The sequence below is a fragment of the Streptomyces endophytica genome (genome assembly GCF_026153355.1).
Lineage (GTDB): Bacteria > Actinomycetota > Actinomycetes > Streptomycetales > Streptomycetaceae > Streptomyces > Streptomyces endophytica.
This window is the reverse complement of the sequence record NZ_CP110636.1, coordinates 3,275,779-3,391,121: the sequence shown is the minus strand read 5'-3', so window position 1 is coordinate 3,391,121 and position 115,343 is coordinate 3,275,779. Positions and strand designations below refer to the sequence as shown.

The 115,343-nt window shown below is 72.7% G+C and carries 72 protein-coding genes, 3 tRNA genes and 12 pseudogenes (1 of these 87 running past the window's edge); 36 read left to right on the top strand and 51 right to left on the bottom strand.

From position 1 onward, the window contains the following. The 4 genes and pseudogenes from rplU to OJ254_RS15095 all read right to left on the bottom strand — a co-directional run. A protein-coding gene (gene rplU, locus OJ254_RS15110) for a 50S ribosomal protein L21 (protein WP_030413828.1) crosses the window boundary here: on the bottom strand, window positions 1-131 show its beginning. It extends 190 nt beyond the left edge of the window; the window shows 131 of its 321 coding nt (coding positions 1-131); it begins with the start codon at window positions 129-131; the stop codon falls past the left edge of the window. Window positions 132-379: 248 nt separating this feature from the next. Beyond that, window positions 380-4,176 (bottom strand): annotated as a pseudogene (locus OJ254_RS15105) (Rne/Rng family ribonuclease). A 223-nt stretch (window positions 4,177-4,399) separates the two neighbouring features. Next, a complete protein-coding gene (locus OJ254_RS15100; RefSeq protein WP_265362746.1) occupies window positions 4,400-5,200 on the bottom strand; it encodes a TIGR03936 family radical SAM-associated protein in 801 nt (266 codons plus the stop codon). Window positions 5,201-5,333: 133 nt separating this feature from the next. Then, window positions 5,334-5,735 (bottom strand): GNAT family N-acetyltransferase, encoded by a 402-nt coding sequence (locus OJ254_RS15095; RefSeq protein ID WP_341483615.1) that lies wholly within the window; start codon window positions 5,733-5,735, stop codon window positions 5,334-5,336. Between the two features lie 348 nt (window positions 5,736-6,083). On the opposite strand from OJ254_RS15095, the pseudogene OJ254_RS15090 reads away from it, so the two are divergent. Continuing rightward, window positions 6,084-7,220, top strand: a pseudogene (locus OJ254_RS15090) (recombinase family protein); the annotation flags it as partial. 90 nt (window positions 7,221-7,310) lie between these two features. Here the strand turns inward: OJ254_RS15090 and OJ254_RS15085 are convergent. Both OJ254_RS15085 and OJ254_RS15080 read right to left on the bottom strand, forming a co-directional pair. Then, complete coding sequence (locus OJ254_RS15085; RefSeq protein WP_265362745.1) at window positions 7,311-9,236, bottom strand: TIGR03960 family B12-binding radical SAM protein; 1,926 nt, start codon at window positions 9,234-9,236, stop codon at window positions 7,311-7,313. Between the two features lie 92 nt (window positions 9,237-9,328). Next, the gene (locus tag OJ254_RS15080; RefSeq protein ID WP_265362744.1) at window positions 9,329-11,008 is read right to left on the bottom strand and encodes a CYTH and CHAD domain-containing protein; all 1,680 of its coding nucleotides are present in this window, start codon (window positions 11,006-11,008) and stop codon (window positions 9,329-9,331) included. Between the two features lie 188 nt (window positions 11,009-11,196). Here OJ254_RS15080 and OJ254_RS15075 point away from each other — a divergent pair, with 188 nt between their 5' ends. After that, window positions 11,197-11,667 (top strand): ATP-binding protein, encoded by a 471-nt coding sequence (locus OJ254_RS15075; protein WP_265362743.1) that lies wholly within the window; start codon window positions 11,197-11,199, stop codon window positions 11,665-11,667. Window positions 11,668-11,691: 24 nt separating this feature from the next. Here OJ254_RS15075 and rodA read toward each other — a convergent pair whose 3' ends face one another. The 11 genes and pseudogenes from rodA to OJ254_RS15020 form a co-directional block, all read right to left on the bottom strand. Beyond that, entirely contained in the window at window positions 11,692-12,873 is a 1,182-nt protein-coding gene (gene rodA / locus OJ254_RS15070) for a rod shape-determining protein RodA (RefSeq protein WP_265365161.1), read from the bottom strand. A gap of 29 nt (window positions 12,874-12,902) precedes the next feature. After that, entirely contained in the window at window positions 12,903-15,053 is a 2,151-nt protein-coding gene (mrdA, locus tag OJ254_RS15065; protein WP_265362742.1) for a penicillin-binding protein 2, read from the bottom strand. Continuing rightward, on the bottom strand, window positions 15,050-15,766 hold the full coding sequence (gene mreD, locus OJ254_RS15060) for a rod shape-determining protein MreD (protein WP_265362741.1): 717 nt from the start codon (window positions 15,764-15,766) through the stop codon (window positions 15,050-15,052). The genes mrdA and mreD overlap by 4 nt, the downstream gene beginning before the upstream one ends. A 3-nt stretch (window positions 15,767-15,769) precedes the next feature. After that, window positions 15,770-16,702: a rod shape-determining protein MreC gene (gene mreC, locus OJ254_RS15055; RefSeq protein WP_261951479.1), complete on the bottom strand. Its 933-nt coding sequence runs from the start codon at window positions 16,700-16,702 to the stop codon at window positions 15,770-15,772. A gap of 290 nt (window positions 16,703-16,992) precedes the next feature. Further along, a complete protein-coding gene (locus OJ254_RS15050; RefSeq protein ID WP_003985182.1) occupies window positions 16,993-18,012 on the bottom strand; it encodes a rod shape-determining protein in 1,020 nt (339 codons plus the stop codon). Between the two features lie 294 nt (window positions 18,013-18,306). Further along, window positions 18,307-18,720 carry a nucleoside-diphosphate kinase gene (gene ndk, locus OJ254_RS15045; RefSeq protein WP_265362740.1) on the bottom strand — a complete coding sequence of 138 codons (414 nt, stop codon included), beginning with the start codon at window positions 18,718-18,720 and terminating at the stop codon, window positions 18,307-18,309. A gap of 588 nt (window positions 18,721-19,308) precedes the next feature. Beyond that, window positions 19,309-19,629: a DUF4233 domain-containing protein gene (locus OJ254_RS15040; RefSeq protein WP_265362738.1), complete on the bottom strand. Its 321-nt coding sequence runs from the start codon at window positions 19,627-19,629 to the stop codon at window positions 19,309-19,311. 2 nt (window positions 19,630-19,631) lie between these two features. Further along, window positions 19,632-21,143, bottom strand: a complete 1,512-nt coding sequence (gene folC, locus OJ254_RS15035; RefSeq protein ID WP_265362737.1) for a bifunctional tetrahydrofolate synthase/dihydrofolate synthase — start codon at window positions 21,141-21,143, stop codon at window positions 19,632-19,634. Window positions 21,144-21,233: 90 nt separating this feature from the next. Beyond that, window positions 21,234-22,688: a peptidoglycan D,D-transpeptidase FtsI family protein gene (locus OJ254_RS15030; protein WP_265362736.1), complete on the bottom strand. Its 1,455-nt coding sequence runs from the start codon at window positions 22,686-22,688 to the stop codon at window positions 21,234-21,236. Between the two features lie 144 nt (window positions 22,689-22,832). After that, window positions 22,833-23,705: a hypothetical protein gene (locus tag OJ254_RS30750; RefSeq protein ID WP_279350789.1), complete on the bottom strand. Its 873-nt coding sequence runs from the start codon at window positions 23,703-23,705 to the stop codon at window positions 22,833-22,835. A gap of 462 nt (window positions 23,706-24,167) precedes the next feature. Next, window positions 24,168-26,787 (bottom strand): annotated as a pseudogene (locus OJ254_RS15020) (valine--tRNA ligase). 149 nt (window positions 26,788-26,936) lie between these two features. Between OJ254_RS15020 and OJ254_RS15015 the strand changes: the two are divergent. Together OJ254_RS15015 and OJ254_RS15010 are read left to right on the top strand one after the other, a co-directional pair. After that, a complete protein-coding gene (locus OJ254_RS15015; protein WP_265362735.1) occupies window positions 26,937-27,887 on the top strand; it encodes a hypothetical protein in 951 nt (316 codons plus the stop codon). 189 nt (window positions 27,888-28,076) lie between these two features. After that, on the top strand, window positions 28,077-28,385 hold the full coding sequence (locus tag OJ254_RS15010; protein ID WP_265362734.1) for a hypothetical protein: 309 nt from the start codon (window positions 28,077-28,079) through the stop codon (window positions 28,383-28,385). 66 nt (window positions 28,386-28,451) lie between these two features. Here OJ254_RS15010 and clpX read toward each other — a convergent pair whose 3' ends face one another. The 5 genes from clpX to OJ254_RS14985 all read right to left on the bottom strand — a co-directional run bounded on the left by clpX (window position 28,452) and on the right by OJ254_RS14985 (window position 33,261). Beyond that, window positions 28,452-29,735, bottom strand: coding sequence for an ATP-dependent Clp protease ATP-binding subunit ClpX (clpX, locus tag OJ254_RS15005; RefSeq protein WP_030415515.1), 1,284 nt, complete (start codon window positions 29,733-29,735; stop codon window positions 28,452-28,454). A gap of 171 nt (window positions 29,736-29,906) precedes the next feature. Continuing rightward, the gene (locus OJ254_RS15000) at window positions 29,907-30,584 is read right to left on the bottom strand and encodes an ATP-dependent Clp protease proteolytic subunit (RefSeq protein ID WP_265365160.1); all 678 of its coding nucleotides are present in this window, start codon (window positions 30,582-30,584) and stop codon (window positions 29,907-29,909) included. A gap of 67 nt (window positions 30,585-30,651) precedes the next feature. Then, a complete protein-coding gene (locus OJ254_RS14995) occupies window positions 30,652-31,254 on the bottom strand; it encodes an ATP-dependent Clp protease proteolytic subunit (RefSeq protein ID WP_030415517.1) in 603 nt (200 codons plus the stop codon). 296 nt (window positions 31,255-31,550) lie between these two features. Further along, window positions 31,551-32,933 (bottom strand): trigger factor, encoded by a 1,383-nt coding sequence (gene tig, locus OJ254_RS14990; RefSeq protein WP_261951472.1) that lies wholly within the window; start codon window positions 32,931-32,933, stop codon window positions 31,551-31,553. A 251-nt stretch (window positions 32,934-33,184) separates the two neighbouring features. Then, a tRNA-Pro gene (locus OJ254_RS14985) sits at window positions 33,185-33,261 on the bottom strand. 216 nt (window positions 33,262-33,477) lie between these two features. Here OJ254_RS14985 and OJ254_RS14980 point away from each other — a divergent pair. Beyond that, window positions 33,478-33,548: transfer RNA gene (locus OJ254_RS14980), tRNA-Gly, on the top strand. A gap of 106 nt (window positions 33,549-33,654) precedes the next feature. Continuing rightward, window positions 33,655-34,035, top strand: a complete 381-nt coding sequence (locus OJ254_RS14975) for an arsenate reductase family protein (RefSeq protein WP_265362733.1) — start codon at window positions 33,655-33,657, stop codon at window positions 34,033-34,035. 83 nt (window positions 34,036-34,118) lie between these two features. Here OJ254_RS14975 and OJ254_RS14970 read toward each other — a convergent pair whose 3' ends face one another. After that, a complete protein-coding gene (locus OJ254_RS14970) occupies window positions 34,119-34,313 on the bottom strand; it encodes a hypothetical protein (protein ID WP_030415520.1) in 195 nt (64 codons plus the stop codon). A gap of 594 nt (window positions 34,314-34,907) precedes the next feature. Between OJ254_RS14970 and OJ254_RS14965 the strand changes: the two genes are divergently transcribed. Beyond that, window positions 34,908-36,089, top strand: coding sequence for an acyltransferase family protein (locus OJ254_RS14965; RefSeq protein ID WP_423835899.1), 1,182 nt, complete (start codon window positions 34,908-34,910; stop codon window positions 36,087-36,089). Here OJ254_RS14965 and OJ254_RS14960 read toward each other — a convergent pair. The 4 genes from OJ254_RS14960 to OJ254_RS14945 form a co-directional block, all read right to left on the bottom strand. Then, complete coding sequence (locus OJ254_RS14960) at window positions 36,074-36,814, bottom strand: ABC transporter ATP-binding protein (protein WP_265365159.1); 741 nt, start codon at window positions 36,812-36,814, stop codon at window positions 36,074-36,076. The genes OJ254_RS14965 and OJ254_RS14960 overlap by 16 nt on opposite strands. A gap of 168 nt (window positions 36,815-36,982) precedes the next feature. Beyond that, on the bottom strand, window positions 36,983-38,128 hold the full coding sequence (locus tag OJ254_RS14955; protein WP_265362731.1) for a PP2C family protein-serine/threonine phosphatase: 1,146 nt from the start codon (window positions 38,126-38,128) through the stop codon (window positions 36,983-36,985). Between the two features lie 158 nt (window positions 38,129-38,286). Beyond that, window positions 38,287-39,150 carry an Fpg/Nei family DNA glycosylase gene (locus OJ254_RS14950; protein WP_265362730.1) on the bottom strand — a complete coding sequence of 288 codons (864 nt, stop codon included), beginning with the start codon at window positions 39,148-39,150 and terminating at the stop codon, window positions 38,287-38,289. A gap of 75 nt (window positions 39,151-39,225) precedes the next feature. Further along, complete coding sequence (locus tag OJ254_RS14945; protein WP_265362729.1) at window positions 39,226-39,711, bottom strand: ribose-5-phosphate isomerase; 486 nt, start codon at window positions 39,709-39,711, stop codon at window positions 39,226-39,228. A gap of 221 nt (window positions 39,712-39,932) precedes the next feature. On the opposite strand from OJ254_RS14945, the pseudogene OJ254_RS14940 reads away from it, so the two are divergent. Beyond that, window positions 39,933-41,353: pseudogene (locus OJ254_RS14940) on the top strand (amino acid permease). A gap of 76 nt (window positions 41,354-41,429) precedes the next feature. Here OJ254_RS14940 and OJ254_RS14935 read toward each other — a convergent pair. Beyond that, entirely contained in the window at window positions 41,430-42,026 is a 597-nt protein-coding gene (locus OJ254_RS14935) for a biotin transporter BioY (RefSeq protein ID WP_265362728.1), read from the bottom strand. Window positions 42,027-42,373: 347 nt separating this feature from the next. Here OJ254_RS14935 and OJ254_RS14930 point away from each other — a divergent pair, with 347 nt between their 5' ends. The 3 genes from OJ254_RS14930 to OJ254_RS14920 all read left to right on the top strand — a co-directional run bounded on the left by OJ254_RS14930 (window position 42,374) and on the right by OJ254_RS14920 (window position 46,376). Further along, window positions 42,374-43,894: an amino acid permease gene (locus OJ254_RS14930; RefSeq protein WP_265362727.1), complete on the top strand. Its 1,521-nt coding sequence runs from the start codon at window positions 42,374-42,376 to the stop codon at window positions 43,892-43,894. A gap of 189 nt (window positions 43,895-44,083) precedes the next feature. Continuing rightward, the gene (locus tag OJ254_RS14925; RefSeq protein ID WP_265362726.1) at window positions 44,084-45,523 is read left to right on the top strand and encodes an amino acid permease; all 1,440 of its coding nucleotides are present in this window, start codon (window positions 44,084-44,086) and stop codon (window positions 45,521-45,523) included. A 211-nt stretch (window positions 45,524-45,734) separates the two neighbouring features. After that, window positions 45,735-46,376 carry a superoxide dismutase gene (locus OJ254_RS14920; RefSeq protein WP_265362725.1) on the top strand — a complete coding sequence of 214 codons (642 nt, stop codon included), beginning with the start codon at window positions 45,735-45,737 and terminating at the stop codon, window positions 46,374-46,376. A gap of 129 nt (window positions 46,377-46,505) precedes the next feature. Here the strand turns inward: OJ254_RS14920 and OJ254_RS14915 are convergent. After that, window positions 46,506-47,086 (bottom strand): annotated as a pseudogene (locus tag OJ254_RS14915) (mycothiol-dependent nitroreductase Rv2466c family protein). A gap of 197 nt (window positions 47,087-47,283) precedes the next feature. Between OJ254_RS14915 and pepN (OJ254_RS14910) the strand changes: the two are divergent. Both pepN (OJ254_RS14910) and OJ254_RS14905 read left to right on the top strand, forming a co-directional pair. Further along, a complete protein-coding gene (gene pepN / locus OJ254_RS14910; RefSeq protein ID WP_265362724.1) occupies window positions 47,284-49,887 on the top strand; it encodes an aminopeptidase N in 2,604 nt (867 codons plus the stop codon). A gap of 124 nt (window positions 49,888-50,011) precedes the next feature. Continuing rightward, entirely contained in the window at window positions 50,012-51,031 is a 1,020-nt protein-coding gene (locus OJ254_RS14905; protein ID WP_265362723.1) for a hypothetical protein, read from the top strand. A 785-nt stretch (window positions 51,032-51,816) separates the two neighbouring features. On the opposite strand, the gene OJ254_RS14900 is transcribed toward OJ254_RS14905, so the two are convergent. After that, window positions 51,817-53,274, bottom strand: a complete 1,458-nt coding sequence (locus OJ254_RS14900) for a TIGR03767 family metallophosphoesterase (protein ID WP_423836018.1) — start codon at window positions 53,272-53,274, stop codon at window positions 51,817-51,819. A gap of 799 nt (window positions 53,275-54,073) precedes the next feature. On the opposite strand from OJ254_RS14900, the gene OJ254_RS14895 reads away from it, so the two are divergent. After that, window positions 54,074-55,105, top strand: coding sequence for an aspartate-semialdehyde dehydrogenase (locus OJ254_RS14895; protein WP_265362722.1), 1,032 nt, complete (start codon window positions 54,074-54,076; stop codon window positions 55,103-55,105). A gap of 82 nt (window positions 55,106-55,187) precedes the next feature. Here OJ254_RS14895 and OJ254_RS14890 read toward each other — a convergent pair whose 3' ends face one another. Beyond that, the gene (locus OJ254_RS14890; RefSeq protein WP_265362721.1) at window positions 55,188-55,709 is read right to left on the bottom strand and encodes a DUF1203 domain-containing protein; all 522 of its coding nucleotides are present in this window, start codon (window positions 55,707-55,709) and stop codon (window positions 55,188-55,190) included. Window positions 55,710-55,920: 211 nt separating this feature from the next. Between OJ254_RS14890 and pepN (OJ254_RS14885) the strand changes: the two genes are divergently transcribed. Further along, window positions 55,921-58,497, top strand: coding sequence for an aminopeptidase N (pepN, locus tag OJ254_RS14885; RefSeq protein WP_265362720.1), 2,577 nt, complete (start codon window positions 55,921-55,923; stop codon window positions 58,495-58,497). 242 nt (window positions 58,498-58,739) lie between these two features. Here the strand turns inward: pepN (OJ254_RS14885) and alc are convergent, their stop codons facing one another. The 9 genes and pseudogenes from alc to OJ254_RS14845 all read right to left on the bottom strand — a co-directional run bounded on the left by alc (window position 58,740) and on the right by OJ254_RS14845 (window position 67,839). After that, window positions 58,740-59,885, bottom strand: a complete 1,146-nt coding sequence (gene alc / locus OJ254_RS14880; protein WP_265362719.1) for an allantoicase — start codon at window positions 59,883-59,885, stop codon at window positions 58,740-58,742. Window positions 59,886-59,972: 87 nt separating this feature from the next. After that, a pseudogene (locus tag OJ254_RS14875) lies at window positions 59,973-60,790 on the bottom strand (LysR substrate-binding domain-containing protein). Between the two features lie 63 nt (window positions 60,791-60,853). Beyond that, window positions 60,854-60,988 (bottom strand): annotated as a pseudogene (locus OJ254_RS31620) (LysR family transcriptional regulator); the annotation flags it as partial. A gap of 17 nt (window positions 60,989-61,005) precedes the next feature. Further along, on the bottom strand, window positions 61,006-61,926 hold the full coding sequence (locus OJ254_RS14870) for a DMT family transporter (RefSeq protein WP_265362718.1): 921 nt from the start codon (window positions 61,924-61,926) through the stop codon (window positions 61,006-61,008). A gap of 143 nt (window positions 61,927-62,069) precedes the next feature. Beyond that, on the bottom strand, window positions 62,070-63,044 hold the full coding sequence (locus tag OJ254_RS14865) for an acyl-ACP desaturase (protein WP_265362717.1): 975 nt from the start codon (window positions 63,042-63,044) through the stop codon (window positions 62,070-62,072). Between the two features lie 258 nt (window positions 63,045-63,302). Next, window positions 63,303-63,548 (bottom strand): hypothetical protein, encoded by a 246-nt coding sequence (locus OJ254_RS14860; protein ID WP_265362716.1) that lies wholly within the window; start codon window positions 63,546-63,548, stop codon window positions 63,303-63,305. Window positions 63,549-63,652: 104 nt separating this feature from the next. Next, entirely contained in the window at window positions 63,653-65,314 is a 1,662-nt protein-coding gene (locus OJ254_RS14855; RefSeq protein WP_265362715.1) for an alpha-L-fucosidase, read from the bottom strand. A 144-nt stretch (window positions 65,315-65,458) separates the two neighbouring features. Further along, window positions 65,459-67,563 (bottom strand): annotated as a pseudogene (gene malQ / locus OJ254_RS14850) (4-alpha-glucanotransferase). A gap of 6 nt (window positions 67,564-67,569) precedes the next feature. Beyond that, on the bottom strand, window positions 67,570-67,839 hold the full coding sequence (locus OJ254_RS14845; RefSeq protein ID WP_261951448.1) for a hypothetical protein: 270 nt from the start codon (window positions 67,837-67,839) through the stop codon (window positions 67,570-67,572). A gap of 491 nt (window positions 67,840-68,330) precedes the next feature. Between OJ254_RS14845 and OJ254_RS14840 the strand changes: the two genes are divergently transcribed. Further along, window positions 68,331-71,291, top strand: coding sequence for a glycoside hydrolase family 84 protein (locus OJ254_RS14840; RefSeq protein WP_265362714.1), 2,961 nt, complete (start codon window positions 68,331-68,333; stop codon window positions 71,289-71,291). A gap of 127 nt (window positions 71,292-71,418) precedes the next feature. Here OJ254_RS14840 and OJ254_RS14835 read toward each other — a convergent pair whose 3' ends face one another. Next, window positions 71,419-71,955, bottom strand: coding sequence for an HNH endonuclease (locus OJ254_RS14835; protein ID WP_261951446.1), 537 nt, complete (start codon window positions 71,953-71,955; stop codon window positions 71,419-71,421). A gap of 288 nt (window positions 71,956-72,243) precedes the next feature. On the opposite strand from OJ254_RS14835, the gene OJ254_RS14830 reads away from it, so the two are divergent. The 7 genes from OJ254_RS14830 to OJ254_RS14800 all read left to right on the top strand — a co-directional run bounded on the left by OJ254_RS14830 (window position 72,244) and on the right by OJ254_RS14800 (window position 80,373). Next, on the top strand, window positions 72,244-73,335 hold the full coding sequence (locus OJ254_RS14830; protein ID WP_265362713.1) for a mechanosensitive ion channel family protein: 1,092 nt from the start codon (window positions 72,244-72,246) through the stop codon (window positions 73,333-73,335). A 303-nt stretch (window positions 73,336-73,638) separates the two neighbouring features. Beyond that, entirely contained in the window at window positions 73,639-74,778 is a 1,140-nt protein-coding gene (locus OJ254_RS14825; RefSeq protein WP_265362712.1) for an ROK family transcriptional regulator, read from the top strand. A 74-nt stretch (window positions 74,779-74,852) separates the two neighbouring features. Continuing rightward, window positions 74,853-76,193, top strand: a complete 1,341-nt coding sequence (locus tag OJ254_RS14820) for an ABC transporter substrate-binding protein (protein WP_265362711.1) — start codon at window positions 74,853-74,855, stop codon at window positions 76,191-76,193. 69 nt (window positions 76,194-76,262) lie between these two features. Continuing rightward, window positions 76,263-77,228, top strand: coding sequence for a carbohydrate ABC transporter permease (locus OJ254_RS14815; RefSeq protein ID WP_265362710.1), 966 nt, complete (start codon window positions 76,263-76,265; stop codon window positions 77,226-77,228). 3 nt (window positions 77,229-77,231) lie between these two features. Continuing rightward, window positions 77,232-78,140, top strand: a complete 909-nt coding sequence (locus OJ254_RS14810) for a carbohydrate ABC transporter permease (RefSeq protein WP_265362709.1) — start codon at window positions 77,232-77,234, stop codon at window positions 78,138-78,140. 8 nt (window positions 78,141-78,148) lie between these two features. Continuing rightward, window positions 78,149-79,402 (top strand): 6-phospho-beta-glucosidase, encoded by a 1,254-nt coding sequence (locus OJ254_RS14805; RefSeq protein ID WP_265362708.1) that lies wholly within the window; start codon window positions 78,149-78,151, stop codon window positions 79,400-79,402. Continuing rightward, window positions 79,393-80,373: an N-acetylglucosamine kinase gene (locus OJ254_RS14800; RefSeq protein WP_265362707.1), complete on the top strand. Its 981-nt coding sequence runs from the start codon at window positions 79,393-79,395 to the stop codon at window positions 80,371-80,373. The genes OJ254_RS14805 and OJ254_RS14800 overlap by 10 nt, the downstream gene beginning before the upstream one ends. Window positions 80,374-80,767: 394 nt before the next feature. Here the strand turns inward: OJ254_RS14800 and OJ254_RS14795 are convergent, their stop codons facing one another. Both OJ254_RS14795 and OJ254_RS14790 read right to left on the bottom strand, forming a co-directional pair. After that, entirely contained in the window at window positions 80,768-81,097 is a 330-nt protein-coding gene (locus OJ254_RS14795) for a hypothetical protein (RefSeq protein WP_265362706.1), read from the bottom strand. Window positions 81,098-81,366: 269 nt separating this feature from the next. Beyond that, on the bottom strand, window positions 81,367-82,059 hold the full coding sequence (locus OJ254_RS14790; protein ID WP_265362705.1) for a FadR/GntR family transcriptional regulator: 693 nt from the start codon (window positions 82,057-82,059) through the stop codon (window positions 81,367-81,369). 439 nt (window positions 82,060-82,498) lie between these two features. Between OJ254_RS14790 and OJ254_RS14785 the strand changes: the two genes are divergently transcribed. The 11 genes and pseudogenes from OJ254_RS14785 to OJ254_RS14740 all read left to right on the top strand — a co-directional run bounded on the left by OJ254_RS14785 (window position 82,499) and on the right by OJ254_RS14740 (window position 101,414). Next, window positions 82,499-83,911, top strand: coding sequence for a hypothetical protein (locus OJ254_RS14785; protein WP_341483614.1), 1,413 nt, complete (start codon window positions 82,499-82,501; stop codon window positions 83,909-83,911). A 373-nt stretch (window positions 83,912-84,284) separates the two neighbouring features. Then, window positions 84,285-85,319, top strand: a complete 1,035-nt coding sequence (locus OJ254_RS14780) for a glutamate ABC transporter substrate-binding protein (protein WP_265362704.1) — start codon at window positions 84,285-84,287, stop codon at window positions 85,317-85,319. Between the two features lie 268 nt (window positions 85,320-85,587). Further along, complete coding sequence (locus OJ254_RS14775; protein WP_265362703.1) at window positions 85,588-86,880, top strand: coiled-coil domain-containing protein; 1,293 nt, start codon at window positions 85,588-85,590, stop codon at window positions 86,878-86,880. Next, window positions 86,877-89,483, top strand: coding sequence for a serine/threonine-protein kinase (locus OJ254_RS14770; protein ID WP_265362702.1), 2,607 nt, complete (start codon window positions 86,877-86,879; stop codon window positions 89,481-89,483). Before OJ254_RS14775 ends, OJ254_RS14770 begins: the two co-directional genes overlap by 4 nt. A gap of 1 nt (window position 89,484) precedes the next feature. Beyond that, window positions 89,485-90,927, top strand: a complete 1,443-nt coding sequence (locus OJ254_RS14765) for a PP2C family protein-serine/threonine phosphatase (protein ID WP_265362701.1) — start codon at window positions 89,485-89,487, stop codon at window positions 90,925-90,927. Next, entirely contained in the window at window positions 90,845-91,144 is a 300-nt protein-coding gene (locus OJ254_RS31615; RefSeq protein WP_423835898.1) for a hypothetical protein, read from the top strand. Before OJ254_RS14765 ends, OJ254_RS31615 begins: the two co-directional genes overlap by 83 nt. Before the next feature lie 607 nt (window positions 91,145-91,751). After that, window positions 91,752-92,918: an FHA domain-containing protein gene (locus OJ254_RS14760; RefSeq protein ID WP_481004811.1), complete on the top strand. Its 1,167-nt coding sequence runs from the start codon at window positions 91,752-91,754 to the stop codon at window positions 92,916-92,918. A gap of 569 nt (window positions 92,919-93,487) precedes the next feature. Continuing rightward, on the top strand, window positions 93,488-93,892 hold the full coding sequence (locus OJ254_RS14755) for a globin (protein ID WP_279350767.1): 405 nt from the start codon (window positions 93,488-93,490) through the stop codon (window positions 93,890-93,892). A gap of 257 nt (window positions 93,893-94,149) precedes the next feature. Next, a pseudogene (locus OJ254_RS14750) lies at window positions 94,150-97,547 on the top strand (FtsX-like permease family protein). A gap of 46 nt (window positions 97,548-97,593) precedes the next feature. Continuing rightward, the gene (locus OJ254_RS14745) at window positions 97,594-100,320 is read left to right on the top strand and encodes an FtsX-like permease family protein (RefSeq protein WP_265362700.1); all 2,727 of its coding nucleotides are present in this window, start codon (window positions 97,594-97,596) and stop codon (window positions 100,318-100,320) included. Continuing rightward, complete coding sequence (locus tag OJ254_RS14740) at window positions 100,317-101,414, top strand: ABC transporter ATP-binding protein (RefSeq protein WP_265362699.1); 1,098 nt, start codon at window positions 100,317-100,319, stop codon at window positions 101,412-101,414. The genes OJ254_RS14745 and OJ254_RS14740 overlap by 4 nt, the downstream gene beginning before the upstream one ends. Window positions 101,415-101,422: 8 nt before the next feature. Here OJ254_RS14740 and OJ254_RS14735 read toward each other — a convergent pair whose 3' ends face one another. The 7 genes and pseudogenes from OJ254_RS14735 to OJ254_RS14705 form a co-directional block, all read right to left on the bottom strand. Beyond that, window positions 101,423-102,235 carry a DUF8185 domain-containing protein gene (locus OJ254_RS14735; RefSeq protein WP_265362698.1) on the bottom strand — a complete coding sequence of 271 codons (813 nt, stop codon included), beginning with the start codon at window positions 102,233-102,235 and terminating at the stop codon, window positions 101,423-101,425. A gap of 28 nt (window positions 102,236-102,263) precedes the next feature. After that, window positions 102,264-102,665, bottom strand: a pseudogene (locus OJ254_RS14730) (acyl-CoA thioesterase); the annotation flags it as partial. Window positions 102,666-102,669: 4 nt separating this feature from the next. Then, window positions 102,670-104,334 carry an energy-dependent translational throttle protein EttA gene (gene ettA, locus OJ254_RS14725; protein ID WP_265362697.1) on the bottom strand — a complete coding sequence of 555 codons (1,665 nt, stop codon included), beginning with the start codon at window positions 104,332-104,334 and terminating at the stop codon, window positions 102,670-102,672. Between the two features lie 830 nt (window positions 104,335-105,164). Continuing rightward, window positions 105,165-106,562: a Cys-Gln thioester bond-forming surface protein gene (locus OJ254_RS14720; RefSeq protein ID WP_265362696.1), complete on the bottom strand. Its 1,398-nt coding sequence runs from the start codon at window positions 106,560-106,562 to the stop codon at window positions 105,165-105,167. Continuing rightward, a complete protein-coding gene (locus OJ254_RS31605; RefSeq protein ID WP_423835896.1) occupies window positions 106,550-107,425 on the bottom strand; it encodes a single-stranded DNA-binding protein in 876 nt (291 codons plus the stop codon). Before OJ254_RS31605 ends, OJ254_RS14720 begins: the two co-directional genes overlap by 13 nt. A 176-nt stretch (window positions 107,426-107,601) precedes the next feature. After that, a pseudogene (locus tag OJ254_RS14710) lies at window positions 107,602-109,483 on the bottom strand (GTPase). Window positions 109,484-110,430: 947 nt separating this feature from the next. Beyond that, a pseudogene (locus tag OJ254_RS14705) lies at window positions 110,431-112,369 on the bottom strand (dynamin family protein). 301 nt (window positions 112,370-112,670) lie between these two features. Here OJ254_RS14705 and OJ254_RS14700 point away from each other — a divergent pair. After that, a tRNA-Arg gene (locus OJ254_RS14700) sits at window positions 112,671-112,746 on the top strand. 164 nt (window positions 112,747-112,910) lie between these two features. On the opposite strand, the gene OJ254_RS14695 is transcribed toward OJ254_RS14700, so the two are convergent. Further along, window positions 112,911-114,323 carry an FAD-dependent monooxygenase gene (locus OJ254_RS14695; RefSeq protein ID WP_265362695.1) on the bottom strand — a complete coding sequence of 471 codons (1,413 nt, stop codon included), beginning with the start codon at window positions 114,321-114,323 and terminating at the stop codon, window positions 112,911-112,913. Window positions 114,324-114,478: 155 nt separating this feature from the next. On the opposite strand from OJ254_RS14695, the gene OJ254_RS14690 reads away from it, so the two are divergent. Then, the gene (locus OJ254_RS14690) at window positions 114,479-115,228 is read left to right on the top strand and encodes a TetR/AcrR family transcriptional regulator (protein WP_265362694.1); all 750 of its coding nucleotides are present in this window, start codon (window positions 114,479-114,481) and stop codon (window positions 115,226-115,228) included. The last annotated feature ends 115 nt before the right edge of the window (window positions 115,229-115,343 follow it).

The window sequence follows — 115,343 nt, the reverse complement described above, 5'->3', positions numbered from 1 at the left end:
CCATCGACGACCAGCAGCGTGGAGAGCTCGACGGTGTCGCCGACCTTGCTGGTGGAAATGCGGTCAATCTCGATGACGTCGCCGACAGAAACCTTCTGCTGGCGTCCGCCGGTGCGCACGATCGCGTACACGCGGAACTCTCTTTCGCTAGAAACGGATCCTCTGATGCCAGCCGCTCTCACGGGCTCAGGACGTCCCGTGGAATCCGATCGGACGAGCGGCCTCCCTCGGCGGACCGAGAGGTAGTTGCTCAGAAGCTGGTGGTGCCTCAAGTCTCAGACACAAGTCTCAGACACCGACGGTCAAGGTTACGGGGCCTTGACCAGGGGGTCAAACCGGCCCCGGGCCGCCGTGACGGCCCGGGGCAGATCCGTGACGCTCAGTCCTCCGTCGAGGCGGACACCGACGCGACCGAGGGCTGCTCGGCGGCTGCGGTCTTCTTGGCCGCGGCCTTCTTCGTCGTCGCCTTCTTCGTGGTGGCCTTCTTCGTCGTGGCCTTCTTGGCGGTGGTGGTCTTCTTCGCCACCGTCTTCTTGGCCGTGGTCTTCTTCGCCGCGGTCTTCTTGGCGGTGGCCTTCTTGGCCGTCGCCTTCTTCGCGGTCTTCTTGGCCACGGGCGCCGCCTCCGGCTCGGCCGCCTCGGCACCCTCGACGGGCTCCGCGGACACGACCGGCGCCTCGGCCGGCTCCGTCGCCGGCTCGGCGGCCGGCGTGGCGATCACCACGGTCGCCGCGGAGTCGCCGGACACCTCGGGCGAGCCCGCCGGAGCGGTCACCTTACGGGTCACCCGACGGCGCGGACGGGCCGGCGCGGGCTCCGGGGCAGCGACCTCGGCGGCCGGCTCCGGCTCGACGGCCTGCGCGGGCGCCGGCTCGGCCGGCAGCACGATCGCGGCGGCCTCCTCGGCGGCGGCCTTCGGGGCGCCCGCCGGAGCGGACACCTTCCGGCTCACCCGGCGGCGGCCCCGCCCCCGTCCGGCAGCGGCCTCGGCCTCCGCCGGGCTGCTGAACCACTCGTCGGCACCGGCCACCGTGGGCTGCAGCTCGGCCTCCGTCACGGCCACCGGCTCCAGCTCGGGCGCGCCACCGTCCGGGGTGGGCTCGGCGGCCTCGACCTCGTGGACGTGCGGCTCGGCGGCCTCGACCGGCGCCGCCTTGCCCTTCTTCTTGCGCTTGCCGCCACCGCCGGCCGTCGTCGGCTGGTCCATGTGGACGATGACGCCCCGGCCGTTGCAGTGCACGCACGACTCGGAGAACGACTCCAGCAGGCCCTGGCCGACCCGCTTGCGGGTCATCTGGACCAGGCCGAGCGAGGTGACCTCGGCCACCTGGTGCTTCGTACGGTCCCGGCCCAGGCACTCCAGCAGGCGCCGCAGCACCAGGTCGCGGTTGGACTCCAGCACCATGTCGATGAAGTCGATCACGATGATGCCGCCGAGGTCGCGCAGCCGCAGCTGACGCACGATCTCCTCGGCCGCCTCCAGGTTGTTCCTGGTGACCGTCTCCTCCAGGTTGCCGCCCTGGCCGGTGAACTTGCCGGTGTTGACGTCGACCACGACCATCGCCTCGGTCCGGTCGATCACCAGCGAACCACCGCTGGGCAGCCAGACCTTGCGGTCCAGCGCCTTCATCAACTGCTCGTCGATCCGGTACGTCGCGAAGACGTCGACGTCCGAGGTCCACTTCTGCAGCCGGTCGGTGAGGTCCGGCGCCACGTGGGCGACGTAGCCGTGGATCGTCTCCCAGGCGTCGTCACCGCTGACGATGACCTTGGAGAAGTCCTCGTTGAAGATGTCCCGCACGACCCGGACGGTCATGTCCGGCTCGCCGTACAGGAGCGTCGGCGCACTGGAGCTGCTGCTCTTGGCCTTCTTCTGGATCTCTTCCCACTGGGCCTGCAGGCGCTGGACGTCGCGCGCCAGCTCCTCCTCGCTCGCGCCCTCCGCGGCCGTACGGACGATCACGCCCGCGTCCTCGGGGACGATCTTCTTCAGGATCTGCTTCAGCCGGGCCCGCTCGGTGTCCGGGAGCTTGCGGCTGATACCGGTCATCGAGCCCTCGGGCACGTAGACCAGGTAGCGGCCGGGCAGCGAGACCTGGCTGGTCAGGCGGGCGCCCTTGTGGCCGATCGGGTCCTTGGTGACCTGCACCAGCACCGACTGGCCGGACTTCAGCGCGGTCTCGATCCGGCGCGGGCCGTTGGCCATGCCCAGCGCCTCGAAGTTGACCTCACCGGCGTACAGCACGGCGTTGCGGCCCTTGCCGATGTCGACGAAGGCGGCCTCCATCGACGGCAGGACGTTCTGCACCTTGCCGAGGTAGACGTTGCCGACGTACGAGGTGGCCTGCTCCTTGTTGACGAAGTGCTCCACGAGCACGTTGTCCTCAAGGACGGCGATCTGGGTGCGCTCGCCGCTCTGGCGGACCACCATCACCCGCTCGACGGCCTCGCGGCGGGCGAGGAACTCCGCCTCGGTGATGATCGGCACCCGGCGGCGGCCCTGCTCACGCCCCTCGCGGCGGCGCTGCTTCTTGGCCTCCAGGCGCGTCGACCCCTTGATCGACTGCACCTCGTCCGCGCCGGTGCCCTCCTCCTTCTTGCGGGGCTCACGGACCTTGACGACCGTGCGCTCGGGGTCGTCGGCCTGCCCGGCCTCGACCTCGGCGGCGTCCCCACTGCGACGACGGCGACGACGCCGACGACGGCTGCTGCTGGAGCCGGCACCCGCCTGCTCATCCTCGGCGTACTCCTCCGCCTCCTCGGCGGCCTCCTCCTCCGGGCGGCCGGCCTCCTCGGCCTCGGCCTCCTGGACACCTTCCTCGGCGCCCTCGGCAGGCTGCTCCTCGGCACCCTCGGCGGCCTCCCCGCGGCGGCGACGACGGCCACCACGGCGACGGCGCCGCGACGGACGCTCGGCGAACTCGTCCTCGGCGTGGCCGGCCTCCTCGGCCTCGGCCTCGGCCTCCTCGGCGGCCTCCGGCTCCTCCACGGGAGCGGTGACGGCCTGCTCGGCCTCGGCCGGGGCGCCCCGGCGACGACGGCGCCGGGCACCGGCCGGCGGCTGCTCCTCGGAGACCTGCTCGGCCTCGACGGCCTCCTGGCGCGCCGCGGCATGCGCGGCGGCGGCGGTCTCGGGGGTCTGGAACATCGGCTCGGTGAAGACCGGCGCCTGGAAGACCGCGGTCGGCGGCCGCTGGGCACGGCGGCGGCCACGCACCGGCGCCTCCTGCGCGGGCTCCTCCTCGGCGCGCGGCGCCTCGGCGACCGGCTCCGCGGCGCGCTCGCCACGGCGACGGCTCCGGCGGCGCGGGCCCTCGGTCTCCTCGGCGGCGGGGGCCTCGGCCTCAGCCACGGCCTCCCCGGGCCTCTCGACGGGCTCCTCGGCGGCCTGCGGCGCACCCGCGGGGGCGGTGGCCTTACGGGTCGCGCGACGGCGGGTACGGGCCGGCTTGGCCTCCTCGACGGCCTCCGCGGCCGCGGGCGCCTCCTCGGCGGCGGCCGGCGCGGCCGGGGCCTCGACGGGCTCCTCGGCGCTCGCCTGTGGGCACCGGCGGGAGCGGTCGCCTTACGGGTCGCCCGGCGGCGCGTACGGGCCGGCTTCGCGGGCTCCTCCGCCACCGGCGCGGTCTCCTCGGCTTCTTCCGCTTCCTCGGCCTCCTCGACCGGCTCGGCGACGGGCGCCTCCGCGACGACCGGCTCCGGGGCACCAGCGGGGGCGGTGGCCTTACGGGTCGCCCGGCGGCGGGTACGGCGCGGGGCGGCCTCCTCGGCCTGCGGCGCCTCGGCGGGCGTCTCGGCGGCGGCCGCGGCAGTCGCCTCGGCAGGAGCCTCCAGGGGGGTCTCCGCGGGCGCCTCGGCAGCCGCGGACGGCGCCCCGGCGGGGGCGGTGGCCTTACGGGTGGCCCGGCGGCGGGTACGGGCCGGCTTGGCCTCGTCACCGCTGCTCACCGCGGCTGCGGTGGACTCCTCGGCGGCGGCCTGGCCGGCCGCCGTTCCGGCGGGCTCGGTGCTCACCACGGTGGCCGCGGGGGCCTCACCGGCGACCGGCGGGCCGGCCGGCCGGGACGCCGCCCGGCGCCGGCGGCGCGGCGGCAGCGTGTCACTGGGTGAGTGGTTGTCGTCCGGACCGCGGTCCGGGGACGACGTGGATTCAGTGGGCTCAATGGGCTCGAGCATGCGGGCGGTTCTCCCGTCACGCTCCCGGGCGCCGCGCCTGATTCCGGTAGCGGTCCGCGTGATGAGCGCGGGCCCGCTGTCCGGGGCGTGGGCGCCGCACGGGAGCTGTCGTCTCGCTCGCCGGCCCCTTTTTTGGGGTGGGGACCGGCGAAAGTCTCCTGGTCAGTGCGTCTGCCGGACCGGGGTGGCGCCCTGGTTGATCGGCGACGCGACGACGGCGGTCCTACGCAGTACCGTCCCCGGCTGCCGGGGAGGCCCCGCCCGGCGCCTTCGCGGCACTCTGCCCGGCGGCCGTGGGTGGGGCGGCCGTGGCAGCGTCGCGGTCGGGCGCAAGCGGGTCGGTCACCGCGCCGGTCTCCTCATCGAGCAGCCCCTGCGCCAGCCTGGTCACCGCAGCGGGGACCGGCGGCGCCAGGTCGGCCGTAGCTCGGAGGCCGGACAGGACGTCGTCGGGTCGAACGGCGGGTGTCACATGCCGAACAACCAGCCGCAGTATCGCACAGGCATCGCCGTCGGGCCTATCGCTCTGGCAACCGGCCGCCTCCAGATGCGCCACCGCGCCCCGTGCGTCGAAGGTCCGCATGCCGTTCTTCGTGCGGCGCTCGACCAGTACCTCCTCGGCCGCGAGGAACGCCTCGACGGCGCGGGCGGCGGCCTCGGGGGCGACCTTGTCGAGCCGGAGCTCCCACACCGACGCCTGCAGCCGGTCGGCCAGGCCGCTGGTGCGCGCCTCGACCGATTCGATCACATCGAGCCCGGTCGGCAGCGACTCGTCGAGGAGTTCGCGAAGCTTGTCCGGGTCGCGGCGCTCGGCGAGCTGGATCTCCAGATATTCGGCCTCACTGCCCGTGCCCGTCGGGGCGGCGTTCGCATACGACACCTTGGGGTGCGGGGTGAAACCCGCCGAATAGGCCATGGGGACCTCGGCGCGGCGCAGCGCCCGCTCGAAAGCGCGCTGGAAGTCGCGGTGGCTGGTGAACCGGAGGCGGCCGCGCTTGGTGTAGCGCAGTCGGATGCGCTGCACCGCCGGTGCGGGCGGCGGGCCTTCGGGCTGTCGCTTGCCCAGTGTCGTTCAGTCCTTCGTGAGTGCGGTCGTACTGCTACCTAGAGTACGTGCCTCACGGCCCCCAGGTTCCCCAAGGGCGTCCCGGCCACCCTCAGCCCTGCCCACCGGGGCCGCCACCGGGGCCGCCGGCGGCGGCCATCGCGCCGATCCAGTACCGCAGCTTCTCGTCCCGCCCATCCTCGAGGACCCCGCCACAGGCCTCGATGACCTTGCGTGATCCGGTGTTGCCCGCGGCGACGGTGACCAGCACCGGATCGATGCCCAGCTCGTCGCGGGCGATCGGCAGGGCGGCGCGCAGCATCGCCGTGGCATGCCCCTGCCGGCGGGCCCCCGGGCGCACCGCGTACCCGATGTGACCGCCCCAGGTACGCAGCGAGGGGGTGAGCCGGTGCCGGAAGGTGACGCGGCCCAGATAGCTGCCGTCCACCACCCACCACCGGGTGGACATCGCCACCCGGCCGTCGGCGCGCTCGTCGTACGCGTCGCCGCCCACCGCGGCGACATACGCGGCGAACCCCTCGGGGTCGGCCAGCGGGTGCGCCAGGTCCGCAGTTCGCGCGCCAGGTTGGACTGCGGAGTGTGCTCGGCGCCGTCGGCCCGGAACTCGTCCATCGCGGCGAGGAACGAGTCGTGGAACTCGACGGAGGGGGCGACCAGCCGCCCTGACGCCGACGTGTGCGGTGCGGACATCGGATCATTGTGCCGAGCACGCCACGGCCCGGCCACCGCGGACGCAGGGCCGGGCCGAACTGCCCTACGGCAAGCGCTACTTGACGACCGTCAGCGGCAACAGCTTCTTGCCCGTGGGGCCGATCTGGATCTGGGTGTCCATCCGGGACGAATGGACACCCCTCCACATCCGGAGTCGGCTCCCGTCGTTGAGGGAGCCATGAAGAAACATGTGACAAGCGGGATAGCGACACCCCTCACGGGCAGTGCCTGGAGGAGGAATGACCTGGCTCTGCTGGGAGAACTCGGAGAAGCGGAGAGATCACTTCCGGCAGCGGCCCCTCGGGCCCTCCTGTCCGTGCGGCTGTCCACTCTCACGGCCGAGACGACCTCGCCCGTCCGACAGGAGCTCGATCTGCGCGGTCTGGCTCTGGAACGAGGCTACCGGGTGGTCGGTGTCGCCCGCGATCTGAACGTCTCGGCGACCAAGGTCCCACCGTGGAGACGCAGAGAGCTGGGGCACTGGCTGAACGAGCGAGTGCCGGAATTCGATGTCCTCCTCTTCTGGCGACTCGACCGGTTCGTCCGCCGTCTCGCCGATCTGAGCACCATGAGCGAGTGGTGCCTCAGACACGGTAAGAATCTCGTCTCCCTGCACGACACCATCGACTTGTCGAGTCCGTCCGGGAAGGCGATGGCCGAACTCCTCGCCGGCATCGCCGAGATCGAGGCGGCCGGTACCGGTACCCGGGTGGCGAGCCTCTGGGGGTACACCAAGGCTCAGCCGGACTGGCTGGTCGGGAAGCCCCCGTACGGCTACACCATCGACGACCGCGGGCGGCTCGTCATCGATTCGCAGGCATACCGGGTGCTGCACTGGTGCCTGGGCGCCGCGGTACGCGGAGTCTCCGCGCGCCGGATGACCACCGTGCTCGCCCGAGCCCGCGTCCCCACCGGTGGCGGCGGACAGTGGACTGCCAGCACGCTGCTGCGGAGGCTGCGGAATCCGGCGCTCAGGGGGCTTCGGGTGGAGGAGGACAAGAACGGCGGTGTGCGCCGGTCAAAGATCGTCCTCGGCCGGGACAGCAACCCGATCAAGGTGGCCGACCACATCTTCACCGAGACGGAGTGGCGGTCGCTCCAGGCAGCACTCGACTCACGGGCGAAGGCACAGCCGGCCAGACGGAAGGGCGGCGCCACCGCGTTCCTGGGCATCCTGGTGTGCGCTGACTGCGGCACCAACATGACGGTGCACAGAACCACTACCGAGCAGCGCGCGTACGCCTATCTGCGCTGCCGCACCTGTCCGAGCGGCGGTCTCGGAAGGACGCCTTCGCGGACCGATCCTGAAGACGAGACCGGCCCTGTCGTGCGACAGGGCCGGTCTCGTCGTGATCGCCTACTTGTTGACCACCGTCAGTGGCAGCAGCTTCTTGCCGGTCGGGCCGATCTGGATGTCGAGGTCGAGTTGCGGACAAACCCCACAATCGAAGCACGGAGTCCAGCGGCAGTCCTCGACCTCGGTCTCGTCGAGGGCGTCCTGCCAGTCCTCCCAGAGCCAGTCCTTGTCGAGGCCGGAGTCCAGGTGGTCCCAGGGCAGGACCTCCTCGTACTCCCGCTCGCGGGTGGTGTACCAGGCGACGTCCACGCCGAACTCCGGGAGCGTCTTCTCCGCGGCCCGCATCCAGCGGTCGTAGGAGAAGTGCTCGCGCCAGCCGTCGAAGCGGCCGCCGTCCTCGTAGACGGCGCGGATGACGGAGCCCACGCGGCGGTCGCCGCGCGAGAGCAGGCCCTCGACGATGCCGGGCTTGCCGTCGTGGTAGCGGAAGCCGATGGAACGGCCGTACTTCTTGTCGCCGCGGATCTTGTCGCGGAGCTTTTCGAGCCGGGCGTCCGTCTCCTCGGCGGAGAGCTGCGGGGCCCACTGGAAGGGGGTGTGGGGCTTGGGGACGAAACCGCCGATGGAGACCGTGCAGCGGATGTCGTTCTGCCCGGAGACCTTGCGGCCCTCGGCGATGACGTTGACCGCCATGTCGCCGATCTGGAGCACGTCCTCGTCGGTCTCGGTGGGCAGACCGCACATGAAGTACAGCTTCACCTGCCGCCAGCCGTTGCCGTAGGCCGTGGACACCGTACGGATCAGGTCCTCTTCCGAGACCATCTTGTTGATGACCTTGCGGATGCGCTCGCTGCCGCCCTCGGGGGCGAAGGTCAGGCCCGAGCGGCGGCCGTTGCGGGTCAGCTCGTTGGCGAGGTCGATGTTGAAGGCGTCGACGCGGGTCGAGGGCAGCGACAGGCCGATCTTGTCTTCCTCGTACCGGTCGGCGAGGCCCTTGGCGATGTCACCGATCTCGGTGTGGTCCGCGGAGGACAGCGACAGCAGGCCGACCTCCTCGAATCCGGTGGCCTTCAGACCCTTGTCCACCATCTCGCCGATGCCGGTGATGCTTCGCTCCCGCACGGGGCGCGTGATCATGCCGGCCTGGCAGAAACGGCAGCCGCGGGTGCAGCCACGGAAGATCTCGACCGACATCCGCTCGTGGACGGTCTCGGCCAGGGGGACGAGGGGCTGCTTGGGGTAGGGCCACTCGTCCAGGTCCATGACGGTGTGCTTGGAGACCCGCCACGGGACGCCGGAGCGGTTGGGCACGACGCGGGAGATCCGGCCGTCGGCCAGGTACTCGACGTCGTAGAACTTGGGGACGTAGACGCTGCCGGTCTTCGCGAGGCGGAAGAGCAGCTCGTCGCGGCCGCCCGGGCGGCCCTCGTTCTTCCAGGCGCGGATGATCTCGGTGATCTCCAGCACGGCCTGCTCGCCGTCGCCGACCACCGCGCAGTCGAGGAAGTCCGCGATCGGCTCGGGGTTGAAGGCGGCGTGGCCGCCCGCGAGGATCAGCGGGTGCTCGTCGGTCCGGTCCTTGGACTCGAACGGGATGCCGGCCAGGTCCAGGGCGGTGAGCAGGTTGGTGTAGCCGAGCTCGGTGGAGAAGGAGACGCCGAGCACGTCGAAGGCGCCGACGGGGCGGTGCGCGTCGACCGTGAACTGCGGCACGTCGTGCTCACGCATCAGGGCTTCGAGGTCCGGCCAGACGCTGTAGGTGCGTTCGGCGAGGACGCCCTCCTGCTCGTTGAGGACCTCGTAGAGGATCATGACGCCCTGGTTGGGCAGCCCGACCTCGTACGCGTCGGGGTACATGAGCGCCCAGCGAACGTCGCAGCTCTCCCACGGCTTGACCGTGGAATTGAGCTCACCGCCGACGTACTGGATCGGCTTCTGCACGTGTGGGAGCAGAGCTTCGAGCTGCGGGAAAACCGACTCGGACATCTCGAACCTTCGTGGGCTGACAAGGGGCGACTCTCAAGCGTAACCCGCTCGGCGGCACCCGAAATCGCACGGCGGGCGCGGCGCCCTCCCGCTCAGGCCCCCAGCCGGGACCGCAGCCTCTTGCGGGACGCCTTCGCCCAGGTGGCCGGGAGGTCGCGCTCCCGCCCGGCGGCCAGGGCCTCCTCGCGGCCGTAGAGGAGGCCGAAGGTGAAGCCGCCCTCGCCGGCGCGGTGGGCCTGGGTGGCCAGGTCACGGAGGGCGCCGCGGGCCACCACGCTGTCCTGGTGGTCGCCGAGCAGCTGCTGCACCTTCTTGATCCGCTTGGCGAACTTCTTCGCCGGCTTGCCGAGCGCCGGGCGGGCCGCCTCCGCCGCGTAGCGGGCCCGCTTGGCGGCCTTGCGGGCGCTGTGCAGCGCCTCGTCCCGGCCGCGGCCGGCGGGGGCGTCCAGCGCGGCCTCCATGCGGCCGGCCAGCCGCCGGTAGTCCTTGAGGACGGCCCGGGCCGCCACCTCGGGGGCGGATCGCTCGGCGGCGGCGCGCAGCGGTGGCTCCGCCAGGAGGGCGTGCAGCCGGTCGAGGAGGGCCAGGTAGCGGGGGTCGTCCAGGACGGCGAGCACCCGGTCCCGGGCGCCGGCCCGGTTGCGCTGCGACCACAGCCGCAGCCGGGCGGCCACCGGACCGAGCCGGAGCGTCCGGGGCACCTCCGCCAGCCCGGCGCACAGCCGCTCGGCCAGTACTTCCTGGTCCCGTCCCACCCCCAACTCCCCTGCCAGCCACTTGAGTTCGGCGCCGATCGGGTCGGTGGTGGCGCGGTCGAGGACCTTGGCGTAGGAGCGGAAGGCGCTCCGCAGGCGGCGGGTGGCGACCCGCATCTGGTGCACGGAATCGGGCAGGTCGCGGCGGACCGCAGGGTCGAGGGCGATGATCGCGTGCACCTGTGCGGCGGCGTAGTCCAGGACGAGGTCGGCGGCGGTGTGCGGTTTCCCGTCGGAGCGGGCGGACGGGGCGTGCGCGGGGTACGCGGCTTCGGCCCCCTCGGTGCGCAGGCCGGTCTCGGTCAGTGCCCGGGCCAGCTTGGAGGGCGCCGAGGCGGGCCGTACGCCGGCGTCGGCCAGCGCCCGGCCGATCGCGTCCAGCAGTCCGGTGTCGCCTTTGCCCGTGCCGTTTCCGCCGTTGCCCGTGGCGTCGCCGCCGGCGTCGGCCAGTTCGACCTCGATCTCGTGCCAGCGGGCCTCGATCGGGCCGGTGCCGCCGGACGCCGAGGCCTGCTCGGACGCCGTGGCCTGCTCGGACGCCGTGGCCGGCTCGGACGCCGCTGCCCGCGGGGCCGCGAACGTCACCCGCCGCGCGGTGACCGCGTCCTCCGCGACCTCGGCGAGCGGTGTGCCCGCGGCGTCGCGCAGCACCCGGACCGTGCGCCGGGTCCGCAGCCGTACGAGGGGGATCAGGTCCTGGCCTCGGGTCCGGGAGCGGACCAGGGCGGTCAGTTCGGGGGGCGGGGCGTCCGAGAGCGGTGCCCGGATCTCCTCGCGCACGCCGGGCTCGACCGGGAGTTTCAGGTGCCAGCCGGCGTCCGGGCCGCCGGTGCGCCGTCGGAGGGTGACGCCGTCCGCGGCGAGGCGCTGGTCGGCGGTGTCGTAGTAGAGGGCGTCCAGGCTGTCGGTGCCGCGTTCCTCCACGCTCGCGACCCGGTCGACGCCGGCCAGGTCGGGCAGGTGGGTGTCGTCGTCGGCCTCGTATTTCCGCTCGATCTCCCGCACGGTGTCCGCCATGCCTCGAATGTAGCCAGCGGTCCTGACGGGGACCAGCCACCCGGACAGGATCGCTCTCCGTGGGGGGCGTTCCAGCATCCGGAAGGGCGGGTGGCACATGCCCGGGAAGGTGGCTTACGGTGTGTCACTAGCCGCCCACTCAGGGTGGCGATCGGCGCTCACTCGACCCCTCGGGGAGGGAGACACCCGTGCATCCCCACAGCGCAGCCGTCGCCCGGTCACCCATCCGCGTCTCGGCGGGAGCCCGCCCGTTCCTGCTGACGGCACCGAGCGAACCCACCAGCCCGAAGGTCGCCCGCGATTTCGTCCGGGCCGTCCTGCGAAGTACCCCGCTCGGCCCGCTGCTGGACCCGGCGGTGCTGCTCACCTCGGAGGCGGTCACCCGCTCCCATCTGCGCACCCCGCGGTCGGCGGACATCCTGCTGCGGCTGCTCACGGCCGCGCACGGCCTGCGGATCAGCGTGCACGACGGGTCCGCGGTCCGCCTCCCGCCACCGGCCGTCCCGTCGCCGGCCCGGCCGCCCTACGACCCGTTGGCCGAGGACGCCGATCACGGGCTGTGGCTGGCCGGCGAGCTCGCCGACGACTGGGGCAGCACGCCGTACGCCGGCGGGCCGCGGTCCGCGTCGCTGTGGTTCGAGCTGTACACCGGGCGGTGACCCGGCGGGGGCCGGGCCCCGGTGTCAGCGGGACGCCGACATCGGGCGGCCGACCCGGATCGACTGGAGCAGCCCTATGGCGATCCAGACCGCGAACATCGACGTGCCGCCGTAGGAGACGAAGGGCAGCGGCAGGCCGGTCACCGGCATGATGCCGAGCGTCATGCCGATGTTCTCGAAGGCCTGGAAGGCGAACCACGCGATGATGCCGGCGGCCACGATCGTGCCGTAGAGCTCGGTCGACTCGCGGGCGATCCGGCAGGCGCGCCACAGGACGACGCCGAGCAGGACGATGATCAGGCCCGCGCCCAGGAAGCCCAGCTCCTCGCCGGCGACGGTGAAGATGAAGTCCGTCTGCTGTTCGGGGACGAACTGGCCGGTGGTCTGGCTGCCGTGGAAGAGCCCGGAGCCGGTCAGTCCGCCGCCGCCGATGGCGATCCGGGCCTGGTTGGTGTTGTAGCCGACGCCGGCCGGGTCCAGGCTCGGGTTGGCGAACGCGGCGAAGCGGGCGATCTGGTACGCGTCGAGCAGCCCCAGCTGCCAGATGGCGACGCAGCCGACGACGCCGGCGCTCACCAGTCCGAGGATCCAGCGGTTGGACGCGCCGGAGGCGAGCAGGACGCCGAGGATGACGGCGCCGAGCACCATGACCGAGCCGAGGTCGGGCATCAGCAGGATGATGCCGACGGGCACGGCGGCCAGCCCGAGGGCCTGGACGACGGTGCGGTGGCCGGGGGACGGGCGGTCGCCGGCGTCGACCCGGGAGGCCAGGATCATCGCCATGCCGAGCGAGATGGTGATCTTCGCGAACTCGGCGGGCTGGAGGGAGAATCCGCCGGGGATCGCCAGCCAGGAGCGCGAGCCGTTGATGGTGGCGCCGAGCGGGGTCAGCACCAGCAGGGCGAGCACCACCGACAGGGCGTACAGCACCGGGATCGCGCCGCGCAGGGTGCGGTGGCCGAGCCAGATCGTGCCGCCGGCCAGCGCCAGGCCGATGCCGAGGTTGAGCAGGTGGTGCAGGAAGAAGTAGTACTCGTCGCCCTTGTTGAGCTCGGTGCGGTTGCGGGTGGCGGAGAAGACCAGCAGCGAGCCGATGAGCGACAACAGCAGACAGGACAGCAGCAGTATCCAGTCCAGCTTGCGCAGCACGGAGTCACGTGCCGTCAGCTTTCCCCAGGTACCGAGTTCCGGGGTGTAGCGGCGGATGGAGAACGCCCGGGAGGTGTGGCTTGAGGTCACTGGGGGCTCCCCGAGGGTGAGGGCGACGGGGACGGCGGGACGTAGGGCTTGATGGGCTGGGCCTCGATGGTGCCGTCGCTCTCGATCTTGGGCAGTTTGCCCTGCGGCCTGGGCAGCAGGGCGGCCTTGGGGTCGATGCCGCCCTTCTCGTCGATGCCGTACAGGGCGTTGTAGATGTTGCGCACGGCCGGGCCGGAGGCTCCGGATCCGGTACCACCCTGGGAGATCGTCATGACGATCGTGTAGTCCTTGGTGTACGTCGCGAACCACGAGGTGGTCTGCTTGCCGTAGACCTCGGCGGTACCGGTCTTGGCGTGCATCGGGATCTTGTCCTGCGGCCAGCCCTGGAAGCGCCAGGCGGCGGTACCGCGGGTGGCGACGCCGGCCAGTGCGGAGTCGATCTGCCTGAGGGTGTGCGGGCTGTCCGGCAGCTTGCCGTGCGACTGCGGCGCGATCTGCTGGATGTGCTTGCCGTCGGGGCTGACGATGGCCTTGCCCACGGTCGGGTTGAAGAGGGTGCCGCCGTTGCTGATCGCGGCGTAGATCGTCGCCATCTGGATGGGGGTGACGAGGGTGTCGCCCTGGCCGATGGCGTAGTTGATCGAGTCGTAGGCGTGCAGCTTCATGCCTTCGAGGCAGCCCTCACGGGCGAGCTTGGTGGTGTAGTCCTTCTTCTTCGGCCAGGCCTTGGCCTGCTGGCACCAGCCGTCCTTGTTGGCCTTCCAGAAGTTGTGCTTCCACCGGCGGTCGGGGACCCGGCCGTTGACCTCGTTGGGGAGGTCGATGCCGGTCTCCTTGCCGAGTCCGAACTGGTGGGCGGTCCGGTAGAACCAGTCGTTGGGGTCCTTCTTCGGCTTGTCGCCGCCGTCCTTCTTCCACTCCTCGTGCGAGAGCCGGTAGAAGACGGTGTCGCAGGAGACCTCCAGCGCCCGGCCCAGGCTGATGTCGCCGTGGCCCTCGCCCTCGAAGTTCCGGAAGACCTGGCCGCCGATGCTGTACGAGCTGGTGCAGGGGTAGTGGCCGTTGAAGTCGTAGCCCGCGTTGACCGCCGCCGTGGTCGAGATGACCTTGAAGATCGAGCCGGGGGCGGCCTGGCCCTGGATGGCGCGGTTCAGCAGCGGGTAGTTGGAGTCCTTGCCGGTGAGGCGGGCGTAGTCCTTGCCCGAGATGCCGCCGACCCAGGCGTTGGGGTCGTAGCTGGGGTTGGAGGCCATCGCCACCACCCGGCCGGTCTTCGCCTCCATCACGACCACGGCACCGGAGTCCGCCTTGTAGTTGGTGCCGGTGTTCTTGTCGTGCACCTTACGGGCGTCCTTCATGGCCTGGTCCAGCTGCTTCTCCGCCAGCGCCTGCACCCGGGCGTCGATGCTGGTGACTATCGACGAACCTGCCTGGCCCTTCTCGCTCTTGGCCTGGCCGATGACCCGGCCGAGGTTGTCGACCTCGTAGCGGGTGACGGCGGCCTTGCCGCGCAGGTACTTGTCGTAGGTGCGCTCCAGGCCGGAGCGGCCGATCTGGTCCGAGCGGAGCAGCGGCGAGCGGGTGTTCTTGGCCTTGTTGATCTCCTCGTCGGTGACCGGCGAGAGGTAGCCGAGCACCTGCGCGGTGTTGGCGCCGACCGGGGCCGGATAGCGGCGGACGGCGGTGGGCTCGGCGATGATGCCGGGGAAGTCCTCGGACCGCTCGCGGATCTGCAGGGCCTGCTGGGTGGTGGCCTCGTCGGTGATCGGGATCGGCTGGTACGGCGAGCCGTTCCAGCACGGCTGCGGGGTCTTGGAGTCGCAGAGCCGCACCTTGTTGCGGATCTCCTTCTCGGACATGCCGAGCACCTTGGCGAGCCGGCCGAGCACGGCCTTGCCGTCGTCCTTCATCTTCAGCAGGTCGGTGCGGCTGGCGGAGACGACCAGCCGGGTCTGGTTGTCGGCCAGCGGCACGCCGCGCGCGTCGAGGATGGAGCCGCGGGTGGCGGGGTCGACGACCTGCTGGACGTGGTTGTTGCGCGCTTCGGTGGCGTACTCCCGGCCGTTGCGGATCTGCAGGTACCAGAGCCGGCCGCCGAGGGTGAGCAGCAGGGAGAAGACCAGGATCTGGATCGCGATGAGCCGGACGCTCACCCGCGACGTGCGGGTTTCGGGCAGATGGGTCACAGCCGCTTGACCCCCTTGATCCGGCCGGCCTTGTCGCGGGCCGACTTGCCGAGCAGCCCGCCGCGCTGGCTGCCGATGTGGGCCTTGGTGCGGACCGACTTCATGGCGCCGCGGCTGGCCTTGAGCCCGGTGCCGGTGGTGAGCCAGCCGTACGCGGAGTCACGGGTGGCGGTGCCGCTCGGGCTGGGGGAACCGTCGCCGACCACCGAGTCGTGCTCGGTGCGGCGGGCCAGCGCCATCACCAGCGGGACCGTGAACGGCGCCAGCAGCAGGTCGTAGAGGGTGGCGCTGAGCAGCAGCCCGACCAGGCCGACGTGCCGGGCGGCGGTGTCGCCGACGAGCGAGCCGACGCCGGCGTACATCAGGGTCGAGCCGATGGCGGCGCCGATGACGACCATCAGCGGCACGGTGGCGGAGCGGTGCTGGCCGGAGTCGGGCTTGGTCAGGCCGGCGACGTAGCCGATGACGCACAGGACCAGCGCGTAGCGGCCGATGGCGTGGTCGGACGGCGGGGCCAGGTCGGCCAGCAGCCCGGCGAAGAAGCCGACGAGGGAGCCGGCGACGTGGCCGTGGACCAGCGCCAGGCCGAGCACGACGAGCAGCAGCAGGTCCGGTACGGCGCCGGGCAGTTGGAGTCTGCCGAGGATGCTGACCTGGATGATGAGGGCGACGACCACCAGCGGGGCCGAGAGCAGGATCCGGTTGATGCGCATCGGTCAGCTCCTGGGGGAGGCGCTCGCGGAGGGCGTGGCCGTGACGGTGACAGTCGGCGTCGGCTTGGGCTTGGCCGGCGCGGGCGGCAGGACGGTGTCCCGCGGGTCCTGACGGGGCGGCTGCACGACGACACCGACGATGTCGAGCTGGGAGAACGAGACGAACGGGCGGACCTGGAGGGTGCGGGTCAGATCGCCGTTGGACGGTTCGACCTTGACCACCCGGCCGACCGGCACGCCGGGGACGAAGGGCTTGTCCTTGCTGGAGCCGAAGGTGACCAGGCGGTCGCCCTTCTTGACGGTGGCCCGGCCGTTGAGCAGCTGGACGCGCAGCGAGCGGACGCCCTGCCCGTTGGCGAAGCCGATCTCGTTGGTCTTCTCCATGCGGGTGCCGACGGTGAAGTCGGGGTCGGCGGCCAGCAGGACGGTGGAGGTGTCGGGGCCGACGGTGGTGACCCGGCCGACCAGGCCGTCGCCGTTGAGGACGGTCATGTCGCGGGCGATGCCGTCGCGGCTGCCGGCGTCGATGGTGATGGTCCAGGAGAAGCCCTGGGCCGAGCCGATGGCGATGACCTGGGCGCCCTTGATGGCGTACTGGCCGGTGCCGGCGGTCTTGAGGATCTTGTCGAGTTCGGCGGCGCGGTTGCGGTTGCGGTCGGAGGAGCCGAGCTTGGCCTTCAGCGCCTCGTTCTCGTGCTGCAGCCGGGCGATCCTGCTGTGCCGCCCGCCGGAGTCCCGTACAGCGCTGACGGCGTTGCCGATCGGGTCGACGACGCGGGCGACACCGGCCTCGACCGGCCCGAAGGCGGCGGCCGCGGCCTGCCGGGCGCCATCGAGCGGGGACTGTTCGCCGCCGCGGATGTCGACCGTGATCAGCGCGAACGCGATCGCGACCAGCAGCACCAGCAGCAGCCGGCTCTCTCGTGTGTCCCTCACGTGCGGCGGCCGTGTCCTTCCTCGTAGGACCGGCCGGCTGCGGGCCCCGCCGGTCTCGTTCGGGAGTTGAGCGTTGTGCCTTGCTGTGACGGGCCCGGTGGTGGAGCGTCAGGGCACCGTGTCTGTCGGGATGTTGTGCCTGTATACCAGCGATTCGCAGCCACGATCCGGATCAACGACCGGGACCGCCGGTACGTAGCGGCCCGCCGGGCGGGCGGGCCGCACTCGCCATGGTGCCCGACCGCCGAGGACGCCGCAGGACGGCGGCGGCGGGGCCGGGAACCGGGGTGTTACCTGCGCGGCTGGGAGTCGAGGACCTGCTGCAGCGCCTCGAACTCCTCCACGCACTTGCCGGAACCGAGGGCCACCGAGTCCAGCGGGTCCTCGGCGATGTGGATGGGCATGCCGGTCTCGCGGCGCAGCCGCTCGTCGAGGCCGCGGAGCAGGGCGCCGCCTCCGGTGAGCACGATGCCGCGGTCCATGACGTCACCGGACAGCTCCGGCGGGCACTTGTCGAGGGTCGTCTTGACCGCGTCGACGATGGAGTTGACCGGTTCCTCGATGGCCTTGCGGACCTCGGCGGCCGAGATGACCACGGTCTTGGGCAGGCCGGAGACCAGGTCGCGGCCGCGGATCTCGGTGTGCTCGTCCTGTTCCAGGTCGTACGCCGAGCCGATGGTGATCTTGATGCTCTCGGCGGTGCGCTCGCCCAGCAGAAGGCTGTACTCCTTCTTGATGTGCTGGATGATCGCGTTGTCGAGCTCGTCGCCGGCCACCCGGATCGACTGGGCGGTGACGATCCCGCCGAGCGAGATGACGGCGACCTCGGTCGTGCCGCCGCCGATGTCCACCACCATGTTGCCGGTGGCCTCGTGGACCGGCAGACCGGACCCGATGGCCGCGGCCATCGGCTCCTCGATGATGTGCACCTGGCGCGCGCCGGCCTGGGTCGACGCCTCGATGACGGCGCGGCGCTCAACTCCCGTGATACCGGAGGGAACGCACACCACGACCCGCGGCCGGGCCAGGTAACGACGCTTGTGGATCTTCAGGATGAAGTAGCGGAGCATCCGCTCGGTGATCTCGAAGTCGGCGATCACGCCGTCCTTCAGGGGCCGTACGGCGACGATGTTGCCGGGCGTGCGCCCGATCATCTTCTTGGCCTCGGCGCCCACCGCGAGGATCCCGCCGGTGTTGGTGTTGATGGCCACGACCGACGGTTCGTTGAGGACGATTCCGCGGCCCCTGACGTACACCAGCGTGTTGGCGGTCCCGAGGTCGACAGCCATGTCACGGCCGATGAACGACATGTTGTTCCCCATGAGGATACGTCTGGCCTTCCCAACTGGAGCGAATGCTTACTGGAGGTCGGCAGGAGGTGATGCGCTGTACGGCGCGGAAGCCTCCATCGTAGTTCGTAGTGCACCCACTCGAACACGTCGGGAGGCTGTTTCGCCATTGTCAGCCGTACACGTACCCGCCCCCCTGAATGGTGACGTCGTGTCGCGGTGATGCGTTCCCCCGATCGTGTCGCATACACCAAAGGGCGACCGATGAATTTGTCGGTCGCCCCTGGTCACGAGGGGTGTACAGCTGATGAAGCGTCAGGAAATACCGGGGAAGAAAATCTTGATCTCGCGCTCGGCGGACTCTTCGGAATCCGAGGCATGGATCAGATTCTCCCGGGTGATCGTTCCGAAGTCCCCACGAATGGACCCACTCGGCGCGGCAATCGGGTCAGTCGGACCGGCCAGCGCACGCACTCCCTCGATCACCCGCTCCCCCTCGACGACCATCGAGACGACCGGGCCGGACGCCATGAACGCGACCAGCGGCTCGTAGAAGTCCCGGCCGACGTGCTCGGCGTAGTGCTGCTCCAGGATGGCCCGGTCGAGGGTACGCAGTTCCAGCGCGCTGATCGTCCAGCCGGCCTTCCGCTCGATCCGGCCGATGATCTCGCCGACCAGGCCGCGCTTGACGGCGTCGGGCTTGAGAAGGACGAGGGTGCGCTGGCTCACGGTACGGCTCCTTGGGGGTCGGATTGCGATGCGCTTGAGGCTACCCCCACGTACCCGTCTCTCCCGCCGCGGGGCGCTGCGCTTGGCTTTGCCTCCCACGTACCTGTCTGTTCCGCCGCGGGTCTTGCTCGCCGTTGCGCTTTGCGGCGCCCCGCACGTACCTCGCCGTCCCGCCGCGGGGCGTCTCGCCGTGGCGCCTGCGGCGGGCCAGGTGTTGTTGGGTGCGGTAACGGACCTCCGGGGCCGGTTGTGTGGACTGCTGACGCTTTACGTCCACACAACCGGCCCCTCCGGCCCGTCCCCTCCCGTGAGAGGGAAAGTTGGGGCCGGTGGGGGTGCACGTAATGCCCACGCGCCCGCAGGCAACGGATAGGGCCCGCCCCCGACCAGCTGAGAAACTCCCACTCACGGGAGGGGCTGGACCGGAGGACGAAGTCTGGAGGGCCGGCACCGCACCCGAAAACACCACGCCCGCCGCCAGGCGCAACGGCGAACAACACCCGCGGCGGGAAAGACGGGTACATACGGGGCGCCGCAAAGCGCACAACGGCAAGCCCCGCGGCGGGAAAGCCAGGTACGTGGGGTGAATCAGGCGGCGGCCTTCGCGGCGTCGACCTTGCGGCCGAAGTGGACCGAGGCCCACCACAGGGCTGCGAAGACCGCGCCGAGGAAGAACATCGTGGGGATGACGAAGCCACTGGCGATGAGGGCGATCTGGAGGGCCCAGCCGAGCTGGACGCCGCCGGGCCGGGTCAGCATGCCGCACAGCAGGAGGCTGAGCAGCATCGCGATGCCGCTGACGGTCCAGATCGTGGCCGTCGGGATGTCCGTCAGCTGCATCGCGACCAGGCCGGCGAAGCCGATCACGAAGAATTCGCCTATCAGAGTGCCCGCGCAGAGCGTGCGCATGGTCAGTTCCTTCCCAGCAGCAGTCGGGCCTCGCCGACCGTGATCACGGAGCCCGTCACCAGCACGCCCGCACCGGAGAACTCGCCCTCTTCCTCCGCGAGGGTGATCGCCGCCTCCAGCGCGTCGTCGAGGCGCGGTTCGACCTGGACCCGCTCGGCGCCGAAGACTTCCACCGCGACGGCCGCGAGCTCGTCCGGATCCATCGCACGATGGCTGGAATTACGCGTCACCACGATCTCGGCGAAAATCGGCTCGAACGCCTCCAGGAGGCCGCGGACGTCCTTGTCGTCGCTGGTGCCGACGACGCCGATCAGCCGGCTGAAGCCGAAGGCCTCGGTGACCGCTTCGGCCGCGGCGCGGGCGCCCGCGGGGTTGTGGGCGGCGTCCAGCACCACCGTCGGGCTGCGGCGGACGACCTCCATCCGGCCCGGCGAGGCGACCGCGGCGAACGCGGAACGGATGGTGTCGATGTCGAGCGTGCGGGCGTGGTCCGAGCCCACGCCGAAGAACGCCTCGACCGCGGCGAGCGCCACCGCGGCGTTGTGCGCCTGGTGGGCGCCGTAGAGCGGGAGGAAGATCTCCGGGTACTCGCCGCCGAGCCCGCGCAGCGTCAGCATCTGCCCGCCGACCGCGACCTCGCGGGAGAGCACCCCGAACTCCATGCCCTCACGGGCGACCGTGGCGTCCACCTCGACCGCGCGCTTGAGCATCACCGACGCCGCGTCCACCGGCTGCTGGGCCAGCACGACCGTGGCGTCCTTCTTGATGATCCCGGACTTCTCACCGGCGATCTCCTCGGGCGTCTCGCCGAGGCGGTCGGTGTGGTCGAGGGAGATGGGGGTGACCACGGCGACGTCGCCGTCGATCACGTTCGTCGCGTCCCAGGTGCCGCCCATGCCGACCTCGACGACCGCGACGTCCACCGGGGCGTCCGCGAAGGCGGCGAAGGCCATGGCCGTCAGCACCTCGAAGAACGACAGGCGGTACTCCTGCTGGGCGTCGATCATCTCCAGGTAGGGCGCGATGTCGCGGTACGTCTCGATGAAGCGCTCGGCCGAGACGGGGCTGCCGTCCAGGCTGATCCGCTCGGTGATCGACTGGACGTGCGGGCTGGTGTACCGGCCGGTGCGCAGGTCGAAGGCGCCCAGCAGCGCCTCGATCATGCGGGCGGTGCTGGTCTTGCCGTTCGTGCCGGTGATGTGGATGGACGGGTACGCCCGCTGGGGCGAGCCCAGGACGTCCAGCAGCGCCGCGATCCGCTGCACCGACGGGTCGAGCTTGGTCTCGCCCCAGCGGCCCGCCAGCTCCTCCTCGACGGCCCGCAGCGCGCGGTCGACCTCGGGGTCGGCCGGCCGGGCGGGGATGTCCCCCTGCGGCGGTCCCGCCTGGGCGCGCAGGGTCCGGCTGCCGGCCTCGATCACCGCCAGGTCGGGGTCTCTGTCGGTCTCCGCCTCGACCAGTTCGTCGAAGGCGTCGGTCGGGTCGGGGTCGTCGTTTCGGGGGCGCTCGCTCACGACGACAAGTCTACGAGGCACCTGTGACAGCGCCGCGCTGCGTCGCCCCCGCCCGCCGCGCGCCGCGCCGGCCCGCCGGGAAGTCCCCCGCTACCCCAGTGCCGCCTTCATCATCGCCCGCGCCACCGGGGCCGCCAGACCGTTGCCGGAGACCTCGTTGCGGGCGGCGTGGCCGTCCTCGACCATCACGGCCACCGCCACCTGGTGGCCGTTGCCGTCCTCCGCGTACGAGACGAACCAGGCGTAGGGCGTACCGCTGTTGTCGACGCCGTGCTGGGCGGTGCCGGTCTTGCCGCCGACGGTCAGTCCGCCGATCTTCGCGTTCGAGCCGGTGCCCTGGTCCACCACCGTCTGCATCGCCGACCGCAGCTGCGCGGCGGTGCGACCGGACATGGTCCGGCCGTCCCGGTAGGCCGCCGGCTCGTTCTGCTGGACGGTGTTGCCGCCGCCGTCGGTCAGCCGGTCGACCAGCTGCGGGGTCTTCAGCTCGCCGCCGTTGGCGATCGCGGAGGTGACCATCGCCATCTGGAGCGGGGTCGCCTGGTCGTTGAACTGGCCGATCCCGGACAGCGCGGTCTGTGCCTCGTCCATGTCGTCCGGATAGACGCTCTTGGCGGCGCGCACCGGGGTGTCCACCTTGCCGTCGTTGAAGCCGAACTTCTCGGCCTGCGCCTTGACCTTGTCCTTGCCCAGGTCGACGGCCATCTTCGCGAACACGGTGTTGCAGGAGTACCGGAGCGCGGTGCGGATGGTCGCGTTCTTGCAGGGTGCGGCGGTGTTCTCGTTCTTCAGCGTGGTGCGGGTGTGCGGGAGGGTGTACGGGTCGGGGCTGTCGGTGTGCTCGTCGACCGAGGAGTACCGGCCGTTCTCCAGCGCGGCCGCGGCGACCACCAGCTTGAAGGTGGAGCCGGGCGGCAGCGGCTGCCGCAGGGCCCGGTTGACCTCGGGGTGGTCACCGTCGCCGGACATCCGCTGCCACGCCTTCTGGTCGTCGGTGGAGGACCCGGCGAACTTCCCCGGGTCGTACGACGGGGTGCTGACCATGCCGAGGATCCGCCCGGTGGCCGGGTCGAGGGCGACGGCCGCGCCCTTCTTGCCGTCCAGCGCCCGGTAGCCGGCCTTCTGCACCGCGGCGTCGATGGTGGTGGACACGTCGCCGCCCTTGGCCCGGGTGCGGGTCAGGGCGTCGGCGGGGCTCTGCAGCCGGCTGTCGGAGCCGTCGAGGAGGTCTCCGTAGAGGCTCTCCAGCTGGTTGCTGCCGAAGATCTGCGAGGTGAAGCCGGTCACCGGGGCGTAGAGCGGGCCGTCCTTGTAGGTGCGCTTGTACTTGAGGGTGGAAGAGGTGGCGGCGGAACCGGTGACCGGCTCGCCGCCGACGAGGATGTTGCCCAGCGGCGCCGCGTACTTGCCGATGGCCACCCGCGGGTTGTGCGAGTCCTCCTTGTAGTCGCTGGCCTTCGCGCCCTGGATCCAGGTGGCCCAGCCCATCAGCGCGAGTATCAGGGCGAGGCAGAACACCGAGACCCGGCGCAGTGGCTTGTTCATGGGGCGCGGCTCCTGGGACGGGACGGGCGGATTCCGCCGGGCACCTGCCTGCCGACAGGCCGGCGGTCCGGCGGTCCGGCAGGCAGGAGTCCGGCATTCCGGTCCACCGTGCCTCGGCTTCATGAGAACGCCATGAGAACGGTCTTAACGGGCCGAATCGACCGGACCTGACCGGCCGGGACAACTTTCTGCCCCCCTTCGCCCTCTTCCACGGCGGGCTGTGCGGCTCCCCCGCACCCCGGAGGCGCCAGCACGTCCTCCGGGAACGCACCACAGGACGACGGCGAACGGGAAAGCAGGAGCTGAACAGGCGTGCCGGCAATCAGTCAGCGGATGCATTTGGTACTGCTCACCGCCTGGACCGTGCTGTGGTTCGCGGTCGTCGAGCCGCACGGCGGGTTCTCCTGGCACTACCTGCGCACCGGCGGCGAGCTGATCTACCAGGGCGCCGCGGGCGACGGCACCGGCGGCCTCAACCTCTACGCGCACCACCCCGAGCTCCAGATGGGCCCGCTCAGCTTCCTGACCGCCGGGCTGTTCAACCCGTTCCCCGAGGCCACCGGCCAGTTCCTCGCCGCGGCCCTGATGTCGCTGCTCGGCCTGGTCATCGTGGTCCTGGCCGGGCGCAGCGCCGCCCACCACTTCCTGGGCACCGGCACCAACCACCAGCGGCTGCGGCAGCGCGTCCTGATCGCCGGGCTGGCCTTCATCCCCATGTGGATCGAGGTCGCGGTCCGCTTCGGGCACCTCGACGACGTCCTCGCGCTGTTCTTCACCGCCCTCGCGGTCCGCGCCGTCACCCGCGGGGACGCCGCCCTCACCGGCGCCTTCCTGGCCCTGGCGATGGATTCCAAGCCCACCGCCCTGGCCTTCGTCCCGCTGCTGCTCGCGCTGCCGAGGGAGAAGTGGCTGCGGGCCGGCCTGTGGTGCGCGGGCCTGGTGGCGGTCGCCTGGCTGCCGTTCTTCCTGGGCGACCCGCAGTCGTTCGCCGCGGCCAAGTTCGCCATCCCCAACCATCCGGCGTCCGCGCTGCGCTGGCTGGGCGTCGGCGACCCGGAGACCCCCGGCTGGGACCGGCCCGCACAGGCCGCCCTCGGGCTGGCCCTGGGCTCGATCGCCGTCTGGCGGGGCCGCTGGGCGGCCGTGGTCCTGCTCGGCGCCAACGCCCGGATCGTCCTCGACCCCAGCGTCTACACGTACTACACGGCGTCGGTGCTGCTCGGCACCCTGCTGTGGGACGTGATCGGGCAGCGCCGCCTGGTCCCCTGGTGGAGCTGGCTCGCGCTGCTGATCCTCTACGGCAGCGTCTTCGCGATCCCCGACGACTCGGCCCGCGGCCTGATCCGGCTGGGCTTCGTGGCGGTCTCCACGGCGTACGTCCTGCTCTGGCCGGTCCGCGAACGGGGGCAGCGGGGGCGGGGCGGGGACGTCGCAGGCCCCCCGCCCTTACGGACGAGGGGCCTGCGACGTGGAACGGTGCTACGCCTGGGGCAGAGCCGCCAGCTGCGCGGTGATCCGCTCGATGTCGGCCTCCGCGGCACCCAGCCGGCCGCGGATCTTGTCCACGACCTTCTCGGGCGCCTTGGCGAGGAACGCCTCGTTGCCGAGCTTGGCGGTGGCCTGCGCCTTCTCCTTCTCGGCGGCGGCCAGGTCCTTCGTCAGCCGCTTGCGCTCCGCCTCGACGTCGATGGCGCCGGACAGGTCCAGCGCGACCGTGGCGCCCGCGACCGGCAGCGAGGCGGTGGCGTGGAAGCCGTCACCGGCCGGCTGCAGCCGCAGCAGCGCCCGCATCGCGGCCTCGTGCGGCGCCAGCGCCGTGCCCGACAGGTCAAGCCGCGCCGGAACCTTCTGGCCCGGCTGGAGGCCCTGGTCGGAGCGGAACCGCCGGACCTCGGTGACGACCTGCTGAACGGTCCCGATCTCCTGCTCCGCGGCCGCGTCGCGGAAGCCCGAGTCCTTCGGCCAGTCGGCGATGACGACGGACTCGCCGCCGGTCAGCGTCGTCCACAGCGTCTCGGTGACGAACGGGACGATCGGGTGCAGCAGCCGCAGGGTGACGTCCAGGACCTCGCCCAGGACCCGGCGCGACGCGTCGGCGGCCGGACCGCCCGCCATGAAGGTGGTCTTGGACAGCTCGACGTACCAGTCGAAGACCTCGTCCCAGGCGAAGTGGAAGAGGGTGTCCGACAGCTTCGCGAACTGGTAGTCGTCGTAGTACGCGTCGACCTCGGCGACGACCGAGTTCAGCCGGGAGAGGATCCACCGGTCGGTCGCCGACAGCGCCTCCGCGGGCGGGAGTTCGCCCTCCACGGTCGCGCCGTTCATGAGCGCGAAGCGGGTGGCGTTCCAGATCTTGTTGGCGAAGTTGCGGGAGCCCTGGACCCAGTCCTCGCCGATCGGCACGTCGACGCCGGGGTTGGCGCCACGGGCGAGCGTGAAGCGGACGGCGTCCGACCCGTACGCGTCCATCCAGTCCAGCGGATTGACCGCGTTCCCGAAGGACTTGGACATCTTCTTGCCGAACTGGTCACGGACCATGCCGTGCAGCGCGATGGTGTGGAACGGCGGGGTGCCGTCCATCGCGTACAGGCCGAACATCATCATCCGGGCGACCCAGAAGAACAGGATGTCGTAGCCGGTGACCAGGACGGAGTTCGGGTAGAACTTCTCGACGCTCGGGGTCTGTTCGGGCCAGCCGAGCGTGGAGAACGGCCACAGGCCCGACGAGAACCAGGTGTCCAGGACGTCGGTGTCCTGGTGCCAGCCCGCACCGCTCGGCGGCTGCTCGTCCGGTCCGACGCAGACGACCTCGCCGTTCGGCCCGTACCAGACCGGAATGCGGTGACCCCACCACAACTGCCGGGAAATGCACCAGTCGTGGAGGTTGTCCACCCAGCCGAAGTACCGCGACTCCATCTCCTTGGGGTGGATCGCGACCTTGCCGTCCCGGACCGCGTCGCCCGCGGCCTTGGCCAGCGGGCCGACCTTGACCCACCACTGCATCGACAGCCGCGGCTCGATGGTCGTCTTGCAGCGCGAGCAGTGCCCGACGGAGTGGGTGTACGGGCGCTTCTCGGCGACGATCCGGCCCTCGGCGCGCAGCGCCCCGACGATCGCGGAACGGGCCTCGAAGCGGTCCAGGCCCTGGAACGGGCCGTGTGCCGTGATGACGCCGCGCTCGTCGAGGACGGCCAGGCTGGCGAGGTCGTGCCGCCGGCCGATCTCGAAGTCGTTCGGGTCGTGGGCCGGGGTGACCTTGACGGCGCCGGTGCCGAACTCGGGGTCGACGTGCTCGTCCGCGACGACCGGGATCCGGCGGCCGGTCAGCGGCAACTCGATCTCGGTGCCGACGAGATGGGCGTACCGCTCGTCGTCGGGGTGGACGGCGACCGCGGTGTCACCGAGCATCGTCTCGGCCCGCGTCGTCGCGACGACGATCGACGTGTCGCCCTCGCCGTAGCGGATGGAGACGAGCTCGCCGTCGTCGTCCTGGTACTCCACCTCGATGTCCGAGATGGCGGTCAGGCAGCGCGGGCACCAGTTGATGATGCGCTCGGCGCGGTAGATCAGCTCGTCGTCGTAGAGCCGCTTGAAGATCGTCTGGACGGCCTTGGACAGGCCCTCGTCCATCGTGAACCGCTCACGCGACCAGGCGACGCCGTCGCCCAGGCGCCGCATCTGGCCCGAGATCTGGCCGCCGGACTCGTCCTTCCACTGCCAGACGCGCTCGACGAACGCCTCCCGGCCCAGGTCGTGCCGCGAGACGCCCTCCTTGGCGAGCTCGCGCTCGACGACGTTCTGGGTGGCGATGCCGGCGTGGTCCATGCCCGGCTGCCACAGCGTCTCGTAGCCCTGCATCCGCTTGCGGCGGGTGAGGGCGTCGATGAGGGTGTGCTCGAAGGCGTGGCCCAGGTGCAGGGAGCCGGTGACGTTCGGGGGGGATCACGATCGTGTACGGCGGCTTGTCGCTCTTCTCGTCCGCCTCGAAGTAGCCCCGCTCTACCCAGCGCTCGTACAGCGGCCCCTCTACATCGGCCGGCGTGTACTGAGTCGGCAGTTCGGGGGCGCTGGGCGTGCTCTGCTGAGTGTTCTCGGTCACGACGGACAGTGTACGGGCGCCCGTGTACCAGCTTCGAATCGGTTTCGCCCCCGGGGCAACGACTGTCGGCGCCGTCGTACAGGATGTCGGCAACGCATCAACATCGCAGAACTTCAACTGTTCTCAGTTGTCACGAGGGGAACCGCTCCATGAGCTTCAACCAGCCGCCTCCCGGCCCGTACGGCCAGCAGCCCCAGCAGCCCGGTCCGTACGGCCAGCCGCAGCAGCCGCCGGCCCCCCAGCCCGGTTACGGCTACCCGCAGCAAGGCGGCCAGGTGCCCGGGCAGCAGGGCTACGGCTACCCGCAGCAGGCCCCGCAGCAGGGCTACGGCTACCCCCAGCAGCCCGCCCAGCCCGCGTACGGCCAGCAGGCCCCGTACGGCGGCCAGCAGACCCCCTACGGCGTCATCCCCCAGGGCCCCGAGGAGTCCGGCGGCAACGGCAAGAAGATCGGCCTCATCATCGGCGCGGTCGCCGTCGTCGCCGCCATCGGCGTCGGCGCGTACTTCGTCTTCGGCTCGGGCGGGGACGTGAAGCCGTACACGATCTCGCTGCCGGAGAAGCTGCTGAACAACGAGTACAGCAAGGCTCCTGGTAACGCTGCCGGGAAGACGCCGGAGGACTTCTCCAACGACAAGGAACTCCGAGCCATGGGCATCGTGGACGGCAAGTTCGTGCAGGGCGCCTACACCAACGACAGCAAGCTCCTCCTCGGAGTGGCGGGCATCTACGGGAAGGTGAACGACCCGGAGACCGCAGTGGACCAGCTGTACGCCAAGCTCGATGAGAACCAGAAGAAGTCGGCAGGCAACGCCAAGATCGAAACCGTTACGCCCGAGACCGAGTACTCACCCAGCGATTTCGACGGCGCGGTGATGAAGTGCAAGGTGCAGAAGGCCACAGTCTCGATGGGGGGCGTCACCGCGTCGCAGAAGGTATCCATGTGCGTCTGGGGCGACAGCAGTGCGCTCGGCATCGTGCAGTCCCAGGCCTCGCCCCCGTCGGCGTCCGGCGGCGTCCCGACCTCTGAGGCCCTCACCGCCGAGCAGCTGTCGGAGAAGGCGGCCAAGGTACGCAACGAGGTCCGCAAGGAGAAGTAGCGGTGCGTTCGGCGCCGCCTCGTTCACAGCGTTCGACGGGGGTGACCCCTCGTAGAACGCTCTTCCTTATGCCGGGCGATATAACCGTGCAATCTGGCCAATCAGTGACGAAAACCCCCTTGTAACCCGAGATCGGACCTGTGGGCTGATATGTTCATGGCGACTCGAAGATCAACAAAGGGGGACTTCATGCTCAAGACAACGCGCCGCCTGGCCGCGGCCACAGGGGTACTGCTGACGGCAGCGACACTTCCGCTCGTGGCGACCGGATCGGCTCAGGCCACGACGAAGCAGTGCACGTCATTCATTGCCGAAGGCGGGTACAAGGTGGGGCCGAAGGTCCGCGCCGCATGCAAGATGACGGGGGAGGGCGGCTTCATCGTACGGAACAACAACATCCCCTTCTGTGCAGCTTCCCTGACGTCACTCGGGATCAAGTGGGTGATTTCCCAGAGGGCCTGCGAACTCGGTACCGCGGGTCCCTCGGGCCACATCTAACAGACACAGAGCCGCCCGGCAGCGAGCAAGCTGCCGGGCGGCTCTCGTGCGTCTGGCGGGCGCGGGCTACGCGCTCTTCTCTTGGGGTTCGCCCGAGTCGCCGCGGGTGCGGGGGACCAGGGTGGGGTTCACGTTGGAGTGGACGACGTCCTCGGTGATGACGACGCGGGCGACGTCCTTGCGGGACGGGATTTCGTACATCACCGCCTGGAGGACCTCCTCCATGATGGCGCGCAGGCCACGGGCGCCGGTGCCGCGGAGGATGGCCTGGTCGGCGATGGCCTCCAGGGCCGGGCGGTCGAAGTCGAGCTCCACACCGTCGAGTTCGAAGAGGCGCTTGTACTGCTTGACGAGCGCGTTGCGCGGCTCGACGAGGATCTGCAGGAGCGCCTCGCGGTCGAGGTTGTGGACCGAGGTGAGGACCGGGAGCCGGCCGATGAACTCGGGGATCATGCCGAACTTGACCAGGTCCTCCGGCATGACGTCCTGGAGCTGGTCCTTGGACTCGATCTCCCGCTTGGAGCGGATCGTCGCGCCGAAGCCAATGCCCTTGGCGCCGGACCGGGCCTCGATGATCTTCTCCAGGCCGGCGAAGGCACCGCCCACGATGAACAGCACGTTCGTCGTGTCGATCTGGATGAATTCCTGGTGCGGGTGCTTGCGGCCGCCCTGGGGCGGGACCGAGGCGGTGGTGCCCTCCAGGATCTTCAGCAGGGCCTGCTGGACGCCCTCGCCGGAGACGTCACGGGTGATCGACGGGTTTTCGCTCTTCCGGGCGACCTTGTCGATCTCGTCGATGTAGATGATGCCGGTCTCGGCCTTCTTGATGTCGAAGTCCGCGGCCTGGATCAGCTTCAGGAGGATGTTCTCGACGTCCTCGCCGACGTACCCGGCCTCCGTCAGCGCGGTGGCGTCGGCGAACGCGAAGGGGACGTTCAGCATCCGGGCGAGGGTCTGCGCGAGCAGGGTCTTGCCGGAGCCGGTGGGGCCGAGCAGCAGGATGTTGGACTTGGCGAGCTCGATGCCGTCGTCCCCGCGGCCGGGGCCGTTCTCGCCCGCCTGGACCCGCTTGTAGTGGTTGTAGACGGCGACCGACAGCGCCTTCTTGGCGGGCTCCTGGCCGACGACGTAGCCGTTCAGGAACTCGTAGATCTCCCGGGGCTTGGGGAGCTCCTCCCACCGCACCTCGGAGGTCTCGGCGAGCTCCTCCTCGATGATCTCGTTGCAGAGGTCGATGCACTCGTCGCAGATGTACACACCAGGTCCCGCGATGAGCTTCTTCACCTGCTTCTGGCTCTTTCCGCAGAATGAGCACTTGAGCAGGTCGCCGCCGTCACCGATGCGTGCCACGAGGTGCTTCCCCTTCGCCTGGGATCCGCATTGCTCCAACGGACCCGGGTGCTTGCCTATCGACGGTACCTTGCCGGGCCCCCCGTACGGGCCCCCCTTGGACCGACTCGGTTCACTCGATCCCGAACCGGTCCAAGGAGGCAACGCTCCGGCGCGTTGTGCGCAGAAGCGCTAGCCGATCGAGACGGACGACTTGCGCGTCGAGACGATCTGGTCGACCAGACCGTACGCCAGCGACTCCTCGGCGGTCAGAATCTTGTCACGCTCGATGTCATCGCGGATCTTCTCGATGGGCGTCGAGGAGTGCTTGGCCAGCAGGTCCTCCAGCTGGGTGCGCATCCGCAGGATCTCGTTGGCGGCGATCTCCAGGTCGGAGACCTGACCGCGGCCGGTCTCGCTGTACGGCTGGTGGATCAGCACGCGGGCGTTCGGCAGCGCCATCCGCTTGCCGGGCGTACCGGCGGCGAGCAGCACGGCCGCGGCGGAGGCCGCCTGGCCCATGCAGACCGTCTGGATGTCCGGCTTCACGAACTGCATCGTGTCGTAGATGGCCGTGAGCGCCGTGAACGAGCCGCCGGGGCTGTTGATGTAGATCGAGATGTCGCGGTCCGGGTCCATCGACTCCAGGCACAGCAGCTGCGCCATGACGTCGTTGGCCGAGGCGTCGTCGATCTGCACGCCGAGGAAGATCACTCGCTCCTCGAACAGCTTCGCGTACGGGTCGTACTCGCGCACGCCCTGGGACGTGCGCTCGACGAAGCGCGGGACGATGTAGCGGGACTCCGCGCGCGGGCCGGAGAACTCTGACTCGGGGCGCGGGTAGAGGCCGCTGCCGGGGAAGTTGTTCATCGTGGTGTTCACCGTCCTGGTGGCGATCAAGTGGGCTGGGGTGGCTGAGGGGCGAGTGGTACGGGGCTCAGGCCCCGGTGCCGCCCCCGCCCGGAACGCCGGCGGCGGAGGTCATCACCTCGTCGATGAGGCCGTACTCCTTGGCCTCGTCGGCGGAGAACCAGCGGTCGCGGTCGGAGTCCTGGGTGATCCGCTCGACCGTCTGACCGGTGTGGAAGGCCGTCAGCTCCGCCATCCGCTTCTTGGTGTGCAGCAGCCGCTCGGCGTGGATCTTGATGTCGGACGCGGAACCGGCCAGACCCGCGGAGGGCTGGTGGATGAGGATCTCGGCGTTCGGCAGCGCGAAGCGCTTGCCCGGGGTGCCGGCGCTCAGCAGGAACTGGCCCATGGAGGCGGCGAGGCCCATCGCGATCGTCACCACGTCGTTCTTGATGTACTGCATGGTGTCGTAGATCGCCAAGCCGGCCGAGATGGAGCCGCCCGGGGAGTTGATGTAGAGGAAGATGTCCTTGTCCGGGTCCGCGGCGAGGAGAAGCAGCTGCGCGGTGATCTTGTTGGCGATGTCGTCGTCGACCGGCTGGCCGAGGAAGATGATCCGCTCGCCGAGCAGCCGGTTGTAGACCTGGTCGCCGAGGCCACCGAAGGTCGGCTCAGCGGCGGCGGAAGGCATCGGGATCGTCACGTGTCCACCTGCTCGTTGTCGGACGGCTCGGGGCCGTCACAGCGTCGTCTTCTGGGGCGCGGGGATCGGGCGCCGTATGTCGCCCCGGCGCGGTTTCAGGGACTCCCCTGCCCTCGTATCTACGGACCCTAACGCGCAGGTCGGACAACGCCATCCCGCATTGTCAACTGTTCGCTGTGAGCGCAGGCTCACCGACCGGTACGACGGACGGGCCCGAACACGCGGACGTGCGTGTTCGGGCCCGTTGATCAGTCGTTCTGCGCGGGTCGCGGAGCGGCCGGGGCCTACGCCTCGGGCTTCTCGTCCGCGGCCTCGGCCTCGGCACCCTCGGCCTCGACGGTCTCGGCCGTCTCGTCCTCGTCGTCGAGGTCGACGACCTCGCCGTTGGTGTCCTTGACCGTGGCGGCCTCGACGACGACCGCGAGGGCCTTGCCGCGGGCGACCTCACCGACGAGCATCGGCACCTGGCCGCCCTCGACGACGGCCTGGGCGAACTGGTCGGGGGACATGCCGGAGGACTGGGCGCGGCGCATGAGGTGCTCGGTGAGCTCCTCCTGGCTGACGTTCAGCTTCTCCTTGTTGACCAGCTCGTCCAGGATGAACTGGGTCTTGATGCCCTTCTCCGCCTGCTCCTTGGTCTCGGCGTCGAACTCTTCCTCGGTCTTGCCCTGGATCTCCAGGTACTTCGCGAGGTCGAGACCCATCTGGCCGAGCTGGTGGTGCTCCAGGTTGTGCTTGCGGGTCTGGATCTCGTCCGCGAGCAGCTTCTCCGGCATCGGCACCTCGACGAGCTTCAGCAGCTCGTCCAGGACCTTCTCCTGGGCCTGGGTGGCCTGGTCGTACTTCTTCATCTGCGCGAGGCGCTTGCGGCTGTCCGCCTTGAGGTCCTCAAGGGTGTCGAACTCGCTGGCCAGCTGCGCGAAGTCGTCGTCCAGCTCGGGGAGTTCGCGGGCCTTGACCTCGGTGACCTCGACCTTGACCTCGGCCTCCTTGCCCTGGGCGGAGCCGCCCTTGAGCTCGGAGGTGAAGGTGGCGCTGCCGCCGGCCTCCAGGCCCGTGACCGCGTCGTCGATGCCGTCGAGCAGCTCGCCGGAGCCGACGGTGTACGTGACACCCTCGGCGACGCCGTCCTCCAGGACCTCGCCGTCGACCTTGGCCTCGAGGTTCACGGTCAGCACGTCGCCGTCCTGGGCGGCGCGCTCGACCGGGCTGGTGGTCGCGAAGCGCTCACGCAGCTGCTCGACCGACTTGTCGACGTCCTCGTCCGACACCTCGACGGCGTCGACCTCGACCTCGATGCCGGAGTAGTCCGGGATCTCCAGGGTGGGGCGGATGTCGACCTCGGCGGTGAAGTTCAGCGTCTCGCCGTCCTTCAGCTCGGTGATGTCGACCTCAGGCTGGCCGAGGACGTTCAGCTCGGCCTCGTTGACCGCTTCGGTGTAGAACTTCGGGAGCGCGTCGTTGACGGCCTCCTCCAGCACCGCGCCGCGGCCGAACCGCTGGTCGATGACGCGCGCCGGGATCTTGCCCTGGCGGAAGCCCTTCACCGTGACCTGCTGGTTGATCTTCTTGTACGCCGCGTCGAGGCTGGGCTTGAGCTCCTCGAAGGGCACCTCGACAGTGAGCCGAACCCGAGTCGGGTTCAGGGTCTCCACGGCGCTCTTCACGGTTCGGTCTCCTTGGGGCTGACTTCTGGGGTTCTGCTTGAGATCCGCCGGCACCCGGCTGATCCGGGCCCTGCCGATCCGCCCGGTACACAGACACACGGGCACGCAGTTTGCATAGTAACCGCAAGGAGGATGACGCCGACAACGTGATCTTGCACGCCTGGCACTCAGGCGGACCGACCGGCCGGCCGGGTTCCGCTGGGCGGGCCCCGCCGGAGACCGGACGGACCCTTGCCGGAGAAGGGTCCTGCTGGTCGGGGTGGCCGGATTCGAACCGACGACCTTCCGCTCCCAAAGCGGACGCGCTACCAAGCTGCGCCACACCCCGTCGGTGCGACACGTAGGGTACATGGCCGGACGCGGTACGGCTGCCAGTTATTGCGAGGCCCGGGCAGCGGCGAGGGGCACCACCGGCGCGCGGCGCGCGGAACACCCGCGCCGGCGTACGCGGTCACGGGCGCCGTCCGCGGGAAGGGGTGTGCGGGACACCGCCGCGACCCGCTAGGATGCACTGCGTGCCGCGGTCCGACGACCTGTGGCGCCTGCGGGCGTAGCTCAATGGTAGAGCCCTAGTCTTCCAAACTAGCTACGCGGGTTCGATTCCCGTCGCCCGCTCTCGATGAAAGGCCCTGGCCCCTCCGGCCGGGGCCTTTCGCTTTCCGCATTCCGGAACGGCCGGGCCTTTACGCCCCCGGCGCGGCGTCTTCCCTAAGGTGGCCGGATGGAGATCTGGCTCAATCCCGCATGTTCCAAGTGCCGTTCCGCGGTCGACATCCTGAACGACGAAGGCGCGCAGTACACGGTCCGCCGGTACCTCGACGATCCGCCGAGCGCGGAGGAACTGCGCGCGGTCCTGGCCCGGCTGGGGCTGGAGCCGTGGGACATCACCCGCACCCAGGAGGCCGAGGCGAAGGAGCTGGGGCTCGGGGAGTGGGAGCGCACCGAGGCCACGCGCGAGCGGTGGATCGCGGCGCTGGCCGGTCATCCCCGGTTGATCCAGCGGCCGATCATCACCGCGGACGACGGTTCGGCGGTGGTGGGCCGCAGCGCGGAAGCCGTACGCGAGGCGGTGGCGCGGACCGGGGGCGAACAGGACCTCTGAACGTCGTGAGCCGTGAGGAGCCTGGTGGGCGGAGGGACGTCCGGGCGGCCGGTCAGCCGGACGAGGTCCGGGCGTCCGGACGCCTAGAAGGTGATGTGGTTGATGGTGTCCGCCAGGGAGTTGAGGAACCTGTTGATGGACGGCGCCATGCCCGTGGAGGCGAGGAAGAAGCCGAACAGTATGGCGACGAGCGCCGGGCCCGCCTTGATCGACTTTCCTCTGATCAGCACGATCAGGATGATCCCCAACAGCAGCACAACTGACAGCGACAGAGCCACACTGATCACACCCTTGGTCGGAACGCCTCACCGGCCTGGGAGCATGCCGCGCACACCCCCCGGCACCCATCGTGCCACCAACTCCATGCCCACTGCAGGCCGGTGACGAATCATCGGCCAACGCTTTGCCCGATTCCGGCCGCCGGTGCGGCGGCACGGGGCCGGGCCACCGCGGGCCGGCGACGGCTCCCGCCCCTCCTCCCCGCCGCCCCTCCCCCGTAATTAACGCCTCGCGCGCATTCCGCGATCATTCGCGATCACTCGCCGAGCACTCGCCGAGCACTCCGGCAATTGTTTATCCGTGAGCTCCGCCACTGTTTTACGAGCGCAGTGGAAAGCATCACTACGGGGGAACGCACGACATCGCACAACGCCATGAAAGTGGACATTCCCTCGGCGTCGTTCTCAGGGGATATGACCAGATTTGAAGGTATCAAGTGCCGCAAAAGGGGCGCAGGAGTGCGCGGCGACGTCCCGTCAACCACGCGCCCGTGCAGCATTTATCCAGGTCATATCGACGGGACCCCCGGATGAAATAGCGAAGGGTGTGGCGACGGTTTTACGCATTCGCCGGGCGCCGCTATCGTGCCTGGAATGTTTCCCGCTGCCCCCACACCGCGACGCGTGCTCCCGCCTGCCCGGGAGGCGGCGGGTACAAACAACTCCGGCCGTACGGAGTCCGCCGAGCAGTCGGAGGGGGCACCGGCGCCCCCGGCGAAGAGCGGGGGGCGGAACCCCTTCTTCGACAACGCGAAGTACCTGGCCATCGTGCTGGTGGCGATGGGGCACGCATGGGAGCCGCTGACCGACGGCAGCCGCGCCGCCGAGGCGCTCTACATGACCGTCTACACCTTCCACATGCCGGCGTTCATCATCATCTCCGGCTACTTCTCCCGCAGCTTCGACATGCGCCGGGACCGGCTGCAGCGCCTGGTCACCGGGGTCGCCGTCCCCTACGTGCTCTTCGAGACCGCGTACGCCTTCTTCAAGCGCTGGGCGGACGACGATCCGGGGCACTCGATCAGCCTGCTGGACCCCTGGTTCCTGACCTGGTTCCTGATCGCCCTGTTCATCTGGCGGCTGACCACGCCGCTGTGGAAGGTCGTGCGCTGGCCGATTCCGCTCGCGGTGGTCATCGCCGTCCTCGCGTCGATCTCGCCGGACATCGGTGACGACCTGGACCTCCAGCGGGTACTGCAGTTCCTGCCGTTCTTCGTGCTGGGGCTGTCGCTGCGGCCGGAGCACTTCCGGCTCGTCCAGCGGCGGGCGGTCCGGATCGCGTCCGTGCCGATCTTCGCGGCGGCGCTGGTGATGGCCTACTGGGCGGCGCCGCGGATGAGCTCGGCGTGGTTCTACCACCGCGACAGCGCCCAGGAGCTGGGCACCACCTGGTGGGTCGGCATCGTGATGACGCTGGCGCTCTTCGGGTGCTCGATGGTGCTCGTGGCCTGCTTCTTCTCCTGGGTGCCGACGCGGCGGACCTGGTTCACGGTGCTGGGCGCCGGGACGCTGTACGGCTATCTGCTGCACGGCTTCCTGGCGAAGGGCTCGCGGTTCTGGGGCTGGTTCGACGACTACGCCTGGCTGCACTCGCCGCTCGGCGAGATCGCGGTCACGCTGCTCGCGGGCGGCATCGTGACGGCGCTGTGCACGCCGCCGGTCCGCAGGGTCTTCCGGTTCGCGATGGAGCCGACCATGGACTGGGCGTTCCGCAAGCCGGCCGGCGAGCCGGCGCCCGCGGTGCCCCGGCAGCAGCAGCCTCAGTCCCCCGCCTGAGGCGTCCCGGGGAGCAGGCGCTCGGTGAGCGTGCCCCCGGTGAGGACGAGGATCTGGTCGGCGCGGGCGGCGGCCACCGGGTCGTGGGTGACCATGACGACCGTGGTGCCGAGGGTGTCGACGGCGTGTCGGAGCAGGCCGAGCACCTCGGCGGCGGTGGCGGTGTCCAGGGCGCCGGTGGGCTCGTCGGCGAAGAGCACGTCGGGCCCGGTGACCAGGGCGCGGGCGAGCGCGACGCGCTGCTGTTGACCACCGGAGAGCCGGCCGGGGCGGCGGTGGGCGTGGTCGGCCAGGCCGACCCGGGCGAGGACGTCGGCCGCCCGGCGGCGGTCCGGGCGCTGTCCGGCCAGGCGCATCGGCAGCAGGACGTTGTCCTCGACGGTGAGGGCCGGCAGCAGGTTGCACGCCTGGAAGACGAAGCCCAGCCGGCTGCGGCGCAGGGCGGTGAGGCGGCGCTCACTCATTCGGCTGATTTCGGTGCCGGCGACCCGTATGGACCCGGAGGTGGGGCGGTCCAGGCCGGCCGCGCACTGCAGGAGGGTCGTTTTGCCGGATCCCGAGGGGCCCGTGACGGCGGTGAACGAGCCGCGCGGCAGCGTCAGGTCGATACCGCGCAGGGCGTGCACGGCGGCCGGGCCGCGGCCGTACCGGCGCCGTACGCCGCGCAGTTCGACGGCGGGTGCGGCGGTGGGCGCGGCGGTGGGTGGGGGTGCGGTCGGGGGCATGGCGGGGCGCTCCGTGGTGTCCGGTGGGTGCTCGGCCCGGGCCGTCGTGGCGGCCGGCGGCGTCGGATTCACGGTAGGGAGCCGGGGGCGGGGCGGGCCATGGGGAGGGCCGCCGGGCCGGACGGGGGGAAACCCCACCGGGGAGCCCCCGGGCGGCCGTCGTGGGCGTCAGGCGTCGCGGCAGATCAGGAGCAGGGCGCGGTCGTCGTTGACGTCCTTGGCGACGGCCTCGATGAGGTGCCAGGCGGCGCCGGCGAAGCCGCTGGCGACGTAGCGGTCCGCCTCGCCGGTGAGGCGGTCGATGCCCTCGGCGATGTCGCGGTCGGCGGCCTCGACCAGGCCGTCGGTGAAGAGCATCAGGACGTCGCCGGGCCGCAGGGTGCCCTTGACCGGGTCGAACTGGGCGCCGTCGTAGACGCCGAGCAGCGGCCCGTCCCCCGCCTTCTCCTCCCAGCGGCCGCTGCCGGCGCTGAGCTGGAGGGCCGGCAGATGGCCCGCGGAGAGGAGTTCGTAGTCGCCGGATTCCAGGTCGAGGACGAGGTGGATGGAGGTGGCGAAGCCCTCGTCCCAGTCCTGGCGGAGGAGGTATCCGTTGGCCGCCGGGAGGAAGCCGTGCGGCGGGAGGGAGCCGAGCAGGCCGCCGAAGGCGCCGGAGAGCAGCAGGGCGCGGGAGGCGGCGTCCATCCCCTTGCCGGAGACGTCGGTGAGGACGACTTCGAGGATGTTGCCGCCGTGCGTGCGGGAGGCGACGACGAAGTCGCCGGAGAAGGACTGGCCGCCGGCCGGGCGCAGCGCCATCTCGTGGTGCCAGCCCTTGGGGAGCCGGGGCAGCTTGCTCTGGACCCGGATGCGTTCGCGCAGGTCGAAGAGCATGGTGCCGCCGCGCCGCCAGGGCACGCCGACGCGGCTGCGGAACTGGGCGATGAGCAGGCCGAAGAGTCCGACGGCGGCGACGACCAGGACGGTGCCCGGGGTGATCCGGTCGGGGCCTTCCTCGTACGGGCCGAAGAGCGCGGCCTCGACGACGAGGGCGGCGGCGGAGGCGCCGTAGAGGACGAGGAGGTTGGCCGGGCGGAGGAGCAGGCCGCCGGCGATGACCGGGAGGACCAGGGCGGTCGGGGCGATCCATTCGGGGCGCCAGAGGGTGCCGGCGGCGATGGCGGGGATGGCGAACAGCAGGGCGGCCAGCGCGAAGTGGTCGGAGCCCTCGCCGCGGAAGTAGTCGACCCCGGCCTTGCGCACGCCGACGCGGGCCCGGTGCAGACCTTTGTGCACCCGGGCCGTCAGGGTTTCGGTTCCCGGGCCACTCGTCATCGCTCTGGGACCTTATCCACCCGTTCGGCGGCGCGTCGATTCGCCGGACGTCGCGCCGGCCAATTGCGGGGAAACCCCGTTCGAAATGCGGTCGCGCGGCCGGGGACCGTCCGATGAGCCGTGGTCGGAGGGGGTGTGGGGTGGTGCGATCGCGGGTATTACGCGGCGCCGCCGGCCCCTTGGCAGCCCGGGCACCAGAAGAGGTTGCGGGCGGCGAGGCCGGCGGTGCGGATCTCGGTGCCGCAGATGTGGCAGCCCTGCCGGTCGCGGCGGTAGACGTAGACCTCGCCGCCGTGGTCGTCGACGCGGGGCGGGCGGCCCATGGCCTCGGGGGTGTGCTCGGGGCGGACGGTGTCGATGCGGTTGTGGCGGACGCCTTCGCGCATGAGGGCGACCAGGTCCGACCAGATGGCGTCCCATTGGGGGCGGGTGAGGTCGCGGCCGGCGCGGTACGGGTCGATGCCGTGGCGGAAGAGGACCTCCGCGCGGTAGACGTTGCCGACCCCGGCGATGATCTTCTGGTCGAGGAGCAGCGCCGCGATCGTCGTCCGGCTGCGGGAGATCCGCTGCCAGGCGCGGCCGCCGTCGTCGGCGGGGCGCAGCGGGTCGGGGCCGAGCCGGTCGTGTATGGCCTGCTTCTCGGCATCGGTGATCAGTGCGCAGGTGGTGGGGCCGCGCAGGTCGGCGTAGGCGTCCGGGTTCGCCAGCCGCAGCCGGACGGTGTCGGTGGGCGGCGATGGGGGTCCCCCCTGGACCGGAGCTTGTCGGAGGTCCTTGGGGGACGGCGCGGTGCCGAAGCCCACCTTCCCGAAGAGGCCGAGGTGGATGTGGATCCAGCGGTCCGCACCGAAGCCGAGGAAGAGGTGTTTGCCGTGCGCCTCGGTGGTGTCGAGCACCTGGTGGTCGACGAGGGCCGCGCCGTCGGAGAACTTGCCCTGGGGGCTGGTCGCCCGGACCTGCTGCCCGAGGAACCGCTCGGCGTAGTCCGCGGCGAGGCGGTGGATGGTGTGGCCCTCGGGCACGCGGTGTCCTCCGGTGGGCGCGCCCGCCGGCCCCGGGGCGGCGGGGCGGGCGGGCGGCGGCGACGAACGGGGGGGTCAGCCCTGCGGGTGGTGTGCGGGGATGGCCGGGAGGTCGCCGGTGGTCTCGTACGCGGAGAGCATCTCGATGCGGCGGGTGTGCCGTTCCTCGCCGGAGTACGGGGTGTCGAGGAAGACCTCGATGAACCTGGTCGCCTCGTCCTGGGTGTGCATCCGGCCGCCGACGGAGATGACGTTGGCGTTGTTGTGCTCGCGGCCGAGCTTGGCGGTCTCCTCGCTCCAGGCCAGCGCGGCCCGTACGCCCTTGACCTTGTTGGCGGCGATCTGCTCGCCGTTGCCGGAGCCGCCGATCACGATGCCGAGGCTGTCCGGGTCGGCGGCGGTCTTCTCCGCGGCGCGGAGGCAGAACGGCGGGTAGTCGTCCTGGGCGTCGTAGATGTGAGGACCGCAGTCGACGGGCTCGTGGCCGTTGGCCTTGAGCCACTCGACGAGGTGGTTCTTGAGTTCGAAGCCGGCATGGTCGGAGCCGAGGTACACGCGCATGCGACGAGTGTGACACGCGCCGCCCGGGGCAGGCGCCGCCGGGTCCGCCGGTGGTCGTGCCCCCGGAATCGCGCGTGGAACCGCGCCCGCCTTCCGTACGCATGCTCAAGGCGCAACTGCCCAGTGTTTCGGACAACAATCCCGGATTGGACCTTCCAATCATCGGGTGAACGAAGATCTAATGCGAGGGTTCCCTCCACCAACCACGAAGGACGGTGCCCATGGGCGCGCACCCGCCGGACGGGCTGCAGGCCGGTCTGAAGAACCGCCATCTGTCGATGATCGCCATCGGCGGGGTGATCGGAGCCGGGCTGTTCGTCGGCTCGGGCGCCGGTATCGCGGCCGCCGGGCCGGGCATCCTGCTCTCCTACGCGCTGACCGGGCTGCTGGTCGTGCTGGTGATGCGGATGCTGGGCGAGATGGCCGCGGCCTCGCCGACGTCCGGGTCGTTCTCGGCGTACGCGGACCGGGCGCTGGGCCGCTGGGCCGGGTTCACGATCGGCTGGCTGTACTGGTTCTTCTGGTCGGTGGTGCTGGCCGTCGAGGCGACCGCGGCCGGCGCGATCCTCACCGGCTGGATACCGGCCGTCCCGCAGTGGGCCTGGGCGCTGCTGGTGATGATCGTGCTGACCGGCACCAACCTGATCTCGGTGGGCTCGTTCGGCGAGTTCGAGTTCTGGTTCGCCGGGATCAAGGTCGTGGCGATCGTGGTGTTCATCGTGGTCGGCGCGCTGGCGATCTTCGGGCTGCCGCCGGGGACGGCGCGGTGGGGATGACGAACCTGACCGGGCACGGCGGGTTCCTGCCGCACGGGCCGGGCGCGATCCTCTCCGGCATGCTGCTGGTGGTCTTCTCCTTCATGGGCAGCGAGATCGTCACGCTGGCGGCGGGCGAGTCGCCCAACCCGGTGCAGGCCGTCCGCAAGGCCGTCAACAGCGTGATCTGGCGGATCGCGCTGTTCTACCTGGGCTCGATCGCGGTGATCGTGACGCTGCTGCCGTGGAACGACCCGGCGGTGCTCAAGAGCCCGTACGTGGCGGTGCTGAAGTCGCTGGACATCCCGTACGCGGGCACCGTGATGGACGTCGTGGTGCTGACCGCGGTGCTGTCCTGTCTGAACTCCGGGCTGTACACGGCCTCCCGGATGGCGTTCTCGCTGGGGCAGCGCGGCGATGCGCCGAAGTCGTTCGCCTCCGTGAACAAGGGCGGGGTGCCGGCGGTGGCGATCTGGGCGTCGGTCGCGTTCGGCTTCATCGCGACGATCTTCAGCTACACGTCGAAGGACACCGTCTTCCAGTTCCTGCTGAACTCGTCCGGCGCGGTGGCGCTGTTCGTGTGGCTGGTCATCTGCTTCTCGCAGCTGCGGATGCGCCGGACCCTGGAGCGCGAGACGCCGGAACGGCTGACCGTGCGGATGTGGCTGTACCCCTGGCTGACGTACGCGACGATCGCGCTGATCGTGTTCGTCGTGGGCTACATGTTCTACGACCCGGACGGCCGGGAGCAGATGGTGCTGTCGGTGGTCGCGGCCGTGGTGGTGCTGGCGGTCGGGCTGGTGCTGGAGCGACGGCGGGGGCGGGAGAAGCCGGCGGTGGTGCCCGGCGATGCCGCCGAGACGGTCGAGGCCGCCGACCGCGCGTAACGGCGGAAACAGGCGAGGGCGGGGCCCGCACCGGGATCGGTGCGGGCCCCGCCCTGCGTCGTCGTCCGGCCGGCGGTCAGTCGCGGCGGCCGGCGAGCTTCCACGCGGTCGGCAGCGCGCCCATGGCCAGCGCGGCCTTGAGGGCGTCACCGAACAGGAAGGGGACCAGGCCGACGGCGACGGCCTTGCCGAGCGACATGCCGGTGCTCAGCGCGAGGTAGGGCACGCCGAGGGCGTAGATCACGGCGGTGCCGGCGGCCATCGTGGCGGCGGTGCGCAGCGCCCCGCGGTCCCCGCCGCGCCGGGCCAGCGCGCCGACCAGGCCGGAGGCGAGCAGCATGCCGACGATGTAGCCGAAGGTGGGGCTGGCGAAGCCGGAGGTGCCGTCGGCGAACCAGGGCATGCCGGCCATGCCCGCCAGGGCGTACAGGGCCAGGGAGAGCAGACCGCGGCGGGCGCCGAGCGCGGTGCCGACCAGGAGGGCGGCGAAGGTCTGGCCGGTGACCGGGACCGGGGAGCCGGGGACCGGGAGGGCGATCTGGGCCGCGAGGCCGGTGAGCACGGCGCCGCCGGCGACCAGGGCCGCGTCGCGGACGCGGGCGCGGGAGGCGGTGGCGGCCGGCAGCAGGTCGGCCAGGACCGTGCCGGGGCGGGTGAGGGCGGCGGTGCTCATCGGGACTCCGCGGGTGTGAGAGGGATCCAGGACGGGTGGGAACGCTGTGACGTTAGTCCAGCGGGCCGCCGGCGATCATCGTGTGGCGGCGACAAAGCCGCGGGGGCCCGCTTGGAGACTTCCGAACAACCGCCAGAATGCCCGCCTCAGTTGGGGCGCGCGGCGTCTTTGCAGGTCACGTGATGCTCATCACGGAACGGACGGCTTCCGGGCGCCGGTTTTGTGGTAGCGCGCGCGGTGCGGCGACACTGGTGCGGACCCGCGGTGACCTGTGGAGTTCCCCCAAACCCGCCGGCGGCCCGGAGCGTGTGCCCGGCCGCCTTCGCCCCTGTGAGAGTTACGCACCCATGCACGAGACACCGACCACCGCCGGGCCGACCGCGTCCGGCGCGGGCGCCGGCGAGAAGGAGCCCCTGTCCGGCGGGCTCAAGCAGCGCCATCTGACGATGCTGGGGCTGGGCGGGGTGATCGGCGCGGGCCTGTTCGTGGGGTCCGGTGCGGGGATCGCGGTGGCCGGGCCGGGGATCGTGCTGTCGTACCTGGTCGCGGGCGCGCTGGCGATGCTGATCATGCGGATGCTCGGCGAGATGTCGGCGGCGATGCCGGCGTCGGGGGCGTTCTCGGTGCACGCGGAGCGGGCGCTGGGGCGTTGGGCCGGGTTCAGCGTGGGCTGGCTGTACTGGTTCCTGCTGGTGGTGGTGCTCGCCGTGGAGGCGACCGGTGCGGCGCAGATCGCGCACGGCTGGCTGCCGGCGGTGCCGCAGTGGGGCTGGGTGCTGCTCTTCATGGTCGTCTTCACCGCGGCCAACCTCGCCGCGGTGAAGAACTTCGGTGAGTTCGAGTTCTGGTTCGCGGCCCTGAAGGTCTTCGCGATCGTGCTGTTCCTGGGCTTGGGCCTGCTCGCGGTCTTCGGGGTGCTGCCCGGGACCGCACCGGTGGGGACGTCGAACCTCACCGGGCAGGGCGGGTTCCTGCCGCACGGCTGGGCCGGGGTGGTCTCCGGGGTGCTGGCCGTGGTGTTCGCCTTCGGCGGGCTGGAGGTCGTCACCATCGCCGCGGCCGAGTCGGACGACCCGGCGCGGGCGGTGGGCCGGGCGGTGCGCAGCGCGGTGTGGCGGATCCTGTTCTTCTACGTGGGTTCGATGCTGGTGATCGTGGCGCTGCTGCCGTGGTCGTCGATGCGGCCGGGTCAGAGCCCGTACGTGGCGGTGCTGGACCACATCGGGGTGCCGGGCGCCGGGCAGATCATGAACGTGGTGGTGTTCGTGGCGCTGCTGTCGGCGCTGAACGCCAACCTCTACGGCTCGTCGCGGATGGTGTTCTCGCTGGCCGAGCGGGGCGAGGCGCCGCGCTGGCTGCTGGCGGTGTCGGGCGGCATGGTGCCGCGCCGGGCCGTGCTGGCGTCGGTGGCGTTCGGGTTCGTGTCGGTGCTGCTGAATCTGGAGTGGCCGGATTCGATCTTCCTCTATCTGCTCAACGCGGTCGGTGCGGTGCTGCTGTTCGTGTGGGGGCTGATCGCCGTCTCCCAGCTGCGGCTGCGCCGTCGGATCGAGCGCGAGGCACCGCAGAAGCTGACCCTGCGGATGTGGGCGTTCCCGTATCTGACGTGGGTGGCGCTGCTGGCCATGGGCGGGGTCGTGGTGCTGATGCTGACCGATGACACGGCCCGGCCGCAGCTGCTGTGGTCGGCCGGGGCGACCGCGGCGGTGCTGCTGGTGGCCGGCGGGCGGGAACTGCGGTGCGGCGCCGGCGGACCCGTGAAGCCGCCGGTCCGGTTTCACCGGGCGTCGCAATCGACGCTGATTCAGGCACGCACGGTGACGATCACGTCTGAATACCGAACATTCGCTGCACGACTGTTGCCCTGAGCGGACACCGGCACCCAAACTGAGCCAGCTTTGCCGAGGACCCCGGAGCCCCGCCGTCGGCGGCCCCTGCGCGACCGCCTGCCCCGGCAGGGGCCCGCCCGGGGCCCGGCAGCACGTCGCGCCGGTCGCGGCACCGGGAGAACGCAGTAACGCTCTTGCTCCGCTCTCATCTACTGGGACAGGTACGACATGAATCGGACACCCTCGTCCGCCGCACCCGCGCGCGAGCAGACCGACCTGGCGGCGGGCGCCGACGGCGGCCCCTCGCTGTCCAACGGCCTCAAGCAGCGCCACCTCTCGATGATCGCCCTGGGCGGGGTGATCGGCGCCGGCCTCTTCGTCGGCTCGCGTGAGGGCATCGCGGCGGCCGGCCCCTCGATCGTGCTGGCCTACGCCGTCTCCGGCGCCCTGGTCATGCTGGTCATGCGGATGCTCGGCGAGATGGCCGCGGCCAACCCGGCCTCCGGCTCCTTCTCCGTGCACGCCGAGCGGTCGATCGGCTCCTGGGCCGGCTTCACCGTGGGCTGGATGTTCACCGCGCTGCTGTGCGTGGCGGTGGCCGCCGAGGCGCTGGGCGCCGCGGACGTGATGCACCAGTGGTTCCCGTCCACCGAACCGTGGATGTGGGTCCTGCTGTTCATGGTGATCTTCACCGGGACGAACCTGGCCGCGGTCTCCAACTTCGGTGAGTTCGAGTTCTGGTTCGCCGCCCTGAAGGTCGCCGCGATCGGCATCTTCCTGGTCCTGGGCGTGCTGGCGATCCTCGGCGTACTGCCCGGCACCCAGGCGCCCGGCGCCTCGCACCTCACCGGTGACGGCGGCTTCCTGCCCAAGGGCGTGGACGGCCTGATGGTCGGTCTGCTGGCGTCGGTGTTCGCGTACGGCGGTCTGGAGACGGTGACCATCGCGGCCGCCGAGTCCAAGGACCCGGTGCGCGGGGTGGCCCGCGCGGTGCGCACCGCGATGTGGCGGATCGCCCTGTTCTACGTCGGTTCGATGGCGGTCATCGTCACCGTCATCCCGTGGAGCGCCCCGTCGATCGCCAAGTCCGGTCCGTACGTGGCGGTCCTGGACTACCTGAAGATCCCGGCGGCCGGCCAGATCATGAACGTGGTCATCCTGGTGGCGCTGCTGTCCGCGGTGAACGCCAACCTTTACGGCTCCTCGCGGATGGCGTACTCGCTGATCTCCCGCGGGCAGGGCCCGGCCGTGCTGGGCAAGGTCAGCGGCGGGGTGCCGCGTCGCGCGGTGCTGATGTGCTCGGCGTTCGGCTTCCTCGCGGTGCTGCTCAGCTTCCTGTGGCCGACCACGGTCTTCCAGTGGCTGCTGAACATGGTCGGCGCCGCCGTCCTGGTGGTGTGGGGCTTCATCGCCGTCGCCCAGCTGCGGATGCGCCGTCGGCTGGAGCGCGAGGCGCCGGAGAAGCTCGTGGTGAAGATGTGGGCCTTCCCGGTGCTGACGTGGGTGGCGCTGGCGGGCATCGTCGCGGTGCTGCTGCTGATGCTGCGGGACGACAACCAGCGCATCCAGCTGCTGTTCACCGGCGGCTTCGGGGTCGTGCTGGCCCTGGTCGGGCTGCTGCGGCAGCAGTCGCTCGGCAACAAGCAGAGCGAGCCGGCCGACTTCTAGCCGGCCCCGGCCGGCCCAACGGCCGCGCACCGGCGCTCCTCCCGGCATTCCGCACAGGCGGGGCGGGACCTCCCTCCGAGGTCCCGCCCCGCCTTACGTCTTTGGGACCAGGTCCGCGCCCGCGCCCGGCCGAAGATCACTCCTGCTGGTAGCGTGCTCTTGCACATTGATTGCAACTACTGCGTTGACGCAGCTTGGAGGCGGGATCGGCATGGCCACCTACACACTTCCTGAACTTCCGTACGACTACGCGGCGCTGGCACCGGTCATCAGCCCCGAGATCATCGAGCTGCACCACGACAAGCACCACGCGGCCTACGTCAAGGGCGCGAACGACACCCTGGAGCAGCTCGCCGAGGCCCGCGACAAGGACCAGTGGGGCAGCATCAACGGCCTGGAGAAGAACCTCGCGTTCCACCTCTCCGGCCACATCCTGCACAGCATCTACTGGCACAACATGACCGGTGACGGCGGCGGTGAGCCGCTGGAGAAGGACGGTGTGGGCGAGCTGGCCGACGCGATCGCCGAGTCCTTCGGCTCGTTCGCCAAGTTCAAGGCGCAGCTGTCGAAGGCCGCGGCGACCACCCAGGGCTCCGGCTGGGGCGTGCTGGCCTACGAGCCGGTCGCCGGCCGGCTGATCGTCGAGCAGGTCTACGACCACCAGGGCAACGTCGGCCAGGGCTCGGTGCCGATCCTGGTCTTCGACGCCTGGGAGCACGCGTTCTACCTGCAGTACAAGAACCAGAAGGTGGACTTCATCGAGGCCATGTGGCGGGTCGTGAACTGGCAGGACGTCGCCAAACGGTACGCGTCGGCCAAGGAGCGCGCGCACAATCTGCTGCTGGCGCCGTAACACCCGGCAGGCTCCTGCCTCGTGATCGTCTTCTCACCCTTCACCTGGCAGGCGGAAAAACGGCGAGGCCCCACGAGGACGGGACTCGTGGGGCCTCGCCCATGCGGGCGGTACGTCGGGGGCCGCGGCTCAGTCGAAGACCGGCCCCTGGGTGCGGGTGCGCTTGATCTCGTAGAAGCCGGGGATGGACGCCACCATCAGCGTGCCGTCCCAGAGCTTCGCGGCGTCCTCGCCCTTGGGGGCGGGGTGACGACCGGGCCGAAGAAGGCGATCTGCTCGCCGTCGGAGCCGGGCACCGCGATGACCGGCGTGCCGACCTCCTGGCCGACCAGGTCGATGCCCGCCTTGTGGGAGGCGCGCAGCTCCTTGTCATAGGTGTCCTTGTCGGCGTACTCGATCAGCTCGGCGGGCAGTCCGGCGTCGTCGAGGGCGGCGGCGATGCTCTCGGGGGTCACGCCGAGGCCCTCGTTGTGGAAGCGGGTGCCGAGCGCGGTGTAGAGCCGGCCGACGGCCTCGTCGCCGTGCAGCTGCTGCGCGGCGATCACCACGCGGACCGGGCCCCACGCCTTGCCGCCGGGGCGCATGTTCTCGGCGTACTCCTCGGGCAGCGTGTCGAGCTTGTCCTCGTTGAGGACCGCCAGGCTCATCACGTGCCAGCGCACCTCCACCGGGCGGACCTTCTCCACCTCCAGCATCCAGCGGGAGGTCATCCAGGCCCAGGGGCACAGCGGGTCGAACCAGAAGTCTGCCGGGGTCTTCGGGGTGTCGGACACGTCGTCGTCTCCTCGTGAGAGCGGTGTGATCGGTGGTGTATCGGTGGTGTTCTGCCGCGGACGGTTCAACCGCGGGCGGGCGTGCCATGATTCCCCGTGTTCGATATTCGAGACGAGGACGAGGGAGTCACGTCGTGCCAGGTGAGAATCTGTCCCGGGACGAGGCACGTCAGCGGGGCCGGCTGCTGAGCGTCGACGCCTACGACGTGGCGCTGGACGTCCGCTCAGCGGTCGCCGAAGGGGACGCCGCGGCCACGTTCCGGTCGCGCACGACGATCCGCTTCCGCTGCGCCGAGCCGGGCGCCGCCACCTTCGCCGACCTGCTGGCGCCGGAGGTCACCTCGGTCACCCTCAACGGCCGGCAGCTGGACCCCGCCGAGGTCTTCGACGGCACCCGGATCGCGCTGGACGGCCTGGCCGCCGAGAACGTCCTCGTCGTCGACGCGCGGTGCGCCTACAGCCGGACCGGCGAGGGCCTGCACCGCTTCGTGGACCCCGAGGACGGCGAGGTCTACCTCTACACCCAGTACGAACCGGCCGACGCCCGCCGGGTCTTCGCCAATTTCGAACAGCCGGACCTGAAGGCGCCGTTCACCTTCGAGGTGGCCGCCCCCGAGGGATGGGTGGTGCTCAGCAACGGTGCGCAGGAAGGGACGGCCGCGTCAGGCGTGCACCGGTTCGTGGAGACGCAGCCGATCTCCACGTACATCACGGCCGTGGTCGCCGGGCCGTACCACTACGTCTCCGACAGCTACCACCGCACCTTCGACGACGGCACCGAGCTGGAGATCCCGCTGGGCGCGCTCTGCCGCAAGGGCCTGGCCAAGCACTTCGACGCGGACGACGTCTTCACCGTCACCAAGCAGGGCCTGGACTTCTTCCACAACCACTTCGACTTCCCGTACCCGTTCGGGAAGTACGACACCGCGTTCGTGCCGGAGTACAACCTCGGCGCGATGGAGAACCCGGGCTGCGTCACCTTCCGCGAGGAGTTCATCTTCCGCGGCAAGGTCACCGAGGCGTCCTACGAGCGGCGCGCCAACGTCATCCTGCACGAGATGGCGCACATGTGGTTCGGCGACCTGGTGACCATGCAGTGGTGGGACGACCTGTGGCTCAAGGAGTCCTACGCGGACTTCATGGGCGCCTTCGCGCTGGTGGAGGCCACCCGCTTCGCGAACGGCTGGATCACCTTCGCCAACCGCCGCAAGGCCTGGGCGTACCGCGCCGACCAGCTGCCCTCCACCCACCCGGTCACCGCCGACATCCGTGACCTGGAGGACGCCAAGCTCAACTTCGACGGCATCACGTACGCCAAGGGCGCCGCGGTGCTCAAGCAGCTGGTGGCGTACGTGGGGCAGGAGGCGTTCCTGGAGGGCGCCCGGCGCTACTTCAAGCGCCACGCGTACGGCAACACCCGGCTCACGGACCTGCTGACCGTACTGGAGGAGACCTCGGGCCGGGACATGGCGGCCTGGTCGCGGGCCTGGCTGGAGACCGCGGGCGTCAACTCCCTCACGCCGGAGGTGCGTTACGACGCCGAGGGGCGGATCGCGGAGCTGGCCGTCCTGCAGGAGGCCGCGCCCGAGCAGCCCGAACTGCGGCCGCACCGGGTCGCGGTGGGCCTCTACCGCCGGCAGGACGCCTCGTCCGGGAGCGGCCACCCGGCGCTGGTGCGGTACGCCCGGGCCGAGGTGGACGTCGCCGGGCCGCGGACGGCCGTGCCGGAGCTGGCCGGCGCCGAGCGGCCGGAGCTGGTCCTGGTCAACGACGACGACCTGACGTACTGCAAGGTCCGCTTCGACGCGGACTCCCTGGCGACGCTGCGGAGCCGGCTCGACGAGCTGACCGACCCGATGGCGCGGGCGCTGTGCTGGGCGGCACTGTGGGGGCTGACCCGCGACGGGCTGCTGCCGGCCCGGGACTACCTCGGCCTGGTGCGGCGGTTCGCCGGCCGGGAGACCGACATCGGCGTGCTGCAGTCGCTGCACGGGCAGGCCCAGGCGGCGCTGGAGCAGTACACCGCGCCGGCCCACCAGGAGGCCGCCGGGCGCGAGCTGGCCGAGGGCGCGCTGGCGGAGCTGCGGCGGGCCGAGCCGGGCAGCGGCCACCAGCTGTCCTGGGCGCGGCACTTCGCCGCGGTGGCCGCCTCGCCGGCGGACCTCGCGCTGCTCCAGGGACTGCTCGACGGCACCGGGACGATCGACGGACTGGAGGTGGACCAGGAGCTGCGCTGGGCACTCCTGGCGCCGCTGGCCGCGCACGGGGTGGCGGACGAGGCGGTGATCGCCGCGGAGCTGGCCCGCGACGACACCGCGTCGGGCAAGCGCCACCAGGTCCGGTGCCTGGCGGCCCGGCCGTCGGCGGAGGTCAAGGAGCAGGCGTGGGCGGACGTGGTCGAGTCCGACGCGCTGTCCAACGCGCTGGTGGAGGCGACCATCGCCGGGTTCGCGCAGCCGGGCCAGCGGGAGCTGCTGGCGCCGTTCGCGCCGCGCTACTTCGCCGCGATCGAGCGGGTGTGGCGCGAGCGGTCCATCGAGATCGCGATGGACGTGGTGCGCGGGCTGTTCCCGGCCTGGCTGGTGGAGCACGCCACCCTGGAGGCGGCGGACGGCTGGCTGGACGGGCATCCGCAGGCCGCGCCGGCGCTGCGCCGGATCGTGCTGGAGGAACGGGACGACCTGGCCCGGGCGCTGCGCGCACAGGCTTGTGACGAGGCGGCCGGGGCGAGGCCGTAACCTCCCTGCCGACCAGCTCTTTTCGGCAGTCGAACGCCCGTACTTTAGCCCAGGATTGTCCGGTTCCTGGCACGGGCGTGTAACAGCGGTTAGGGGGCGGAGCGGGCGCGGGAATCGCCACGGCATGAACCACGACACCCCGCTCTCGCCCCTCCCCCTCCATCACCTCTCCGATGTCCGCCGCAAGGTCCTGACTACCCGTCAGCTCCGCCAGCACGGTGTGACCCCGGCCGAGACCACCGAGCGCTGCCGCCCCGGCGGCTGCTGGCAGCAGGTGCTCCCCGGTGTCTATCTGCTCCACCCCGGACCGCCCACCAGCGAGGAACGGCTGCAGGCGGTGCTGTTGTACGCCAGTCACCGGGGGCCGACGGTGCCCCGGCAGAGCTCCAACGACGCCCCCGCGGAGGCGATGATCACCGGCCTGGCGGCGCTCGCCCTGCACGGCTTGTCGGAGGCGCCCCCGCTGCTCGCCCTGGACCGCATCGAGGTGCTGGTCGCCCGTACCCGGCGGCTGCGCTCGACCGGCTTCGCGCAGATCGTCCGGACCGTGGAGCTGCCGGTGCCGCAGCAGGTCACCGGCGTGCCGACCGCCCCGGTGGCGCGCGCCCTGGCCGACGCGGTCGCCGGGCTCAGCGACGCCTCGGCGGTGCGCCGGCTGCTGACCGAGGCGGTGCGCGGCGGGCACTGCGAGGCACCGGTGGTGGTGCGCGAGCTGAGCCGGGCCCGGCTGCTGACCCGGCCGCACGTGGTGGACGCGGTCGACACCCTGCTCGCCGAGGGCCGCGCGCTGGCCGAGCAGCGGCTGTACGCGATGGTGCGCGACCACGACCTGCCGGACCCGCTGTGGAACGTCGACCTGCGGCTGCCGGGCGGACCGCAGCTGGGCGGGGTGGACGCCTTCTGGCCCGAGCACGGGGTGGCCCTGGAGATCGACACCCGCGCCCCACGCCCCGAGGAGGACCCGCTCCACTCGGCCTTCGACCACAAGCGCGAACACCTGGAGCGCCTCGGCATCACCGTCGTCCGCTGCCTCCCCCGCACCCTCCGCGAGACCCCCGCCCACCAGGCCGCCGTCGTCCGCACGGCCCTCATGGCCGCCCCGGACCGCGAACCGAGCGCGTACGTGGTGGCACTGCCACGCTGAGCGAGCGGCCCGGTCTGGCACCGGAACCCGCGACCTGGCCACGCGCCCGGTGTGGCCCTGCCTTGGTACGCCGTTCCCGGCCCGGCCATGTTTCCGGTGCGGCCACGCTCACGGTGCGGCCCCTCCCGGTACGCCGTCTCCGATCCGGCCGCGTTCCCGGTGTGGCCGCGTTCCCGGTGTGGCCCTTTCCGGTCCGGCCACGTTTCCGGTACGCCGTCCCCGGTCCGGCCGCGCGCCCGGTGTGCCCCGTCCCGGTACGCCGTTCCCGATCCGGCCGCGTTCCCGATCCGGCCCCGTCCCGGTACGTCGTCCCCGATCCGGCTGCGCGCCCGGTGCGACCCGTCGCGGCACACCGTCCCCGGTCCGGCCGCGCGCCCGGTGCGCCCCTGCCTGGGTACGCCGTCCCCGTCCCGGCCACGCTCCCGATACGACCCCGCCCCGGTACGCCGTCCCCGGTACGCCGTCCCCGGTACGCGACACCGGTACGCCGACACCGGTACGCCGTCCCCCGCCCCGCCCCGGCCCCTCGCGGCACGCCGTCCCCGTCCCCGTCCGGCCCCCTCGCGGTGCGGCCCCGGGCCAGGTGCGTCCCCGGCCAGGTGCGTCCCCACGTCCGGAATACCCGCCCCGCCCCGCCTCGTTGTGGCCCCGTAGGGGGTGCTCGTGTCCCCTACGGGATCCGTTCGACCAGGCCGTAGGTGCCCCGAGGCCCGGCGCCCCGCAAGGTCGCGGCGCCCCTCAGACCCCGGCCGGCCACGCCCGGCCCGCCCCCCAGCTCCCGCCCCTCACCGCCGCTTCAGCAGCAGTTCGACGTTGCGGTCGCGGGCCGTGCCGGCCAGGTCCGTGCGGGCCTCGGGGGCGTTGAAGGACAGTTCGCGGTAGAGGGCGGCCAGGCCGGTCTGGGAGAGGTCGCTGAAGTCCGTGCGGTGCGGGGCGGCCGACTCGACGAGGGTGGCGATCAGCGACAGCGTGCCGTCGTGGTTGTCGACCAGCTCGATGACCCGGGCCAGTTGCGGGAAGTCGATGTGCGAGGCGGTGGAGACCTCCCAGAAGGTGCCGTGCGGGACGATCTCGTTCTGGTGGCTGTGGCCGTTGATCCAGCCGACGACCCGGGGGTGGGCGGCCAGCAGCTCGATCAGTTCGGCGCCGCCGTGCCGCTTCTCGTGCGGACGGGCCGGGTCGGGCCGGGTGTTGGTCATGGTCTTGCCGGTGTGGTGGCTGAAGACCAGCACGTGCGCCTTCTCGCCCCGCTCGTTCGCCTTCAGGGTCCGCTCCAGCCAGCGCAGTTGGGTCTCGCCGATCGAGCCGGTGTAGTGGCCGCCCGGATCGGTGGTGTCCAGGCTGATGCCCAGCACGTCGTCGGAGACCCGGAAGGTGTAGTAGAGGCGGTTCTCCTCCAGGGCGGCCGCGGTGTAGCCGTGGCCGTGCGGGCCGTGGCCGGTGTGCGCCGGGTCGAGGTGGGCGCGGAGGTACTCGGCACGGGTGAAGGGGGCGCGCCGCGCGTCGGGGGTGACCGTCCTGGCCTGCTTCGCGTGCGCCTTCAGCAGCCGCTTGAAGTCCGCGCCCTTGGGGTCGAGGCCGTCCTTGACCGCCTTCCAGACCTTGGCGGCCTCGGCGGCGGGCAGCGTCTCCAGCTTGCGGTGCCCGGTGGCGATCTCCGTCCAGAACGGGTCACCGGGGGCGTAGCAGCCGCCGGGCAGCGAGTCGTGGTTGCCGACCGTGGAGTACCACGGGAGCCGCAGCCCGGGGCTGTGGACGGTGCGGATCGCCGCGTCCAGGAAGCCGTGCAGGCGCGGGAAGCCCAGCTTCTTGTCGGCGTCGCGCAGCGGGCTGTCCGGCTGCCAGTAGAGGGCCAGTCCGCTGTCCTGGACGCCTTCGTAGCGGCGCGGGTCGCCGGAGTTGGGGGTGATCCGCCCGCCGCTCATCGCGGTGAGGAACCACTCCAGTTCCAGCTTGGAGTTGTTGTCGGTGTTGTCGCCGGTGGTCATCACGAACGCCAGCGGGGCGCCGGTGGCCGGCCCGCCCGGCAGCGCGTTGACCCGCTCGATCAGCGAGACGACGCCGGCCACGGACAGCGCCTCCTGCGGGCGCCAGGCGCTGGCCGTCTGGGCGCGCAGGTACTCGTAGCGCAGCGGGTTCTGCACGTCGACCAGGTGGAGGTCGGTGAGCTGCACGAACGAGGCGAGGGCGGTGCGGCGCCGGTCGCGTCCGCCGTGGGCGGCGGCCAGCTCGGTGCGGACCACCCGGCCCCAGCCGGGCCCGTCGGCCAGCCGCCGGTAGCCGCCACTGCCGCGCGGGGTGGCCACGCCGCCGAGGGTGGTGCCCTTGGTGTACGGGGCGTGCGGGACGGCCGGGGCGTCGACGGACACCGGGGCGGCCGGGGCCGGCCCGGGGTGACGGTGGTGGCGGCCTGGGCGGCCCGGTCGGGGCCGATGCCGAAGGCGAGGCCGAGCCCGGTGGCGGCGCCGGCGGCTCCGGTGGCGGTGAGGAACGTGCGGCGGTCGATACGGGCGGTGGACCGGATGCGGGACATGCGCGAGCTCCCCGAGTGCGAACGCGAAGGCGGCCGGGACCGGTGGCCGGCGGGGGTGGGACTCCCCGCGGCGCTCCGGCGGCACAACTGCCCTGTCACCTGGGATCGTTGGCAGCGGGAATGACCTGCGCGTGAACGCCACCGCAACGCCGGGAACCCATCACCGCACAGGGATCTGCCGGTCACGGGACCGCCACGGCCCCCTGTCCCGCGGTGCGACCGCCGGTCACCGCGCGTTCACCGCACGGGGTAGCACCGTGCGTCGCCGCCACGCACCGCACGCGCCCGTCACCGTCCGTGATCGGCGGTTTCCGCCACCCGGAGCGTCACGCTCTTCGCAGTCGCGACACACCGCGCGGCTACGCATGCGTACCGTCACGCTCCCGTTGCTCGACCGCCACAGAATGGAATGGATTGGACAAGGCGACGGGTGTCACACACATGATGGAGGCACTACTGAGCAGGTGTTCCGAACAGACACCTAAGTCAGGTCAGAAAGAAGGAGTCCCATGAGGGTCGGAATCGTCGGAGCCACCGGACAGGTCGGCGGCGTGATGCGGGGCATTCTCGCCGAGCGGAACTTCCCGGTCGAGCAGCTGCGGCTGTTCGCTTCGGCCCGGTCCGCCGGACGGACGCTGCCGTGGCAGGACACCGAGATCACCGTCGAGGACGCGGCGACCGCCGACTACTCGGGACTGGACATCGTCCTCTTCTCGGCCGGCGGTGCGACGTCCAAGGCGCTGGCGGAGAAGGTCGCCGCCGCCGGCCCGGTCGTGATCGACAACTCCTCGGCCTGGCGCCGTGACCCCGACGTCCCGCTGGTCGTCTCCGAGGTCAACCCGCAGGCGATCACGGACCGCCCCAAGGGCATCATCGCCAACCCGAACTGCACGACGATGGCCGCGATGCCGGTGCTGCGCCCGCTGCACGACGAGGCCGGCCTGGTCTCGCTGGTCGTCGCGACCTACCAGGCGGTGTCCGGCAGCGGCCTGGCGGGCGTGGAGGAGCTGGACGGGCAGGTCCGCAAGGTCATCGAGCAGGACGCCACCAAGCTCACCCACGACGGCTCCGCGGTGGAGTTCCCCGAGCCGGACAAGTACGTCCGCCCGATCGCCTTCAACGTGCTGCCGATGGCCGGCGCGATCGTCGACGACGGTCTGGGCGAGACCGACGAGGAGCAGAAGCTCCGCAACGAGAGCCGCAAGATCCTGGAGATCCCGGACCTGAAGGTGTCCGGCACCTGCGTCCGCGTGCCGGTCTTCAGCGGCCACTCGCTCCAGATCAACGCCCGCTTCGCGCGTCCGATCAGCCCGGCCCGCGCCCAGGAGGTGCTGGCCGGCGCCCCCGGCGTCACCCTCTCCGACGTGCCGACCCCGCTCCAGGCCGCCGGCCAGGACGCCTCCTTCGTGGGCCGGATCCGCGCCGACGAGACCGTCGAGCACGGCCTGGCGCTGTTCGTCTCCAACGACAACCTCCGCAAGGGCGCGGCGCTGAACGCCGTGCAGATCGCGGAGCTGGTCGCCGCCGAGCTGCGCGGCTGACCCGTCTGCTCGCGGGCCGGGGCCCGTACGGAGTGCGCACCCTCCGTACGGGCCCCGGCCCTTTTGCGTCCCCCTGGGCCGGTCAGCCCCGCCGCACCTCGAACTGGAAGCATCCGTACTCCACGGCCCGGACGTGCACCAGCGCCACCTCCGGGTCGGCGAACGCCTCGTCCAGGGCGGTGTCGAAGCCCGCCGTGGCGTCCTCGGGGATCTCCAGGAGCCGCCCGCCGACGATCCGGCCGGCGGCGTCGTAGCGCCGCAGGGTGCGCAGGGCGCCGGGCCGGTCGAAGGGGTACCGGTCCGCGCCGGCGTCCGGTCCCCCGCAGTCCTCCGCGTGGATGAACACCGGCCCCTGCTCGTCGTACGCCCCGGGCCGGGCCCCGGTGCCCGCCGCCCACCGCCGCAACGGCGCGTACGCCACGAGCGCCACCCGCTCCCCGGCCCGGATGCCCCGCAGACAGCACCGCAGCGGACTGCCGACGCAGTCCACGGGGACGCCGTCCTCCCGGGCGGTGTACGGCTCGACGGCCCGCCCGGCGTCATCGGTCTCGCGGAGTTCCTTGAGCGCGGCGGGCGGGATGGGCAGCGGCGTGTAGGTCGTCATGGGTCCACGCTCCCGCGCGGGCCGGCCGGGTGCTGGCGGGTATCGGACGACGTCCCCGGGGCCCGCCTCCACGCCTCGTCGTCCTGTCCGTCGAGACGCACCGGACGACCGGCCCGGCATGTTCGCCACTGTCCACGATCGGGTGGCGCCCCTGCCGTGGAAGGATGGCGGGATACGCCGCATACGAGGACGCTTACGAGGAGATGACCTGGTGCCTGGCACGAATCTGACCCGCGACGAGGCGCAGCAGCGGGCGCAGCTGCTGAGCGTGGATGCGTACGAGATCGATCTCGACCTCTCCGGCGCGCAGCAGGGTGGTACGTACCGGTCCACGACCACGGTGCGGTTCGACGTCGCCCGGGCGGGCGCGGACTCGTTCATCGACCTGGTCGCGCCGACCGTGCACAAGGTGGCGCTCAACGGCGAGCTGCTGGATCCGGCCTCGGTCTTCGAGGACTCGCGGATCGTGCTGCCGGGGCTGCGGGCCGGCCGCAACGAGCTGACCGTCGTCGCGGACTGCGCCTACACCAACACCGGCGAGGGCCTGCACCGGTTCGTCGACCCGGTGGACCAGCAGGCGTACCTGTACACGCAGTTCGAGGTGCCGGACGCCCGGCGGGTGTTCGCGTCGTTCGAGCAGCCGGACCTGAAGGCCACGTTCCAGTTCACCGTGAAGGCCCCGGAGGGCTGGACGGTGATCTCGAACTCGCCGACGCCCGAACCGGCCGACAACATCTGGCGGTTCGAGCCGACGCCGCGGATCTCGACGTATGTCACCGCGTTGATCGTGGGCCCGTACCACAGCGTGCACAGCACGTACGAGAAGGACGGGCGGACCGTGCCGCTGGGCATCTACTGCCGTCCGTCGCTGGCCGAGCACCTCGACGCGGACGCCATCTTCGAGGTCACCCGGCAGGGCTTCGACTGGTTCCAGGAGAAGTTCGACTACGCGTACCCGTTCGCGAAGTACGACCAGCTCTTCGTGCCGGAGTTCAACGCCGGTGCGATGGAGAACGCGGGCGCGGTGACCATCCGCGACCAGTACGTCTTCCGCTCGAAGGTGACCGACGCGGCCTACGAGGTGCGCGCCGAGACGATTCTGCACGAGCTGGCGCACATGTGGTTCGGCGACCTGGTCACCATGGAGTGGTGGAACGACCTGTGGCTGAACGAGTCGTTCGCCACCTACACGTCGATCGCCTGCCAGGCGTACGCGCCGGGCTCGAAGTGGCCGCACTCGTGGACCACGTTCGCCAACTCCATGAAGACCTGGGCGTACCGGCAGGACCAGCTGCCGTCCACCCACCCGATCATGGCCGAGATCCGTGATCTGGACGACGTGCTGGTGAACTTCGACGGGATCACCTACGCGAAGGGCGCCTCGGTCCTGAAGCAGCTGGTCGCGTATGTCGGGATGGAGGAGTTCTTCAAGGGCGTGCAGGCCTACTTCAAGCGGCACGCCTACGGCAACACCCGGCTGAGCGATCTGCTGGGCGCGCTGGAGGAGACCTCCGGCCGGGACCTCGCGACCTGGTCGAAGAAGTGGCTGGAGACCGCGGGGATCAACATCCTGCGGCCGGAGATCGAGGTGGGCGCGGACGGCGTGATCACCTCGTTCGCGGTCCGGCAGGAGGCCCCGGCGCTGCCGGCCGGCGCCAAGGGCGAGCCGGTCCTGCGGCCGCACCGGATCGCGATCGGCGCGTACGAGCTGGACGGCTCCGGCAAGCTGGTCCGCACCGAGCGGATCGAGCTGGACGTGGACGGCGAACTGACCGCCGTCCCGCAGCTGGTGGGCAAGCCGCGCCCGGCCGTGGTCCTGCTCAACGACGACGACCTGTCGTACGCGAAGGTGCGGCTCGACGAGGAGTCGCTGAAGGTGGTCACCGAGCACCTCGGGGACTTCACCGAGTCGCTGCCGCGGGCGCTGTCGTGGGCGTCGGCGTGGGACATGACGCGGGACGGCGAACTGGCCACCCGTGACTACCTGTCGCTGGTGCTGTCGGGCGTCGGCAAGGAGTCCGACATCGGCGTGGTCCAGTCGCTGCACCGCCAGGTGAAGCTGGCCCTGGACCTGTACGCGGCGCCGGAGTGGCGCGAGACGGGGCTGGCCGCCTGGACAGAGGCGGCGCTCGAGCACCTGCGGGCGGCCGAGCCGGGCAGCGACCACCAGCTGGCGTGGGCCCGGGCGTTCGCCGCGGCGGCGCGTACGGACGAGCAGCTCGCCCTGCTGCAGGGTCTGCTGGACGGCACCGAGGAGATCGCCGGGCTGGCCGTGGACACCGAGCTGCGCTGGTCGCTGCTGCACCGGCTGGCGGCGACCGGCCGGGCGGACGAGAAGGCCATCGCGGCGGAGTTGGAGCGGGACCGGACGTCGGCGGGCGAGCGGCACGCCGCGACGGCGCGCGCGGCGCGTCCGACGGCGGAGGCGAAGGCCGAGGCCTGGGCGTCGGTCGTGGAGTCGGACAAGCTGCCCAACGCCGTGCAGGAGGCCGTCATCGGCGGCTTCGTGCAGACCGACCAGCGGGAGCTGCTGGCGCCGTACACCGTGAAGTACTTCGCCGCGGTGAAGGAGATCTGGGAGGCCCGCAGCCACGAGATGGCCCAGCAGATCGCGGTCGGTCTCTACCCGTCGCTGCATGTCTCGCAGGAGACGCTGGACGCCACGGACGCCTGGCTGGACGCGGCCGACCCGAGCCCGGCGCTGCGCCGGCTGGTCACCGAGTCCCGGGCCGGGATCGAGCGGGCGCTGAAGGCCCAGGCGGCGGACGCGGCGGCCGGCGCGGCGTAACCGGCGACGTCACCGGCGGAATGACCGGCCGGTCATTCCGCCGGAGTTGGTGACGCCCGGCGTGGGGGTCCCCCTGCTCCTTGAGAGCTTGGGGGAGGGCGCCTGGTGCGCTGCCGTCCGCCGGGCGAGCTGTGGCCCCCGGGCCCGTGCCCCTCCTACGGGCCCTGTGGGCGAGCGAGGTGCGGCTCAGTGGCCAAGCGGCCCGAGCACGGGGCTGCCGGGCCGCTGGACCCTTGCGCCGTTCAGCCGTTGAGCGCGTCGAAGCGGCGGCCGAGCTCGGCGCGGCCGGCCTCGGTGAGGGTGCCGTGCACCCGCATGCGGGCGAGGCCGCCGTCGGGGAAGACGTCCAGGCGGATGTGGGTGGCCGTGACGGTCCGCGGCAGCTTGAAGCGGTGCGGGGTGTCCGGCTGGAGCTTGGTCTTCGGCAGGATCTCGAACCAGGAGGACTCGTCGGCCGGGTCGCCGTCGCACCCCGACAGGGCGGCCCAGCCCGCGGAGTTGCCCTTGAGGTAGGCGGTGTCGATCTCCACCGCGCGTATCTCGCCCTGTGCGGCGAGGCGGAAGCGCACCCAGTCGTTGGTGCCCCTGACCCGGCGGCGGCGGTTCTCCCAGCCGTCGTCCATCTTGCGGGACAGGTCGGGCTGGATCATCTGGGTGGGCGAGGAGTAGAAGCGGTCCGAGGCGTCCTCGACGGTGCCGCCGTGCATCACGGAGGCCAGGTCGAGCGTGCCGAGCACGTCCAGCCACTCCGGGTCCGGTACGACCTCGCCGTGGACCCGGAGGCGGGCTATGCCGCCGTCGGGGTGCTGCTTGAGGCGGAGGTGGGTGAAGCGGCGCTCGGCGCTGACCTCGAAGCCGTTGGCGGCGTGCCCGCGGACGGGGGTGCGCGGGACGAGCTCCTCCCACTTCACGTCGGGGGCGAGCAGGTCCTCGGGGCCGGGGCTGCCGGGGAGCGAGGTGGCCTCGACGGTGACCTGCTGGGGGTAGTTGCCGCGGAAGTGGGCGGTGTCGACGATGATGCCGCGGATCACGCCGGGGGCGGCGAGGCGGATCAGCGCCCAGTCGTGCTCGTCGTCGGTCGGGAAGGGGTGGTCGCCGTCGGCACCGCGCCGGCGCCGGGTCTCCCAGCCGTCCATGATCTTGCCCTTGTGGCCGAAGTGCTCGGGGTCGAAGACCGCCGGGGTGGACTTCAGCAGGTTCTCGCGCTCGGCGAAGAACTCGTCGTTCGCGGCGATCACGCCGGCGCCGAAGCGGCGGTCGGCGAGGTCGACGAGCGAGGTGAACGCGAAGTCCCCGCCGCGGTAGTCGGCGTACGGGTCGCCGCCGGCGTACGGCTGGGCGTCGTTGGCGTGCGGATCAGTGGAGTGGGCGGCCGGGGTGGTGGTCATCGTTGCCCTTCGTGGCAGGAGGTACGGACCACTCCACGGTCGCAGCGGCCACCCCACAGGTCCATCGAAAGTTTTTGAGGAATGTATTCAGCTGGGCTGAATGGTCTGGGTGTGCCAGCCGGGACCGCCGGCACCGGCGTCGCCCGGCTCCTGGTCGACCGCCGCCTGGCGCAGCGCGGCCAGCACCCGGGCCAGCCCCGGCGCCCCTTCGGAGCCGCGCCGGACGGCCGCGACGACATGGCGGCGCGGCTGGTCGCCGGAGAGCACCCGCAGCGCCACCCCGGAGCCGGGTCCGCCGCGCCCTTCCCCTCCACCGGGGCCGCCCCGCTCCAGGGCGCCGATGCCGCCCGCCATCGCCATCCGGGGCACCAGTGCGACGCCCATCCCGGCCGCGACCATCGCCCAGATCGCGTTCCAGTCGGCCGCGGCATGCGCCCGCTCGGCACGAACCCGGCGTTCTCGCAGGCGGTGGTGGTGATCTGGGACCAGGGCCCGCTGCTGCCGAAGATCCACGGCTCGTCCGCCAGGTCGGCGAGGCGCAGCCCGGGCTCGCCGGCCAGCGGATGCCCGGCCGGCAGCGCCACGTCCAGCGGATCGGCGAGCAGCGCGACCCGGCTGAACTTGGGGTCGCGCGGGGTGGGTGCGTGCGCCGCCAGCGAGAGCGCCAGATCGACGCTGCCCTCCGCCAGCAGCTCGTACGCGGCCTCCGCCTCCGCTTCCCGTACGACGACCGACAGCCCCGGGTGCGTACGGCGCAGCTCCTGGACGGCAGGGACCACCAGCGCGGGGATGGCCGTGGAGAACGCCCCGACCCGCACCTGGCCGGCGTCGCCCTGGAGGTAGCCGAGCAACTCCGCGTCGGCGCGCTCCAGTTGGGCGAAGACCGCCTCGGCGTGCCGCAGCACCAGCTGGGCGGCGCCGGTCAGCCGCACCCGCCGGCCGTGCGCCTCCAGGAGCGTCACCCCGAGCGCCTTGGCCAGTCCGGTCAGCTGCTGGGAGACCGCCGACGGCGTCATGTGCAGCGCCTCGGCGGTCGCGGTGACCGTGCCCTGCTCCTGGAGGGTGCGCAGGATCCGCAGCTTCTTGATGTCCCAGTCGGCCATGCCGGCAGCGTACGCAGTCAGCGGCGGCCGCCGGCACCGAGCGCGACGCCCGCGACGATCAGGACCATGCAGAGCAGTTGCACCGGCGTCACGGCCTCACCCAGAACGGCGAACGACAACAGCGCGACGCAGACCGGCTGGAGGTAGTAGACGACCCCGGCCCGCGCGGCGCCTATCAGGGCGATGGCCTTGTTCCAGGTGAAGTAGGCGACGGCGGAGGAGAAGACGCCTATGTAGAGGAGCGGTCCGACGGTCCGCGCGGTGGGCGCGAAGCCGCCCTCCGCCGCGAGGCTGACGCCGTACGCGGGCAGCAGCATCGCGGCGCCGAGCGCGAACGTCATGAAGAGGAACGACACACCGCCGATCCCCTCGGGGCGGCGGCGCAGCAGGACGCTGTAGCCGGCGAAGGTGGCTGTCGCGGCGAGCATCCACAGGTCGCCGCCGGCGAAGTCGAGACCGAGGACGGCGGCCGGCGAGCCCTTGCCGACCAGCGTCACCACGCCGGCCAGCGCGAGCGCCATCCCGGCGGTCCGCCGCCCGCCGAGCCGCTCCCCGCCGCGCGCGAACAGGGCGATCAGCACCGGCGAGGCGGCCGCGATCATGGCCATGTTGGTGGCCGAGGTGGAGCGTCCGGCTTGGTAGATGAGGGTGTTGAAGAGGGTGACGCCGAGCAGCGCGGCGAGCGTCAGGAAGCCGAGGTGGCGGCGGATGACCGGCCACTCGCGGCGGACCCGCCCGACGGCGAACGGCGCGACCGCGAGCAGCGCGATGGTCCACCGCCAGAACGCGGTCTGGACGGGCGGGACGGTGTCGTGCAGGGCACGGGCGATGACGAAGTTGCCGGACCAGACGACGGTCGCCGTCAGGGCGAGCGCCAGCCCGGCGCCCTGCGCGGACAGCGGCGTACGACGGGCGCGGACCTCTTCCAGGACTGCCACGGTTTCCTCTCCTCGGGGGTGGTGGAGTCCCACCGTGACAGCCCCAGAACCATCAGGTCCATCGAATATTTTCCATCATTTCTTGCAGAAAATCTGAAAGGTCGCGCTCCGTCGCTTCCAGCCCCGCCCCTCGACCGCCCGGCTCAGCGGCGGGCCTCGCGGCGGGCGCGGATGGCCGCCTGCCGCTCCTCGAACTTGCGGGCCTGGTCGTCCAGGCCGTTCATGAAGAGCCCCAGCTCCTCCTGGGCAGCCAGGCCGGCCGGGCCCAGGCCGCTGATCTCCAGCACCTTCAGGTAGCGCAGGACGGGCTGCAGCACGTCGTCGTGGTGGATCCGGAGGTTGTAGATCCCGCCGAGGGCCATCCGGGCCGCGGCCCGCTCGAAGCCGGGGATGCCGTGGCCGGGCATCCGGAAGCCGGTGACCACGTCCCGCACCGCGCACATGGTCTGGTCGGGGGCCATCTCGAAGGCCGCCCCGAGCAGGTTCCGGTAGAAGAGCATGTGCAGGTTCTCGTCGGCGGCGATCCGGGCCAGCATCCGGTCGCAGACCGGGTCACCGGAGTGGTGGCCGGTGTTGCGGTGCGAGATCCGGGTGGCCAGCTCCTGGAAGGCGACGTAGGCCACCGAGTGCAGCATGCTGTGCGAGTTGTCGGACTCGAAGCCCTCCGACATGTGGGCCATGCGGAACCGCTCCAGCTCGTCCGGGTCGACGGCCCGGCTGGTGAGCAGGTAGTCACGCATCACGATGCCGTGCCGGCCCTCCTCGGCGGTCCAGCGGTGCACCCAGGTGCCCCAGGCGCCGTCGCGCCCGAAGAGCGTGGCGATCTCGTGGTGGTAGCTGGGGAGGTTGTCCTCGGTGAGGAGGTTGACCACCAGGGCGATCCGGCCGATGTCGCTGACCTTGGACTGCTCGGGCGCCCACTCCTCGCCGTCCTCCAGCACCCCGGGGAAGTTCCGGCCGTCGCTCCAGGGGACGTACTGGTGGGGCATCCACTCCTTGGCGACCTTCAGGTGCCGGTTGAGCTCCTTCTCGACGACCTCTTCGAGGGCGTAGAGCAGCTTGGCGTCGCTCCACGCGGCCTGGCCGAGCTCTCCGTTGTGGGCGGGGGCGATGGTCACGGGGAACTCCTGGGGACGATGAGCTACGGGACCGTAGGTTGAACCTACGGCTGCGTAGGTTACGTCATCGTAGGTGTGCTCCGGTTAAGTGATCCGCTCGCGCAAATCGGCTGAAAATCGCGCGATAGCCGTTTCGCAACCCGTTTTTCACCTGCGGAAATAGCCGGGTACGACAAAGGGCGCCGCTCGGTTGTTGTAACCGAGCGGCGCCCTGGGAAGGTCGCCTGGGCCCGTGCGGGCCCGGGGTACGGCCGGGGCTCAGCCCTGGGACTTCGCCTTGCGGGACTTGTCGGTCAGAATGACCAGCCCGGCGATGATGAGGAAGATCACGATGGGGGCAACGACATAAAGGCCGAGCGTCTGGGCGACGTTCAGGCCGGGACCCGGGTCGTCACCATCGTCGCGGGTGAGCGCAAACGCGGGGGACGACATCAGCAGCATCAGCGCGGTGCCGGCGGTGACGGTTCCGGCGCGCAGGGCATTCTTCTTGACCTTGTTGCTCACGAACATCAACGTATCGGACGCCTCGCCGCCCCGCGCGCCCGGGGTGGGCATCGGCGGACCGGCCCTCCGGGCGGCCGCGGACCGGACGGCCGGGGACCGGCCGATCAGCCCGCCGGGCCCCGGCTGCGGTGCACGGTGACCGGCGCCAGACGCGTCCGCCCGCGGGCCTCCTCGACCACGACCCGGACAGCGTCCGCGGTCACCGGCGCCGGGAGCGTCAGGATCCGGCGGTGCCCGATCGTGGTGCCGTGCGCGACCGCGGTCCAGTGCCCGCCGGTCCTTGCCTGCACGGTGAACCGCTCGACCCGCTGGCCGTACCGGACGTCCTCGGCGAGCCCGATCCGGTCGAAGGTCCACGGCCCGGGCCCGGCCGTGAGCAGGTCCCGTCCGTAGGTGTCGCGCACGGCGGCCCCGAAGGCGGTGAGCGAGGCGACGTCCCCGTCGGCGATCCGGCCGTCCCGGGCGGGCGGCACATTCAGCAGCAGCGAGGCGTTGCGGCCCACGCTCCGCTCGTACAGGTCCATCAGCTGCGCCGGCGTCTTCGGGCGCTCACCGGGGTGGTGGAACCAGCCGGGCCGGATCGAGACGTCCGCCTCGGCCGGGTACCACTGGAGGTACCTGGTGGTGGGCGCGAGCAGCTTCGCGCGGGAGCCGATGTCGGGGTCGGTGGAGTCGTTCGGCAGCCCGCCGAGGACGGTCCAGGGGTCCTGGACGTGCGGGGTGACGCTCCACTCCGTCTCGCGCGCGACGCCGTTCTCGTTGCCGACCCAGCGCACGCCCTGCGGCCCCTGGAAGACCACGGTGCCCGGGGAGAGCGCGTGGATCATCCGGAACCACTGCGCGAGGTGGTACGGCTCGGTGATCCCCGAGCCGGACCACGGGTTCGCGCCGTCCAGCCACAGCTCGTCGACCGGCCCGTACTGGGTGAACAGCTCGTAGACCTGGTTGAGGTAGTAGGCGTCGTAGTCGTCGGCCAGGACGTGGAAGGTGGGGAGCCTGCCGCTGCGGACGGCGGCGGTGCGGTCGTCGCCGGGGACCAGGGTGGGGATCGTCCGGGCGGTGACCGCGCTGCCGTTGCCGAAGCGGCCCAGGCCGCGCGGTGCGTGGTCGCCGTCCTCCAGGGCGATCCGCTCGGGCAGCGTGAGCTCCTTGCCCTCCTGCTGCTTCTTGCGGATCTCCGCGACCCACCGGGCGTGCCAGGCGTGCGGGAGCTCGGCCCCGTCGGAGGGCGAGAGGTAGAGCCCGACCTTGAGGCCGGCCCGGCGGGCGGCCCGCACATAGGCGCCGACGACATCGGGGCGGCCGGGGCTTGCCGCGACGGAGTGCGGCGTGTAGCGGCTCGGGTAGAGCACGAAGCCGTCGTGGTGCTTGGCGGTGAGCATCACCTGCTCGGCACCGGCCGCCTTGTAGGCGCGCATCCACTGGTCGACGTCGAGCCGGGCGGGCGCGAACAGCTTCTCGTCCTCGGCGCCCGAGCCCCATTCCCGGCCCGTGAAGGTGTTCATGCCGAAGTGCGTGAAGGCGGTGATCTCCCGCCGCTGCCAGGCGAGTTGGCCCGTGGTGGGGATGATGTGGGCGGCCTTGCCGATGATCCGGGCGGGGGTGTCGCAGGGCTCGACCGCCATCTGGGAGGCGGGGTGGACGGGGCGGTCGCACGGGCCGGCGGCGGGCGGCGGCTGGGCCAGGGAGCGGGGGGCGGGCAGGAGCGCGGCGGCCGCGGTCAGTGCGAGCGCGCAGAGCGCCCGCCGGGTGCTGCGAAGTGCCATGGTTCCCTCCAACTCGCCGACCACGCAGGGGCAATGGTCGGATGTCTGGGTGGTGTCCACGGCATGGTGCCGGACGGTACGACGGACCGGAAGGGCCCCCGCGGCCACGGCAGCGACGGCGGCGAAGGCCCGGCGGAAACCCGACTACCGCCGGCCGTCGGCCAGTTCGCGCAGCAAGGCGTGCAGACGCGGTGAGGCGGCCAGCTCCTCCAGGGTCTGCGGCCGCCCGTCTGCACCGGCCACCGGAAGCCGCCAGTTCGGGTATTCCTCCCATGTTCCCGGGAGGTTCTGCGGACGCCGGTCGCCCACCGCGTCCGGCAGCCAGACCCCGACCAGCCGTGCCGGGGTGCGCAGCAGGAAGCGGTGCACGGCCTTGATGACCGCCTCCTCGTCGCCGGCTCCCTCGGGCAGCAGGCCGCGACGGGTCAACTCGCCGAACCAGTCGGCCAGTTCGCGCTTCGCGCGGGACCGTTCGCGCTCCGGGGACCCGGCGAGCAGTCCGAGCCGTTCGCGCAGGGCGAGGTCGTCGCCGGTCAGCCGGGCCGCGGTGGTGGGCAGGTCGTGGGTGGTGACGGTGGCGAGGCAGTCGCCGCGCCACTCGTCGGGGCCAGGATGCGGGCCTCGCCGCCGGTCGCCGGGTCCACACCGGCGTAGTCCCGCTCGAACCACAGCACCGAGGTGCCGAGGACGCCCCGCGCGGCGAGCGCCTCGCGCACGCTCGGTTCGACGGTGCCCAGGTCCTCGCCGATCACCGCGGCGCCGGCCCGGTGCGCCTCCAGGGCGAGCACCGAGAGCATCGCCTCCCCGTCGTAGCGCACGTAGGCGCCCTCGGTCGGCGGCCGGCCCTCGGGGACCCACCACAGCCGGAACAGGCCCATGACGTGGTCGATGCGCAGGGCGCCGGCGTGCCGCAGCAGTCCGCGCAGCAGCTGGCGGTAGGGGGCGTAGCCGGTGGCGGCCAGTGCGTCCGGGCGCCACGGGGGCAGGCCCCAGTCCTGGCCGCGGGCGTTGAAGGCGTCCGGCGGCGCCCCGATGGACATGCCGGCGGCGAACGCGTCCTGCTGGGCCCAGGTGTCGGCGCCGGAGGGGTGCACGCCGACGGCGAGGTCGTGCACCAGCCCGACGGACATCCCGGCTTCCTTGGCGGCCCGTTGGGCGGCGGCGAGCTGCTGGTCGGTGAACCAGGCGAGCCGGCAGTGGAAGTCGATCCGGTCCATCAGCCGCGGCCGCAGGCGGGCGGTGGCGGCGGACCGGGGGTCGCGCAGCCCGGCCGGCCAGGTCCGCCAGTCGGGGCCGTGCCGCTCGGCGAGGGCGTACCAGGTGGCGTGGTCCTCCAGCGGCTGGCCCCCTTCGGCCAGGAAGTCGCAGTACGCGGCCCGCCGGCCCGGTGAGAGCGGGACCGCGCAGAGCAGCTCCAGGGCCTCGCGCTTGAGCTCCCAGACCGCGTCCCGGTCGATCAGTGCGCCCCGCTCCAGCACGTCGTCCCGCAGCGCGTGGGCCCGCGCGGCCAGTTCGTCGGCGCGTAACCGGGCGGCGCCGGCCAGCTGGGCGTACTCCGGGATCTGCTCGATGCGCAGGTGGACCGGGTCGGGGAAGCGGCGCGAGGAGGGGCGGTAGGGCGAGGGGTCGGTGGGCGGGCCGGGGACGGCCGCGTGCAGCGGGTTGAGCTGGACGAATCCGCTGCCCAGGGCGCGCCCGGACCAGGCGGCCAGGTCGGCGAGGTCACCGAGGTCGCCCATGCCCCAGGAGTGCCGGGACAGCAGGGAGTAGAGCTGCACCAGGAAGCCGTGACTGCGGGCGGGTGGGGCGGGCACCCGGTCGGGGGCGACGATCAGCCGGGCGCGGGCGGTGCGGCCGTCGGGCGCCACGGCGTGCAGCGTGTGCAGGCCCAGCGGCAGCCGGGCGAGCGCCGGTCCGGCGCCCTCGTGCGGCCCGTCGTGCGGATGCCGCGGTACGTCGTGGGACTGCCCGTCCTCGGCCTCCACCCGCAGGGCGGTGCCTTCGGGGAGGCCGGTGAGGTCGGGCGGCCGGCCCGGGCGGGCGACGACGGCAGGGGGGAGCAGGGCGCGGGCCGCGGCGTCCTCGTACGCGGCGAGCGCGGTGCGTACGGCGTGCGGGGTCGAGGCGTCGACCCCCAGTGCGGCGAGCACGGCGACGACGGTGTCGTCGGTGATCTGGACGCTTCTGCCCGGTGCGGGTTCGTACGACGTGGCGATGCCGTGCAACCGGGCGAGCCGCGCGCGGCCCATGGGTCGTCAGACCTCCATGGACTCCGTCCCCAGGCCGGCGGCTGTCGGCTCGCTGGTCAGCGGCAGCTCGGCGGCGATCGGGACCTCGCTGGTCAGGGGCGCGGCGTCGGCGAGCGGCGGCTCGCTGGTGAGGGGCGGCTCGGCGAAGCTGTAGGAGCCGGAGCCGTCGAGGCCGGAATCGGGGTCGGAGACCCCGTCGAAGAGGTCACGCTCCACGGTCGCACCTCCCGGTTTGGAGGACAGGGCGTCGAGGAGCAGCTGAGCGGATGCGGCCACGAGGGCCTCCCGTTCATCGGTAGTGGGACACGTGGGCCCTACCCAGTCGGCACGATCGCAGACGCAATCACCCGCGAAACGTGACTCACGTCACAGTATGCCGTACGCAGGCGATTTCCCCGCGCGCGCCGCCGCGGTACGCGAAGAACGCGGTGGGAGCGGGCCCGCACAGGAAGTTCTGCGGGTCGGCGGACCCGGCGGATCCGTCCCGTGGCAGCGGCCGTAACCGGCGCAAAGCCTCCCGTCCGGCACCCCCGCCATCGCCCGGTTGACACCCTCACCGCCACAATGGTGGGCTCACGGCCGAAGGTCTGTCCGAACGGACCTCGGGCGGGCAGACCAGCGGAAATTTCTGGGGACATACGGGGGGCCGGCGCGAGCCGGCGAGCAGCGGACGCGGACGAGGAGCAGCCGTGCGAGGCCGGGGCGTGTGGGGCGTCGGAAGAATCGGTAGGAACGGCAGGGGGAGCGGCGCGGGCACCCGGGCACGGGTGGCGGGGACCACCGCACTGGCCGCCGCGGTCATCGGTGGCCTGCTCGGCGGGGTGCCCAGCGCCCAGGCGGCACCGGCCGACCCGGCCGTCGGGAGTCCCGACCAGCCGGACCGGCCGGCCGGGGCGGGGCAGCTGCCCGCCGTCTGGCCGCGGCCGCAGTCGCTGCACGAGCTCGGCGACCCGGTCCCGCTCGGCGACGCGGCCGTCGTGGTGGCCGCCCCCGGTACCGACAGCTACGCACTGGACGTGGTGCGGGGTCTGCTGCGGGACGCCGGGGTGCGCACGGTGCACCAGGTGGCGCCCGGCGAGCGGCTGCCCGCGTCCGGGCCGGTGATCCGCATCGGCGGCGCACCGGCCGAGGACGCCCTGCGGGCCCTGCGCGCACCGGCCCGCGGCGACCTCCCCGCCGGCGGCTACCGCCTCGCCGTGGGCCAGGTCGACGGCCGCGACACGGTGGCCCTGGACGGCGTCGGCCCGGACGGCCTCTTCCACGCCGCGCAGACCCTCCGGCAGCTCGTCACGGACGGTCCGGACAGCGGTCGGCAGCTGGCCTCCGTGATCGTCCGGGACTGGCCCGGCACGGCCGTGCGCGGCACCACCGAGGGCTTCTACGGGCAGCCGTGGAGCCAGGCGCAGCGCCTGGCCCAGCTGGACTTCATGGGCCGCACCAAGCAGAACCGCTATCTGTACGCGCCCGGCGACGACCCGTACCGCCAGGCCCGCTGGCGCGACCCGTACCCGGCCGAGGAGCGCGCCGCGTTCCGGACGCTGGCCGAGCGGGCCCGCGCCAACCACGTCACGCTCGGCTGGGCCCTCGCCCCCGGCCAGGCGCTGTGCTTCTCCTCACAGGAGGACCTGCGGGCGCTGCGCCGCAAGGTGGACGCGATGTGGGCGCTGGGCGTGCGCTCCTTCCAGCTGCAGTTCCAGGACGTCGCCTACGACGAATGGCACTGCTCCGCCGACGAGGACGCCTTCGGCACCGGGCCGCAGGCCGCCGCCCGGGCCCAGGCCAAGGTTGCCAACGCACTCGCCGACCACCTCCACGAACGGCACCCGGACGCCGCACCGCTGTCGCTGATGCCGACCGAGTACTACCAGGACGGCTCGACGGCGTACCGCGACGCGCTCGCCGAGGCGCTCGGCGGCCGGGTCGAGGTGGCCTGGACCGGCGTCGGCGTGGTCCCGCGGACCATCACCGGCGGGGAGCTGGTCACGGCCCGCCAGGCATTCGGCCACCCCCTGGTGACCATGGACAACTACCCGGTCAACGACTACGCCCAGGACCGGATCTTCCTCGGCCCGTACCGGGGCCGCGAACCGGCGGTGGCCACCGGGTCGGCGGCGCTGCTCGCCAACGCGATGGAGCAGCCGCTGGCGTCCCGCATCCCGCTGTTCACCGCCGCCGACTACGCGTGGAACCCGCGCGCCTACCGTCCGGCGGAATCCTGGGACGCGGCCATCGACGACCTGGCGGGCGGCGCCCCGCGGGGCCGGGCGGCGCTGCGCGCCCTGGCCGGGAACGCCGCGTCCTCGCTGCTGAACACAAGCGAGTCCGGCTATCTGCGGCCGCTGATCGACCGCTTCTGGGAGACCCGCGAGGCCGCGGTCAACACCGGCCGGCCCGGCAGGGACGCGGACTACGCCAAGGCGGCCAAGGCGCTGCGGGCCGCCTTCCACACCATGAGCACCGCACCCGACGACCTCCGTTCCGACCTGGCCGACGAAATCCGGCCGTGGGCCGCGCAGTTGGCCCGTTACGGCCGGGCCGGCGAGCAGGCCGTGGACACGCTCGTGGCGCAGGCCGGGGACGACGGGGACGCCGCCTGGTCGGCGCAGCGGGAGGTGCAGCGGCTGCGCAAGGAGATCGCGCACAGCCCGGCGACCGTCGGCAAGGGGGTGCTCGCCCCGTTCCTGGACCGGGCGATGACCGAGGCCGACGCCTGGACCGGCGCCCGGCGCGACACCCCGCGTCCCAACGAGGGCGCCGACCCGACCGCGCTGACCGTGCCGTTCGGCCGGGTCCGCCCGCTGGCCGCGGTCACCGCGCTGACCGACGCCGGCCCGTCCGCGGGCGCCGTCTCCCTGGAGGCGCACGTCCCCGGCGAGGGCTGGCGCCGCCTCGGCCGGCTGTCCGCGACCGGCTGGACGGAGTCCGCGACCCCCCGGCTGCGCGCCGACGCGATCCGGCTGACCTGGGCGAACGGCGCCGAGGCACCGTCCGTCCACGCCCTGACCCCGTGGTTCGCGGACACTCCGGCGGCCGGTCTGGAACTCTCCCGCACGGAGTCGGACGCGCAGACCGGTGGCAGCGCCCGGGTGGACGCCCGGATCTTCTCCCGGCGCCCCGAGGACGTCCGCGGCAAGCTGACCGTCAAGGCTCCCAAGGGCTTCACCGTGCACGCGCCCGAGGAGGTCACCGCGCCGCGCGGCGGCACCGCGACGGTCCCGCTCACCGTCGACGTCCCCGAGGACACGGCCTCCGGCACGTACCGGATCCCGGTGGAGTTCGACGGCGCCGAGCAGACCCTGACCGTCCGCGCCTACCCGCGCACCGGCGGCAAGGACCTGGCGCGCGGCACGGTCGCCACGTCCTCCGGTGACGAGACGCCCGACTTCCCGGCGTCCGCCGCCACCGACGGCGATCCCACGACCCGCTGGTCCTCCCCCGCCGAGGACGGCGCCTGGTTGCAGTTCGCGCTGGCCCACCCGACCCGCCTGGGCCGGCTCGTCCTCCACTGGCAGGACGCCTACGCCGCCCGCTACCGCATCCAGGTCTCACCGGACGGCCGCAGCTGGCGCACGGCGGCGACCGTACGGGACGGCAAGGGCGGCCGGGAGTCGATCAGGATGGACGCGAAGGACGCCCGCTTCGTCCGCATCCAGGGCGACAAGCGGGCGACCCGGTTCGGCTACTCGCTGTGGTCGGTGGAGGCTTACGCGGTCGAAGACCGCAGATGACTGTCGAAGACCGCAGATGACTGCCGAAGACCGCAGCTCACTGTCGTCGAAGACCGCAGTTCACCACTGGTCGTGCCCGGGCCGGCGGAACTCGGTTCCGCCCGCCCAGACACGACGAAGGCCCGGTCTATGCCGACACGGCATCGATCCGGGCCAAGGCGTCGTCCGCGCCGTACGGCTGCAAATAAGGCAGCCAGCGCGGATCACGATGCCCCGTGCCGATGATCCGCCACGCCAGCCCTGACGGCGGGGCGGGTTGGTGGCGCAGCCGCCAGCCGATCTCGGCTACGTGGCGGTCCGCCTTGACATGGTTGCAGCGCCGGCAGGCGGCGACGACGTTCTCCCAGGTGTGCTGACCTCCGCGGCTGCGCGGGATGACGTGGTCGACGCTGGTTGCGACGCCACCGCAGTACATACAGCGACCGCCGTCACGCGCGAAGAGCGCCCGGCGGGTCAGTGGCACGGGGCCACGAAAGGGCACCCGCACGAACCGCTTCAGGCGGACCACACTGGGGGCCGGAATGACACGGGTCGCGCTGTGCATCAGGGCGCCGGACTCCTCGAGGCTGATGGCCTTCTCATTGAGGACGAGGATGAGCGCGCGGCGGAGCGGTACGACGCCGAGCGGCTCGTACGACGCATTGAGGACCAGGACATGCGGCACGGGTGCCTCCTTGTACGCCGGCGGCGCGTGGCTCGCGCCGGGACGATCTCTCCACAGTGTCCCCCGGTGCCTGGTCGGAGCGCCACCATGACCGGGTAACGGCCCGGAGGTGTTTTCCACCACACCCCCGCCGGTCCCGCCGGATACGGCTCATTACGGCCTTCCGCGGACGTGACCGGTCGAACACGGGCGCGGGCCACCCAGGTTGCCCCGTTAGTGTGGTTGGCCAGCCCGGTCGCCGGCCCCCACAACGGCCCGGGTCTGCTGTCCCACACGGAAGGTTCGACTGTGTTCTGGTCCGCTTCGACGGTTGCCGCCGCGCACCTGCGCGCCGCCCCCGCCGGCTCCACCGGCTCGCCCTCGCTCGACGACGCCACGGAGAAGGCCACCAACGCCGCCGGCTGGGTGCAGGAGAACTGGGGGACGTGGCTCACGTCCGGCCTGCAGATCCTGCTCATCATCGTGATCGCGGTCGTGCTGCGGCATGTGATACGCCGCACGATCACCAAGCTCATCGAGCGGATGAACCGCACCGCGGCCGCCGCCCAGGGCACCGCGCTGGGCGGGCTGCTGGTCAACGCCGAGCGTCGCCGGCAGCGGTCCGAGGCGATCGGCTCGGTCCTGCGCAGCGTCGCCTCTTTCGTGATCATGGGCACGGCCGCGCTGACGGTCCTGTCGGTGCTGCAGATCAACCTGGCGCCGCTGCTCGCGAGCGCGGGCGTGGCGGGCGTCGCGATCGGTTTCGGCGCCCGCAACCTGGTCACGGACTTCCTCTCCGGCGTCTTCATGATCCTTGAGGACCAGTACGGCGTCGGCGACGAGATCGACGCGGGGGTGGCCACCGGTACGGTCATCGAGGTCGGCCTGCGGGTGACGAAGCTGCGCGGCCCGAACGGCGCGATCTGGTACATCCGCAACGGCGAGGTGAAGCGGATCGGCAACCTCAGCCAGGGCTGGTCCACGGCCGCCGTGGACGTCGTCCTCGCCGCCGACCAGGACCTCCAGCGGGCCCGGGACACGATCACCGCGGCCGGTGCGGAGATGTCGAAGTCCGAGCCGTGGAACGAGCAGCTGTGGGAGCCGGTGGAGGTCCTCGGCCTCAGCGAGGTGCACCTCGACACGGTCACCCTCTCGGTCGCCGCCAAGACCATGCCGGGCAAGGCCGCGGGCGTGGAACGCGAACTGCGCTGGCGCATCAAGCGGGCCCTGGACGCCGCCGGTGTCCACCTCGCCCCGCGCCCGGCCCCCGACGAGAAGGAAGAGCTCCCCGCCGCGGATCCCACCGCCACCATCGCCGCCCCCTCGGCGCTCAACAACCCGACCTCGCCCCAGGCCGAGGCCACGGAGCCGCTGGCGGCGGCGCCGAAGTCGGCGAAGTAGGCCGCTCCCCGCGCATTCCGGGAGGGGCGTACCGCTGTTGCGCGGTGCGCCCCTCCCTTGCGTTCACGCCGGTCGCCGCACGCGCGCCCGCCGCGTGCGGGCTCCGCGCCGGCCGCGTTCGGCCAACTCACGCCGCCGCACCCATTGACGCCGCCCGGCGGGCCGCCTACCTTCCTGTTCATCGATTGGAAGGTTTCCTAACAGATGGGTGGCCGGGCCGGCCACCCGGTGAACGGGGTGACGGTCTTGGCCGGTGGGCAGCAGCCACAGGGAACGCCCGGAACACCACGGGTGTTGCGCGCCATGAACGACCGGGCGGCGCTCGACCTGCTGGTGTCGCAGGGCCCGCTGACCCGTACGCAGATCGGCGAGCTGACCGGGCTGTCGAAGCCCACCGCCTCGCAGCTGCTGGCCCGGCTGGAGGCCGCCGGACTGGTGCGCACGACCGGCAACGTGACCGGGCGGCCGGGCCCCAACGCGCAGCTCTACGAGGTCGATCCGGCGGCCGCGCAGGTGGCCGCGCTGGCCGTGGACCAGCTGGGGATCACCGCCGCGGTCGCCGACATCACCGGGCGGGTCCTCGGCGAGGAGCGGGTCGGCACCGACGCCGTCGGCGCGGACGTACCGAACCGCACCGCACGGCTCGTCGCCGAGGCCGTCGACGGGGCGCTGGCCAAGGCCGGACTGGGCCGCGAGCAGCTGCACGGGACGGTGATCGGCACGCCCGGCGCCCTGGACCCGGGGACCGGCCGGCTGCGCTACGCCCCGCACCTGCCGGGCTGGCACTCGCGCGCGCTGAAGGAAGAGCTCGCCGAGGTGCTGGGCACGCCGATCACCATCGAGAACGACGTGAACCTGGCGGCGGTCGCCGAGCAACACGACGGTGCGGCACAGGACTTCGACGACTTCGTACTGGTCTGGGCCGACGAGGGCGTGGGCGCCGCCATCGTGCTCGGCGGCCGGCTGCTGCGGGGGGCCACCGGCGGCGCGGGCGAGATCGGCTACATGCCGCTGCCGGGCGCGCCGCTGTCCCGGGGCGGCGACCGCAGCGCCGCACGACCGGACGCCGGCGGCGGCTTCCAGAGGCTGGTCGGCTCCCCCAGCGTCATCGAGCTGGCCCATGCGTACGGGGCGCCCGAGGTCCGCACCGTCGACGAGGCGCTGGCCAGGGACGACGTACGGGAGGAGGTCGCGCGGCGGCTGGCCACCGGGCTGGCGGCCGTGGTGGCCGTGGTCGACCCGCGGCTGGTGGTGCTCTCCGGGGAGGTCCCGCAGGCCGGCGGGGAGGCGCTGCGCGCCCTGGTCGAGGAGGAATTCACCGGACTCGCCCTGCCCCGCCCGGAATTGCGGCTCAGCGACATCGACGGCAATCCGATTCTCATCGGCGCGCTGCGCACGGCGCTCGCGGAGGCCCGCGACGCGGTGTTCGACACGACGGGCTGAGCCGCCCGGCCGAACGTTCCGCAGGAAGTCTCCCGCCGTGCAGGAAGTCCTTCTCGCCGCAAAGGAAGTCCGCCATGCCGCTTTCCCGTCTGCGCAACCGGCTTTCCGTGGCGCTGGCCGGTGCCGGGCTGCTCCTGGCCGGCTGTGCCCATCCGAGCGTCGGCAGTGACCGTGACGACCCGACCGAGCCGGTCACCCTCACCTTCTGGCACGGCTGGTCGACGCCGGGCGAGATGAAGGCCATCAACGATTCGGTCACCCGGTTCGAGAAACGGCACCGCAACATCACGGTGAAGGTCGTCCCGAACGTCACCGACGAGACGATGAACCAGGCCCTGCGGGCCGGCGGGGACGACGCACCGGACGTGGTCTCGTCCTTCACCACCAACAATGTCGGGCAGTACTGCTCGTCGGGGATGTGGGCGGACCTCGACCCGTTCCTCGAAAAAACGGGAGTGGTGAAGGAGAAGGTCTTCCCGAAAACCCTGCTGGACTACACGAGTTACCGGGGCGAGCAGTGCGCGCTGCCGCTGCTCGCCGATTCCTACGGGCTCTACTACAACAAGGACGCCTTCAAGGAAGCGGGCATCACCCGGCCCCCGCGGACCATGTCCGAACTGAAACGGGACGCCGTCGCCCTCACCCGGCGCACCGAGGACGGCTCCTACCGGCGGGTGGGATTCATGCCCGACTTCCGTCTCTACCAGAACAGTCCGGACCGGCTGTTCGCGCAGTGGGAACCCCGCTACTTCGACGCCCACGGGAAATCCCGGCTGGCGAAGGACCCGTCGACCCGGCAGTTCCTCACCTTCCAGCGGGACCTGATCGAGGCCCAGGGCGGCTACGGACCGCTGGAGAAATTCCGCACCACCTTCGGCGACGAGATGTCCTCGCAGAACGCCTTCCTGACACAGAAGGTGGCCATGCACATGGACGGTGAATGGCGCGGACTGATGCTGCGGCAGGCCAAGGCCCCGTTCGGCTGGGACACCGCGCCGATGCCGGTGCCCGACGACCGGGCCGACACCTACGGCAAGGGATATCTGACCGGCACCGTCATCGGTATCGCGCACAGCAGCACCCACCAGAACGCGGCCTGGGAACTGGTGAAATTCCTGACCACGGACACCGATCAGGTGGTCCGGTTCGCCAATGCCATCCACAACGTGCCGTCCACGAAAGCGGCCCTGAAATCCCCGGAGCTGGACGCCGACCCGACGTTCCGCACCTTCCTGCGCATCGCACAGAACCCGCGCAGCGTCGCGCTCCCGCCGTCCGCCAACGGCGGACAGTACGTCACCGCCCTGCAGGACTTCTCCTACGACGTCGAGGCCGGAAAGGTCCCCGATATCGGCAAGGGCCTGCGCGCACTCGACGCCCAGATCGACGCCGACACCCTCCAGTCCGAGAACTGACGGCCGCACCCCTCCGGTCCCCGCAATAACGACCGGGAACGACGGCCGGTGAACCGACGGAGAACCGCCATGGCAACCACGACCACCGCCCCCGCACCGGCGCCCGCACTCCGGCGCAAACGCGCCCGCGAACGGCTGCGCGTCCTCGGCTTCCTCTCCCCGTGGCTGGTCGGATTCTCGGTGTTCTTCGGCTATCCGCTGCTCGCCACCGGCTATTTCTCCGTCATGCACTACAACCAGATCGAACCGCCCGAATTCGTGGGCCTGCGGAACTGGAAATACGTCCTTACACAGATGCCGCTGTTCGGCCCGGCCCTGTGGAACACGCTGTGGCTGGTCGTCGTGATGGTCGCCCTGCGGGTGGTGTTCGGCCTGGGCATCGGCCTGCTCGTCACCAAGCTCAAAACCGGCGTCGGATTCTTCCGAACCGCCTTCTACCTGCCGTATCTGGCGCCGCCGGTGGCCGCCACCGTCGCCTTCGTCTTCCTCCTCAACCCCGGCACCGGACCGGTCAACGAGATCCTCGGCACGCTCGGGATCCCCGCACCGTCCTGGTTCAACGACCCCACCTGGGCCAAACCCTCACTGGTGATGCTGTCGCTGTGGGGCATCGGCGACCTGATGGTGATCTTCATGGCGGCGCTGCTGGACGTGCCGAAGGAGCAGTACGAGGCCGCCGAACTGGACGGCGCGGGCGCCTGGGGGAGGTTCCGGTACGTCACCTGGCCGTCGATCACCCCGATCGTGCTGTTCGCGGTGGTCACCGGCGTCGTCCAGACCATGCAGTACTACACCCAGGCGCTGGTGGCCGGAAAGCTCGCCTCCGGCGTCTCCATCGGGCCCGGCAGCGTCATCCAGCCCGGCTACCCGGACCACTCCACCCTCACCGTCCCGCAGCTCGTCTACTCGCTCGGCTTCCAGAACTTCAACACCGGCGCGGCGTGCGTGCTCTCCCTCGTGCTCTTCGTCATCGCCATGGCCGTCACCACCCTGCTGATGCGCAAGCGCGCCGGCCTGCTCCCGGCGGAGGACTGACCGATGACCACCACGACCCTCGACGCCCCCACCGCGCCGGCCCGCACCGGCCGCCCCGGAGACGGCGCCGCCCGCGCCCGCGCCCGCCGCACCCGGCTGCTGCACTGGATCGCGGTGCACACCGTCGCCGTCGCCGCCGCCCTGTTCTTCGTGCTCCCCTTCGTCTTCGTCTTCCTGACGTCCGTGATGAGCGACGGCCAGGCCATGAGCGGCGAGCTCTGGCCGACCACCTGGCACTGGTCCAACTACGTGACGGTCTTCGAGACCCCCGGATTCCTGGACTGGTGGAAGAACTCCCTGATGTACGCGGGCCTGGGCACCCTCTTCACCGTGTGCTCGGCCGTCCCCGTCGCCTACGCGCTCGCCAAGTTCCGCTTCCGCGGCCGCCGTACCGCGCTCGTCCTCGTCCTCTCCACCATGATGCTGCCGCCACAGGTCGTCGTGATCCCGATGTACCTGGTGTGGGCCCAGCAGTTCCACCTGGCCGGCTCGCTGTGGCCGCTGATCATCCCGATGGCGTTCGGCGACGCGTACTCCATCTTCCTGCTGCGGCAGTTCCTGCTGACCATCCCGCAGGAGTACCTGGAATCGGCGAAGGTCGACGGCTGCGGCGAACTGCGCACCCTGCTGAGGATCGTCGTGCCGATGGCCAGACCGGGCATCGCCGCCATCGCCCTCTTCCAATTCTTCTTCTGCTGGAACGACTACTTCGGCCCGCAGATCTACGCCGCGCAGAACCCCGCCGCCTGGACGCTCTCCTACGGACTGGAGTCCTTCAAGAGCGCCCACAGCGTCAACTGGAACCTCACCATGGCCGCGACGCTGCTGGTCATGGCACCCGTGATCATCGTTTTCTTCTTCGCGCAGAAGGCCTTCGTCGAAGGCGTCACCCTCACCGGAGTAAAGGGCTGAGAACGGATATGAAGCTCGCAGTGGTCGGCGGCGGCTCGACCTACACCCCCGAACTCATCGACGGCTTCGCCCGGCTGCGGGACGTGCTGCCGCTGGCGGAACTCGTCCTCGTCGACCCCGCCCCGGACCGGCTCCGGATGGTGGGCGGCCTGGCCCGGCGGATCTTCGCCCGACAGGGCCACCCGGGCCGGATCACCTGGACCGACGACCTGGCCGCCGGTATCGACGGCGCCGACGCCGTCCTGCTCCAGCTGCGCATCGGCGGCCAGGCCGCCCGCAACCAGGACGAGACCTGGCCGCTGGAGTGCGGCTGCGTCGGCCAGGAGACCACCGGTGCCGGCGGACTCGCCAAGGCGCTGCGGACCGTACCCGTCGTCCTCGACATCGCCGAACAGGTCCGCCGGACCAACCCGGACGCCTGGATCATCGACTTCACCAACCCGGTCGGCATCGTGACCCGCGCACTGCTGCAGGCCGGCCACAAGGCGGTCGGCCTGTGCAACGTGGCGATCGGCTTCCAGCGGAAGTTCGCCGCACTGCTGGGGGTCGAGCCCGGCCAGGTCGCCCTGGAGCACGTCGGGCTCAACCACCTCACCTGGGAGCGGTCGGTCCGCGTCGCCGGCGAGGACGTCCTCCCCAAGCTGCTCACCGAGCACGCCGACACCCTCGCCGCCGATCTGCGCCTCCCCCGGCACGTCCTGGACCGCCTCGGCACCGTCCCCTCCTACTACCTGCGCTACTACTACCAACACGACGCGGTGGTCGAGGAGTTGCGCAGCAAACCGTCCCGGGCCGCCGAGGTCGCCGCCATCGAGCAGCAGCTGCTCGCCCTCTACGCCGACCCCGCGCTCGACGAGAAGCCGGAACTGCTGTCCCGGCGCGGCGGCGCCTACTACTCCGAGGCGGCGGTGGCGCTGACCTCCTCCCTGCTGGCGGACACCGGCGACACCCAGGTCGTCAACGCCCTCAACCACGGCACGCTGCCCTTCCTCCCCGAGGACGCGGTCATCGAGGTCCCCGCCACCGTGGACGCGACCGGCGCCACCCCCCTCCCCGTACGCCCCCTGGAGCCCCTCTACGCCGGCCTGATCGCCCATGTCACCGCCTACGAGCAACTGGCCCTGGACGCCGCGCTGCACGGCGGCCGCGACCGGGTCTTCGCCGCACTCCTCTCCCACCCCCTCATCGGCCAGATCGACCACGCCGACCGGCTCACCGACCTGCTGATCGCGCACAACCGGGAGCACCTCACGTGGGCCTGACCGGCACGTCGCTCGCCATCGACGCGGGCAACAGCAAGACCGACGTGGCGCTGGTGACCACCGACGGCCGGCTGATCGGCTCGGCGCGCGGCGGTGGTTTCCAGCCACCGGTGGTCGGCACCGCCCGCGCGGTCGACACCCTCGCGCCCCTGGTGGCCGCCGCCCTCGCGGAAGCCGGACTGCCCGGCCCCGTCGGCCACCTCTCCGCCTTCCTCGCCAACGCCGACTTCCCGGCGGAGGAGGAGGCACTGGCCGCGGAGATCACCGCCCGCGGCTGGGCCCGTACGGTGTCCGTCCGCAACGACACCTTCGCGCTGCTGCGGGCCGGGCTGCCGGACGACGGGGAGCCGGTGGGGGTGGCGGTGGTGTGCGGCGCCGGCATCAACTGCGCGGGCCTGGGCCACGGCGGGGCCATCGCCCGCTTCCCGTCCGTCGGGCGGATCTCCGGCGACTGGGGCGGCGGTGCGCACCTCGCCGACGAGGCGCTGTGGTCGGCGGCCCGCGCCGAGGACGGCCGCGGCACCCCCACCGCACTCGCCCGCGCCCTGCCCGCCCACTTCGGGCTGACCACCATGGCCGAGCTGATCGAGGCCCTCCACCTGGGACGCATCCCCCCGCACCGCCGCCACGAACTCACCCCGCTGCTCTTCACCGTGGCGGCCGACGGCGACCCGGTGGCCCGCACCCTCGTCGCCCGGCAGGCCGAGGAGGTCGCCGCCATGGCCGCCGTCGCCCTGCACCGCCTGGACCTCCTCGCCGACCCCACCCCCGTCGTCCTGGGCGGCAGCGTCCTGGCCGCCCGCCACCCCCTCCTCCACGACCACCTCACCCGCCTGCTGTCCGAACGCGCTCCCAAGGCCGTCCCCCACGTCCTCACCGCCCCACCCGTCCTCGGCGCCGCCCTCGCCACCCTGGACCAGGCAGCGGCCCCACCGGGGGCTTATGAGCGGCTGCGGGGGGCGTACGGGTAACCGGCGCCGGCGTTGGGCTCGTCACTCCAGGGGAAGCGGGTGAAGTGGTGAAGTGGGGGGCGGCGTTACGGCCGGGCTTCATCCGCCGCTACGGCCGGGTCGCCGGCCCCTCGGGGGGCCGCTGCGAGCTCGGCGGCCGCCACGAGCTCGGCGGCCCAGCGCTCGGACCATCGGTGCAGGCCCTGCATCTGCTCGCAGGCTCATGCTGTGCGGCTGGTACCACGCGATCAGCTTCACCGCCCGCGCCACCAGACTTCCCCCCGAACCCCACACTCCCCGCTTCACCGACTTCGCCCCGTAGTCGGTGAGCCGCTCCTGGCCTGACGTTGGGGCCTCACCCACCCCCGCCCACCCCGCCCCGTCTCCACGCCACCTCCGGGCCCCCACCCCCGGCTCAGCCCACCCGCACCCCGTCCCCCCGGCGGGTCTCCGTGCGTTCGCCTGGGGCCAGGACGAGGGGTGGTGGCAGGTCGGTCGGGGGTGCGGTGGCGGGATGGGAGCGGTTGCTCTCCGTGAGGATGGTGATGGGGTGGGTGGTGTCGTTGATGATGACGGTCGGGGTGCCGTCCGAGCGGTGGTCGAGGGGGTAGATGCCGTGCGGGTCGATGTATGTCGTGGTGCCGATCGTGAGGAAACCACTGGCCAGGTGGCCAGTTGGTGGCGGTGATGCGTCGGCGTGGGGGCGGTTGGCGAGTGGGACGAGGAGGGTGCGGATGCGATTCATGGTGACCTCCGGATATGGGGGCGCGGTGGTCAGGTTGCCTGGTTCCGCGCTCGACTGCTCTTGCGTTCGTCACTGAGAGTAGCCGAAGGAGGGTGGGGGCGGTAGCGGCGCGCGGGGCGAGGAGGGGGCGTGGAGGCGGGATGTACGCGCCCCCCGATGGGGCGGTTCCTTCACCGAGGGGACTCAGTCGTCGGCAGACGCTCGGCCGTCGGCGGCGCTCAGCCGTCGGCGGCGCTCAGCCGTCGGCGGCGCTCGATCGTCGGCGGCGCTCAGTCGTCGAGGGGGAGGGCCAGGTCGCGTACGTGGCCGGCGAGGAGGAGGACGGCGGCGTCGACGGCCGCCTGGGGGTCCTGGGCACGGATGGCGTCGACGAGCCGGGAGTGCGGATCGGTGGCGGCCGCGGTGGCGGTGTCCAGGCAAGCGGCGCGGCGGAGTTCTTCGCGCAGGGCGGCGCTGAGGGAACGGTAGATGTCCGCGAGGACGGGGTTGTCGCTGGCCTCCGCGACCAGGACGTGGAACTCCGCGTCGGCGGCGGTGAAGGTCTCGGCGTCGTGGGCGGCGAGCGCCGCCTTGCGGCGGGCCAGTGCGGCCTCGATACCGGCGAGTTGTGCGTCCGTACGGTGCTTGGCGGCCTGGCGGGCGGCGACCACGTCGAGGCCCTGGCGGACCTGGGTGACATGGCTGAGCTCGGCGCGTTCGAGCCGGCGGCGGAGGGCGACCGCGCTGTCGTCGTCGGAGATCACGAAGGTCCCGTCGCCCTGCCGGGGTTCGAGGAGGCCGGAGTGGACCAGCGAGCGGACGGCCTCACGGACCGAGGCGCGGCTGACACCGAGGGAATCGGACAGGGCGTTCTCGGGCGGGATGCGGCTGCCCACCGGCCAGGTGCCGTTCACGATCTGGGAGCGGATCTCGTCGGTCGCGGTCTCCACGAGCGACACCCTGCCCTTGCGGACGGGCTGCATGAGATCACTTCCCTTCGGGTGGTGGGTGGTGGGTGGGTGGTGGTGGTGGGTCCGGCCTGTTCTGGCGTCTCGTGGCGTACTTCTGGCGGCTCGGGGTTCTTCTGGCGTCTCGTGGCGTACCTCTGGCGGCTCGGGGGTTCTTCTGGCGTCCGCCGGCCGCTTCTGGCGTCTTCTGATGTCTGATGTGTTCGGCGTCCGTCCGTCCAGGTCACGAGGCTGGACAGGCTCCGGCCGTCACTTTAGTGCGGTGGCGGCGGGCCGGGGTCGTGCGCCGGTCCACCGGCACCGCCGGCTCGCGGGACCGCCGCGCGCCGGTGGCGAGGGCGTTCGGGGCAAGATCGAGCCAATCGCGGTGTGCGTGTCGGTGGTGGCGGACATACTGCTGCCCATGCACCGGTCCTTGTCGTGAGCGCGTTCGGGCGCCGCGGACGGGCGGCCGGTGGCGTATCAGCGACCCAGGGGGAGGATCTGTGTCGTCCGTGCCGACCAGCAGCGCGGCGCCGCCCGTTCCGGCGCGCCGTCCGGCCTGGGCCGAGGGCTGGACGAGCTGCGCGCCGCGGCGACGACCGAGCCGGGGCGGCTGCGGGTGATCGGGGCGGTGCTGGCGCTGCTGGTGCTGGTCTTCGGGGCGGCCGCGGCGTGGCAGGTCGCGGACCGGGCGGCGGCCGCGGAGGACGTGGTGGAGCGCAGTCAGCCGCTGACGGCGGACGCGGCGAGCATCTACCGGTCGCTGGCGGACGCGGACACCACGGCCGCCGGCGGTTTCCTGGCGGGCGGGAAGGGCGATGCGGCGACCCGGCAGCGTTACGGCAAGGACATCGCCACCGCGGCGGAGCTGCTGACGAAGGCGGCGCAGAGTGCCCGGGGTTCGGACGGCGCGGGTGAGCAGATCGCCCGGCTCAACCGCCAGTTGCCGCAGTACACGGGCCTGGTGGAGACGGCGCGGGCGAACAACCGGCAGGGGCTGCCGCTGGGCGGGGCGTATCTGCGGTACGCGAACGAGCGGATGCGGACGGAACTCCTCCCGGCCGCCCGGGCGTTGTACGACGCGGAGACGGACCGGCTGGCGGCGGACTACGCCGATGCGAAGGCCTGGCCGTGGGCGGCGCTGGTGGCGGGGGTGCTGGCGGTGGCCGCGCTGGGGTGGGCGCAGCGGCGGCATTACCGGCGGACGAACCGCGTGTTCAACCGCGGGCTGCTGGCCGCCACGGCCGCTTCGGTGGCGGTGTTGTTGTGGCTGGTGGTGGGGCATGCGGTGGCGCGCGCGGAGCTGACGGCGTCGTACGAGCACGGCGCCCGGTCGTTGCGGGTGCTCAATGAGGCGCGGATTGATGCGTTGCAGGCGCGCGGGGACGAGAATCTGACGCTGGTGGCGCGCGGCGCGGTGCTCACGGATGATCAGCAGGACTTCTACGAGGCCGGCTTCCGCAGCCGGATGACGGATCTGGCGGGGGCGGGTGAGCGGGGTCCGGCGGCGGCGCGGAGCCGGTTGGGGGCGGCGCTGGCGCTGGCGGACGACGAGGCGGGGCGGGCGCCGGTGCGCGCCGCGCTGGCGTCCGTACGCCAGTGGCAGGTGCGGCATGCCGAGGCGCGGGCGGCGGACGAGAAGGGGGACTACGAGCTGGCGCTGGCGAAGGTGGTCGGCGGGGCGGGTTCGACGGGCGAGTCCTGCGACCGGGTGGCGTCGGGGCTGTCCCGGGCGCTGGTGCACGAGCAGGCGGAGTTCCGTACGGCGGCGGACGCCGGGCGGGGGGCGCTGGGCGGGCTGCCGGAGGGGGCCGGGGCGCTGACACTGGTGGGGGCGCTGGGCGCGGTGCTGGGGATCGGGCGCAGGCTGGCGGAGTACCGATGAGCGGCCAACGACCGACCGGCGGCGGAGAACGGGTGCGCCGAGCACCGGCGAGCGGCCAACCACCGGCAGGCGAAGTACCGGCGAGCGGCCAACAACCGACCGGCGGCGGAGAACCGGCGCGCCGAGCACCGGCGAGCGGCCAACAACCGACAGATGGCGAACGACCGGCGAGCGGCGTGCCGCTGAGTGGTGGAGGCCCGGCGAGCGGCGTGCCGGTGAGTGGCGGAGGGCCGGTGCGCGGCGTACCGGTGAGTGGTGAACGACCGGTGCGCGGCGTGCCGGTGGGTGATGGAGGCCCGGTGCGCGGCGTGCCGGTGGGTGGTGGAGTGCCGGTGGGCGGCGGGGCGGCGGGGAGAAGGCGTGGTGAGGGGGCATGAGGGTGCGCCGGCGGGTGCTGGGGAATCTGCGGGCCGTCCTGGCGCCGGTCGCGGCGGGCATGGGGGTGATGGCGGCCGCGGCGGCGGTGCTGGTGCCGACGCTGGCCGGCGGGCCCGGGGACGGTGGCGTGGGTGGCGGCGCGGGTCGTGCCTCGTCGCCCGTGGTGACGCACGGGGCGTACGGTCCGGGGTCGGCGTCGGCCCGGTCCCCCGCGGCGGGGTGCACGCCGGAGAACGCCGCGGAGAGCCTGCGGCCGTCGTCGGACGACGGGCCGGCGGTGGCGCGGATCAAGGAGCGGGGCCAGCTGGTCGTCGGGGTCGACCAGAACACCTACCGGTGGGGTTACCGCGATCCGGCGACCGGCAAGCTGGCGGGCTTCGACATCGATCTGGCGCGGGCGATCGCCGCCGACATATTGGGGCCGGACGCGAAGGTGGTGTTCAAGGCGGTACCGACCGACCAGCGGATTCCGGCGTTGCAGAAGCGCCGGGTCGACATGGTGGTGCGGACGATGACCATCAACTGCGCGCGCAAGAAGCTGGTGGCGTTCTCGACGTCGTACTTCCAGGGCGGGCAGCAGGTGCTGGCGCCGAAGACGTCGGCGGTGAAGGCGTTCGACGATTCGCTGCGCGGCAAGCGGGTGTGTACGGCGGCCGGTTCGACGGGTGAGGCGGAGCTGACGGCGCGGCCGCACGGCGCGAAGGTGCTGACGGTGCCGAATCAGCTCGACTGCCTGGTGCGGCTCCAGTTGGGCCAGGCGGACGCGGTGGTCACGGACAACGCGCTGGCCGCGGCGCAGGCGGCGCAGGATCCGGCGGTGGAGCTGAAGGGCCGGCCGTTCACGAACGAGCCGTACGGGGTGGCGATGAACGAGGCGGACACGGATCTGGTGCGCCGGGTCAACAGGGTCCTGGACGACTACCGGGCCGGCGGGGCGTCCGACGGTCCGTGGATGCGGGCGTACCGCAAGTGGCTGAAGGCCGATCTGCCGGACATATCGGGCCCACCGTCACCGGAGTACAGCGACTGACTCCCCCGGCGCGCCGCACCGAGCCTCCAAGACGGCCGGGGCGCCCACAGCACCCCCGGGACGTCGACAACGGCCCGGCGAAAACGGCCCGGCGAAAGTCAAGAGCCCCCGGGAGCGGTGTCACCCGGCCGATCCCCCCACACAGTGCCCGATGGCGTCACTATGGAAAGCGGACAGAACAGGAGGCGGAGGGAGCCGGACCGCAGCAGCCGCGCGGACTCGGTCGCAGCAATCGCCGTGCAGCGTACGCGTATTGGAGAGGTGATCGATGGGGGTCCCTGGACCTGTCCCCGGTTCCGCGGGGAGTTCCGATGCCCCGGTGCTGGGCCTGGAGGAGGTGGACCGCGCCCTGGCGCGGCTCGGCGCCGAGTACGAGGCGATCGAGACCTCGCTGCTGGCGCTGCAGGACCATGCGGGGCGCCGGCTGCTGGAGGGCGCGGAGCTGTCGGGCACCACGAAGGAGCGCTGGGCCGCCACGGAGGGGTCCATCACGGTGCTGTGGGCGCTGTTCGACGCGTATACGGGGGCGTTGGCGGCGGCGCGTGAGCTGCGGGCGCGGCGGCGCTGGCCGTCCCCGGAGGACCTGGCGGCGCTGACGGAGCTGCTGCACGGCGCGGGCGTGACGGTGCCGGGGGTGAGCGGGCCGGGCGAGCGGTACTGCCTGGAGGAGCTCGTGGCGCGGATGACCGGGCTGTACGCGCGTTCCCTCGATGTGATCGTGGCGGCCGACGCGGTGTGGTCGGCGCTGCCGGCCCGGATAGACCTGCTGTCGGCCGAGTTGCAGCGGACCCGGTCGCTGGCGCACTCGGTGGGCGTGCGGCCCGGTGAGCATCCGGCCGGCGACGATCTGGAGCGGATCACGGGTGAGCTGGCGCGGCTGCGGGCGCAGGTGATCGCCGATCCGCTGGCGTTCTGGGTGTCGTCGTCGACGGGGAGTTCGGCGCCGGGCGGCGGCCGTCCGGACACCGTGCGCTACGACCGTGCGGCGCGGGCGCTGGAGGACATCCGGCGGGAGGTGGCGGCCGTGCTGGACGTCCGGCAGGACGCCGAGCGGCGGCTGATGCAGCTGCGGGACGTGCTGTCGCGGGCGGACCGGACGCTGACCGAGGCGCGGCAGGCGCGCGGCGAGGTGCTGGCGAAGATCGCGGCGTCGGAGGTGCCGGCGGTCAGCGGCCCGTCGACGGCGCTGCACGAGCAGCTGGCGGCGGCCGCGGAGTACCGCCGGCGGGCGCAGTGGCACCGGCTGTCGCCGCTGCTGGACAGCCTGGAGGAGCGCGCGGAGGACGAACTGCAGCGGGCCCGCGAGTCGTTGACGGCGGTGACCGCGCCGCTGGCCGTACGGGCGGAGCTGCGCGGCCGGCTGGACGCGTGCCGGGCGCGGGTGGCGCGGCACGGCCTGGCGGAGGATCCGCTGCTGGTGGAGCGGTACGACATCGCGCGGCGGATGCTGTGGAGCGCGCCGTGCGATCTGCGGGCGGCCGAGCAGGCGGTGTGGCGCTATCAGCAGGCGGCGGCGGAGGTGCTGGTTCCGCGGCAGCCGGAGAGCAGGGGGGATTCGTGACGGAGCGGGCCGGCGAGCGCTGCCAGCGGCGGGACTGTGCGGGCGGCTACGAGGACGTCGGCGGTGGTGAGCGGTACTGCGACGAGTGCGGGCTGCCGCCGGTGGTGTCGCCGGACGGGCTGCTGGCGGCGCCGCCGACGGGCGTGACGGGCCGGGCGTTCCTGGCCGGCCCGGAGGAGCGGGAGGCGGCCGGTGCGCTGCTGACCGTCCCCTCCCCCGGCCCGGGCTCCGGTGCCGGGACGTCCGGGCGGGTCCCCGGGTCCCGGCGGCCGGTGTCGCGGCGTTCGGTGTCCGGGCGGCTGCCGCGCGACGGGTCCGGCGGGGCGCCGGCGCGCGGGGTGGCGGCGGTGTCGGTACGCGGGTCCGGCGGCGGGGCGTCGTCCGGGTCGGCGCGGGGGCGGCTGGGCGCGGGCCTGGTGACGGTGCCGCAGGTGCCGCGGCCCGATCCGCGGACGGCGGTGCTGGCGTATCCGGAGGTGCCCGAGCGAAAGCGGTTCTGCAGCCGGGCGGACTGCGGTGCGCCGGTGGGCCGTTCGCGCGAGGGCCGGACGGGCCTCCCGGAGGGGTTCTGCGGTAAATGCGGCCATCCATACAGCTTCGTACCGAAGTTGCGGCCCGGGGAGAAGGTGCACGGCCAGTACGAGGTCGTGGGCTGCCTGGCGCACGGCGGGCTGGGCTGGATCTATCTGGCGATCGACCGGGCGGTGTCGGACCGCTGGGTGGTGCTCAAGGGGCTGCTGGACACCGGCGACGAGGAGGCGCTGGCGGTCGCGATGTCCGAGCGGCGGTTCCTGGCGGAGATCGAGCACGCCAACATCGTGCGGATCTACAACTTCGTGCAGCACCTCGACCGGGAGACGGGCAGCCTCGACGGCTACATCGTCATGGAGTACGTCGGCGGCAAGTCGCTGAAGGACCTCGCCAACGACCGGCGGACGCCGGAGGGGAGGCGCGATCCGCTGCCGGTGGAGCAGGCCTGCGCGTACGGCATCGAGGCGCTGGAGGCGCTCGGGCATCTGCACAGCCGCGGCTACCTCTACTGCGACTTCAAGGTCGACAACGCCCTCCAGCAGCACGACCAGCTCAAGCTGATCGACATGGGCGCGGTGCGCCGGATGGACGACCACGAGAGCCCGATCTACGGCACGATCGGCTACCAGGCGCCGGAGATCGCCGCGCTGGGCCCGTCGGTCGCCTCCGACCTGTACACCGTCGCGCGCACCCTCGCCGTCCTCACCTTCGACTTCCAGGGCTACACCAACGTCTTCGCCGATTCGCTGCCCGATCCGGACCACATCGAGGTGTTCCGCACCTACGAGTCGTTCTACCGGCTGCTGGTGCGCGCCACGGACCCGGACCGCGACCGCCGGTTCGGGTCGGCGCAGGAGATGGCCGAGCAGCTGACGGGGGTGCTGCGGGAGGTGGTGGCGGTCCGGTCGGGCGAGCCGCGGCCGGCGCTGTCGCAGCTGTTCGGGCCGGAGCTGCGGGCGGCGGACACCGAGCTGCTGGCGCCGCAGGAGGGCGACAGTTCGCTGCTGGGGGCGCGCGGCGCGGCCCCGGACCGGGCCGGGACCGCGGCGGCCGGCGGGCCGGTGCTGCGGCCGCTGGACGTGGCCGGTGCGGCGCTCGCGCTGCCGGTGCCGCGGGTGGACCCGGACGACCCGGGCGCGGGCCTGCTGGCCGGGCTGCCGGCAGCCGCCCCGGCCGAACTCCTCGCCGCGCTGCGCGCCGCGCCCGTCGCCTCCCCGGAGATACGGCTGCGGGAGCTGCGCACCCATCTGGAGGACGGCGACGGCACGGCCGCGCGGGCCGTACTCGACGAGGTGGCGGGCCCGCCCGCCGGGCCGTGGGACACCGCCGTACGGTCCTGTGACCCGTCCGGCGACGGGCCCGGTGACCGGGGTGCCGACTGGCGGGTGGTGTGGCACCGCGGCCTGCTGGCGCTGGCCACCGGCGACCGGGAGACCGCGGCACTGGCCTTCGACGCGGTCTACGACGCGTTCCCGGGCGAGCCGGCGCCCAAGCTGGCGCTGGGCCTGTGTGCCGAGCTGCTGGAGCAGTGGGACAACGCGGTGGAGTACTACCGCCTGGTGTGGGCGACCGACCGCAGTTACGTCAGTGCGGCGTTCGGGCTGGCGCGGGTGCGGCTGGCGGCGGGCGACCGGGCGGGCGCGGTCGAGGCCCTGGAGTCCGTCCCCGCGTCGTCCATCCACTACACCGCGGCGCGGATCGCGGCGGTCCGCGCCCGGTTGCGGCAGCGCCCGCCGGAGGATCCGCTGTTGCCGGACCTGCGGGCGGCCGCCCAACAGGTCGAGGCGCTCGCGGACTTCGGCCTGGACGCCGGACGGCGGGAACAACTCGCCGCGGAGGTACTCGGCGCGGCGCTGGACTGGGTACTCTCCGGGAGCCACGGTGCCCGACCGGACGGTACGGCGGACGGTGGCGGACCGCCGGTGCTGCTCGGCAGCCCGCTGGACGAGCGCGGGCTGCGGTTCGGCCTGGAACGGTCGTACCGCCTGCTGGCGCGGCTGGCGGAACGTGGTGAGAGAAGGATCGAACTGGTGGAACGGGCCAACCGCTTCCGCCCCAGGACATGGGTGTGACATGGGTGTGACTGGGCCGTTCCGGTGTGCGGGCTGCGACGAGCCGTACGAGGCGGCGGACAGGTTCTGCGGACGGTGCGGCGCCGTGCTGCCGGCGTCGGCCGGGGCGCAGGCGACGCCGACGACGCAGGCGGCGCAGGCGTCTTCGGATTCGTCGGGGACGTCGGGGACGTCGGGGATCTCGGAGTCGCCGGAGGTGCCGGAGGTGCCGGAGCCGTCGGAGCCGTCGGTGTACGAACTGGCGCCGCCCGCGCCTCCGGTGCCGCCACGGCCCCCGGCGCCGCCCGCACCGCCCGCCGGCGGTTCCCCGGCCGGGCCGCCGCCGCCCGACCCCGGCACCCGTCTGCCGGGTGCGGACGCGGGTCCGCCGGCCGGCCCCCCGGCCGATCCGCGGGTCGCCGGGTACGAGGCGGTCGCCGACGCCGCGGCCGGGGCAACCACGGACGGGGCCGGCGCGGCCGCCCCGGAGGAGACGCCCTTCGATGCCCCGTCGGAGCGGTCCCCGTTCGACCCGCCGTCGGGCGGCTCGCCCTTCGATCCCCCGCCGGCGCCGGCACCGCCCGCTGCCGCGCCCGCCCCGGAGGCTGCCCCGGAGGCGGCCGCCACGGGACCGGAACGGGACCACATGGAGCGGGAGCTGGCGGGCATCGCGGCGGTCAGCGACCGCGGCCACCGCCACCACCGCAACGAGGACTTCTTCGCGCTGCGGGCCGCCGCGCTGCCGGACGGCGCGCCCGCCGTGGTGGCCGTGGTCTGTGACGGCGTCTCCTCGGCGACCCGCCCGGACGACGCGTCCCGGGCGGCGTCCGAGGCGGCCGGCGAGGCACTGGCGGCCTCGCTGCCGCGCGGCACCCACCCCCAGCAGGCCATGCACGAGGCCGTGCTGACCGCCTCCACGGCGGTGGACGCACTCGCCTCCGACCCCTCGATCGTGCACGACGAGCACCGCCAGCAGAACGCCCCGGCCTGCACCATCGTCGGCGTGCTGGTCGGCGGGGAGCTGCTGACCGTCGGCTGGGTCGGCGACAGCCGCGCGTACTGGATCCCCAACGACCGTACGGCGCCGCCCGTCCGGCTCACCGAGGACGACTCCTGGGCCGCCCAGATGGTCGCCAACAACCTGATGTCCGAGGAAGAGGCCAACGCCGACCAGCGGGCGCACGCCATCACCGGCTGGCTGGGCGCGGACGCCTACGAGGTCGAGCCGCACACCGCGTCGTTCAAGCCGGACGGCCCGGGCGTCGTGGTGGTGTGCACGGACGGACTGTGGAACTACGCCGACACCGCGGAGCAGATGGCCGCGGTGCTGCCGTACGACGCGCCGGCCCGGCCGCTGCCCGCGGCCCGGGCGCTGGTCGCCCATGCGCTCGCCGGCGGCGGGCACGACAACGTCACCGTGGCGGTCGTGCCGTTCCCGGCGCCGGCCCCCGGCCGGACCGGCTGAATCACCGCAAGCCGGTCATCAGGGGAGGGATGACGGCTTAGCGGAGGTTCGGCCCGATTCCGGCCGCCGTACGGGGACTTCGGGCGGCGATGACCGGCCGTCCGACGTCGCACGTAAGGAGGAGAGTGCGAAACTCCTTGCGAAGGTGGTGGGCGTCGCCGATGCGACGCCCGGTACTGTGCGACGAAGGCGAAGGGTGCCGGGGCCGGCGGGATGACTCCCGCCGCACGCGCCGCGCGCACCGTTCGCGCGAGGAAAAGCGACAGAGAACCACGATCAGTACCGAGCAGTTCCAGCAACACGAAACGGTACGGAGGGGGAAGAACCGACATGCCGACCTGCCCGAACGGCCACCAGTCGGTGGCCGAAGACTGGTGCGAGGTGTGCGGCCAGCGGATGCCGGGTGCTGTGCCCCCGCCGCCCTCCCTGCCTGCCGGCTTCCTGAACACGCCACCGCCCGGTCAGCCGACCGGCCAGCCCGGTCCGCCGCCGGGCCAGCCGGGCCCGCCGCCCGGTGCCCCCGGACCCGGCGGTCCCGGCACCCAGGGCGGCCAGGGCGGCTACGGCTTCCCGCCGCCCGCACCCGGACCCGGCGGCCCAGGCGGCCCCGGTTTCGGTGGCCCCGGCCCCCAGGGTGACCAGGGTGGTTACGGCTTCCCGCCGCCGGCCCCGGCCCCGGTGCTCCTGGTCCCGGCCCCGGTGCTCCCGGTCCGGGCCCCGGTGGCCCCGGCCTCGGCCAGCCGATGCCCGGCCCCGGACCCGACCAGTCCGGTCCCGGCGCACCGGGTGAGCCGTGCCCGCAGTGCGGTACGCCGCGGGACGGGATGGCACCGTTCTGCGCCGAGTGCCGCTACAACTTCCTCACCAACTCCCCGATGTCCTACGCCCCGCCCGGGCAGCCCATGGGCCAGCCGGGCCCGCCGCCCGGCGCCCCCGGCCCCGGCGGTCCCGGCCCCGGCGGTCCCGGCACCCAGGGCGGCCAGGGCGGCTACGGCTTCCCGCCGCCCGCACCCGGACCCGGCGGCCCCGGCAGCCCCGGTTTCGGTGGCCCCGGCCCCGGCCAGCCGATGCCCGGTCCCGGCGCCCCCGGCCAGGACGGCCAGGGCGGCTACGGCTTCCCGCCGCCGCAGCCCCAGCAGCCGCAGGCTCCGCAGGGCATGCCGCCCGGTCCCGGTCAGCCCGGCCCCGGTGGCTTCCCCGGCCAGCCCGGCCCGCCGCCCGGCATGCCCGGCCCCGGCCCGGCCGGCCAGCCCGGCCCGCCCCCGCAGCAGCAGGTCGACGACTGGCCCCTGAGCCCGCCGTCCGCCCAGGGCGCGCCGCCGCCGATGGCCCCCGCGCCGCCCGGCCCCGGCCCGCAGGCGCCGTTCGAGCAGCAGCCGCCCGCACCGTTCCCGCCGCAGCAGCCGGGCCCCTACGACCAGCAGCCCGGTCCGTATGACCAGCAGCCCGGTCCGTACGACCAGCAGCCGCCCCCGTTCGAGCAGCAGATGCCGCCGCAGCAGGGGCCCGGGCCGGACCAGCAGTGGAACGGCGGTCCCGGCCAGGGTCCCGCCGCGCCGCCGCAGGGTCCGCCGCCGGTCGTCGGTGACGGCTGGGTGGTGGCGGTCGCGCCGGACCGCGAGTACTTCATGGCGATGATGGGCCGCAGCGGCCCGGAGGCGGCGGGGCTCAACCTGCCCTCGTACTCCCCGGAGCAGGTGCTGTCGCTCGCCAACGGCCAGCTGGCGGTGGGCCGCCGCCGCAACAGCACCGGCGAGTCCCCGGACATCGACCTGGGCAGCGCGCCGGAGGACCCGGGCGTCTCGCACCAGCACGCGCTGCTGGTGCAGCAGCAGGACGGCAGTTGGGCGGTGGTGGACCAGAACTCCACCAACGGCACCACGATCAACCTCGCCGAGGAGCCGATCCAGCCGTACGTGCCGGTGCCGCTCCACGAGGGCGACCGGGTGCATGTCGGCGCCTGGACGACCCTCACGGTGCGGCGCGGCTGAGCTCCTTCCCACGTACCTGTCTGCGGCGCCGCGGGGCGTCTCGCCGTTGCGCGCTTTGCGGCGCCCCGCACGTACCTGTCTGCGGCGCCGCGGGTGTTGTTCGCCGTTGCGCGCTTTGCGGCGCCCCGCACGTGCCTCGCCGTCCCGCCGCGGGGCTTCTCTCCGTTGCGCCTGCGGCGGGCTGGGTTGTTGTCGGGTGCGGTGACGGACCTCCGGGGCCGGTCGTGTGGACTGCTGACGCTTTACGTCCACACAACCGGCCCCTCCGGCCCGTCCCCTCCCGTTGGAGGAAGGGTGCGGGTGGGTGGGGGCGGGCGTCACTGGCCACGCACAGGCAGTGAAGTGACCACAATCACCCCCACCGGCCTCTCACCACCCCCTCACGGGAGGGGCTGGACCGCAGGACGATGTCCGGAGGGCCAGCACCGCACCCGAAAACACCACGCCAGGCGCAACGGCGAACAACGCCCGCGACGGGAAAGCCAGGTACGTGGGAGGCGCCGCCAGGCGCAGCGCCCCGCGGCGGGACGGCCAACCACGTACGGGGCGCCCCATGCCACCATGGAACGGTGAACGAGATTCCACGCGGCACGCTGCCGGAGCAGACCTTCTACGAGCAGGTCGGTGGCGAGGAGACCTTCCGGCGCCTGGTGCACCGGTTCTACCAGGGAGTCGCCGAGGACCCGCTGCTGCGGCCGATGTACCCGGAGGAGGACCTGGGTCCGGCCGAGGAGCGGCTGGCGCTCTTCCTCATGCAGTACTGGGGCGGCCCGCGCACGTACAGCGATGGCCGCGGCCACCCTCGGCTGCGGATGCGGCACGCGCCGTTCACCGTCGACCGGGCCGCGCACGACGCCTGGCTGCGGCACATGCGGGACGCGGTGGACTCGCTCGGCCTGGCCGGGGAACACGAAACGCAGCTGTGGAACTACCTCACGTACGCCGCCGCGTCGATGATCAACACCGCGGACTGACACCGGCGCGAGAGATACGTCACACCCCCCCCGCACCCTCTCGCGCCCCGGGGTGCGCTCCCGGACACCTCCCGTCACGATCCGGTCAAGGGACCCCGCGAACCGCTTACCGGACGCTCCGCACTCTGACAGCATCCGTTTCATCCGTTGCGTCGATCATTCGTGTGAATCCGGGCGGCTGACTCCGCTCGGCCGGGTGCGTTCAGAGGACTGCGTGCGACCGAATCGGTTCGACGCCGAACACGGCAGGGGGGACCGTGGCCGGCTATGCCTTACTGCGCGTGCGGGCGCACCGCCTGCTGCTGGTCGCCGCCCTGCTGTCGGTGCTGCTGACCGGGACGGTGCTGGCGACACTGGCGGCGTTCTCGGAGTCGGTCGGCGACGCCGGACTCCGGCAGGCGCTGCGGTCCAGGTCGGCGGCGGCCGCCGCGCTCCAGGTGAAGGCCCAACTCCCGCCCGAGGCACGGCAGTCCGCGGACCGAGCGGTGGCCGCGGCGGCCCGGCGGGCGTTCGACGGGCTGCCGTACACGGTGCGGACGCTGACCCGCTCCGGGCCGTACGCACTGCCCCGGACGCGCCCGTCGTCCCGGGCCCGTACCGGTGAACCGGACCTCACCCAGCTCGCGGCCCTCGACCGCTCCCGGCTCACCCTCGTCAAGGGCCGCTGGCCCACGGCGGAACGGCACGGTCCGCTGCCGGTCGCGCTGCCCGAGGCCGCGGCCGTCCGGCTCGGGGCCGGGCCCGGACGGCGGTTCACGCTGGACAACCGGCTGTCCGGCCCGCCGCATCTGACCGTCCAGGTCACCGGCGTCTACCGGCCCGAGGACCGCACCGACCCGTACTGGAACCTCGACGACCTCGGCGGCCGAGGGGTGCGCACCGTCGGCTTCACCACCTACGGGCCGCTGCTGGCCGACCCGGCGGCGTTCCGCGACGGACGGCTGGTGCAGGACTCGGTGGGCTGGCTCGCCACCGCCGACTTCCGCACGCTGACCGCGGACCGGCTGCCGGCGCTCGGCGCCGCGGCCGGCCGGGCCCCCAGGGCGCTGATGGCCGATCCGGCGTTCGCCGGCCATGCCACCGCGAGCACCGATCTGCCCGCGGCGCTGGGGCAGTTGCGGCGGGCGCTGCTGGTGAACCGCGCCACGATCCTGATCGTCGCGCTCCAGCTGGTCCTGCTCGCCGGGTACGCGCTGCTGCTGGTCGCCCGGATGCTGAGCGGTGAACGGGCGGGCGAGACGGCCCTGTTGCGGGCCCGCGGCGCGGCCCGGCGGCAGCTGGCCGGGCTGGCCCTCGCCGAGTCGCTGCTGCTGGCCGTCCCGGCCGCGGTCGCCGGGCCGCTGCTGTCCGGGCCGCTGATCCGGCTGCTGGCCTCCCACGGCGCCCTGGCCCGGATCGGGCTGCCGCTGGACACCCGGCTCACCGGCGCGACCTGGCTGACCGGTGCCGCCGTGGCCCTGGGCTGCGCCCTCGCGGTCGCCGCGCCGGCGCTGCTCGGGACCGGGTCCGACGCCCCGCGCCGGCGGCGGGCCGGTGCGCTGCCCGGTGCCGCACGGGCCGGCGCGGACGTGGGGCTGCTGGTGATCGCCGGGGTGGCGTACTGGCAGTTGCGGCAGCGGACCGCGAACGGCGGGGCGGGCGGCGGGGTGCTGACCGGGGACGGGACCGGCGCGCTGGGCGTCGACCCGGTGCTGGTGGCCGCCCCGGCGCTGGCGCTGCTCGCCGGTACGGTGCTGACGCTGCGGCTGCTGCCGCTCGCGGCCCGGATCGCCGAGCGGGGCGCGGCCCGCGGCCGGGGGCTGGCCGCGGCGCTGGCCGGCTGGCAGATCAGCCGGCGCACCTCCCCCGCCGCCGGCCTCCGGACGGGCGGCGGCTACGCGGGCCGGGGCGCCGGGCCGGTGCTGCTGCTGGTGCTGGCCACCGCGCTGGGCATGCTGGCGATCGGCCAGCGCGCGTCCTGGCAGCGCTCGCAGGACGACCAGGCCGACTTCCGGGCGGGCGCGGCGGTGCGCGTCCTGGCCAGCAGGACACCGGAGATGGGGCAGGGCGGCGGTTACGCGGCGGTGCCGGGGGTGGCCGCGGCGCTGCCGGTGGGCATCGTGAACCTGGACCTGTCGGGCGACCGGTCCGCCTCGCTGCTCGCGGTGGACTCCCGGAGGTCGGCGGGCGCACTGCTGCTGCGCGGCGACCTGGCGGGTGGCGCCGCGGACTCGGCGGGCGCGGCGGACGGGGTGCTGCGCGCGGTGGCGCCGAAGGGCGACCGGCCCGTGGGCCTGCAACTCCCTTCCGGCACCGCCGCGTTGCGGGTGACGGCGGCGCTGCGGTCCGTCAAGGCGCTGCCGGCGGTGGCCGACGGCCCGCGGCCCGGCAACCCCGGGCAGGACACCGGGCCGGTGCCCGCGACCCTCTCCGTCCAGGTCACCGACCGGTTCGGGGTGCCGTACACGGTGCCGCTGGGCCGGCTCGCGGCCGACGGCCGGCCGCACACCCTGCGCGCGGACCTGGCCGCCGCGGCCGGTCCGCCGGCCGGGCGTCCGGCCGGTCCGCTGCGGGTGACCGGCCTGCTGGCCGACATGGACCAGTCGCCGGTGTCGTACCGTCAGCGGCTGACCGTCTCCGCCGCGCGGGCCGTCACCGCGGGTGGGACCGTCCGCCCGCTCGCCGCGCCGGCCGGGCTGGGCTGGCGGGCCCACATCACCGAGAAGAGCAGTTACCTGGGCCAGCCGTACGGGCCGCGCGCGGGCCGGGCCGAGGTGCCCGCCGGCGAGCTGCTGGCGCAGACGTACGACACCGGTGCCCGGCCCGAGGAGTGGAGCGCGGCGGTGACGACCGTGCGGATCACCGTCGCGCATCCGCCGCTGCCGCCGCTCGCCGCCGTGGCCACCGACACGTATCTGCGCGACAGCGGCTCCCGGGTCGGGTCGGTGGTCGAGCTGCCGGTCGGCGGGCAGCAGGTGAAGGCGCGGATCGTGCGGGCGGTGCGGGCGCTGCCCGGCCCGGCGGACGGCCCGCCGGCCGGTGGCGGGCTGCTGGTCGACTTCGGTGCCGTCAACGCGGCGCTGGCCGACCTCGACGCCGCGCCGCTGACCGCCACCGAGTGGTGGCTGCGGCCCCGGCCGGGCGCGGTGGACCGGGTCGTCGAGGCGCTGCGGGCCCGCCCGGACACCGACCCGGCCAGGTCCTGGTACGCGCGGAGATCGCCCGGGAGCTGCACGACGATCCGCTGGGGCTCGGTCCGCAGACCGCGCTGACCGCGGCCGCGGTGGTCGCGGTGGCGCTGGCGGCGGTCGGTTTCGCGGTCGGGGCCGCCGGGTCGGTCCGCGAACGCGACCGCGAGTTCGCGGTGTTGCGGGCACTGGGGGCGCCGCGTCGGCAGCTGGCCCGGATGCTCGCCGCCGAGCAGGGGGTGCTGATCGTGCTGGCGCTGGCCGTCGGCGGGGTGCTGGGGGCGGTGCTGACCCGGGCGGTGGTGCCGCTGGTCGTGCTGACCGGGCAGGCCACCCGCCCGGTGCCGCCGGTGCTGGTGGAGCTGCCGGCCGGCCAGGTGGCCGGGCTGCTGGCGGCGGTCGCGGCCGGGCCGCTGCTGGTCGTCGCGGCCCTCGGGCTGCGCCGCGGCGACCCGGTGGCGGCGCTGCGCGGGCAGGGGGTGCGGTGACGGTGACGGCAGTGACGGCGTCGGCGCGGCGGGCGGGTGAGGGCCGGTGAACGCGCTCACCCGGCCGGGCTGGCTGGGCATCCGGTTGCGGTCCGCGCGCGCCGCGGCGCTGGCGCTGGGCGCGCTGGTGCTGGTCACGGCGTTCCTCGCGGCGGCGTTCCCGCGCGGGGTGACGGCGTACGAGACGGCGGGGCTGCGCGATGCGCTCGGCTCGGCGCCGCCCGAGCAGCGGGCGGTGGAGATCTCCGTCGGCCGGGCGGACGTCACCGGCGCGGACCCGGCGGCCGGTTACGCGGCGGCGGCGCTGGACCGTCAGGACCGGGCGATCCGGGGCCTGTTCCGCGCCCCGCTGCGGACCACACCGGCGGACGCGGTGCACGGCGTCCGCACCACGAAGCCGCTGGCGGCCGGGGACTCCTGGCTGCCGCGGCCGGACGGCGTCGGTCCGGAGCTGTCGCTGTACGCGGCCTCCGGCCTCGGCCGGCACGCGACCGTCACCGAGGGCCGGCTGCCGCGCGCCGCGGCCCCGGGGTCGGGCACGCTGGAGGCCGCGGTGACCACGGCCACCGCCCGCACCCTGCACCTGCGCGCCGGCCGCACCCTGCATCTGCACGGGCTGACCGTACGGATCTCCGGACTGCTCGCGCCGCGGGAGCCGGACGGCGACTACTGGGCCGCCGATGCGCTGCGGGCGGCGCCGCGCCGGGCCGTGACCGAGGGGGTGCCGGCGCAGCGGTTCTGGCGCGCCGGGCTGCTGCTGGCTCCCGGGGACGGGCCGGCGCTGCTCGCCACCGACGGGGAGCCGGAGAAGTTCTGGCACTATCCGGTCGACGCCGGTGCGCTGACCACCGCGGACGCCCCGTTGTTGCGGGAGCGGGTGGTGTCTGCCGAACACGGCGCGACGCTGGCCGGGTTGCGCGCGGTGGCCGGCGCCGGCGCGCTGGCCGACAGCGCGGTGGACGGCCTGCTGGACGGCTGCGCACGGACCCGGGCGGCGATCGCCCCGGTCATCGCGGTGGCCGCGTGCGGCCTCGGCACCGTCGCGGGGATCGTGCTGCTGATGGCCGGTGCGCTGACCGCGGACCGCCGCCGCCCGGAGCTGGCGCTGCTGCGGGCCCGCGGCGCGTCGCTGACCGGCCTGGCCGGGCGGCTGGCGGCGGAGACCGCGGTGGTGGCGCTGCCCGCCGCGGCGGCCGGCGGCGGGCTGGCGCTGCTGCTGGTGCCCGGTGAGCGGGTGGTGCCGGCGCTGCTGGCGGCGGCCGGGGCCGGGCTGCTGGGCACGCTCGCGCTGCCGCTGCGGGCCGCCGCCGCACACCGCCGTCCCCGCCCGGCCGCCCGCGCCGATCTGGCCGGCGCCCGCCCCTCCCGACGCCGGACGGTCGCCGAACTGACCGTGCTGGTCCTGGCGGTGGGCGCGGTGGTCGCGCTGCGCCGCCGCACCACGGCCGGCGGGGGCGTGGACGTCCTGGTCAGCGCGGCCCCGGTGCTCGTCGCCGTGATCGCCGCGCTGGTGCTGCTGCGGCTCTGGCCGCTGCCGCTGCGGCTGGCGGCCCGCCCGGCCGCCCGCACCTGCGGGTTGACCGGCTTCCTGGCCCTGGCCCGCGCGGGCCGCGCCCCGGCCACCGCGGGCCTGCCGCTGCTGGCCCTCCTGGTCGCGCTGACCACCGCGTCGTTCGGCGGCTCGGTGCTCGCCGGGGTCGCCACGGCCCGGGACCGCGCGGCGCTGACGGCGGTCGGCGCCGAGGCCCGGATCTCCGCCGAACGGCCGCTGCCCGCCGCGCTGCAGCACGCCGTGGCCCGGGTCCCGGGCGTCGAGGACGCCGTACCGCTGCGGATCAGTGCGCTGACCGCGGACGACGGCGGCCCGCCGCTCTACCTGGTGATCGCCGAACCCGAGGCGTACGCCCGGCTCGCCCGCGCCATGGGGCTGGGTGCCTTCCCCGCCGCCGACCTCGCCGACCCGGGCGGTGACCGGCCGCTGCCCGCGATCGTCTCCCCGCGCGTACGGACCCGGTTCGGCGACGCCCCGATGGCGCTGCAACCGGAGTTCGGCCAACTCGTCGTCCGGCCCCGGGCGGTGCGCGCCGACACCCCGGCCCAGCCGGGCGGCGACTTCGTGCTGATCAACGCCCGGAGCGTGGCCCGGGTGCACCCCGACACCTACGCCGAGGCGGACAACGGCCCCACCACGATGCTGCTGTCCGGCCGCGGGCTGGACGCGGGGGCGCTGCGGGCCGCGGTCCGCGCCCACACCCCGGCGTCCCTCGCCGTCCAGGTGTCGCTGCGCTCCGCCGAACGCGCCGAGCTGGCCGATTCGCCGCTCCAGCAGGGCGCCGAACGCCTCTACACCGCCGCCGTGGTGGCCGGTGCCGGGTTCGCGCTGCTCGCCCTGCTCCTCTCCCTGCTGCGGACCGCCCCGGAACGCACCCGGCTCCTGGCCGGGCTCCGCACGATGGGGCTGCCCCCGGGCCGGGGGCGGCGGCTGATGGTGCTGGAGGCGCTGCCGCCGGCGCTGCTCGCGGCGGTCGGCGGGGTGCTGGCCGGGGCCGCCGCGATCCGGCTGCTGGGCCCGGGCACGGACCTCACCCCGCTCGCCCTGCCCGGCGCGGCCGGCGGCGGGCCGGGCACCGTACGGCTGCAGACCGATCCCGCGTCCCTGCTGCTGCCGTCGGCGGGCGTGGTCGTGCTGGCCCTGGCGGTGGCCCTGGTCCAGGCGTGGGTGGGCGAACGGCGGCGGGAGAGTACCGAGTTGAGAGCGGGGGATCCTTCATGAGCACACGGCCCGAGGACGCCACGAGCGCGCCGGTGAGCCTGGCGGACCTGGAGGCGCGGGCGGCGGCCCGGCGCGAGCGGCCCGCCTACGGGCACGACGCGCTGATCGCCTGCGACCGTCTGGTGCGGGTCTTCTCCGCGGACGGCGTCGAGGTGCAGGCGCTGCAGGGCCTCGATCTGCTGGTGTCCGAGGGCGAGTTGATGGCGCTGGTGGGGGCGTCCGGCAGCGGCAAGTCGACGCTGATGAACATCCTCGCCGGGCTGGACGTGCCGACCGCGGGCGCCGCCACGGTCGCCGGCCGCGATCTGCTGACCATGGACGCCCGGGCCCGGCTCACCTACCGCCGTGAGGTCGTCGGCTTCGTCTGGCAGCAGACCGCCCGCAACCTGCTGCCGTATCTGACGGTGCTGCAGAACGTCACCCTGCCGATGCAGCTGCGCGGCGGACGGCGCCGGGCGGCCCGCACGAAGACGGCCGAGCAGCTGCTCGCGATGCTGTCGCTGGACCACTGCCGGGACCGCCGGCCGCACCAGCTGAGCGGCGGCGAACAGCAGCGCACCGCCATCGCGGTGGCGCTGGCCAACACCCCGTCGGTGCTGCTGGCCGACGAGCCCACCGGCGAACTGGACTCGCACACCGCCGAGCAGGTCTTCGCCGCGTTCCGCACCGCCAACGAGGAGCTGGGCACCACGATCGTGATCGTCACCCATGACCAGGCGGTGGCGGACGAGGTGCGGCGCACGGTCGCGATCCGCGACGGCCGGACGTCGTCGGAGGTGCTGCGGCGCACCGAACGGGACGCCGCGACCGGCCGGGAGGCGCTGGTGGCGCGGGAGTACGCGATGCTCGACCGGGCCGGCCGGCTCCAGCTGCCGGCCGACTACACCAGCAGCCTGGGCATGGCGCACCGGGTGCTGCTGGAGCTGGAGAGCGACCACATCGGCGTGTGGCCGGACCCGACGGCGGACGGCAACGCCGACCACGGCGCCGGTGACGGCCCGAAGCCCGGTGGCCGGACGCCCGATGACGGCCCGAAGCCCGGTGACGGGACGCCCGGCGACGGCCCGAAGCCCGGGGGCGGGGCGACGACTTAGGCCGCGGCTCAGACGGGGGTGACCGTGAGCCCCGACAGGCCGGTGAGCCCGGACGGCCCGCCGGTGCGCACCGCGACCGATCCGTACGGGGTGCGCAGCCGCAGCCAGCCACCCGCGGACAGCAGGGTCAGGGCCGGCGGCTCGGTGGGGTGCGGGCCGCCGCCGGAGGCGAGCACGGCCGTGCGGACCGGGCGGAGGAAGCCCAGCGACTGCGCGGCGTGCGCGGCGCGCAGCGGGAGGTGGGTGTCCCCGAGGGTGCGCGACCAGATCTCCCGGCCGATGCGGTCGCGTTCGGCGCGGGTCCGGCGCTCGGGCGGCAGTGCCTCGTCCCGGGCCCGGAACTCGGCGACCGCCGCGGCCACCGCGCGCCGCAGCGCCTCCGGCGCGGGCAGTCCCGGCACCCGCTGCCAGCCGCCGCGCGGCGGCAGCAGCCCGGCCCACGGCGGGCCGGTGACGGCGGCGGGCACGGTCAGCGTGCCCTGCTCCTCGTCGATGCCTTCGAGGAGGTCACCGGCGGAGACGGTGATGTCGAGGCCGGATGCCGGTCCTTCGGCGGAGGCGCTGTCCGGACCACGGTCGCGAGCGGCGCCCGCACCGCCGGAACGGCCGCCGGCCCGGTCGTCGCCGGGGCCCGTGGGCACGGCGAGCCGGGCCGTACGGATCGCCAGCACCTCGAAGGACGGCGGCCGGCCGAAGACGGCGAGCACCCCGCCACCGGTCTGCAGCCGGACCGCGGCGGCCCGGTCGTAGTGGATCAGCCGGGCGAGGAAGGCGGCGAGGTCCGCCGCCTCCCCGGCGTCGGCGAGGGCGAGCACCGTCATACCGCGACGGCCCCTCCTGGTGCGACGCGTCGGCCAGGTACTCCTTGAGGATCGCCTTCTCCTCCGCGGTGAGGCGGCGCGGACGCTCCTCGGCGAAGTTGTACGGCACGACGACGGTCGAGGCCCGCAGGTAGAGGGTGTCCTCGTCCTTGACCTCGTAGGCGACCGTCATCGACGCGGCGCTGATCTTCGTCACCCACAACTCGACGGTGACCGGCGCGGGCCGGTGCACCAGCGGCCGCACGTAGTCGATCTCGTGCCGGGCGACCACCGAGCCGCCCGTGAACGACGGGCTGCCGTCCCCCGGCGCGAGCCGGCGCATGAAGTCGATCCGCGCCTCTTCGAGGTAGCGGACGAACACCGCGTTGTTGACGTGGCCGAAGGCGTCCATGTCCGACCAGCGCAGGGGGCACGAGTAGAGGTATCGCACGAGGTCAGCCCCGGGTGAGCTTCTTGTACGTGGCGCGGTGCGGACGGGCCGCGTCCGCACCGAGGCGCTCGACCTTGTTCTTCTCGTAGGACTCGAAGTTGCCCTCGAACCAGAACCACTTGGACTCGCCCTCGTACGCCAGGATGTGGGTGGCGACGCGGTCGAGGAACCAGCGGTCGTGGGAGACGACCACGGCGCAGCCGGGGAACTCCAGCAGCGCGTTCTCCAGCGACGAGAGCGTCTCGACGTCGAGGTCGTTGGTCGGCTCGTCGAGGAGCAGGAGGTTGCCGCCCTGCTTGAGGGTGAGCGCCAGGTTGAGGCGGTTGCGCTCACCACCGGAGAGCACACCGGCCGGCTTCTGCTGGTCCGGGCCCTTGAAGCCGAACGCGCTCACGTACGCCCGGGAAGGCATCTCGACCTGGCCGACGTTGATGTAGTCCAGCTCGTCGGAGACGACGGCCCACAGCGTCTTCTTGGGGTCGATGTTGGAGCGGCCCTGGTCGACGTAGGAGATCTTGACGGTCTCGCCGACCTTGATGTCGCCGGAGTCCGGGGTCTCCAGGCCCTGGATCATCTTGAACAGCGTGGTCTTGCCGGCGCCGTTCGGGCCGATGACGCCGACGATGCCGTTGCGCGGCAGGGTGAAGCTGAGGTCCTCGATGAGGACCTTCTCGCCGAAGGCCTTGTTGAGCTTGTCGACCTCGACGACGACGTTGCCCAGGCGCGGGCCCGGCGGGATCTGGATCTCCTCGAAGTCCAGCTTCCGCATCTTGTCGGCCTCGGCGGCCATCTCCTCGTAACGCGCCAGACGGGCCTTGGACTTGGCCTGCCGCCCCTTGGCGTTGGAGCGCACCCACTCCAGCTCGTCCTTGAGGCGCTTGGCGCGCTTGGCGTCCTTCTGACCCTCGACCTTGAGGCGGGCCTGCTTGGTCTCCAGGTACTTGGAGTAGTTGCCCTCGTAGCCGTGGGCACGGCCGCGGTCGAGCTCCAGGATCCAGCCGGCGACGTTGTCGAGGAAGTACCGGTCGTGGGTGACGGCGACGACGGTGCCGGGGTACTTGGCGAGGTGCTGCTCCAGCCACTGCACGGACTCGGCGTCCAGGTGGTTGGTGGGCTCGTCGAGCAGCAGCAGGTCGGGGGCCTCCAGCAGCAGCTTGCACAGCGCGACGCGGCGGCGCTCACCACCGGAGAGGTTGGTGACCGCCCAGTCACCGGGCGGGCAGCCCAGCGCGTCCATGGCCTGCTCCAGCTGGGTGTCCAGGTCCCACGCGTTGGCGTGGTCCAGGTCCTCCTGGAGCTTGCCCATCTCCTCCATGAGCTCGTCGCTGTAGTCGGTCGCCATCAGCTCGGCGACCTCGTTGAAGCGGTGCAGCTTGCCCATGATCTCGGCGGCGCCGTCCTGGACGTTCTGCAGCACCGTCTTCGACTCGTCCAGCGGCGGCTCCTGCAGGAGCATGCCGACGGTGTAGCCGGGCGAGAGGAAGGCATCGCCGTTCGACGGCTGCTCAAGACCGGCCATGATCTTCAGCACCGTGGACTTACCGGCGCCGTTGGGACCCACGACACCGATCTTCGCGCCCGGCAGGAAGCTCAGCGTCACGTCATCGAGGATGACCTTGTCGCCGTGCGCCTTGCGCGTCTTGCGCATCGTGTAGATGTACTCAGCCAAGAGAAACCGTCCGGCAGATTGGATCGATCAGGGTCTGTACGGCACCGCCCCGGGCCATCGACCGTCGTCCGGCCGTCATGCGTGCGCCGCGCGAGCGCCATGCGGCCGTCGTGACGTACGTCGCGACCGTGGGAGGGCAGATACACCCATCTTGCCGTACGTCCGTCCCCGGAAGGAAACGGGTAAGGAAACGGGTGCCGAGGCTTGGACGCCCGCGAGGGGTGCGGGCACGGCGGGCGGGGTGCGGGATGCCGAGGGGCCGAAGGCGGCGTCATGCGGCGTCGGGGCACTCATGGGGTACGCCCAGGAGCCGCATGTCCGTGGCCCCGGAGCGTTAACCCCTCGGGGCCACGTTTTGTTCCCGCCACGCGCAGATTGCCTTGTCGATCACCGAGGCGATCGACTTGGTGGTCGGCTCGGTGATCGCCTCGGAGGTGGGCTCGGAGGTGGGCTCGGTGACCGGCTCCGTGATCGGCTCCGTGATCGGCTCGGCGGTCGGCTCCGTGACCGGCTCCGTGATCGGCTCGGCGGTCGGCTCCGTGATCGGCTCCGTGATCGGCTCGGTGACCGGCTCCGTGACCGGTTCGGTGACCGGCTCCGTGACCGGCTCGGCGGTCGGCTCCGTGACCGGCTCCGTGACCGGCTCGGTGACCGGCTCTGATCACCTCGGTGGTCGGCTCGTCGATCGCCTCGCGGATCGCCTCGTTGCCGCTGGTCGCAGGTGTCGGGCCGGCCACGAAAACGGGGCGCCCGGCCGACCACCTCTCGGTGACCGGCCGGGCGCCCGCCGTTACTGCACGCCCGCTACGGGGCGCCTCCTGCTGAGGCCCTTACTGGGCGGGGGTGCCGGCCTTCTTCTTGCGGAGGAAGAACACCGCGGCGCCGCCGACCACGACCAGGACGACCGCGACGCCCGCGATCATCGGGGTGGCGCTGCTGGAACCGGTCTCGGCGAGGTCGGTGCCGTGGCCGCCACCGGTGTTGCCGCCGACCGACGCCGGGCTGGGCTTGGGCGAGGGCTTGCCGCCGCCGCTGCCGGCGGTCTTGCAGTCGAGGACCCCGGAGAAGGTCTTCTTGAAGCCGCCCGCACCCTTGATCGTGATCTCGTAGGGCTGGTCCTCGGCCACCGGGACGGTCACGGTCTGCGACTTGCCCGGGGCGATCTCGTAGTCCTTGCCCGACAGCTGGAAGTGGAACGCCTCATCGCCCTTGTTGCTGGCCGTGACGTCCACGCCACCCTTGGCGCAGTTCTTCTCGGCGGTGATCGCCGGGATGGCGCCCTGCTTCTTCCAGGAGACCGTGGCGGCCGCGGAGACGGTGGACTCACTGGAGCCGGCCAGGATCTGGGTCTGGCTCTTGGCGTGCTCACCGATGCCGGTGAAGGCCCGGCCGACCGGCACCTTGGTGGCGGCCTGCGCGGTCAGCGAGGTGCTGCCGTCCGCGGCGCCCTTCGGCACGTCGAAGAACAGCTGGGTGCCGTCGGCGGCGCTGGTGACGGGCTTGCCGTCCTTGCCGACGATCTTGACGCCGGCCGGCGCACCGGCGGCCGGGGAGATCGTCACGCTGTCGGCGTTGGTGTGCACGGTGACCGGGCCGAGCTTGCCGCCCGACTTGCCGGAGACGGCCGGCGGGTCCAGCGTCAGCGACGCCTTGGGCTCCTCGACGCTCTGCGCGCTCTTCTCCAGGTAGGCGGCGAGCTTCTCCGCCGCCGGGTCGACCGCGTCCACCTTCACGTGGTCGGAGAAGCGCCAGATGGCGACCTGGGTGCCGGCCGCCGCGGTCTTCTCGGTCAGGTTCCCGGCACCGGCCTTGGAGGCGAGGGCGGCGAGGTCGTTCACCTGCGGGTAGGAGTTCTGCAGGATCCAGCGGATCTTGCCGGCGTCCGCGTTGTTGTGCAGCGACGAGGCGCTCCAGGGCACTTCCTGGTACTTCGCCTGCTGCTGCGTCGGGTTGTGGATGTCGATGCAGTACGTCTGGAGCGTGCCGCCGTTGTCGACGGACATCTCGAAGAGGCCCGCGCCGACGCGCTGGTCGCCGCCGTCGTTGTGCACGACCGCCTGGTCGAAGATCTTCAGGCCGCCGAGTGTGGCGGTGGCACCCCCGTGAGCCGGGGTCGTCTCGTCCGCCACTGCGGTCCCCGCGGTGGCTATCGCACCCGCCGCGACCAGGCCGGAGGCCACGACCGCGGCGGCAAGGCGGGCTGCGCCCCGCCTCTTCATCGAAAGCATGAATTTCCCCTCTGGGCGAGGCGGTCGGGTGGGGAAGTTGCCTCGCCGGAAAGATCCAAAGAACTCAAAAGCCGAACGTCAGCCCCGTGAGCCCCCGTGAGTACTCGTCGGATCTTATGGAGCAGGCGCATCAGGGTCCCCACTAATGGCATCCCATAAGCGATCCGAATCGCAATCGTTACCGAACACAGGCACCCTGACCTGGCATTATCGACAAATCCCCGGAACGTTTCAGGGCACTGCGGCCTTCTGGGGCGAATTCCCCTGGTGATAGGCCCGGTGGCGGCCTCGGCGGCCGCCTCCGCGACTGGCTCGACGGCTTCCTTTTCGGCACCTGCCTCCGCCTCCGATCTCCCGTCAGGCCGCGATCCCAACCGCCGTGCGGACTCCGGTGGTTGGGGGGCGAGGCCCGGGCGCCCGGACGGGACCTGCTCCCGGTCCACGCGCGGGGTCGGGGACGCTTCCTGGTCCGTCGTGCTCATACGGCTCACGCGGGTGACTCTGCGGAAGGCCGCCGTACCGCGCGACAGGTCGTGTCCGATCGCGACGGCATCGACCTCGGCCGAGAACCAGCGCTGCCCACCCTTCTCCGGCGGCTGTTCCCCTTCCCGCAGCCGCAACCGCCCCTGCACCACCAGGGGTTCGCCCACCGCCACCGAAGCCGCGACGTTGTCGGCCAGACCGCGCCACGACCGGACCGTGTAGAAACTCGTGTCCCCGTCGGTCCACCGCTCCTGCGCCTTGTCCCACCGCCGGGACGTCGCCGCGAGCCGGAACCTCGCCACCGTCACGCCCGCCGTGGTCTGCCGATGCTCCACCGCCGTCGCGGCGTTGCCCACCAGCGTCACCATCGTCTCGTTCACGGAAATCCACTCCCCCGTCCTCCGCGCGCTCGCCGGGTCGCTCGCGCCGCGTCGACCTCATGCTGCACGGATCCGGCAAGCCCCGCCGCGGCCTGTGGACAACCTGCCGACTGTGGACAACTCGGCCACCCGGAAGGGGGCTGGGGCGCACCGCCCCAGCCCCCCGCCGTCCGTCCTCAGACCCCCGACGCCACCGCGTACTGCTCCCGCACCTCGCGGTAGCGCAGCAGCTCGGCGGCGACCGGCTCCAGCACCCGGCCCCGGCCGCAGGCCGCCGCCGCGTTCCGCAGCCGCCGCTCGGCGTCCTGCCCGTACCGCCGCGCGGGACCGCGGGCCACCACCCGGCACAGCCACCCCAGTGCCGGGCCGCCCACCGACCCGATGACCGCGGGCAGCAGCCCGGAGAGCCAGGTCGAGGCATCGACCAGACCGGTCAGCGCCGCCACCAGCCAGAGCACCCCGACGAGTTGCAGGACGGACAGCGTCCCCTGCAGCGCGGCGGCCACCGTGCACCACCGCGGCTTGACGGCCGGCCCGCCCCGTAGGGCCTCCTCGGCGTCGGCCGCCACCTGGTCCAGCGCCTCCGGCAGCCCGCACGCGCCCCGGTCCGCGGCCTCGCGCACCGCCTGCGCCCAGGGCGCCGGCAGCCCGTGCGCCGCCTCCGCGGCCACGCCCCGTACGGCCTGCTCCACCACCGGCCGGGCCGCCGCCCGGACCACCATCGACTCCCCGATCGCGTCGCCGCCCCAGGCCCGGACGTCCGCCGGTGTCCCGCCGTCACCTGCCGCCCCACGGAAGGGGGTCCGGCCGCGCCCTTGCGGCTCGTACCCCCGGCGGCCGTGTCCTGCTGAGTACCCGTCGGCCCCCCGGTGCGCACCCCGGTCGTTCCGCGTCCCACGCCGGTCGATCGGTCGCCCACGCCGGTCGTCGCGTGTCCCGCTCCGGTCGTGGCGTGTCCCGCTCCGGTCGTGGCGCCTCCCGGCCCGTGGGTCGACCGCGTGCGACGGGGCCGGCGGCCCCGCATCCGTGCCCACGGGGACCCGCAGGCCCGTTCCGCGTACCGGAGCCAGTCGCGTTCCGCCGCCCGCCCGGTGGCGACCGCGCCGACCGCCTCGGCCAACCGGTCGGCGAACTCCTCGCGGGCCCGTTCGGTCAGTCCGACCTGGGTCCGGGCCACGTACACCGACCGCAGCCGCTCGGCCGCCACATCCACGTCCGCCGCCAGCCGCCGGTCCGCCGCGCCCCGTTCGGCGACGAACTGGCCGAGTGCCTCCCGTAGTTCCGCGACGCCCTTGCCGGTCGCCGCCGAGAGGGCGAGCACCGCCGCACCCGGCTCCCGTGTTCGCCGAGCGCCAGGCCGTCCTCGTCGAGCAGCCGGCGCAGATCGTCCACCACCTGGTCGGCGGCCTCGCCGGGCAGCCGGTCCACCTGGTTGAGGACCACGAACATCACCTCAGCATAGCCCGCCAACGGCCGCAGATAGCGCTCGTGCAGCACCGCGTCCGCGTACTTCTCCGGGTCGACGACCCAGATCACCGCGTCCACCAGCTCCAGCATCCGGTCGACCTGGGCCCGGTGTTCGGTGGCCGAGGAGTCGTGGTCGGGCAGGTCGATCAGGATGAGTCCGCGCAGTTCGGGGCTGCCGTCCGCGGCGATGTGCCGACGGTGCGCGGACACCCCGAGCCGCCGCAGCAGCCCCTCGGCGCCCGGTCTGCCACCCGGCCAGACGCACGCCACCGGTTCGGCGGTGGTCGGCCGCCGCGGTCCGACCTGTGAACGGTTCGCCCCCGCCAGGGCGTTGAACAGGGACGACTTGCCGCTGCCGGTGGCTCCGGCGATGGCGACCACGGTGTGCTCGCCGGACAGCCGGTAGCGCTCGTCCGCGGCCTCCAGCACCCGCCCGGCCGCCGCCAGCGTCCGCCCGTCCAGCCGTGACCGCGACAGCGCGATCAGCTCCCGCAACGCCTCCAGTCGCGCCCGCAATCCGCCCCCCGGCGCCCGCCGGCCCCCGTCCTCGACCCAGCGATAGCCCTCCACCGGTGGCCTCGGCTGCACCATGGCCTCCGCAGGGGACTCCTGCGGCGACCCACCGCACGGTTCGTCGTACGGCCCGTCAGCCGGCTGGCCGAACGGCCCGGCATACGGCTGCGCGGTGCGACGCTGCCCCTCATACGGCCTTTCACCTGAAGCGTCGAGGGACGCCGCGGCGGACGACCCCACGCGCCCCTCGCCGAACGCCCCACCCCGCGCCTCTCCGAACGAACCGGAACGTCCGGTGGCGAACGAACCGGACGGTCCGGTGGCGAACGAACCGGAACGTCCGTCGCCGGACGAAGCGGCACGGTCGGCTCCGAATGCCCCGGTAGGGGTAGCGCCACAGGACGCGGTAGGGGCAGCGCCAGAAGAGGCGGTACCCGACTCGCCACCCGATACGGCGCGCGGCGCGCCACCCGGCTCGCCGTACGCCCCTCCGTATGTCCCGGCGTGCGCTTCGGCGTAGACCTCGGCGTAGGCCCCGGGATATGCCCCGACGCATGACCCACCACCCGCTTCCTCGGCACCGGCGCCCGAAGCGACCTCCGGGGCACCGGACTGCGGCTCGACCCGTGGCTCGACCCGTGCCCCACCGGTCCCCGCCGCGCGCCCGGCCGCGGAACACTGCCTTCCGGCACCCGCCGGGCGATCAACCCGTCGTCCCACGCCCCGCCCGGACCCGGTTCGCCCGTCGCCGTACGCGCGCTCCCCGGCTGCCCGCTCCAGGACTCGCCACATCCGGGTGCGCCGCTCTCCTGGTCCCCGTTCCCGGCTCGTCACCGGCTCTCATCACGCCACCCGCCCGCCCGACCTCGCCGGTCGTCCCCACGTCGCCTGCCCTCCCTGCGTCACCAGTCCTCGCCACGGCAGCGGCTCTCTCCGCGCCCCCTCTCCCGCCCCGTTGCCCGCGCCTGAAGCCGTCCTTGCGGGCGCCCCCTCCCCCACACCCGAACCCGCCGTTCCGGAACCGCTCACCCCGACACCTCCGCCTTCTCCCGCTCTGGCTCCCGCTCCACCACTACTGCGTCCGCCGCCGCTGCTGCTGCCGCCACGACTGCCTCCGCCCGTACGACATCCGCTGCCGTCCTCTTCTGCTCCTGCTGCCGCTCGCGCTGCAATACGGACAGCGCGGCGATCAGCTCGGCCTGCTGGTCCGGCGGTACGGTCAGCCGGTCCAGCGGCGCCAGCCGCCGCTCGCGCTCCCCGTCCAGCGCACGTGCCAGATAGGTGGCCAGCAGTCGGCCGCCCCGGTCGCGGAGCCGCAGTGCGGTCTGGGCTCCCAGGAGGTCGGCGAGGTTCTCGCCCGCCGTACGGGCGCGCCGGCCGCCGAGCAGCGTGGCGGCCAGGAGGGCGGCCGCTTCCTCCGGCTCCACCTGCGCGCCGCGTTCACCGGCCGGTCCACCACGCGCGTCACGGGCATCACGCGCCTCACGGGTCTCCTCCTCGGCCAGCTCCTCCAGGCAGCGCCGCCAGCGCCGGACGAGCACGCCCAGCCGACCGGCCGCCCCCGCGGCTTCCGCGGCTTCCGCGGCACCCGAGGCAGTCGCGGCGGTCGCGGCGGTCGCGGCGGTCGACGCCTCGGAGGCTCCCGAGGAGGCCGTCAACGAGAGGTCGGAGGCCGCGGGATCGCGCCGCCAGGCCTCCGCGGCCCGTTCGTCGGCCTCCTCCACCGCGCAGGTCAGCAACGAGGTCAGCCCCTCCGTCAGGGCGTCGAGCAACTCGTCCGACCGGCCGCCGGTCCCGTGGTCGCGCCAGTAGGCGCGGGCGTCCCCGGCCAGCACCTCACCGGCCGCGACCTCGCTCCGCACGCGTTCGACGGCCCGTTCGTACGCCTCCTCGACCCGGCCGGCGAGCCGGAGCCCCGCGGCGTGCTGAGCAGCGGCGGCCCCGGCCAGGGCGGGCAGCCGGCTGCGCAGCGAGGCGATCACCCCGGTGGCGGTACGGTCCGCGGCGGCCCTACGGGCGGCCGGGTCCTGGGCGTGCCGTTCCAGCCACTCGCGCAGCCCGGCGACCGCCGTGGCGGGCAGCAGCCCGCTGCCGCCGCCGGCCGACTCGGGGAGCTCGGGGATGGTGAACCGCGGGACATGGCCGAGGCCGGCGCGCTGCAGCAGTTCCGCGTACCGCCCGGAGATGTCGGTGGCGATCTGGTGCGGCACCCGGTCCAGCACGGTCACCAGCGTGACGTCGTACTCCTTCGCCGCGCGCAGCAGGTGCCAGGGCACCGCGTCGGCGTACCGGGCGGCCGTCGTGACCAGCACCCATACGTCCGCGGCGCAGATCAGCTCCGCGGCCAGCTCGCGGTTGCGGGCGACGAGCGAATCGATGTCCGGCGCATCCAGCAACGCCAGCCCACTGGGCAGCGCCGCCTCCACCTCGATCCGCACCGCGAACGGCTCCCCGCCCCCGGCCGCTCCCCCTTGCCCGGCTTACCCGGCCCACCTCCGCCGCCGTACCCCCGCACTCCCCATATTCCCCACGTTCCCCATATTCCTCGTGTTCCGGATGAGCTCCCTCCGCTCCGTCGTCCTCCTCGGGCCCCCAGACCCGGGTGAGCTGCGGCAGCACCCGCCGTCCGGAGAACCAGTGGACGTCATCGGGATGGCACACCAGCACCGGCGTACGCGTCGTCGGACGCAGCACCCCGGCCTCCGAGACCCTCCGCCCCACCAGCGAATTCACCAGGGTGGACTTGCCGGCCCCGGTGGAGCCGCCGATCACCGCCAGCAGCGGCGCCTGAGGCGACCGGAGGCGGGGAATCACATAGTCGTCGAGCTGGGCGAGCAGCTCGGCCCGGTTGCACCGGGCGCGGGCGGCGCCCCGTAGTGGCAGCGGAAAGCGTGCGGCTTCGACGCGGTCGCGCAGTACGGACAGGGCGTCGAGCAGGCGGGGTCGTACGTCCAAGGTCGCCACATGTGCAGAATGCCCAATTTCGTTGGCTTTTTGAAGCGTATAACCCCTCGTGCGCGCCGCGAGAACCCGTACAGAATGGGACGAGTGGCGCATGAGACGTTCGCGACAACTGAGACGCAGGCATAACGAGTGCACAACACCCGCCACGCCGCGCGTCAAAAGCGGTGCAGGATTCGTACCTGCCTGCGATTATCGGGACCGCTTCACCGAACCTCCACAACGTGCCACGGAGGTGAAGCAACCGGGACGAGGCACCCGGGCCTCTATCCTGGTCCGCGGTCCGTGATCCACGCCCACACCGGCCCCCGTAGCTCAGTGGATAGAGCAGGTGCCTTCTAAGCACTTGGCCGCAGGTTCGAGTCCTGCCGGGGGCGCCAGGCCAGACCCTCCCTGCGGGAGGGTCTTTTTCGCTGGTGATCGAGCCCTTGGTGAGGAGTCCGCTGAGGCGGAAGGTGGCCACTGCGGCCAGGGCCGGGTCCCGCGGGTCGACCAGCTACGTGGTGCGCCATGCCGTGCGTCATGACGTGCCTCATGCCGTGCCTCACGCCGTCCCGGGCGCGTGGAGGGGCGGCGTGTCCGGGGTCTGGGCGTCGAGGGTGATGGCCGTGGAGAGGTCGTGGCCCTGTTGCAGCATGGCGGCGCGGGTTGCGGGGTCGTTGAGGGCGGCGTTGCGGGCGTCGATGGCCTCCTGGGTCGCGGGCGCGAGGAAGGCGCCGGTGCCGCGGCCGCCTTCCTGGCACTGGGTCACATACGGGCGGAGCCTGCGTTCGTAGCGGGTGAAGGCCGCTGAGTGGTCGTCGGGGGACGCGGCCAGTTCGGCGGCCAGGACGTAGGCGCCGATGATCGCCGAGCCGGTGCCCATCCCGCCGAGGGTGGCGCCGTGGGCGGCGTCGCCGAGGAGGGCCGTACGGCCCGTGGACCAGCACGGGACATCGACGCGGCTGATGGAGTCGAAGTAGAGCTCGTCGGCGGCCCGGAGGGTGTCGATCAGTTCCGGGGTGCGCCAGCCGGCTCCTTCGTAGGCGCGGGCTATCGCCTCTTTCTGGGCGGGGAGAGCGCGCCGGTCGTGGGTCAGCTCCTCGGCGGAGGCGAAGACGCAGAAGGCCTCGCCTGTGTAGCCCGGCTCGGCACTGCGGCGTGGCGTGCGGCCGACGGTCGCCGTACGACCCGGTTCGGAGTAGCCGACGGGTTCGGCGGCCAGGTCGCCGGCGGACTCCGGGAGGTCCCAGGCGGCGACGTAATAGCCGAGGTGGCTGACGAACTCCGACTCGGGGCCGAAGGCCAGTCTGCGCACGGTGGAGTGCAGGCCGTCCGCGCCGATCACCAGGTCGAAGGTGCGGGACGGGGTGCGCGCGAAGGTGGCGTGGACTCCGTCCGGGGTGGGCGTGAGGGAGGTGAGGGTGTCGTCGAAGAGATACTCGGGCGCCGGGTGCCCGTCGGCCGCCGGGGTCAGGCTGTGGCGGTAGAGGATCCGGGAGAGGTCGGAGCGGAGGATTTCGAGGTCGCCGCCGGCGAACTCGGGCGGCAGGACGGCGAGTTGGCGGCCGCGGTCGTCGATGAAGCTCATGGCCGTCCCGCCGCCGGTGCTGTGGCGTCTGATCTCGTCCAGGATCCCCATGCGCTCCAGGACCGTCAGGTGTGCCGCGCCCCGGAAGTCGACCGCGAACCCGCCGCCGCGCAGGGCCGGGGCCACCTCGACCACGGTGGGGCGGTAGCCGTGGCGACAGAGCCAGTACGCGAGGGCCGGGCCGGCCACGCTGGCGCCGGAGATGAGGACCGTGCGGTTCCGGCCGCCACCGCCTCCGCCGGCGGAGCGGCCGTCGGGCCGGTCGCCGGGAATGCCGCCAGCCCGGTCGGAGTGGGCCTTCGAGCCCGTCTCCACCTTCTTGGCCTGCGTGCGGGGCGTTTCGTGCGTCAGGCCGGGCGTCTGGCCGGGCGTCCTGCCATGCGGCATGTCGTGCGTCCTGTCGTGCGGCATGCGTCGAGACATCGCTCTTTCCCCGTCATCGGATCGGATAGTCGATCGGTCCGCGGTCATCGGGCCGACGAAGAAACTGTATCCGGCGGACACGCTTTTGTGTACCCCAGACGCAGTTTTAGGATGCGGGGATGGTGGGCGAGGACGAGAAGCGCAGTGTGTTCGGGGATCAGGCGGGCAGTGTCGAGCTGTTGTGGGGCGGGCGCGAGCGGCCCAGCCGCGGGCCGCGGCCCGCGCTGAGCCTGGAGCGGATCACCCGCACCGCGATCGCGCTCGCCGATGCCGGCGGGCTCGGGGCGGTCTCGATGCAACGGGTCGCGGGCGAGCTGGACTTCACGAAGATGTCCCTGTACCGCTATGTGCCCGGCAAGAACGAGCTGGTCGCGCTGATGATCGACCGCGGGATGGGCGAACCTCCGCAGCTGCCGGAGGGGTGGCGGAACGGGCTGCGGGCCTGGGCGGAGACGCTGACGGCCGTCTACCACCGGCACCCCTGGCTGCTGGGTGCGGCCACCGGCCCGCGCGTCATGGGGCCGAACGAACTCGGCTGGACGGAGGCGGCGGTGGCCGCGCTGGCGGACACCGGGCTGAGCGGCGGGGAGCAGCTCGACGCCGTGGTCGTGGTGAGCGGCCACGTACGGGCCCTCGCGCAGGTGTCGGCGTCGATGGGGCTGGGCAGTGCGCGGGCGACGGAGCCCGAGCAGGTGATGAGCGCGGCGCTGAACGAGCTGCTGGTGGGCCGCGCCGACCGCTATCCGGCGGTCGCCGCGGCCCTGGCCGCCACCGAGGCCGATGTGGCCGAGCGCGACCGGGCGGACGAGTTCGGCCTGGAGCGCATCCTCGACGGGCTGGAGGCCTACATGGGCGGCGGCAGCCGGTAAGGGGCGCGACCCCCGGCCGGGCGGCAGTCGGTAGAGGGCGCCCCCCGGCGGGGCGGCAGCCGGAGGGCGCGGCCCTCGGCGGGCGGCAGCCCGTAGAAGGCACAACTCCCCGGCG

Bases quoted from the DNA above. Each gene is read 5' to 3' on its own strand.
- OJ254_RS14890 (WP_265362721.1), bottom strand. From the start codon at position 55,709: ATGACGACCTACACGCCGCTGCCCATCCCGCCCGCCGCGCTCAAGGAA.
- OJ254_RS14805 (WP_265362708.1), top strand. From the start codon at position 78,149: ATGAAGCTCGCAGTGGTCGGCGGCGGCTCGACCTACACCCCCGAACTC.
- OJ254_RS14920 (WP_265362725.1), top strand. From the start codon at position 45,735: ATGGCCACCTACACACTTCCTGAACTTCCGTACGACTACGCGGCGCTG.
- OJ254_RS14690 (WP_265362694.1), top strand. From the start codon at position 114,479: ATGGTGGGCGAGGACGAGAAGCGCAGTGTGTTCGGGGATCAGGCGGGC.
- OJ254_RS14895 (WP_265362722.1), top strand. From the start codon at position 54,074: ATGAGGGTCGGAATCGTCGGAGCCACCGGACAGGTCGGCGGCGTGATG.
- OJ254_RS15030 (WP_265362736.1), bottom strand. From the start codon at position 22,688: ATGAACAAGCCACTGCGCCGGGTCTCGGTGTTCTGCCTCGCCCTGATA.
- OJ254_RS14760 (WP_481004811.1), top strand. From the start codon at position 91,752: ATGGCACCGTTCTGCGCCGAGTGCCGCTACAACTTCCTCACCAACTCC.
- OJ254_RS15085 (WP_265362745.1), bottom strand. From the start codon at position 9,236: ATGTCCGAGTCGGTTTTCCCGCAGCTCGAAGCTCTGCTCCCACACGTG.
- OJ254_RS14935 (WP_265362728.1), bottom strand. From the start codon at position 42,026: ATGAGCACCGCCGCCCTCACCCGCCCCGGCACGGTCCTGGCCGACCTG.
- OJ254_RS14995 (WP_030415517.1), bottom strand. From the start codon at position 31,254: ATGCCTTCCGCCGCCGCTGAGCCGACCTTCGGTGGCCTCGGCGACCAG.
- OJ254_RS15010 (WP_265362734.1), top strand. From the start codon at position 28,077: ATGCTCAAGACAACGCGCCGCCTGGCCGCGGCCACAGGGGTACTGCTG.
- OJ254_RS14740 (WP_265362699.1), top strand. From the start codon at position 100,317: ATGAGCACACGGCCCGAGGACGCCACGAGCGCGCCGGTGAGCCTGGCG.
- OJ254_RS14960 (WP_265365159.1), bottom strand. From the start codon at position 36,814: ATGCCCCCGACCGCACCCCCACCCACCGCCGCGCCCACCGCCGCACCC.
- OJ254_RS15050 (WP_003985182.1), bottom strand. From the start codon at position 18,012: ATGTCGTTCATCGGCCGTGACATGGCTGTCGACCTCGGGACCGCCAAC.
- OJ254_RS14975 (WP_265362733.1), top strand. From the start codon at position 33,655: ATGGAGATCTGGCTCAATCCCGCATGTTCCAAGTGCCGTTCCGCGGTC.
- OJ254_RS14930 (WP_265362727.1), top strand. From the start codon at position 42,374: ATGCACGAGACACCGACCACCGCCGGGCCGACCGCGTCCGGCGCGGGC.
- alc (WP_265362719.1), bottom strand. From the start codon at position 59,885: ATGACCACCACCCCGGCCGCCCACTCCACTGATCCGCACGCCAACGAC.
- OJ254_RS14925 (WP_265362726.1), top strand. From the start codon at position 44,084: ATGAATCGGACACCCTCGTCCGCCGCACCCGCGCGCGAGCAGACCGAC.
- OJ254_RS31615 (WP_423835898.1), top strand. From the start codon at position 90,845: ATGCGCTCGCCGGCGGCGGGCACGACAACGTCACCGTGGCGGTCGTGC.
- OJ254_RS14855 (WP_265362715.1), bottom strand. From the start codon at position 65,314: ATGGCACTTCGCAGCACCCGGCGGGCGCTCTGCGCGCTCGCACTGACC.
- OJ254_RS14825 (WP_265362712.1), top strand. From the start codon at position 73,639: ATGAACGACCGGGCGGCGCTCGACCTGCTGGTGTCGCAGGGCCCGCTG.
- OJ254_RS15000 (WP_265365160.1), bottom strand. From the start codon at position 30,584: ATGAACAACTTCCCCGGCAGCGGCCTCTACCCGCGCCCCGAGTCAGAG.
- OJ254_RS14735 (WP_265362698.1), bottom strand. From the start codon at position 102,235: ATGACGGTGCTCGCCCTCGCCGACGCCGGGGAGGCGGCGGACCTCGCC.
- OJ254_RS14695 (WP_265362695.1), bottom strand. From the start codon at position 114,323: ATGCCGCATGGCAGGACGCCCGGCCAGACGCCCGGCCTGACGCACGAA.
- OJ254_RS14795 (WP_265362706.1), bottom strand. From the start codon at position 81,097: ATGAATCGCATCCGCACCCTCCTCGTCCCACTCGCCAACCGCCCCCAC.
- OJ254_RS30750 (WP_279350789.1), bottom strand. From the start codon at position 23,705: ATGGTTGGGGATGGCGAACTTGGCCGCGGCGAACGACTGCGGGTCGCC.
- OJ254_RS14775 (WP_265362703.1), top strand. From the start codon at position 85,588: ATGGGGGTCCCTGGACCTGTCCCCGGTTCCGCGGGGAGTTCCGATGCC.
- OJ254_RS15080 (WP_265362744.1), bottom strand. From the start codon at position 11,008: ATGGCGGACACCGTGCGGGAGATCGAGCGGAAATACGAGGCCGACGAC.
- OJ254_RS14765 (WP_265362701.1), top strand. From the start codon at position 89,485: ATGGGTGTGACTGGGCCGTTCCGGTGTGCGGGCTGCGACGAGCCGTAC.
- OJ254_RS14810 (WP_265362709.1), top strand. From the start codon at position 77,232: ATGACCACCACGACCCTCGACGCCCCCACCGCGCCGGCCCGCACCGGC.
- OJ254_RS15040 (WP_265362738.1), bottom strand. From the start codon at position 19,629: ATGCGCACGCTCTGCGCGGGCACTCTGATAGGCGAATTCTTCGTGATC.
- OJ254_RS14720 (WP_265362696.1), bottom strand. From the start codon at position 106,562: ATGCTTTCGATGAAGAGGCGGGGCGCAGCCCGCCTTGCCGCCGCGGTC.
- OJ254_RS14820 (WP_265362711.1), top strand. From the start codon at position 74,853: ATGCCGCTTTCCCGTCTGCGCAACCGGCTTTCCGTGGCGCTGGCCGGT.
- OJ254_RS14780 (WP_265362704.1), top strand. From the start codon at position 84,285: ATGAGGGTGCGCCGGCGGGTGCTGGGGAATCTGCGGGCCGTCCTGGCG.
- OJ254_RS14945 (WP_265362729.1), bottom strand. From the start codon at position 39,711: ATGCGCGTGTACCTCGGCTCCGACCATGCCGGCTTCGAACTCAAGAAC.
- OJ254_RS14965 (WP_423835899.1), top strand. From the start codon at position 34,908: ATGTTTCCCGCTGCCCCCACACCGCGACGCGTGCTCCCGCCTGCCCGG.
- OJ254_RS15015 (WP_265362735.1), top strand. From the start codon at position 26,937: ATGAGCTTCAACCAGCCGCCTCCCGGCCCGTACGGCCAGCAGCCCCAG.
- mreD (WP_265362741.1), bottom strand. From the start codon at position 15,766: ATGCGCATCAACCGGATCCTGCTCTCGGCCCCGCTGGTGGTCGTCGCC.
- OJ254_RS14790 (WP_265362705.1), bottom strand. From the start codon at position 82,059: ATGCAGCCCGTCCGCAAGGGCAGGGTGTCGCTCGTGGAGACCGCGACC.
- OJ254_RS14905 (WP_265362723.1), top strand. From the start codon at position 50,012: ATGAACCACGACACCCCGCTCTCGCCCCTCCCCCTCCATCACCTCTCC.
- OJ254_RS14955 (WP_265362731.1), bottom strand. From the start codon at position 38,128: ATGACGAGTGGCCCGGGAACCGAAACCCTGACGGCCCGGGTGCACAAA.
- OJ254_RS14815 (WP_265362710.1), top strand. From the start codon at position 76,263: ATGGCAACCACGACCACCGCCCCCGCACCGGCGCCCGCACTCCGGCGC.